Origin of the sequence: Kribbella soli, assembly GCF_004331345.1 — a bacterium.
Taxonomy (GTDB): domain Bacteria; phylum Actinomycetota; class Actinomycetes; order Propionibacteriales; family Kribbellaceae; genus Kribbella; species Kribbella soli.
The window spans coordinates 342,471-452,931 of the sequence record NZ_SJJZ01000002.1; the positions used below are offsets into that span (position 1 = coordinate 342,471).

Genomic DNA, 110,461 nt, shown 5'->3' on the forward strand with positions numbered 1-110,461 from the left:
ATGCCATCTGATCGGTCGTCGACGACGCGCAACTCGAGGGTGACGATCTTGACGAGTGGCTGGGCGTAGAGCAGAAGCAGCATTCCGCCCACCCGGTAGGGGAGGGACTCGCTGGTGCCGGTGAGTAGCTCGCGGATCCATGCCAGCCGTTGATCCTGCGTCAGTGATGGGCTGGTGCGGGCTGCTCAGTGTTGAGCCGGGACATCTTGGCAACGACGAAGAAGGTGCGGATCGCGGTCCTCGTGGTCGGGCCGGTCGCGAGCCACTCGTCGATGTCAGGCTGGGTGCAGGTGGCTGCGGTCCGCTGATACGTCTCGTGGAGCCAGACGAGGAACCTGACGGTCTCGGTGATCTCCTGCTTGGCCGAGTGCACCGGACTCTGGGTCGGGTGACCGGCGGCGGCCTTGGCCCTAATGCGGCGCAGGTGATGCCAGGTGGCGAAGTGCTGGACGGGCTGGCGGACCTCGTCGGGCAGCCCGTCGAGCTTCGCAGGGATCCAGTGTTCGAACCGTGCCAGGTGTGGGTCGCGCGGTGGCAGGAGCCCCGTAGGTGGCGTTGTGCGGGGTAGTGGTCTTCGGCTACGCACCTGATTCATCTGATGCAATACGCAGACTTCTAGTTGACATAATGTCCATTATCGGCGCGGAAGACGCCCGGTCATGGCAGGTGTACGAAGCCGACGTAGTCCACCCCAGCTGGCCCCGGACGCGAAGTTCCGTCCCGGGTCCAGCCATGTCGCTCGTAGAACCGGATGGCACGAGAGTTCCGCTCCCAGACATCCACCTCGCCCACAGCATCAGCCTGGCGTGCGATGGAGACGAAGCGTCCCATCAGGGCGCTACCAACGCCGCTCGACCACCGGCCTGGCTCGACGAAGATCCCGACGAGCCGGACGCGCGTCTCGTGAGGCGCATTGGTCGGAAACGCTCCGTTGGCATCCAGCGTGATCACACCGACGATGTCATCGCCCAAGACAGCCACCAGGACGGCGAGTCGAGAATCCACCACCATCTTGCGCCACGTCTCCCGGTACTCCTCGTCAGGAACCGCTGCGACGTCATGGCCGCCGGCACCGTAGTACACAGCCCTCGACCGGGCATGCAACTCCGCAAGCGCATCGCCGTCGCCGGGCGCTGCGTCTCGAATGCGGACTGCCTGAGTTGGCTCTGTCATGAGGAACGAGGCTACGACCCCACCGAAGGAGCGGCTCCTCGGACATCACGGGCAGGCCCCCAACGGTGCCAACTCCCGTTACTCCAACACCCGCCGATACCAGCTAACCCACGCAACCACCAGCACGCTCGATCTGATAATCGCCTGTGTCATCACTTCGACGGTCCTACAGTGCCGTGATGGACCCCATCGCTGCGCCGCCCGTCGATCTGGCCTGCCACGATCTCCCGGACGCCGCGATTCTTCAGCCCGGTCGAAGAACCCGGATCCGCACCTGGCCCGGTTCGGACTACCCCTTCCTGACCGGCCCACTCCGCGTCGAGGGCGTAAGCCCTGGCGACACCCTCGCCTTCCACCTCCACGCTCTTGAACTGGACGCAGTCGGTCATTACGGCTTCGCCACCACCACCAAACCCTGGGAGCCGTGGGCGGCGTCCTCCGCGAGTCCGCGGACCAGGAATACGCCGGCCGCGCCGAACTCCGCGGCGATCAGGTGATCCTCGACGGCCAACACGTCGTACCAGTTGCCCCGATGCTCGGCTGGCTCGGTCTGGTCCGGCCCGAACTGATCGCCGACCCCTGGGACCACGGCGGCAATCTCGACACCAAGGAGTTCGCCCCCGGCTCGACCCTCTATCTCCACGACGACATCGGGTCCGGCCGGTTCGTCATCGGCGACGCGCACGCCGCAATGGGCGATGGCGAAATCAGCGGCCAGGGCATTGAGATCGCCTCCTGGTGCGACCTCACCGTCGAGGTGATCCCCGCCACTTCCCCGCACCGTCCCATCGTCCGCACCCCCGATGCGATCATCCACCTCTGCAGCCGCTTCACCGAGAGAGACGCCTACACCCAAGCAATCTCCGACGCCGTCCACCACCTCGGGTTCACCCAGCAACTCGGCTTCGAGCGGGCCAACGCCCTCCTCAGCTTGATCGCCGACCTCCGCGTGTCGAGCGTCGTCTCTCACTCGCCTACCTACAAGCTCCTCGTCCCGTCGAGCTGGCTAGGCCCGATCGAAAACCTCCTAACCGTTGAGAAGCCGTTGCTGCCCTACACCCCCAGATGATGGTCCCGCGATCCCTCGCGCCCGCTCACTCCCGGCACATCAACTCCTGTCCCTGCCAGTTAACCCACGGGAGCTCGGGTAGGGCTATCGATCCACCGACCGTACCCACAACGAGCGTGGCGCCGGTGTTCGGAATCTGGTGCCGCCGCACGCATCGCCACCCTGGCCACCGGCGACTACTACCAGACGAGTCCGTCTAGATGGTTATGGCCGGAAAGGAGGCGAGCGATGCGGTCCTGCGCCGCTGCGCGTATTTCAGGCTGGGGGTGGTGCGCGTATAGCGCGAGCTCCCCGTACATGTCATAGAAGTTCAACCGCTCGCGCAGATGCTCGCACGCCGGACGACGCGATTCGCGAGTTGCGGCAGTAGCGTGCGGCACCGCACGCAGAGCGGGATGCCCTTGCAAACCATTGGTGAACCGACTTGCTCCGCTGATGTACTGATGTCCGACCGTGAGTCTGCCCCGTGTCGGAGGTAGTAGTTGTGACGAGCTACAACGCGCTTGCCGAGGTGTACGAGTGGCTCATCTCGGATGCAAAGCTGACCCCGGCCGAGTTCGCTGCGTCGTTCGACGACGTCCTCAGTCTCCTGCCGCCGAACGCTCACGTCCTCGATTGTTCGTGCGGAACCGGACAGTTGGCGGTCGGCCTCGCCGGTCTTGGCATGCAGGTGGTCGCAACTGACGCCAGCGAAGCGATGGTTCGTCGGACTGCGGAGTTGTCTGAGGAATTCAGGGCACCTGTCCGGACATTGCGGGCGGACTGGCAAGAGTTGCCCGACCATTTCGATGACGGCACCTTCGACATGGTGTTCTGCGTTGGCAACTCGCTGCACCATGCCGTGGGCGCGAGAGGCAGGGTTGCTGCTCTGGAGTCGATGTCACGGCTTCTGCGCCGTGGCGGGCGCTTGGTACTCACCTCCCGCACCTGGGAACTCGTGAGGGCCAGAGGTTCCCGGCTGGACATCAGCGACCGTCTTGTCCGCCGGAACGGCCGCAATGCCGTCGTGGTCTATCGCTGGGAGATTGCGTCACATTGGGAGGAGGAGCACCACATCGAGATTGCGGTCGCGCAAGTTGATGCGGCTGGGTCGGTGCTTGTCCGCTCGGAACTGCTGTCGTGCTGGCCCTACCGATACGACGAACTCGCAGCCGAGTTGCACCAGGTCGGACTCCGGACGGAAAGCAGCACGTACAACCCTGAGGCCGAGAACTACATGGTGGTGGCGAGCAAGGTATAGACAACGGGCTCACAGTCCCTGGCCGGACCGCGCGGTTGCTCGCAGGAGGCTTGCGCCCTCTCATCGCCGCGACCACCTACGCCGCCTACTACCAGTTACTCAACGGGGGGGGGGGTGCACGCCGGAGAGTTCAGGTCGTGGCTTTGACTGCCACGATGTCCAGGCTGATGTTTCGAACTCCGGAGCGGGTCTGGTTCTCGGCGTTGCCACGAACACTGTCCGCGAAGGCCACGGCCGCATCGAGTTCGGAGAAGACGATGAACGTGTGTGACCGCGCCGGGTCCTCGTAGTCGCTCCAATAGCCCTTCGTCAGGCCGGGCAACTGGCTCACGCCGGCAACGATCCCTTCCAAGGCAGACTGTTGTGCCTCATCCCTAGCTCGATCCATTTCCCATACACCGACGACTGCGTACATAGCCGTCCCCCTCACCTGTGCCGATTCCAGCGTCTGTTTGGTGGTGCGGATGGGTGTCACTGCCCCACTGGCGATATTAGTGGGTGCTCCCTGCGGTCCGACCGACTCCCCCGGTCTTCGACAACGTTGTGACAAGAAGCCCGTCAAGCCGGGTTTTCAGTCGTTAGGCTCGGTAACAGATGGTTGCCCTCAACAACTGGAGGAGTGCGTGCTCGAGATCAGTGCCGTCACCTGGGCCGTCACCATCGGCCTGATCGTCGTCCTGCTGGCCGCTGACCTGCTGATCGCCGCGCTCCGGCCGCACCGGGTCGGGTTCCGCGAGGCCGCCGCCTGGTCGGTCTTCTACGTCCTGGTGGCGATCGCGTTCGGCCTGTGGTTCCTGAGCGCGTACGGCGGTGAGTTCGGGGCGGAGTACTTCGCCGGCTACATCGTCGAGAAGAGCCTGTCGGTCGACAACCTGTTCGTGTTCGTGATCATCATGACCACGTTCGCCGTACCCGAGGAGCACCAGCACAAGGTGCTGACGTTCGGCATCGTGCTGGCGCTGGTGATGCGGGCGATCTTCATCGCGCTCGGTGCGACGTTGCTGTCGCTGTTCTCGTTCATGTTCCTGTTGTTCGGCCTGCTGTTGCTCTACACGGCCGTGCAGTTGTTCCGGCATCGCGCCGAGGATCCCGATGTCGAGAACAACGTCATCGTGAAGACCGCGCGCCGGGTGCTGCCGGTCAGCGACGACTACGTCGGCGGCAAGCTGACCGCACGGGTCGGCGGCCGCAAGGTGGTCACGCCGCTGTTCGTCGTACTGGTCGCGATCGGCGGGGTCGATCTGCTCTTCGCGCTCGACTCGATCCCGGCGGTGTTCGGCGTCACCGAGGAGGCGTTCATCGTGTTCGCCGCCAACGCGTTCGCGCTGCTCGGCCTGCGGGCGCTGTTCTTCCTGGTCAAGGGGCTGCTGGACCGGCTCGTCTATCTGTCCGCCGGGCTCGCCGTCATCCTCGCCTTCATCGGCGTCAAGCTGATCCTGCACTGGGCTCACGTCGACATCGACGACCGGATCCCGGAGGTGTCCACCGCGATCAGCCTCGGTGTCATCATCGGCATCCTGACGATCGTCGTGGTCGCCAGCCTGATCAAGACCCGCAACGACCCCACCGCCAAGGCCCACGCCGGCTCCCTGCACGGTCACCGCGAGAACCAGCACACCCCGGCCGGTCAGCCGGGAGATGCTGACTGATCAACTGACGGCTCGGTTGGTGCGAGAAGGATCCTCTGGTTCAGAATTGATGGATGGACGATCCGCGCGCTCAACTCGAGCGTGAGCGGCAAAAGACGATCGACCGCTTGGCGAACCTGACCGAGGACTTCGACAGAGTCGTGGCTGCCTCGCGCGACAGCAATGCCGACGACGAACACGATCCCGAGGGTTCAACGATCGCCTTCGAGCGGTCCCAGCTCGGCGCACTGGCCGAGCAGGCCCGGAAGGCCCTCACGGAGATCGATGCCGCACTGGCACGCCTTACGGCCGGAACCTACACAACGTGTGAGCGCTGCGGCCAACCGATCTCGAACGAGCGGCTCCAGGCGCGTCCGATGGTCCGCACCTGCATCGCCTGTGCATCCGGCGACTGACAACCCCTCCCCTGGCCCACTCTCAGCCGCGAAAAGACATCCCGAGAGGTCCGGTATGCGCTACCCGTTGACGATCGAGCGACAAAACGCCGTACTGGACGGACTCACGTCCATCTGTGGGCGGCGACCCGTGATCGTCGATGCGCAGCAGGTCGGTCACGACTGGGCACCTGTCACTCGGCTGGTGTTCGACCGTGACCTGTCCGGCCTGGGCAGCGATCCGGCTGGAGGTCCAGGACGAACGGTCATCGTCAAAACCAGGCGAGTGGAAGGCGAAGGCCACGGCGGACCGGCCTATCTGCGGCGAGAGGCCGCCGGGCTGCGCACCGCAGTCCTCAGCGACGTGGCTGCACGTGTGATCCTGACCGACGACCAAGCCGGCGTCGTCGTCCAGTCAGACCTCGGGACGTGGCCAAACCTGGAGACAGTGCTGCTCGGCAACGACCCCGAGCGGGCAGCCACCGCGATGGTGAACTTTGCGGAAACCATAGGGCGGCTCCACGCCACCACACTGGACCGTCGCATCGAACACGACCTGGCACTGGCAGAGTTCGGCTCCGCCGACGTCACCACAGGCGAGCGAGCCGGAACAGGAGGCACCCGCCGATGGCACCTCGTCGAACAGGCCTGCGCAGAGCTGGGATTCCCAGACGCCCGCACCGCGCGGGACGACGTCGCCTTCGTCCGCTCACAACTGGACGCACCAGGCCAGTACGCCGCCTTGGTGCACAACGACCTCAACCCGACGAACGCCCTGGTCACTGACCGAGGCATCCTGTTGGTCGACTTCGAAGGCTCTGGTTTCGGGCACATCGGTTTCGACGCCTCGTTCCTGCACTACCCCTTCCCACACCACAGCGCGAACTGGTCCGTGCTACCAGAACCGATCACCCAAGCCGCAGACCACGCCTACCGCAACACGCTCGCAACCTCCCTCGCTGCGGACGCGTTGCACGGGTACGACCAGATGCTCGCAGTTGGTGCGGCAGCAGCACTCGCCAGCAGAGTGACCCGCCTTCCGCTGGTCGCCCGAACCGACCAGACCCCACACGACAGTTGGCGCCGTCGTGCACAGCTTGTCCAGCAGATCGGCGTGTTGAATCGGCTGACCGATCGTGCTGGCACCCTGCCGGACCTGGCGCGCTGGTTCTGCGAACTGGCCGACGCCATGACAGAGCGCTGGACCGACGCCACCCAACCCCCACCGAGGCTCTTTCCCGCCTTCGCGGACCACGACTAGCAAGCGGGGGTCTCCGCTGTCGGCGGCTGCTTCTAGCATCGCCGTATGACTAACAACGGGGCCCTCGGTGACGACGGCCGCGACTCGCGGCGGGAGCTGGAGCCTCCTTTGTCGACCTTGCTGGCGCAGGCGCTGATCGCGTACCGGATCGAGCTGGATAACGAGTTCGAGGGACAACTGGCGCGGTCGGGATTCCCCGGGTTCAAGCTGCCTGTCGTGTTCTGGCCGCTGCTACGCCACGTCGACGATCCGGGAACGACGGTCGTCGCGCTGCTCGAGCGGACGGGCTGGACCGAGAAAGATCTGTTCCCGATGATCGGCGGCGTGGAGCGGTGGGGGTACGTCGAGGTGCGGCTCGAGGCCGATGAGCCGATCCGGGAACCGTCGAGGGACGGATACGGCAGCAGTCGCCGGCTGCGCGGCACCTCGGTGCTCGTCCCGAAGGCTGTCTGTCGCCGCGCCAAGGAACTCTGGCCGCCGATCATCGCGGCGACGGACGATCGGTGGACGGAACGCTTCGGCCGGGACGCGATGGGTGAGCTGCGAAGCTCGCTGGCGGCAATCACGGGAACGGCCGCGGAAGGTTCGATCGCTGATCCGCCTGCGGCCGCGCTGGAGGCCTTTGCACGGGAGGTTGAGACGGATTCGCCGCTGCCGATGGCGATCGCCGCGAACTTCCTGCCTGCCCTCAGTGCCGACCCGATCCGGGTCCGGGAGCTGCCCTTGCGGACCGGGGTGACCGGCCGGCCGGTGGTCCCGGCGCTCGGGGTGCTGGAAAGGTCGGGAATGATCACTGTAAGTCCGGCCGAGACAGGCCGCGGCAAGGTTGTCACCTTGACCCCGGCAGGGCTGCGGGAGCGTCACGCCTACGCCGAGCGGGTGACTCAGGTCGAACGGACCTGGCGTGCCCGGCATGGTGCGGCCGTGATCGAAGCCCTGCGCGGCGCCCTCGAAGCGATGAGGTCCCGACTCGCCGACGGCCTGCACCCGCCGGAGGGATGTTGGCGGGCAAGCCGAGAGTACGCGGCGCAGACCAGGGCGATCCTCGATGACCCGCGCTCAGCCCTGCCCCGGCATCCTGTCGGCCCCTGGCTCACAACCAGCTGACTGCCCATGGGCCTCCCCCGGCGCCCGACCGGGCCAGCACTCAAACGCTGGATGCCGCCAGAAGGACTCCAGGTTGGCACGGTGGACGAGTCGGGCGGGTGGCCGTCATCCTCGGGGCAGGCCGACTTCGAGGGGAATAGCAATGAACCTGGGCTTCGAGCGGATCTTGCAGGTGAAGATCCCGGTGGCGGATCTCCAGCACAGTGTCAACTGGTATCGGCGGGTGTTCGGGCTGCGGCTGGCCTGGGAGTTCGGCGAGCCGGGCGTCGTCACCGGCGCGGTTCTGACCGATGACGCCGAGCGGTTTCTCATCGGTCTGCGGCGGCTCGACACCGTGCCCGGCGAGCCGTCGTTGGCCGGCTTCGACGTCGTCAGCCTCGGTGTGCCGTCCGTCGACGTATTGAAGGCGCTGGCCGAGCGTTTCGACGAACTCGGCGTGGAGCACGGCCCGCTGTTCGACCGTGGGCCGGGAGGTGGAGTGCAACTCGACGTACCGGACCCCGATGGCACGGTGATCCGGATCCTGTCGCCGTTCGGGGAGCACGCGCCGTTCACCGGCGTCGAGTTCGGGCCCGACGGGGCACCCACCTTCTACACGACCCCGCACCTGGAGCTGGACTGAGTTCTTGGGCGGGTTGTCGGATTCTGGGTGGTGGGTTCGTGGATAGAGCAACCGGACCGAACAAGGTCCCAGACTCGAGGAGAACCACGATGAACGACCAGGCCAGGCGAGTAACCAGACCATTCCGGTTCGGCGTCGTTGCGCCGATCGGTTCTGACCTGCCGACGTGGCGGGACCGCGTGCGCCGCATCGCCGACAGCGGTTACTCAACGTTACTGATGCCCGACGTTCCTACCTGGCAACCAGCACTTGCCCCCACGCTGGCAACCGCGGCCGCGCTCACTGACCTGCGGATCGGCTCGTGGGTCTATGCCGCCGCGCTGCGCGAACCATGGAGCACGGCATGGGAGGCACACTCACTCTCAGTACTCACGGAAGGCCGCTTCGAAATGGGCATCGGCGCCGGCCGGCCCGGGATCGAGGTCGAGCTGGGGCTGCCTGCCGTCTCCCCCGCTGAGCGTCGCGCCAGGATGCGCGAGACCGTGGCCACCCTGCGTACGTTCGACGGCCCCGATCTGCACACGCCGGTTGTCATGGCAGTGAGCGGACCGAAGTCGCAGGCGCTGGCGCTCGAAGTCGCTGACGCAGTCACGTTCGTACTTTCACCGGAGGATGATCGGGTCGAAACCACGAACCGGGTACGCGACTTTGCTGGGACCAGGGACATCGAACTCGTCCAGCACGTCTCTGTCGTAGGTGACGGGGTCGCTCCGTTCATGGCGCCGCCCACCCTCGACACCGCGGCGCTTCGCGCGGCCGACTCGCTCCTCATCCTTCCGAGTGACCCCGCGGCAGCCGCCGGAGAAATCCAACGACGTCGCGAGGAGATCGGCTTCTCCTACTTCGTCATCGGCGCCGACTTCGCCGACACACTCGCGCCGGTCGTGGCCGAGCTGGCCGGACAGTAGGCGGCGCACGGCTCCCTGCAGTGCTGAACCATGACTTCCACGGTCCTTGGCCCGCGATAGGAGTTAAGAGAACCTGCAGATACGAGCTATCCCAAAGGACCGGGTCCGGCGATAGCCTCCACAACCTCCAGATAGCGGCGAACCGCGGCTGCGGCTGTCTCGTTTCCTTCAATCTGCGAGAGTACGACGGACAGGCTGGCTCCGAGTCCGACGTCCGTGGGCGCGTCTAGCATCGATGCCATCGCCGCGGCCTTCTCGAAGTCGCCTCGAGCGATGTGCTTCGCCGCCAACGGCAGCATTGCGAGGGCGAACACATCCGGGTCCGGCGCAGGCCCCGGCAGACCTCGGCCCACCAGCTCAAGCGTCTCCGACAGGTCGAGGCTCCCAGCCACCCCGGCACCGGCCAGCAGCCGAGATTCTCGAGGCACCGGCGCATCCGACGGCCACAGGTACCAGTCAACCCACAGCGGGAGCGACCCAATGTCATACATCGCCCCGACATACCCGCCGCCAACAGGTCCGTTGCCCGGCATCTCAAGGGTCAAGAGCGCCTCGTTGAGCAGGCACTCTCCGCCGACAACGATGATGTCCACATCACTCCACTCATCGCCCCTCCCGGACCCGAGTGAACCAACCAACCAGACTCCTTCGGCTCGCAGCGCCGACACAGTGTCCGCCAACCATCGTGTCCGCCCAGCAGCCAGCGCAGCCACCATGTTCCGTGCCTCATCTCGCGTCACGCCACGGACGCTATCCGGCCTGCCGCCGGAGCCGTGAGTGTCGGACGCCGTGGCTAGTGTGCCTGCATGGTCGCTCTGATTCCGATATCGGTTGCTGTTCTTGTGCGTGACGGTCTCGTGCTTCTCGTGCATCGGCATCCGTCGCGTCGGTGGTATCCCGACAGTTGGAGCTTCTCCGCCGGCGGACACGTCGAGCCTGGCGAGTTGCCTCAGCAGGCCGTCAGCCGGGAATGCCTCGAAGAACTCGGTGTCCACGTCCACGACCCTGAGGCCGTCCCGATGACGGTCAGCGACCCGACCCTCGACGTACACGCGTTCCTCATCACGCGCTGGGACGGAGAACCAGTCAACGCCGCACCCGAGGAGCACGACGATCTTCGCTGGTTCCGGCCCAGTGAACTCGCGGACCTGAAGATGGCCCACCCGGAGAGCCTGCAGAGCCTCCTGAACGCCGTCCGGCTAGCAACGGATTGACCGTCAGTCAGTCAGGGCTGCGATCACGGTTCCGAGGACCACGGCGGCAACGGCGAAGCCGAGGGCGCACAGGAAGGTGAACGCGATCAGGTTCCGTCCGGCCCAGCTCACAGAGCCGGGTCGTTCGCGAGCCAGTTGCGCTGTGGTGACCGGTCCGTTCGGGCGGCCGGTGGGCAGGCCGAGGTGGGCAACGAGCCGGTCGAGATCGGCGGGCGCGTAGAGAGCGCCGTTGATGCTCAGCAGGGCGTGTCCGGCGGCGTCGAGTACGACGATGGTTTCGGAAACAGCTCCGGGCTGGACGACCGTGGCCCGGATCACCGAGGCGGCGAGCGCGCGATCACGACGGCGATGGAACGTCAGACCGCGCGCCGAAATACCCGCCGGAGTGACGACGATCCGGGAGCGCCACAGATAGACGGCGATGGTTGCGGCCAGCAACAGAACGAGTCCGATGCAGGTGATCAGGGCGGGCCGGCCTCCGGCCATGACACCGCCGATAACCAGGACCGCGGAGATCACACCGGCGATCGTGAGGACCTGGCGGCGCGGACCCGCAGCCGGACGCAGGACAAGCACGTCGGTTTCAGACACGGCCAAAACCCTACCGGCACCGCGGTGCTCCGACCGTGACTGGCGCGGCAGGCCGACCCGAACTACTCCCGTGTCAGCACGCCTCGAGGACGAAGAAGATGAAGCAGATGAACCTCGGCAGGTCCTTCAGATCCTTCAGTTCCTGCGGAAGCAGCTCGCTGGGCGTGTCCGGGTCGATCGGCGGCTCGCTGAGGACCGAGATCCGGAAACCTGCCGCCGTGAAGGCGTCGAACATCGCCTGAAGCGGCCGGTGCCAGATCGTGTAGACGACCGTGCGGCCGGCGTGCTCGGCATCGAAGCTGTACTCGGCGACGTCGAAGTACTCGGCGTCGGGGTTCAGCGCCGTGTAAGCGATCGGGTGGTTCAGCGACAGGATCAGGCGTCCGCCCGGCTTCAATACCCGGCGGAGCTCTGCGAGCGGCTCGGTCCAGTCCTCCAGATAATGCAGGACGAGAGAAGCCATGACGTCATCGAATGCGGCATCGTCGTACGGGAGCGGCTTGGCCAGATCGGCGACGGTCAGGTCGGCGTCCTCCCCCAGCCTTCGGTGGGCCAGTTCGATCATCGCCGCGCTCAGGTCGAAGCCGGACACGATCGCGCCCTTGTCGCGGAGCGCCGCCGACAGCGGACCGGAGCCACACCCGACGTCGAGGATGCGACGACCGTCCACGTCACCAGCAAGGCTCACCATCGCCGGCCGTTCGTAGTGGCCGTTGAGCAGATTGGTCTCGTTGTCCGCGGAGTACGCCTCAGCGAACTCGTCGTAATCGGTCTTCGGCACCCAAGCGCTCCTTCTGTCGGCAGGTTCGCACCATCTGTGCGACTGACTTGGGACGTCGCCGCGACCGACAAAGTTGTCACCGCACCCCGACATCGCGCGGAGCACCGCCGGTGTCGCGGCCTCAGGTTGCGGCGTCGCGGACGAGGGCGGTGTCGACGAACTGCTCGAACCTGACGATGAGGCCGCCACGGACAACGAAGTGATGCGCCACCCGCACGTCCAGGGGTTTCCGGGTTCCCCGGTTGTGCGCGGTGTAGCGAGCCAGGACGACGACGTTCTCACCGTCGACGACGTAGGTGTCGTCGTGGGCGACCCAGCTTTCCCACTCCGTGGCGAGCTTCTCCATCACGTTGGCGGTCACACCCTCGGGTGTGCGGTAGGTGCCGGCCAGCGGGAACCCGGCCATCTCCGTCCATTCCACGTCCGGAGCCAGGGTCGCGCGGAGCGCCTCGAGGTCACCCGCCGCGGAGGCGAGATATTGACGTCGTACGACGTCCGCCGGCGCGAGCTCCGTGTTCAGCCCCACGTCATCTCCCCCTTCGCGACCTTCGTGCCCAGGCCGGCGGCGATCTTCAGCCCGGCATCCGGATAGGCCGCCAGCAGTGCGGCCTCGGCCTCGGCCGCGTCTGCGGATGCGGCGATCGTCTTCTCGAAGAGCTCGAGGTACTCGCGGGTGTGGGTGATGGCGGTCAGGTCCGTCGGCGCGCCGGCGATCCGGTGACCCGCAACGACGTACGCCGGATCGAGAGCCAACAGGTCGTCCAGCACTCGGATCCACTCGGACCGCAGCTCCGGGGTAGCACTGTCGGCGGTCCAGACATGCAAGCCCTCGAACAGGAGTACGCCGCCCAGCAGCGACCGTGATGCGGGTTCGAACAGGTACCACGACCGGTCGCCGAGCACCTCGCTACCGCGGCGTACCTCGATCGTCGTCCCGTCCACCGTGAGCGTCGGGTCGGCGAGGACGGCGATGTCGACGAGTCGTGTGGGTAGGTTCTGACCGAGGTGAGCCCAGGCCTGGAGCTTGCCGGCATAGCTGTGCTGGATGTGTTCGATGACATCGGCCGGTGCCAGGAAGACCGCCTCCGGGAAGGCGTCGGCGATGACCTCGGCACCGAAGTAGAAATCCGGGTCGCCCGCGGTCACCACCACGGTCGTGAGCCGTTTGCCCGAGTCGAGCACTTCAGCGACGATCCGGTGGCCGTCGGCGCGGGTGAAGGCGGCGTCGACCACCAGGCCCTCGGACTCTCCGGTGACCAGTACAGAGGTCTTGTTCAGCGATGAGTCAGCTGCGTCAACGACGGCGTACGTAAGATTCGACATGCCGGTAACGTTAGGCTCGGCGGCACCGATTCTCACGGTCAAGATGGGTAGACAAATGGTGAAAACGGGACATTCCGCCATTCGGCGAGTGCGGTTCCTACCTCCGGCCCCGAGCGTTGGCGACATCGAGGTGAACACAATCAACGGCATCCGTGACCGCGGTGGGCCGCACGAGTTCCTCACCCCGCAACGTCTCGACTTCGACTTGCTGATGCACATCGAGAGCGGCACCGCCGGACACACCGTCGACTTCACCGACTATCCGTTGCGTGCGGGCGACGTCCTGTGGGTGCGCGCCGGACAGGTCCATCAGTGGGGAGCGATCGACGACATCGAGGGGGCGGTGGTCATGTTCGGCTCGCACACGATCGACGATCACACCCGCGACCTCATCCGCTCGCGGCCGGTCCGCCCGCGGAGCCATTGGCCGGCTCGCGACCTCGAGGCCTCGCCGGTCCCCCGAGTCGTCGAGTTGCTGACCATCAGCATCGGTCCCTCCGCGACAGAACGCAGCGCCCTGCACGAGGCGGCGCTCGCGCATGGCCTCGCCCTCCTTCTCGTCCAGCTGGCGCGGGTCGAGACGCCCGGAGACGTGACGTCGACCGGTCCGACCCACGAGGCCTTCACTTGGTTTCGTGACCACATCGAGGAGCACTTCCACCGCTGGCACAAAGTCAGCGAGTATGCCGACCGGCTCGGGTACTCCGCCCGTACTCTCAACCGCCTGGCCCGCCAGAACACCGGCCTGTCCGCCAAGGAACTGATCGACGAACGCGTCGTACTCGAGGCCAAGCGCCGGCTGAGCCACGGTGACGCGTCGGTGTCCGAGATCGCCGAGGAACTGGGATTCGATGACGCGTCGAACTTCTCGTCGTACTTCCGTCGGCAGACCCACCTGACCCCTGGCAGCTTCCGGACCCGCAGCCGCGTGGGCAACGGAGGAGGTTCGACCGGTTGAACTCGCCGTTGCTCTGCGTGGTGCGCGATCGCCTCGGCCTCGGTGCGAGTCAGCTGTCGTCGTGCGTCTCCAGTTCGGTGTGTGCGAGGAGGTCTACGAGTTGGCCGACCGTTCGCCGATTGAGCAGGGCCTCCGGCAACGGTTTGTCGACCTGGACCGCGTAGCGGTTGCGGCGGCCGTTCTTGTCTTTGACCACGTATCCGGCGTCCACCAGATCGGTGACGATGCCGAAGGCGGCGCGCTCCGTGATGCCGAGCGCGATCGCGATCTCCCGCAACCGCACGCCCGGATCGTGCGCGATGCACAGCAGTGCTTGCGCGTGGTTCGTCAGGAAACCCCAGGCCATGACACAGAGCATACTAGATGGACAGATCTAGGAACTGGATTGCCAGTATTAGATTACTAGCGTAGGTTCAGTTGTGGAACTGGTTCGCGGATTTACGCGAGCCGCTCCACCACAGGAAGGCACACCATGCGCTGCACGCGCGTCGCTCTGTACGACATCAAGACCGGCACCTTCGACGAGGTCGTCGGCCAGGCGAAGGCCGAGATGGTTCCCTTGTTCAAGGAGAGCCAGGGGTTCGTGTCCTACGGGGTTGCACAGGTCGAGAACAACGCCTTCGTCTCCATCAGCACCTGGGAGACCCGGGCACACGCTGACATGGCCGCCGCAAAGGCCGCAGAGTGGGTCAAGGCGAACAGCCGGGACCGTTTCACCCTGCGCGCCAACTACGTCGGTGACCTCGCCATCGACACTGGCCACCGCGAGCCGGTGCCAACCGCTCGCTAGGTCGTCCAGGTACGGAGCCCCGCCGCACACCGCGGCGGGGCTCCGTCATCAGCAGCGGGTCTCAAGCGTCGTTGCGGGCGCGGAACGTACGGCGGTACGTCATTGGTGAGGTTCTGATGTGTTTGGCGAAGTGCTGGCGCATCGCGATCGACGTACCGAAGCCGCAGTGTCTGGAGATTTCCTCGACGGACAGGTCGGTGGTTTCCAGCAGTTCCTGTGCATGATGCACTCGTTGCCGCAGCAACCATTGCAGTGGCGTGGTGCCGGTCTGTTCGCGGAATCTGCGGTTCAGGGTGCGCGGGCTGGTTCCGGCGTACGACGCGATGTCCGCCAACGTGACCGGCTCTGCCAGTTGTTGCCTTAGCCACCGCATCGTCGGCTCGAGTGATCCGTGATCGTCGCCCGGGTCCGGGTGTGCGATGTACGGCGCCTGGCCGCCGTCGCGTTGTGGTGGCACGACCATGTGCCTGGCGACGTCGGCGGCGACCGCGGATCCGAAGTCCTGCCGGATCATGTGCAGGCACATGTCGATGCCGCTGGCCGCGCCGGCTGACGTGAGTACGTCGCCGTGGTCGATGTAGAGCACGTCGGTGTCGACCACGACCTGCGGATAACGCTCGGCAAGCAGGTCCGCCCGCGACCAGTGCGTCGCCAACCGCCGGCCGTCCAACAAACCGGTCGCCGCCATCACCCGGGCACCGCCGGCGCTGATCGAGGCGATCCTGATGCCACGCCGGTGTGCTTCGCGCAGCAGGTCGAGCGCTGAGGTCAGTGGTTCGCGGCCTCCGGGTACGCCGATGACCACGATGGTGTCCGCGTCGAGCGCGTCGACCAACGGGTACGGCGGGGTGAACCGGTACATCTCGACTCCCCCGACGCCCTCGACGAGCAGGTCGCGATCGTCACCACAGACCCGTATGTCGTAGAGCCGCGGACCGAAGAACTCCCCCGGCGCCTTCTCCAGCGAATGCGCCGTACTGAACACCTGCAGCGGCATCGCCAGGTCGAAGCTGTGGATCCCGTCCACAGCGATGACCGCTATCCGATGCATGACCAGAATCTATCGGAGATCGGCATTCTTGCCACTGTCTCGGCGCTTCGATGCGCTCGACGATTAATGACATGTTGCTCGCAGTACTCATCACGGCCGGATCCATCGGCCTCCTCGTTGCGGTGGGGTGGCTCGCCGACAACCTCCTCGGCGGCCACGCTGATCGCTGGGCAAAAACCCTTGTGAACAAGAGCGATGCGGACGAGCCGGAGCGTCGGCGATGAAGGTCGCTGTCATCGGAGTGGGCATCCTCGGAGCCAGCGTGGGCTGGAACTTGTCTCGGCTCGGCGCCACGGTGATCTTCATCGACGCGGACCAGCCGGGCGAAGGCGTCACGAACTGGTCGTTCTCGTGGGTCAACGCCAGCAACAAGACCGCACGCAAGTCCTACTTCGACCTGAACGTCGCGGGCATGGCTGCGTACCGTGAACTCGCCGACGCCATCGGACCAGACTCATGGTGGTACCCGAACGGCCACCTGCGCTGGGCAGACGATCCGGCACAGCTCCTGAAGACAGCAGATCTGCTGGCCGACTGGGACTACCGGGTTGAGGTGCACACAGGAGCCGAGGTACGCCGCCACCTCGAACCCGCGGTCGCGATACCCGACGAGGCTCCTGTCGTGTTCTACCCCGACGAAGCCTGGGTGCACGGACGTCAACTCGTCGGCCGTTTGGTCGGCCACGCCGTCGCATCCGGCGCTGAGCATCGCTTCGGCACCGCTGTCCGTGAGATCGTTGCCGACGGCAGCATCCGGACTGTTGCGCTGTCCGATGGGACCCGTCTCGACGTCGACGTCGTCGTGAACGCGGCCGGCCCCAGCGCCGCCCACATCGCCGGGCTCATCTCACGGCGCTTGCCGATGCGACGCGAACCCGGCGTCGTCACGCGGCTCAGCTGTGCTCGGGTCCCGGTTCACCGGGCCATGCACGCGCCCCACATCGAGATCCGCCCTGACGGCAAGGACTCGGTGGTCCTCCACAGTCGCGAGATCGACGCGCTCATCGACACCGGCGAAGATCCTGCCGAGCTCGCCCGGCGGCTGCATCAAGCGGCCCGGTCCGTCGTACCCGAGCTGAGCAGCTCCCGCATCTCACAGACACGGGTCGTCGAACGGCCGATCCCGATCGACGGATTCCCCTCGGTGGGAGCCGTTCCGTCGGTACCGGGGTACTACGAGGCCGTATCCCACAGCGGCATCACACTCGGACCAGTGATCGGTCGGTTGCTCGCGTCGGAGATCGTCGCTGGGAAGCGAGACGAGATGCTCGCGGACTTTCGCCCGGAACGGTTCGTTCCGTAACGCCGGATGTGCTCTGTCAGGGATGCAATGGGTAGCGCAGAGCGGACAGTAGATGGTCGTGGAGCCCGGCGTTCGAGTACAGGCCGCCGCCCTGGTCGCCCAAGTTGCCGCCGGCGGGGTCCGTGAAACGGCCGCCGTCCTCTTCGACGATCAAGATCCACGGGGCGTGATCCCACTTGTGGTAGCGCTCGACCAGGAACGCGTCGATCTCCCCGTGGACGAGTTCGATCAGCGGCAGCGGGCTCGACGGTGGGCGAGCTGACGGAAGGCGGTCGTTGTCCAGAGCAACCAGTACGGTGCTTTCCGGCGACGCTGTCGTACTCACCTGGAGACGGCATGCATCGTCACGTGGCCAGGACGACTCGAACGCACCGCCGCCTCGCGTCGCCCACCAGCACCGACCCAGTGCGGGACCTGAAGATCCCCATCCATCCCGGCCGACCCTAACAGCCGGCTTAAGAGTGGCCCGAGGACGCTATCCGAGAGCCTTTTGGCCTTGTTCTTCGCGGCTGCGGTAGGTGAGGAGACCTTCTACTCCGCGGAGGAAGGTTTCGCAGACGGGCTTGGGGTCGGTCAGGCAGCCGGCGGCCATGGCGCCGTCTCGGAGCATGACGAAATGGCGGGCCGCGGGTTCTGGATCGATCTTCCCGAGACCAGTGAAGAGTTCAGCCATCGTCCACAGGAACCACTGCCGGTGCTTGAGGACCGCCTGGTGCACGGCGAACGCCGGGTCCGGGTACTCGGCGGCGGCATTGAGGAACGCGCAGCCTCTGAAGCCGGGACTCTGGATGTCGTCGGCGATCGAGCGGCTGACAGCTCGAATGATGTCGGCCGGGCTCGCGTCCTGCGCTCGCGCGGCGTTCAGCCGCGCCCGGATCGCGTCGTCGGCCTCTGTCAGGTACGCGACGATCAGGTCGTCCTTGCTCGGGAAATGCCGGTACAGCGTCGCGCGTGTCACCTGCGCCTCGGCGATGACGCGGTCGACACCGACAGCGCGAATGCCTTCGACGTAGAAGAGCCCAGTGGCCGTGCTGAGCAGTCGCGACCGTGCCTCCGACATACCGCCTCCCCTTCCGAACTCGTCAACGACTCCGACATTAGCAGATAGAACGATCGGTCTTGACAACGGGAGACAGCTTGCGGCACGCTCCAGGTGTACCGATCGTTCTATCTACCTTGATGAGAGGCACCTGGTGTCCAGTTCCTATGCAGCCACTGCCGGTCCGGTGGCCGGCGCCGCCGACAGTACGAAGGCCCTGCGCACGCTGTACTACGTCCGCTTCGGGTTCGCGATCGTCTGGGCGGTCCTGATGATGGCGATCGCCAAGAAGATCAACCCGGGAGCAACCGCTCTCTTGGTGATCTACCCGCTGTTCGACGTCGCGGCGGCGGTCGTCGACTTCCGTTCCTCGGGTACGACGCGCCCGAAGGCGCCGCTCTACGTCAACATGGTGTTGAGCCTGCTCACCGCCATCGGGCTGGCCGTCGCGGCTGGGTCCGGCATCCCGAGCGTGCTGCGGGTGTGGGGCGCCTGGGCGATCACCGCGGGCATCGTCCAGCTGGTCGTCGCGATCCTGCGCTACCGGCTCGGTGGTCAGTGGGCGATGATCCTGAGCGGCGGAATCTCGGTCCTCGCCGGCGGCAGCTTCATCGTGATGGCCGGTGGTGCGAAGGCCTCGCTAACCAGCGTTGCCGGGTACGCGATCCTGGGCGGCATCTTCTTCCTGATCTCCGCGATCCGTCTGCAGCGCCTTGCCGCGAAGGTGAACTGATATGACGGAGAAGCTCTTCGACGTCGTGATCATCGGCGCCGGACCGGTCGGTGAGAACGTCGCGGACCGAGTGGTGCAGGGCGGCCTGACCGCCGCGATCGTCGAACACGAACTCGTCGGCGGCGAGTGCTCGTACTGGGCCTGCATGCCGACCAAAGCCCTGCTCCGCGACGCCGCGGCCCTACGCGCCGCGCGCGCATTGCCGGCCGCCGGCCGAACCGTCACCGGCGACCTTGACCCGGCCACGGTGCTCGCCCGGCGGGACCGATTCGCCTCCAACTGGAGCGAGTCGGGCCAGGTCGAGTGGCTGAACCATGCGGGGATCAACCTCGTCCGCGGACACGGACGCATCACCGGGACCCGTACCGTCACTGTCACCCAAACGGACGGTACGACGACCACCGTGCAAGCACGCCACGCGGTCGTGATTGCCACCGGCAGCAGCGCCCACGTGCCGCCCATCCGCGGGCTGGCCGACGTGGCACCGTGGACGAGCCGCGAGGCAGCCGCCGTACAGAACATCCCGACGAGGTTGGCCATCATCGGTGGCGGAGTCGTCGGCTCCGAGATGGCCACCGCCTTCAGTGCGCTCGGCTCGCAGGTGACGCTCGTTTCTCAGAGCCGGCTGCTGCCCGGAGTGGAGCCGTTCGCCAGTGATCAGGTGGCGACCGCTCTCCGTACGGCGGGTGTGTCGCTTCATCTGGACGTCGAGGTCACTGAGGCTCATCGGGACTCCGGCGCCGTGTATCTGGCCCTCTCCGACGGCGCGACCGTCGAAGCCGACGAGGTTCTCGTCGCAACGGGACGGACGCCCAAGACGAAGGACCTCGGCTTGGATCACGTCGGCCTCACTCCGGGAGACTGGCTGCGTGTCGATGACGCCCTGGCCGTTGTCGACGATGGCGGCGATCGTGTCGGCGATGGTTGGCTGTACGCCGCTGGCGATGTGAACAAGCGTGTCCTCCTCACCCATCACGGCAAGTACCAGGGTCGCGCTCTCGGTGACGCGATCGCCGTACGAGCGCGTGGCGAGGAGCCCGACCTGAGTCCGTGGGGGCGCCACGCGGTCACGGCCGACGAACGTGCCGCCACGCAGGTGATCTTCACCGATCCCGAAGTCGCCGCGGTCGGCCTGTCCGCCGAAGCCGCAGCGGCCGCCGGCAGGAACATCCGGGTCGTCGACTACGACCTCGGAGCGGTCGCCGGTGCGGCTCTGCATGCGGACGACTACCGCGGGCAGGCGCGGATGGTCGTCGATGCCGACCGCAACATCCTGATCGGGTTCACCGCGGTCGGCCCCGACGTCGCCGAACTGCTGCAGGCGGCAACGATCGCCATCGCCGGTGAAGTACCGGTGGATCGCCTCTGGCACGCGGTCCCGGCGTACCCGACGATCAGCGAGATCTGGCTCCGTCTGCTCGAGACCGACAGGGGGTCCAGTGCCGTGAAAGACTCGGGTCGTGCGGATCAGTCAGGCTGATGCAGATGATGTTGCGGGCCTCGCGCGGCTGCTGTGGTTGAACAGCAGTGACGAGGAGCTGGAGGAGCGGGCGTTCGACGCTTTCGCAGTCGAGTTCGGGCATTGGTGGGCCGCTCGCGAGGACATGCACGTGGCATACGTCGCGCGGCTCGATCGGGCCGAGATCGTCGGCATGGCCTGGGTTGCGCTCGTTCCGCGGCCTCCGAGACCTGGGGCGACCAGCCGGATGTCCGCGGACATCCAGAGCGTCTTCGTCATGCCCGACGCGCGAGGCCGAGGCATCGGCTCGGCGCTCGTGAAAGCTGCCACGGAGCATGCGTCACGCGCTGGCGCCCTACGCGTGACGGTCCACTCAGGCCGCAAGGCAGTCCCGGTGTACGAGCGCCTGGGCTTCGAGTCATCCCAACAGCTCCTGCAGCACACCCAGGACTAGACGCGCGTCGCCTTCCACACCTCCACGCTGGGCCAGGTGGAGACCCACTCCGGGGTGACATACCCGTAGTCCGACCGAGCATCGGCCGATACGACGAACTCGGTCAGCTCGTCGACTGCGAATCCGGAGTCGCGCAGGAAGACGAGTCGACCGCCGGGCCGCAGCAGTCGGGCGGCTTCGGGGATCCACAGCACGGGGTCACACCAACTGCTCGCGACGTCAGGCAGCACGTTCAAGCCGTAGCTTTCCGGAACTTTTCCGTCATCTGCTGCCGAAGAAGTTCCGGAAAGGGAGCGACCTGGTCGCAAGCGGTCGATTGGCGACGACTCCCAGGACTACGCGGTGGCGAAGACGTTCGCGAGGGTTGCGGCGAGGTGGTGGTAGTCGGCTTTGAGGGGGCCGGCGAGGGTCGGGTCGGGTTCGAAGGTGTTGAGGAGGCCTTTGGCCAGGTCGTTGGTGCGGGTGTTGACGTCTGCACTGCGGTCGTTGCGGCGGTGGAAGGACTGCCAGCGGCGTACGGCGACTGCGAGGGTCTCATCGACGGTTTCGGGGCGCACGACCGGTGAGCCGGACTCGCAGAGTTCCACGAGGGCGGCGCGGGCGGCGTCCAGGACGGCCTGGTCCAGGGCGGCAGTCATTGCGTCTTGGACTGTGCCAGGGCGCGTAGGCGTTCGGTGCTGATGGCGTCTGTGGGGAGGAAGGTTTCGATGGCCAGGTTGGCGGCTGTTACTTCCAAGGGGGCGCCGAGGGTGGCTATCAGGGTGAAGAGGCGGACGGGGCCCAGGCGGGTCTGGAGGTCCAGGGTGACCATTGGCTGTTGGGACAGGCCCGTGATCGGCTTGTCGGGGAGGTAGGGCTCGAGTTCTTCGAGGAGGTCCGCCAGCGGTTTGTCGGCGGTGTCGCGGCTCTTGCGTTTGAGTTGGTGGATGAGCGGGACGCTGCACGCCGCGGTCATGGACGAGATGCTGGGGAGGCCGCCGGGGTGGAGCGCCAGGCGCAGCATGTTCATCGGCGGCTTCAGGAGTTCGGGGTCGACGCCGTCCCAGAGCAGCGACGCGGCGTCGTTCGCGTCGATGAGGTTCCAGAGGCCGTCGACGATCAGCGCCGGGTTCGGCAGGTGCGCGTCGAGGAGCTGGTGCAGCGGTTCGCGGAGCGGGAGCATCGCGTCGGAGTGGTACGGCTCGTCGAGGTACCGCGGCGCGAACCCACCCGCGAGCAGCAGCCGGTTCTGTTCGGCCAGCGGCAGGTCGAGATGGTTCGCGAGATGGAGCAACAGTTGCCGGCTCGGTTGCGCGCGGCCCGTCTCCACGAAGCTCAGGTGCTTGGTCGACACCTCGGAATCGAGCGCCAACTCGAGCTGGCTCAGCCTCCGGTGCGTCCGCCAGAAGCGAAGCAACTCCCCAGCGGTCTGCGGCTCTTCCAGCACGGTCACAACATCAGCGTACGGCGGGCGCACGCCGCGCATCCATTAACAAGGAGGTAATTGAGCCACTCCCCCATCGCCCCGGATCGTTGTCCGCATGAACACAACCACGATGAACCCCACCTACACAGCCGTCGCGACCTCGTCCGGACGCGACGCCCGCGCCGTCACCGCCGACGGGCAACTGGACGTCCAACTCGCCCTCCCGAAGGAGCTCGGCGGCACCGGCGACGGCCTCAACCCCGAACAACTGCTCGCCGCGGGCTGGGCCGCCTGCTTCTCCACAGTGCTGGACCGCATCGGCCAGACCCAGAACCTCGACGCCAAGGACGTTGCGGTGACCGCCGAGGTCAGCCTCGTCCCCACCGGCCAGAGGTTCACCCTGGCCGCCGTACTCCGGATCGAACTCCCCGACCACCTCCACGGCGAACCCGGCCGCCAACTGATCGAAGCAGCCCACAACATCTGCCCCTACTCCCGCGCCACCCACGGAAACATCCCGGTAGAGATCGTCGTCGAATGAGCTAGGCAGCCGTGATGCCGTGCTTGGTCAAGAGGGTGTGGAGGGTCGGGTGGCCTTGGGTGAAGTCCCATTGTTCGGCGTGGAGGCCGGCGGTGCGGGCGCCGGTGATGTTCTTGGCCATGTCGTCGATGAACAGGATCGAGTCCACCTCGGCACCGATGCGCTCGGCGGCGCGGGTGAAGAAGGCCGGGTCGGGTTTCGCGACGCCGAGGTCGTACGAGTAGCAGCTGACGTCGAACAGGTCGTCGTACCCGAGCACCTCGCGCATGTGCGCACCGCGGTAGCACTCCTGGTTGGTGCCGAGGTGTACGCCGTACCCGTTGCGCTTCAGGGTCCGCACGATGCCGAGTGACTCCTCGATCAGCACGATGTTCTTCCACACCGCGTCGTACACCTCGGTCGCCGGTGTGCTCACGCCGTACTTCTCCAGCGACGCCGCGAGCACCGGCAGGTAGTCACCACGCCCGGCGAGCATCGGCAGCTCGTCGGACCAGGTCTCGTGGAGGAAGTCCTTGGCCCGGTCGCCCAGATACGGCTCCATGGCCGCGTACCAACCGCCAGGAAGATCCTGCAGTACGCCGTCAGCGTCGAACAGCACGTGCCGGATCGGGTCGCCCATGCACCAGATCATGCCCTAGCTGCTCGCTCACGCACACGGGGATTTCCTCGACGCCGACGGGCTCCTCCGGCTTCCGGGGTACGCCGAACAGCGCCGCGCGGTACTCCTCCGGGACGTGGCACATGATCAGGACGGGTCCTGGAGGATGCCGAGGACGTTGCCGTCAGGATCGGTGAGGGTGGCGACGAGCCGCCCGGCGCCGACGTCCTTCGGTGCGTCCTTGAGCGTGCCGCCGGCCTCGGTGATCTCCTTGATCTTGGCCTCGATGTCGGTCACGTGCCAGTACGCGATCGGCGAGGTCATGTCGCTGTTCGGGACCAGCCCGATCTGCTGGCCTTCGGCCTCGTACCCGACGTAGTACGGCGAGTCGGCCATCGGTTCGACACCGAGCAGAGCGGTGTACACCGGCTTGGCCTTCTCGAGGTCGGTCACGGGGTGCAGGATGGTGTTGACGCCTTGCGTGCCAGTCATTTCGTCTCCCATTTTCTGGGGCGTTCTGCCCCTGACGTTCAGTGACTCTCACGCTATTCCGGGCGGCTTCCGGGTGCTTCTCGATTCCTGATCAGTTGCGGCAGCGCTCACCGGTGCGCAGGTTTCGCCCGGCGTTGGCCATCACTTTGTCGAGCCGGTCCCGCGCGCTCACCAGGTCCTCGATGTGCTGGTCGATCCGGTCCCGTTCGACGGCGAGGCCGTCCAGCAGCTCCGGTGTGGCGTCACCGTCCACGACGCAGGGCAGCAGCGAGACGATCGCCTTGCTCGACAGGCCGGCCGCGTACAGCTGCTGGATCAGCTCGACGCGATCGACCGCGTCGTCCGGGAACTGCCGCTGGCCGCTGGTACTGCGTTCCGGCGCGAGCAGTTCCTGCTCCTCGTAGTACCGCAGGGCCCGCACACTCACCCCGGTCCGCTCGGCGAGTTCGCCGATCCGCATCCAACTGCTCCCTTGCCTCTGACGTCAACGTGAGGTTTTAGCGTACGAGACATGAACAAGGTGATCTCGATCAAGCCGGTGCCGCTCGGCGGCGAACTGCAGGCGCGTGTGACGGCGCCGGTGGAGCGCGACGGCGCACTGCCCGTGGTGGTCTTCTCCCACGGATATGGCTCCTCGATGGAGGCCTACGGTCCGCTGACGGACTACTGGGCTGCGCACGGACTCGCCGTCGTGCAACCGAACCACACCCACGACACGGACCCGCAGGGCTGGCGGATGCGCGTGGACGACGTACGGCGCGTGCTCGACCAGCTCGCCCTGGTCGAAGCGGGCTTCACTGTCGACCGCGATCGCATAGCCGTGGCGGGCCATTCGTTCGGCGGCCAGACCGCGGGCAACCTGCTCGGCCTGCAGGTCCGCGACCCCGAGACTGGTACCGAGACCGCCCTGTCGGACACACGCGTGAAGGCGGGCGTGCTCCTCGCGACCGCGGGACGAGGGACCGAGCTCACGCCGTACGCCGCTGAGCACTACCCGTTCATGAACCCGCGCTTCGACCGCATGCGCACACCCGCGCTCGTCGTTGCCGGGGACAACGACAACTCACCGCTCTCGACCCGCGGGCCGGAGTGGATGACGGATCCGTACCACCTGAGCCCAGGCCCGAAGAGCCTGCTCATGGTGCCCGGCGGAGAGCACTCGCTCGGCGGAATCCCGGGGTACGACGCCCGGGAGACCACCGACGCGAGTCCGGAACGGCTCGACCTGGTCCGGCGCGTGACGCTGGCGTATCTGCAGCACGCGCTAGGGATCGACGACACGGCCTGGAAGAGTGCGGACGTCGAGTCCAAGTAGCGTCAGGCGACGTACTCCGCGAGATGCTTCCCGGTCAGCGTCTTCGGCTTCTTGATCAGGTCGGCCGGAGTGCCTTCGAACACCACCTTGCCGCCGTCGTGGCCGGCGCCGGGACCGAGGTCGATGATCCAGTCGGCGTGGGCCATGACGGCCTGGTGGTGCTCGATGACGATGACCGATTTGCCGGAGTCGACCAGACGGTCCAGGAGAGCGAGGAGCTGCTCGACGTCGGCCAGGTGCAGGCCGGTGGTCGGCTCGTCGAGGACGAGGATGCCGCCCTTCTCCCCCATGTGCGTGGCCAGCTTCAACCGCTGCCGCTCACCGCCGGACAGGGTCGTCAACGGCTGCCCTAGCGACAGGTACCCGAGCCCGACGTCGGCCAGGCGCTCCAGGATCTTCTCCGCGGCCGGCGTCTTCGCCGCACCCTCGGCGAAGTACGTCAACGCCTCCGACACCGGCATCGCGAGCACCTCGGCGATATTCTTCCCGCCGAACTTGTACTCCAGTACGGCGGCCTGGAACCGCTTCCCTCCGCACTCCTCGCACGGGGCCTCGACGGTCGCCATCACGCCGAGCTCGGTGTAGATCACGCCGGCGCCCTTGCACGCCGGGCAGGCACCCTCGGAGTTCGCGCTGAACAGCGCCGGCTTCACGCCGTTCTCCTTCGCGAACTCCTTCCGGATCGGGTCCAGCAGGCCCGTGTACGTCGCCGGGTTGCTCCGCCGCGACCCGCGAATCGCGCCCTGATCGATCGCCACCACGTCCTCGAGATCGGCGACCGACCCCTGGATCAGCGAACTCTTCCCGGACCCGGCGACCCCGGTCACCACCACCAGAACACCGAGCGGTACGTCGACATCCACATCCTGCAGGTTGTTCGTCGAGGCTCCGCGGATCTCCAGCGCGCCCGAGCCGGACCGTACGGACGACTTGACCGAGGCCTTGTCGTCCAGGTGCCGCCCGGTCAAGGTGCCGCTGGTGCGCAGCTTGGCGAGCGTTCCCTCGAACACGACCTCGCCGCCGCCGGAGCCCGCGCCGGGACCGAGGTCGATGACGTGGTCGGCGATCGCGATCGTCTCCGGTTTGTGCTCCACGACGAGGACGGTGTTGCCCTTGTCGCGCAACTGCAGCAGTAGTTCGTTCATCCGCTGGATGTCGTGCGGGTGCAGGCCGATCGTCGGCTCGTCGAACACGTAGGTGACGTCGGTCAGCGACGATCCGAGGTGGCGGATCATCTTCGTCCGCTGCGCCTCGCCGCCGGACAGCGTGCCGGCCGGCCGTTCCAGTGACAGGTACCCGAGGCCGATGTCGACGAACGCGTCGAGTGCGTCGCCCAGCGCCTTCAGCAGCGGCGCGACCGACGGCTCTTTCAGGCCGCGGACCCAGGCGGCCAGGTCGGTGATCTGCATCGCGCACAGGTCCGCGATGTTCTTGCCCTTGATCTTCGAGGCCCGTGCCTCGGCGCCGAGCCGGGTGCCCTCGCAGTCCGGGCAGGTCGTGAACGTCACCGCCCGCTCGACGAAGGCGCGGATGTGCGGCTGCATGGCGTCGACGTCCTTGGACAGCATGGACCGCTGGATCGCCGGGATCAGACCAAGGTAGGTCAGGTTGATGCCCTCGACCTTGATCTTGGTCGCTTCCCGGTACAGCAGGTCGTGCAGTTCCTTCTTGGTGTACTTCTTGATCGGCTTGTCCGGGTTGAAGTACCCGGCGCCGCGGAAGATCCGCCCGTACCAGCCGTCCATGCTGTAGCCGGGGATCGTCAGCGCGCCCTCGTTCAGCGACTTGTTCTCGTCGTACAGCGCGGTCAGGTCGAAGTCCGTCACCGCGCCCATGCCCTCGCACCGCGGGCACATGCCGCCCGCGTACACCTGCTCGCGGACGACCTTCTTCTCCCCGGCGCCCTTGTCGGCGGTCATCGAACCGGTCGCGGTCCGCTTCGGGACGTTGAACGAGTACGCCGTCGGCGGGCCGGCGTTCGGTTTCGCGATCCGGCTGAACAGGATCCGGAGCATCGCGTTCGCGTCGGTCGCCGTACCGACAGTGGAGCGCGGGTTGGCTCCCATCCGCTCCTGGTCGACGATGATCGCGGTGGTCAGGCCGTCGAGTACGTCGACCTCCGGGCGAGCCTGGTTCGGCATGAAGCCCTGGACGAACGCGCTGTACGTCTCGTTGATCAGCCGCTGCGACTCCGCCGCGATGGTGCCGAACACGAGCGAGCTCTTGCCCGAACCCGACACCCCGGTGAACGCGGTCAGCCGGCGCTTCGGGATCTCGACGCTGATGTCCTTCAGGTTGTTCACCCGGGCCCCGGTCACCCGGATCAGGTCGTGGCTGTCGGCAACGTGTTCCTCGGAGCTCATCCACGTCCTCGCTTCGCTCCGGGCGCGGATGAGGCACGGAGGGCGCTGTGCTTGGTGATGAACTCGCTGCGCTCGTTCATGCTCTTACCTCTCGGCGAAGGGGCTCAGGATGCCTGGTTGATTCGGATGTGGTTCCCGGCCGGGTCCCGGAACGCGCAGTCGCGGACGCCGTACGGCTGGTCCACCGGTTCCTGGATCACCTCGGCGTCGGTCGCCTGCAGCCGCTCGAACAGGCCGTCGATGTCGTCGGTCTGGAGCACCACGGTGGCGTACGTGCCCTTCGCCATCATCTCGCCGATCGTGCGGCGCTCGTCCTCGGTGATGCCGGGGTCGGCGAACGGCGGGCAGAGCACGATCCCGGTGTCCGGCTGGCCGGCCGGACCGACGGTGATCCAGCGCATGCCGCCGTACCCGACGTCGGTGCGGACCTCGAAGCCGAGGATGTCGCGGTAGAACTTCAGCGACTCCTCGGGGTCGGTGTGCGGCAGGAAGCTGGCCAGAATCTTGATCTCCATGGGCGTCAACCTAGCTGCCGGACGTAGGAGATGCTTCTCGATTCCTGATCGGTCGCGTGACCTGTTTCGCGACACACGACGGGATCCCGAGCGTGGCGTCGCCGGCGTTGTCCTTGTAGACGCTCGGCGGCATCCCGACCAGCTCGGTGAACCGGGTGCTGAACGTGCCCAGCGACTGGCAGCCGACCGCGAAGCAGACATCGGTGACGCTCATTCCGCCGCGCCGCAGCAGCATCATCGCCCGCTCGATCCGCCGGGTCATCAGATACCCGTACGGCGACTCTCCGTAAGCGCGCTTGAACTCGCGGCTCAGGTGCCCGGACGACATGTGCGCGCCCCGCGCGAGCGCCTCGACGTCCAGCGGCTGCGCGTACTCCCGGTCGATCCGGTCCTTCACACGGCGCAGCCGCGCCAGGTCCTGCAGGCGCTGTTCCTCCGTCGTACCGCTACTCACCGTAGGAATCCTGCCATGTCAGCCGACCGAAGTCATCCGCCCGCCGGCCGCCTCGCTAACGAGTGTGTGGCGAGGTGCTGGTCACCTTCGCTGCGCCGGTCGACGGACCGGCGCTCGCCGGCCGTTCGGCCGCACCGTCGGTTCGCTCGCCTGCCGCTGCTCCGCGCGGCGCAGGTTGCGCCCCGAGAGTGTGCTGAATGCTCCGGGCAAGCTCGCTGTCCGGGCGTGCGGCAAGGCCGGCGTTCACTGCCTGCACACCGGCATCGGCCGTCGCGTACCCGAGGCGGTAGGCGAAGTTCTGGTCGGCGATGGCTTCGTTGCCGGCTACCTGCGGGTTCCCGTACCGGCCGTCGAGCAGGTGCTGGCTCATGGCGTTGCGCACGTCGCTGACCAGCTCCGGGTCCGGGTGGTGCCAGCGTTCGCCGCGCTCACCCGGATCGGCGGAGGTGACGATGGAGCTGGCCGCGGACTCGAGAGTGCGGTCGATGTCGCCGCGGGCCATCTCCGCGCGGACGTTCGGCAGGAACTCGGTGTTGTCGATGTGGTATCCGACGCGTCCCTTGTCGATGTACTCCTCGGCGAGCCGCTGGGCGAACCCGTCAGCCAGGTCGCCGAGCTTGCCCTTCGGGAGGTCGGCCCAGCGTTCGTTGGTGGAGTTGCGCCATCCCATGCTCGCCGCGGCGCTCGCGTTCATCACGGCGTCGGACCAGTTGACGTCCTGCCCGTTCTGCTCGTAGGCACGAAGCTGCATGGTCGCTCCGGTGGCGTCGAGCGCTCGGCGCCACCAACCGTCGTCGGAGGGATTGCGGTACGAACCTGTCTCGGGGTTCGGCTGCGACATCGGCGTCCTTGTCTGGTCCCGGCGGATGGGCGACGACAAGATGTCACACGGGTGGGGTCAGCGGCCGGTGGTGCCGTCGAGTTGTTCGCGGATGATGTCGGCGTGGCCGGCATGGCGGGAGGTTTCGCCGATCACGGCGAGGATCGCCCAGCGGAGATTGTGCGTCGTGCCGTTGCGGGTCACCGGGGCGTCGGTCTCGCTGAGGCCGGCCAGCTTCTTCAGTACGCCGGCGCGCAGGCCGTCGAGGGTGGCTACCAGTTGCTCGAGTTCGGTCGTCACACGCAGGGTCCGATCGTCGAGACGAGACCATGATGGTCCGACTGCGGAATCGGGTACCAGTCGTTGTCGTCGGAGCACCAGCCGGGCGGCACGAACAGGTGGTCGATCCGGACCAGCAGCGCCTCCCACTTGCCGATCTGCGACGGGCGGCCCCAGCTGTCGAGCATTGCGTCGTCGAGGTGCTCGGTGAGGATACGGTAGTCGCGGCCGCGGTCCGTGGTGTTCAGATCGCCCGCGACCACGACGGGGCGGTCGTCGTCGCGTGCGATGCGGGTGGCGAGCTGCTCGATCAGCCGGTGATGCCCGGCGACGGTCGTCTCGTACGGCATCCCGTTGTCCGTCGACGTGGCGTACGTCGACCCGCTCGACGTCCACCACGGCCGCGGCACGTGCGCCGCGATCAGGTCGAACTCGCCTGACGGCGCGTGCACCCGGAGCACGAACCCGGGCAGATCCGGGCCGGTCGGCTCGAGGACGGTCAGCGGCCAGCGGCTGAACACGCCGATCGACGGGCCCGTCCACACGGCGACGTGCTCCGGGTACGACTCGGACAACCGTTGCGTCAGCGGCTGGCCGATCTCGGAGACGACGAGTACGTCGGCCTTGAGCGCGAGCAGGTTGTCCGCGCCGTCGAGCTCACCGCTGCCGATATTGGCGGCGGCGATCCGCACGGCGCGACTCCTGTCCACGGTGCCGGTGCCATGCGGGACCCACGGCCCGAGCGTAGCGACGATCCCGACCAGAAGCGTCGACATGGCGAACACAACCGCCACCCGGCGCCGCCTGCGCATCAAGGCACGACGGCCGGGTGGGACAAGCCGGGCGCCCACTGCGCCCGCGACGACAAGGGCGACGACGACGGTGGCGATAACAGCCAGTGGCAGGACGATCGCAATCACGTCGGTGACCATGCCGAACCGGTCGCGCAGCACGAACCATGCCCATGGCAACAGTCCGGCGATCACGACCCCCACCCACCGCCGCCGCAGCGGCTCCCCCTCCACCTCACCAGGCTATGTCAGGACACGAAATGCGTGCCCTTCTGTTGCAGGTATGTCGCGGTCATCGGGCTCCCCAGTTGAGGTACGCGACGTTGGCCAGCAACCAGCCGAACCCGATCGCTTGCTGTCCGTCGCGTTCCGGTGTCGGCTGGTAGCGGTTGTAGAGCGCGAGACAGTGCGCGTGGACCTGGGGGTCCCACGGGCTCACCTGCATCCAGCGCGGGGCCTGGTGCGCGACCGAGGCCGCGCCGATCGCGGTGCCCGCGACGGTCGTGTGTACGGCGGGGAGGCCGTCGGCGTCGGTCGTCGCGACGTTCTGGGTGAACGTACGCGCGAGCCGCTCCATGTCCCGGCCGGTGAACGCGAGCCGCGCACGGAACGCCCGGACGGCGAACTCGACGTCGATCGCACCGTGGCTGATGTCCTCGAACTGCCGTGCCGGTCCACCCGACGGCGTGAAGATCGAGAGATCGCTCTCCGGGTCTCCCGTCTTCGTGAACCCCTCGTAGATGCGGCCGCCCGCCGGCCAGTAATGCCATAGGTAGGCGTCACCAGCGTCGGGTGTGAGTTGGCCGGTGAGCATCCGCCCCAGCGCGGCGACCTTCCGCCGGTAACCGCTCTCTCCGGTTGCCAGCGCGAGTTCGACGAGCGTCTGCCCGAGGCCGACCGACTGGTTGATCGGCTGCTCGCATCCGTCGTACGGGAGCGGCTGTCCCTTCGGCCAGATCAGGTGACCGCCGTCCTGGTCGCTCTCGTACTCCCAGTCGTGCACGGCGACCGCCTCGCGACAAGCCGTGAGGTACTCGGCCGCCTTCGGCTGGTAGCGCCGACGGAGAACCGGGGAGCCGGCGACGATCCGGACGAAGCTCGCGATCGGGTACGTGATCATCCCGGTGTGAACCGCGAAGATCACCGGCTTGCAGTGCATCTCATAGGTGCCGAGGCGCGGTACGTCGCCCGCGCGCGGTGTCGGCCGCCGATCGTCGGCGGTGAGCTGGAGCGGTCCGGGTGTGGCTGCGTAGATGCGGCTCACGGCGTAGTCGGGGCTGGCCGGATCCAGAGAGAGGTCGGAGAGCGTGACCGTGCGGTTCACGAATGTATTGACGAGTTGGACGGTGAACGTGTCCGGACGTGTTCCGGCGGTGACAGTGACCGTGGTGTCCTCGGCGTACGACAGCGCTTCGCGGAGGTCGAGCAGCGGCTGACCGTTGCTGTCGGCAAGGGTCGCGTAGCCGGTCGTGTACGGGTGGTCGGCTCGCCAGGCGGGGAGCGAGAGGCCGCGGTAGTCCGTGACGCCGCGTTCGCTGTCGCGGACCGCGAGGACCTTGTCGACGTTGTCGATGAGGCGGTCCAGGTAGTAGGTGTCGCGGTACTTCTCGTACATGCGGACCAGACCGAGCAGCACGTACGACTGACTCCAGGCGAGCATGCCGGACCGGCCGTCCCGGTTCGTGTTGTCGTTCGGCTGGTCCGGCTGCCCAGGCCCACCTTCCTGAAACAGCCGGTCCCAGTCATCGAACGTCTTACGGGCCGTGTAGTCGATGTCAGCGGTGCCGCGGGCGTAGGCCGGGAACGCGGAGAGAGCGCTCCCCGCCGTTCCCGCGACAGCCCCGGCGGCCGTCAGCCGGAGGAAGTCACGGCGAAGAAGATTGCTGTGGGGAATGTCGGGCATGGGCGGCCTCCAGCTCTTCAAGGGCGGTATCGAAGAACACAGCAGGCGCAACATTCTCCCGCAGGGAAGCGATTTACGGCAGGTCGAGTGTCAGCGGTAAATCCTTGAGGAAGTCGACGGCGTGGAACATCGCGCCCGCCGACGCCACCCCGGACGACCGCGTCTCGCCGGCGAGGATCCGGCGTACCGCACCGACCGCGAGCGGCGCCGAGATCGCGTAGATGTCCTGCCCGGTCGCTGTCGCCCGCCGCTCCTCGCCGCCGGTCCGCACCCGGACATCCACCACGAACGTCTGGTCCGACCGGCCTTGCTCGTCGACCGCAGCCGGTGCCGGCGTGTCCGAGTTCGCGAGATCACCGGCGGCTTCGAGCGTCATGTAGGTGCGGACCTCGGGTACGGCGATGTGCGTCGGGATCGTGATCACGTCGGCCATCGTGAACTCGGCGATCACGCGGCGCCGGCCGAGCGGATCCGGGAACGTCCAGTCCTCCTGGACCGGCTGGTCCTGGTGATACTGCAGACTGCCGCCGCTGAACCGCACCCGCTGCCCGTTCCGCCGGTCGTGCGAAACCTGACCTGCGGCACGCGTCCCCGGCGTGGGATGCCAACTGCTCAGCCCATAAGCCACCTGCACCTCGTCGGCACTGGTCCGCTCCCCCAGTGCCGCGGTCGTCAGCAGGTCGCCGAGTCCGCCGTAGAACGCCATCGCCGGGATCACCGGGAGAGCGCTCTGTCTGGCGAACGTCGACACGTTCGCCTCGAGCTCGGCCGCGACGTCGACGTACGGGATCCCCGCGCGGGCGGCCGCGTCGATGATCGGGTCGGCGGTCGTGGCGAACGGCCCGGCGGCGTTGATCACGGCCGCAGCGTTCTTCAGCGCGAGGTCGAGTGCCTGTGGGTCGTCGACGGCGGCCGGGCGGACGTCGAGGTCTCCCCATTGCGCGGTGAGGGCCGCGGCGTTGCGTCCGGAGACAGCGGTGGGAAGGTTCTGCCGGAGGAGTTCCTCGACGACGAAGCGGCCGGTGTGACCGGTGGCGCCGTACACCACGATTGCGTTCATGGCACGAGTCTCGCCGGTTTCCACCCACCGGCGTGAGAGTCCGGAACGACACCATCCGTACACTTTCGGACATGCACACCGTCGCACTCGCCACCGTCGGACACCTGCTCCACTTCGAGCTCGGGATCGCGTACGAGATCTTCGGCAATCCACCGCTCGGAGTCGACGAGTGGTACGACGTACGCCTGTGCGGACCGCGGCCGGTACAGGTCGGGCCGTTCGTGGTCGAGCCGACCGAGCCGCTCGACGCGATCACACGGGCCGACACCGTACTGGTGCCGGCGCTCGCGGATGTCGACGAGCCGGTGCCGGGCGAACTGATCGAGGCGGTGCGGGCGGCGTACGAGGCCGGGGCGCGGATCGCGTCGTTGTGCACCGGCGCGTTCGTGCTCGGTGCGGCGGGGCTGCTCGACGGTCGGCGCGCCACCACTCACTGGGGGCACGCCGACGTACTGAGCGCGCGGTACCCGGAGGCTGTTGTGGATCCGGACGTCCTCTACACGGACAACGGCAACGTGCTGACGGCGGCGGGGAAGGCTGCGGCGGTCGACCTGTGTCTGCACCTGATCCATCTCGACCACGGCGCGACGATCGCGAACACGGTCGCCCGGCGGCTCGTCGTACCGCCGCACCGGGCCGGCGGGCAGGCGCAGTTCGTGGCGACGCCGGTGCAGGTCAACGGCGATCACTCGCTCGCGCAGTTGCTGGCCTGGGCACAGGAGCGTCTGGACCAGCCGTTGACCGTCACGGATCTGGCGAAGCGCGCCAGCACCAGCCCGCGGCACCTCGGCCGGCAGTTCCGCTCGGTCACCGGCCAGACGCCACTCCAATGGCTCCTGACCCAACGCGTCCGACGGGCCCAGCAACTCCTCGAGTCCACCGACGACGGAATCGAAAAGGTTGCCGCCGCCACCGGTCTCGGAACCGCCACCACCCTCCGCCGCCACTTCCAACGCGTCGTCGGCGTACCCCCGAACACCTACCGCCGTTCGTTCCGCACCACTTCCCCTGTCCCAGAGACTGACTAGGGTTACCGCCATGGACACCTACCCGCGTCGCATGCATACCGCGCTCGACACGACGGACGGGCGTGGACTGGCCGAGTTCTACCGGGTGCTGCTCGGGCTGCGGTACCGGCCGGGGGACGAGCCGCCGGCGGACGGTACGGAGGACGATGCCAGCTGGCTCGTGCTCGTCGACGAGGACGGCGATCGTCAGTTGGCGATCCAGCAGGTCGATGAGCTGACGCCGTCCACCTGGCCGTCGCCCGACGTGCCGAAGCAGATGCACCTCGATTACGCCGTACCGTCGGTGGACGAACTTCATCGGCATCGCCAGCGGGCCGAGGAGCTCGGAGCCAGACTGCTGTACGACCGGACCGCCGACAAGGGCGAGCCGCTGTTCGTACTGGCGGATCCGGCAGGACATCCTTTTTGTCTACTGGTAGGAGAAGCGTGAGCATGCAGACTGGGTACGCCGACGTCAACGGGCTGCGCATGTACTACGAGGTGCATGGCGAGGGCGGTACGCCGTTGGTCCTGCTGCACGGCGGGCTGTTCAACATCGACCTGCAGTTCGGCGAACTGCTCGAAGGGCTGTCGGCCGGGCGAAGGGTCATCGCCGCCGACTTCCAAGGGCACGGGTACACGAACGACATCGACCGCCCGCTCGGTACGGCGGAGCTGGCCTCGGACGTGGTGGCGCTGCTGGCGCGTCTCGACGTACCGAAGGCCGACCTGTTCGGGTTCAGCGTCGGCGGCGCGGTCGCGCTGTACCTCGCGATCGAGTATCCGGAGCTGGTGCGGAAGGCGGTCATCTCGTCGGTGTCGTTCAACCCGTCCGGCGACCGTGCGGAGAACGCGGACGCGGTCGGCGCGATGAAGGTGGAGATGATCGCCGGTACGCCGATGGAGGCCGACTATCTGGCGAAGTCGCCGCACCCCGATCACGAGCACCTGCAGACTTTGCTCGACAAGCTCGGCACCTACGACCGCGGCATGAGCGGCTGGAGCGACGACGACATCCGCGGCATCGAGGCGCCCACGCTGCTGACGTTCGGCGACTCCGACGCGGTGAAGCTCGAGCACGTCGTCCGCTTCCACCAGCTCCGCGGCGGCGACGTCAACGGCGACTTCGTCGGCGTACCTGCCTCGCAGCTGGCGGTCTTCCCCGGTACGACGCACTTCACCGGTCTCGCCCGCACTCCCCTGGTCCTCGACACCGTCACCACCTTCCTCGACGCCTGACCAGTCGCTATGGATGCACTGGCGGAGCTGCGCGAGCTGATCGTCGACGCGGTCGGACGTGAAGACGCTGTCGACGGGCTGTTGCTGTCGGTGGTGACGGCGCCCACCCCGCCGACGTCCAGCCTGGCCTCGCCGACGTTCGCGCTGGTGGCTCAAGGGACCAAGCGGCTGGCGCTCGGGGAGCAGGTCTTCGAGTACGGCGCCGGCGACTACCTCGTCGTGTCGGTCGATCTGCCGGTCACGGGCCACTTCGTCGAGGCATCGCCCGATGCACCGTGCCTCGGTGTCGGTCTCGAGTTGAAGCCGGAGGTGATCGCCGAGCTGCTGCTCGACGCGGCGGAGAAGCCGGGCGTACCGGTCCGCGGTCTGACCGTGAGCCGCGCGTCAACGGAACTGGTCGACGCGGTCGTCCGCCTGCTCCGCCTGGTCGACGAACCCGAGGACGCGCCGGTGCTGGCGCCGCTCGTCCAGCGCGAGATCCTCTGGCGCCTGCTCCGCAGTCCACAAGGCGCCGCCGTACGCGACATCGGACTCGCCGACAGCAGCCTGTCGCACGTCGCGCGCGTCATCCGCTGGATCCGCGACCACTACACCGAGCCGTTCCGGGTCGAGGATCTCGCGGCGATGGCCGGCATGAGTACGTCGGCGTTCCACCGTCATTTCCGTACGGTGACCGAGCTGACCCCGATCCAGTACCAGAAGAAGATCCGCCTGCAGGAGGCGCGGCTGCGCGTGGTCGGCCTCGGCGAGGACGTGACGAGTGCCGGGTACGCCGTCGGCTACGACAGCCCGTCCCAGTTCAGCCGCGAGTACCGGCGCGAGTTCGGTACGCCGCCGAGTCGCGATCGAGCAGGATCAGGCAAGTCGTCGCGAGCATTGGCCTAACGCTTCACCTGCAATCGAACGTCTACTGGTCAGGTACCTGTTCCTGACCAGTAGGAGTTGTGCACGATCATGCATGTAGCTGTGATCACCGGCGGGAGTTCCGGCATCGGCCAGGCCGCGGCGTTCGAGCTCGCGAAACGCGGCACCGCCGTCGTCCTCACCTATCGCGGCAGTCGCGAACGCGGCCTGGAGACAGTCGAGCGGATCGAGAAGGACGGCGGTACGGCGGTCGCGCTCCCGCTGGACGTCGGCCGCCCCGACACGTTCATCGAGTTCCGCACCGCGCTGACCGACGTACTGCGGCGATGGAACCGCACGTCCTTCGACTTCCTCGTCAGCAACGCGGGCGTCGGGCAACCTCCGGTCCTGTTCGAGGACACGACCGCGGACCTGTTCGACCAGATGGTCAACGTCCACCTGAAAGGCCCGTACTTCCTCACCCAGACCCTCCTCCCGCTGATCGCCGACCACGGCTCGATCGTCTACACGACCAGTACGTCGGCGCTCGAGTCGGCGCGCCCGTCGCCCGGGTACTCCGTCTACGCGAGCGTGAAGGGCGCGCAGATCGTGCTCACCCGGTACCTCGCGAAGGAGCTCAGCGCCCGCGGGATCCGGGTCAACGCCGTCGCTCCCGGTGTGACTCGGACGCGTCTAGGCGACGACGCGTTCGCCCAGCACCCCGAGCTGATCCCGCCGATCGCCGAACGCACCGCGCTCGGCCGGATCGGTGAGTCCGACGACCTCGGCAAGGTCATCGCGTTCCTCGGCTCCCCCGACGCCGGCTGGATCACTGCCCAGACCGTGGAAGCCTCCGGCGGCTACGAACTCTGAGACTGCTCAGCTCACGCGGAAGACCGGCCAGGCGATGCCGGTGCGCCAGGCTCTCGGGTCCGGGTCGTCTCGCGGGCCGATCGAATACGTCTCCTGCACCGGGCCCGCAACGGCCAAGGCATGCTCGTGCACCCAGGTCGCGAGCCTGCCGTAGGTGACGTCGATGTCGTCGTGGGGTCCGTGGTGGACCGTGGCAGCGAGTTCGGCGGCGGGCAGTTCGACCGGGCGCACCCGGCCGTACGACGGCGCCTCGGCCACGGGGTAGTAGACCAGAACGGTCCCGCGGCCCTCGGCGAACAGTTCGTTGTCGTAGTGCCCGCCGGGCGGACCTGCCGGCTTGGCGACGGCAGCGTTCAGCTCGGCCATCGCGCCGTCGTACCACGGGAGAACCTCGTCGAGGCTCAGGATGTCGGTGATGCCGGCAACCAACGTGGCGGGCTGCGAGCGGAGCTCGACCTCGAGGTCTCCTGGAGCGGGCCGGAGGAGCCGTTGCAGCGAGGTCACGGCCGCTCGGGTCCGCTCGAGCGTCTCCTGCAGGCGTTCGAGGTGGACCGCGACGAGCTCCGCGCGCCGGTCCGGATCGTCGGTCGCGATGATTTTGCCGACGTCTGCCAGCGGTACGTCGAGCTCGCGCAACCGGTGGATGACTTGAGCGGACGGGATCTGCTCGACCGCGTAGTACCTGTAGCCGCTGGACGGGTCGACAGCCGCCGGCTCGAGCAACCCGTTCTCGTGGTACCGCCGCAGCGTGCGCACACTCAGATGCGTCGCCCGCGCGAACTCGCCGATCGTCAGTCCGCTCTGCACGGGGTTCAGCCTGCACCCTCCCCCGGGGAGAGAGTCAACTCCTTGCGTCTCCCCCACCGAGAGACCGCAGCATCGTCAGCATGCTGCCTGACACGATTACCAAGTACCTGATCAGCCACGTCGCCCGGAACGTCCCGGCGGCGATGCGCTGGTACGCCGATGACGCCGAGGTCACCGATGACGGCAAGACCTATCGCGGCCACGACGAGATCCGCGCCTGGCTGGCGAGCTCGGCCAGTGAATACAGCTACACGACCGAACTCACCAGCGCCCGGCAGGTCGACGAACAGACCTACGTCGCGACCCACCATCTCGAAGGCAACTTCCCGGGCGGCACCGCCGACCTGGATTTCACCTTCACCCTGATCGACGGACGGATCGCCCGGCTCGTCATCTCCTGATCGGGGGCGATTCGTCACCCCACGATGCGCCGCGAGCGGTCCGGTACGACGGAGAGGACTTCGGTACGACGACCCGCTCCGCCGTGCCGGCCGCGGTGCAGAGGTCGAGGACGACCTGACCCTTCCGACGGATCGGACGGGTCAGTACCCGCGCCGCGGCAGAGCGAACCGGGCACCGGGTCGCGACGACGTACGCGAACTTCTCGTCCTCGTAGTTGCGGGTGCCGTCCTTCATCACCCGGTGCAACTCGGTGCGTGCGAGGCGCGCGGCGAAGTGACACCAGTCGACCGGGCACGGCCCGTGGTGCGGACAGGGCGCCGCGATCGTGAATCCCTGCTCGATCAGGAGTTCACGAGCGTCGAGGGTACGGCGGTGACCGCTCGGGGTGCCTGGTTCGACGACGACGATCGTGGTCGCTGAGCGGGCCGCCGTGTGGATCAGGTCGTGGCGGCCGTCTGCGGCGAGCTCGTTCAGGACGTAGCCGATCGTGAGGACGTCGACCGGCTCGACCGGTGCGGATCTGGTCCAGTCGCGGAGGTCGGCGGATGTCCAGCGCCAGCTGGACGGGAAGTTGCCGGCGGCAAGTTGCTTGCCGAGGCGGATGGCGGCGGGCTGACGTTCGACGATCTCGGTCCTGATCGCCGGCCACAGCCAGGCAGCGGCCCACGCCGCGGATCCTGTCCCGCCACCGAAGTCCAGGTGCGTGGTGAAGGGCGAGTCGACGTGACGCCTGGCCATCGAGAGCACCGCGTGGAGTGCGCGGAAGGTCGCCGGCATCCGTACGACGGCGTAGGCGAGAGCATCGAGCGCGTCGCGTATCGCCGGGGCAGTGTCGTCGACCTGCTCGGTGCGGTAGCGGTGTGAGAGCGCGGCTACGCGGCCGCGGAGTTCGTGATGCGGTACGCCGGCGACGGCGCGCGCGAGGGCAGTATGCAGCTGAATGTCCACGGAGGACATGAGGGATCTCCGGTTCGATCGGCACGGAGTGCGCACCTGTTCGAGGGCGCACGTGACCCGCGGCCAGACGCCGCGACGCACCAATCGGTCCGGGGGAAGAGCTGTCAGCCTCTCAGCGGGCAGCACACGAGGAGGGAATGGCGCGGAACCGGATAACCTTGCAAGCCATCACACACCTCCTCGATTCAGCACGACCGTAGCAGAGCACGGCGTACTGCGCTCCCGTTTTAGCGGCCTTCCGACGTACACAGACAAACCTTGTTGCCCTGCGGATCCGCGAGCACGATGAAGGCCGGCGCCTCCTCGTCGTAGACGACCTTGCCGCCCGCCGCTAGCGCAACCTCGATCCGCCCCGGCACGACCTCCGGTGGCAACCAGAGATCGAGATGGAACCGCTGGCGTGGCGTCTCGTGCGGTGTCGTGCCCTGGAACCACACGTTGGCGACGCGCCCCGTCGGATCGAAGATGTCGTTGCCCGTGAAGGACTCCGTGCTGCCGGTCAGCACCGCGGCCCAGAACGGACCGAGCTCGACCAGATCCGCCGTGTCCAACCCGATCTCGAGCTGCGCCACGGCCATCGGATCGGCGGTCAGACCGTGCTCGGCCGCAATCGCACTGATCCGTCCCGCAAGCTCCGCGTCCCGGGTCGCAACATCCACGAAGGACGCACCGAGCCGCACGTCCGGTACGGCGTCCTGGCAGGCCTCCCCCACGGCCGCCACGAAGCGCACGCCATCTGCATACGCATCGATCAAGAACCTCGCGTGCAGCTTCTGCGCCAGCTTCCGCCAGTCCTGCAATCCAGTTTCAGACACCATGACCCGAGGCTAGGACCCCACACCGACAGTTTCCGCGTGCAGGGTCGCGGAGGAACGGGTCCGTGATAGATCTGCTGTCGGTACGCCGCCACCGGACGTGCCTCTCGTCTTCAGAACGGAGCGGCATGTACCGCAGGCTCGTCCTCAAGCTGTCCGGTCAGGCGATCGCCGGCCCGAACGAGTTCGGTTTCGCCAGCGACCGGCTCACCCATCTCGCGACCGAGGTGATCGCGCTGCGCGCCACCGGTGTCCAGGTCGCGGTCGTCGTCGGCGGCGGGAACGTGTTCCGCGGGAACCGAGCCGACGACTGGGGCATCGACCGGGTCGAGGCGGACAACATCGGCATGCTCGGCACCGTCATCAACGCGGTGCTGCTGCGCGGCCGGCTCGCGGCCCTCGGGGCGCACGGCGTACGGCTGATGACCGCGATCCCGATCGACAACCTGGCCGAACCGTACATCCGGCTGCGCGCACTCCGGCACCTGGAGAAGGGGTCGATCGTGCTGCTTGCCTGCGGCAACGGGCAGCCGTTCACCACCACGGACTACCCGTCCGTGCAGCGTGCCGTCGAACTGGAGGCGGACGCGTTACTGGTCGCGAAGAACGGCACCGACGGCGTGTACGACGCCGACCCGAACAAGCACCCCGACGCGCGGCGGTTCGACCACTTGACGTACGCCGAGGTCATCGACCGCGGCCTCGGCGTGATGGACCAGACCGCCTTCATCCTCGCCCGCGACCACCACCTCCCCCTCCACGTCTTCGACATAGACCGCCCCGGCGCCGCCTCCGCCATCCTCAACGGCACTCCGCTGGGCACCCTCATCAACTGAGATCCATTCATCCCTCCCCCCGCTGACTGTGGAGCCTTTGCGGGGATGCTCGCGGACTGATCCACTTGTCACACCGACATGCGGCCGAGACCGGTGAGGTTGATGAATATGCAGGCTCTTCCTGAAACGCTCCTGGCGGAAGTTCGTGATCGGTACGGTGTTGTGGCCGACACCGCGGAAGCGATCAGCGGTGGGACCGCGAGCAAGCTCTGGCGGCTGGATTCAGAACCGTCCGTGGTCGTGAGGTTGTCGCAGTATTACCGACTGCCGGACCAGCAATGGTCGTGCAGAGTTGCCGCCGAGTTCGCCGGTGAGCTCTCCGAGGTGATTCCACCGCTGGTTGGGTCTGACGGGGAAGCGGTCTTCTCATGGCAGGGACGGCCGATCACCGTCTGGCCGTTTGTGATGGGTGAGCGCCTGGACAGACGGAATCTTGTCCAGCTTCGGCAGGCGGCTCGGCTGTTGGCACGGCTGCACCTATCTGCGCGTGCGTTTCCGAGTCTGAGCGAGGGAAAGCCTCCAGAACGTAATGACTCCGAGGCCGAGCGGCTGCTTCCCGATCCTGATCTGGATCGATGGCTGCGGTCCTGGCAGGAGCACAGCGATGATCAACAGGCCGGATGGATGCACCGTGACTTCTTCCCGGGCAATGTGCTGTGGCGGGACGGTCAGATCGTCGGCCTGGTTGATTGGGACGAGGTTGAATGGGGGCCGTTGACCAACGAGCTTGCGTGGTCGGTCTGGGAGTTCGGTCGGTCTCTCGCCGGCGATGCCCTGGACCTGGATCACGCGCTGGAGTTTCTGAGTGAGTACCGGCGGGCTGGCGGCCCGGTCCGACCGACGAATGATCTGATACCGCTGATCCGTGCGCGCCTGCGCAGCGATATTGCCTTCTGGCGGCGGGGCAACGCTGCCGATCCTGCTGAGGATCGGGCAAAGGTTGCAGCCTTCTCAGCCCTTCGCCATGTCAGTCTGGTTCCCTAACCACCTGGCATACGGGATTCGCACCTGGGCTCTCATCAACCGATCTCCCGCGCGATCGTGTCGAGGTGCGGCTGAATCCAGTCGCCGCCTGCTGCGTGTTCTGCTTGTAGCGCGATCAGTGACCACAGCACGCGGTACATCGAGAGCGTCCGGGGCGGTGCGTCGACCTCGCCGTACCCGGCCAAGAACGCGGCCGTCACGTCCGGCCCGGCCATGGACAACCGGGCGAGATCGAACAGTGGATCGCCGTACGTCGCGTCGCCCCAGTCGAGGATCCCGGTCAGCTCGGCATCCTCGGCGTACACGTGCCGCAGATGCAGATCCCCGTGCAGCAAGGCAGGCCTCACCCCCGCCACACTCTCGACGAACTCCGGCACCACCGCCCGAACACGCGCCGCGAGCCCATCCGGCAGCACATCCAGCCCGTCCAACACACCCCGCAGACGATCTCCCCACGCAGCCGACGGGTCGGCGACCGTATGCACGCGCCGAACGCCCTCTCCAACCATCCGCAGGACCGCGCGGAGGTCCGGTGAGTCCGCCGCGAGCGGCCGCCCAGGAAGCTCCCGCATGATCAGGTACTCCGCAGACGACGTAACCACCTCAGGTGCAGGTACACCGACCGATCGCGCACGCTGACACGCGTCGGCCTCCTCCGCAACCGTCGAGCCGGCCTTCAGGTAATAGACGCCGGCATGCGTCTCCAGGCGGAACGTCTGATTGCCGACGAACCCATTCACCGGGGTCGCGCGGACGACGGGACCCACGTGCGGTGTCGCGAGGGCGATCGGATCGAGCATCTGAGTCAGCCTACGGGTGGGTGTAGGTGGGGGCTAAATGGTTTGTTCGGGGGTGGGGAGGGTTGGTGTACTCGGGGCGTACGAACGAACAGGTGTCTTGTAAAGGAGTCCGTCATGCGACCTCGCTTCATGGCTGTTGCGGAGACCGATGGCACCTGTTCTAAGGACATGAAGCGGCGTGGAAGTACTGAATCTTGGGATCCTGGCGCATGTTGACGCCGGAAAGACCAGCCTGACCGAGCGGCTGCTGTACGCCGCCGGAGTCATCGACGAGGTCGGCAGCGTCGACGACGGGAACACCCAGACCGACTCGCTCGCGCTCGAACGGCAGCGCGGGATCACGATCAAGTCCGCCGTCGCCGCGTTCACGATCGGCGATGTCGGCATCAATCTGATCGACACCCCGGGGCACCCGGATTTCATCGCCGAGGTGGAGCGCGCGCTGAGCGTGCTCGACGGGGCGGTTCTGGTCATCTCGGCGGTGGAGGGCGTCCAGGCGCAGACGCGCGTACTCATGCGCACCCTGCAACGTCTGCGCATCCCCACCCTGATCTTCGTCAACAAGCTCGACCGGCCCGGCGCGCAGTACGACGGCGTACTGCGGCAGATCGCCGCGAAACTCACCCGAGAGATCGTCCCGATGGGCGAGGCGGCGTACCTTGGCACGCCCGAGGCGATGTTCAAACCGATCGTGCAAGAGGACGCCCTGCTGGAGGTCCTCACCCGGCACGACGACGCGCTCCTGCAGCGGTACGTCGACAACGAACCGCTGTCGTTGCACGAGGCACTTATCTCCCAGACGCACCAGGCGATCGTCCACCCGGTGTACTTCGGATCCGCGATCACCGGCGCGGGCACGGAAGCCCTCGCCGACGGCATCCGGGAACTGCTCCCCCGCGCCCGCACCACCGGCGTACCGCTCGACGGCACCGTGTTCAAGGTCGAACGCGGACCGGCCGGCGAGAAGATCGCCTACGTACGGATGTTCTCCGGCACGACCCAGGTGCGCGAGCGGGTGCGGTACGGCGACGCGGACGGGAAGATCACCGCGCTCGAGGTCATCGGCGAAGGCCCCGCAGCCACGATCCACGCCGGCCAGATCGGCCGCTTCTGGGGACTCGCGGACATCCGCATCGGCGACACCCTGACCGATCTCCGGAACATTTCTGGCACGGAGCGCCCAATTGTTTCCGCAAAGGCGTTCTCCCCACCCACCCTCGAGACGGTCGTCACGCCACGCAAACGCTCCGACAAAGGCAACCTGCGCGTCGCGCTCACCCAGCTCGCCGAGCAGGACCCGCTGATCAACCTCCGCCAGGACGATCTGCGGCAGGAAACCTACGTTTCCCTGTACGGCGAGGTGCAGAAGGAGGTCATCGAGTCCACGCTGGCCACCGACTTCGGGATCGAGGTCGACTTCCGCGAGACCACCACGATCTGCATCGAGCGGATCGCCGGGACCGGGCAGGCGGTCGAGTTCAACAAGAAGGACGCGAACCCGTTCCTCGCCACCGTCGGGCTCCGTGTCGAAGCGGCACCGGTCAACGCCGGCGTCACCTTCGAACTGGAGGTCGAACTCGGCTCGATGCCGTACGCGTTCATCAAGGCCGTCGAGGAAACCGTCCGCGAAACCCTGCACCAGGGCATCCACGGCTGGCAGATCCCGGACGCCCGCGTCGTGATGACGCACTCGGGCTACTCCGCCCGCCAGAGTCACGCCCACGCCGTGTTCGACAAGAGCATGTCCAGCACGGCCGGCGACTTCCGGTTCCTCACCCCGCTGGTCCTGATGACCGCCCTCCAGGAAGCAGGTACGACGGTGCACGAGCCGATGCACAGCTTCCGTCTGGAGATCCCGACCGACACGACCCGCGCCGTACTCGCGGCCCTCGCCCGGCTCCGCGCCATCCCGCAGGTACCGGCGCTGGCCGCGGAAACCTCAACCCTGGAAGGAGAAATTCCCGCGGCCGCCGTGTACGAACTCGAGCAGCAGCTCCCCGCCCTCACCCGCGGCGAGGGCGTCCTGGAGTCGGCGTTCGAGCGCTACCAACCGGCGACCGGCCTGATCCCGGACCGCCCACGCACGGACCACGACCCCCTCAACCGCCGGGAGTACCTGCTCCATGTACAGCGCCGGGTCTAAGCCGGCGTTGCCCATTCGACGAGTTGTACGACGACACCGTTGGGGTCGGTGACCTGGAACAGCTTCTCGCCCCAGGGCTCCTCGCGCAGCGGCATCGAGATCGTGACGCCCTCGGACCGCAGGCGCTGCTCCTCGGCCTCGATACCGGTGATCGTGAACGCCAGGATGAGGCCCGAGGCGCGCTGGTCACGCTGCTCGGGCGGCAGGATCTCGATGCCGCGCTGCAGCAGGACGACGTCGACGGCGTCGTCGTCACGGGTGAGTTTCGCGAAACCTTCCGCCGCGACCTCCTCGGAGTACCCGAGGTGCTTGGTGAAGAAGGCGTGCGAGGCGGTGACGTCGTCGACGGTGAGCGAGAGGGTGGATGCGTTGATCTTCAGGGGATTCCTTCCGGAGAACTCGGTGTACGGACGGACTGCGCTCAGCGGTTGCCGCGCCGCGTGGTGAGGCGGCGGGCCACCGGCTGCTGGTAACGCACGACGCGGGACTGCGCTGTACGCCGTTGGTCGCCCCGGCGGTCGAACGCCGGGCCGGCTGCACCGTGTTTCGGAGTGCGCATCCACTACTTCCCTTCGGGGTATTTTTACGACGGGAGTAACTTTAGCCAGAGGCCGAGTGTGCTGTCAACATACTTTTACGTCGGGGGTATGATTTCTTCATGGACACCACGACGACCGCTCCGCTCGGGCTGCGCGAGCTCAAGAAGCAAGAGACGCGACAGCTGATCTCCGACCAGGCGACGCGGCTCTTCATCGCGCAGGGTTTCGAGGAGACGACCATCGCCGAGATCGCGGACGCAGCCCGGGTCGCGAAGAAGACCGTCACCAACTACTTCGCCCGCAAGGAGGATCTGGCCCTCGACCATCAGGCCGCGTTCGTCGCCTCACTGGCCGACGCGGTGACCTCGCGTCCGGCCGGCGAATCGGCCTACGCGGCACTGCGGCGCGCGTTCGGCTCCGCGGTCGCGGCACAGGATCCGGTGGCTGGATTCGCCGGGCCGGAGTTCACCCGGATGATCGCCAACAGTCCCACGCTGACCGTCTGCCTGCGCAGCCTCCACGATCAACGCGAGCAGGCCCTGGCCGCTGCCCTCGCGGAGACAGTCGGCGCAGAGCCGGACGACATCGCCGTACGCACGGCCGCCGGCTTGCTCGGCACCGTGCACCGCATCCTGTTCCAGCGCATCCAGGAGCTCACGCTCGCGGGCCTTCCGAACGCGGAAATCGCCGGCATCGTCGCCGAGGAAGGCAACCGCGCATTCGACGTACTCGCTCCCTCGCTCGGCGACTACCCGACAACCTGAGCGCGGCGGCCGTGGACGACGTTCGCGCCGAGGTCGTCGTCCACGGTGATCTCGGCAGCCAGCCCGTGTTCGATCATCACTGCGCGTGCGAGGGGTGCCTGGTGGTCGCTCATCTCGACGAACAGATGACCGCCGGGCTTGAGCCAGTCCGCGGCGCCGGCGACCACGCGGCGCAGGGTCGCGAGGCCGTCCGGTCCGCCGTCCAGCGTGACGCGCGGCTCGTACAGCCGGGCCTCCGGTGGGAGCAGTCGGATCTCGTCGGTCGGCACGTACGGAACGTTCGCCAGCAGTACGTCGACCTCACCGCGCAACCGCTCCGGCAACGCCGCGAACAGGTCGCCCTCATACACCGTCCCGCCCCACCGCTCCAGATTCCGGCGAGCACATCGCACCGCAGCCGGCTCGATGTCAGCGGCGTACAGCGACACCTCGCGCTCGGCCGCGACCGCGGCACCCAGGGCACCGGAGCCGCAGCCGAAGTCCACGACGACCGAGCCCGCCACGGTGACCCGCAGCGCCTCGCCGACCAGGAACTCGGTACGCCGACGCGGGATGAACACCCCGGGATCGACAGCGATCCGCAATCCGCGGAACGACGCCCAGCCGACGACGTACTCCAACGGCAACCCGGCAACCCGCTGGTCGACCATCGCGGCGAGCTCGGCCGCGTCCCGCGCGGTCTCGACGATCAACGCCGCCTCGTCCTCGGCGAACACGCAACCGGACGCGCGCAACCGCTCGACAACGAGGCCGAGCTCGACAGGAGAAGAAGAAACAGACACAGAACCCCCAAGAACCGCGCCAGCCTACCCGAACGCGTTCACCCCGGTGAGCTGCGCCGACACCGTCCACAACCGCTCCGCGGACGCGGGGTCGATCGCGTACGGCCGGACTCCCGGCGCATCGTCGGCCGACACCTCGGCGACCTCGCAGTCCTCGAGGAACACGCCGCCAAGCCCGTCGAGCTGCGGAGACGTCGCCGCCCACACCTGCGTCGCCGCGCCCTGCGCCGGGCTCTTGAACGCCGGGTTCAGTTCGTTGCCGTCCTCGTCGATCCAGCCGAAGTCGACCATCTCCTGCTTCTCCAAGTGCCGCTGCAGCGGGGTCAGGATCCCGCCAGGGTGCAGCGCGAACGCGCGCACACCGGAGTCCTTGCCGAGGGCATCGAGCTGGACGGCGAACAGCACGTTGGCCGTCTTCGCCTGCCCGTACGCCTCCCACTTGTCGTACCCCAGCCGGAACTCGAGGTCGTCCCACCGGATGTCCGACCGCCGATGACCGGCCGACGACACCGAGACGACCCGTCCGCCACCGCCGGCCGCGACGGCCGGCCACAACCGGTTCACCAACGCGAAGTGACCCAGGTGGTTGGTCGCGAACTGCGCCTCCCACCCCGGTCCCACTCGCGTCTCCGGCGACGCCATGATCCCCGCGTTGTCGATCACGATGTCGACCGACCGGCCCGACGCCAGGAACCGCTCGGCGAACGCCTCCACACTCTCCTGCGAGCCCAGATCCAGATCCTCGACCTCAGCGAGATCGCCCAGAGCTTCCCGCGCCGCCTCCGGCCGCCGCGCCGGTACGACGACGTGCGCGCCGGCCTTCGCCAGCGCCTTGGTGGTCTCCAGACCGAGACCGGAATATCCACCGGTGACGATCGCGAGCTTGCCGGCCAGGTCGATTCCGGCGAGTACGTCGTCCGCGGTGCTGTCGTGCCCGAAACCCGAGCCGATCTTGTGTTGTGCACTCATGCGATCGAGCCTACGAATTAGAGTTCGCTCTAGGTCAAGTCGCGAGATGCGGGTCCAGTCGCAGGGATTCGGCCAGGCGTTGCAGGGCCGGGTTGGGGTTGTCAGGGCTCCAGCAGGCGTGCAGAGTGACCGAGTGCGCGTCGGCCGCGTCCAGTTCGCGGTACCGGACGCCTTCGACGCCCATCGCCATGATCGACCGAGGGATCAACGCACAGCCGAGGCCGGCCCGGACCAGCGCGAGCATCGTTGGCACCTGCGACGCCAACTGGCTGACGGCATAGCGATCCATGCCGATCATGGCCGCGCAGATGTCATGCAGGTACTGCGATCCCTCCGGGCTGTACCCGATGTAGTCGTCGGTCACGTCCACCAGCGACACCGCCCTGTCACCGAGGGCCAGTGGATGCGAGGTGGGTACGGCGAGGACCAGGTCCTCCGAGTGCACCAGCAGCGACTCGAACTGCGCCGGGATCGGCGGCCGCACCAGGCCGACGTCGATCTCCAGGTTCGCCAGCGCCTCGAACTGTGCCGGGCTCACCAGCTCGGTCAGCTCGGCCGTCACCCCCGGCGTACGTTTCCCGACCATGGTCAGGAAGTCCGCGAGTACGGCGTACGCGCCGATCGCGGTGAAGGCGAGGCGGAGCGTCCCGGTCGTCCCGTCCGCGGCACGCCGGGTCGCCTCGGGTGCGACTTCTAGCAGTGCTAGCACCCGGCGGGCGTGCTCGAGGAAGACTCCCCCGGCCGCGGTCAGCCGGACGCCGCGGCCGGTGCGATCGAAGAGGCGGACGTCGAGCGTGCGCTCGAGGCCCTGGATCTGGCGGGTCAACGGCGGCTGGGTCAGGTTGAGGCGCTGAGCGGCGCGGCCGTAGTGCAGTTCCTCGGCGACGGCGACGAATCCACGGAGTTGCTGGAGCGACAGGTCCATGGCGGCCATGCAAGCACGGTATCGGTCCATACGTAAATGGGCTTGGACCTGCATAACGGAAAGCGCCTACCGTCGGAGCACACCCACCGAAGGAGCCGACACGGTGCCGAAACTCGCCGCCCTCTTCTCCCCCGAACGCGCCGCCGACGTGATCGACCCGGAGACCCGCCGCCTGCTCGAGGACCGCTTCGACGTGGTCTGGGCAACCGCCGACCACACCACCGGCCCCGGCTCGCTCGCGAAGCCGCCGGCGCTCGACCCGGCCGCCGTACCGCTGCTGGCCGAAGGCGCCGACGTGCTGCTGAGCAGCTGGGGTACGCCGCACCTCGACAAGGAACTGTGGTCCGACGGCAACGGCCCGAAGGTCGTCGCGCATGCCGCGGGCACCGTGAAGAACCTGATCGACCCGGTCATCCTCGACCAGGGCGTCGGGGTGTTCTCGGCAGGCCCGCGGATCGCGTGGTCGGTCGGCGAATACTGCCTGGCGTCGATGCTCACGCTGGCCCGGCGGCTGCCCCGGTTCGACGGCGCGGTCCGTGGCGGCGGCTGGAAGCAGACCGAGTTCCGCGGCCACGAGCTGGCCGGCGCGAAGGTCGGGATCATCGGCGCGAGCAGTACGGCGCGTGCGTTGATCACCCTGCTCAAACCGTTCGGCTGCGACGTGGTCGTGTACGACCCGTACCTCAGCGCGGAGCGTGCCGCGGAGCTCGGGGTCCGCCTGGCCGAGCTGCCGGAAACGTCAGAGAGCGCCTTCTTGACGATCCACGTGCCGAACGTGCCCGAGACCAAGGGCATGATCTCCCGCGAGCTGATCGAGCGGCTGCCGGACGGTGCGGTCGTGGTCAACTCCTCGCGCGGTCCGGCGATCGACCAGCAGGCTCTGCTGGAACACGCCGTCGCCGGCCGGATCTACGCGGCGCTCGACGTCTACGACCCGGAGCCGCCGGAACTCGCCGAGAGCGCTCTCCGGGCGGAGAACCTGTTGCTCACGCCGCACATCGCCGGGGACACGGCCGAGGGCCACCTCGCACTCGCGGGCTACGTGCTGAAGGACGCCCTCCAGTGGCTCGACAACGGCACCCGAGGCCCCAGCTTCGTCGACCCCACCCTCTGGTCCATCGCCGCCTGACTGAGAGGACCGATCATCATGTCCCGCATCACCCAGGTTGAGGTCTTTGCGGTCGCGGTGCCGTTCGCGCGCCGGTTCGTACTCGGCAGCGGCGCCGTCGGCTCCCCCGACGCCGCCCCCGACCAGGCCGGCGCGGTGATCTTCGTGAAGCTCACGACCGAGGACGGCGTGGTCGGCTGGGGAGAGCAGAGAGCGCTCCCCAGCTGGAGCTACGAGACCGCCGAAACGATGGCGGTCGTCATCCGCCGCCACCTCGCCCCGATCCTGCTCGAACTCACGCCGTTCGACGTCGAGCTGTTCCACCAGCGCGCCGCCAGACGCCTCAGCCCCGCCGTCTCGAACGGTTTCCCGTTCGCCCGCGCCGCCGTCGACGTCGCGATGCACGACGCGGCCGGCAAGCTCGCCGGCGTCCCCGTGCACGCACTGCTCGGCGGCAAGATCTACGACGAGATCCCGCTCTGCTCCGCGATCGGAGTCGGCGACCAGGAAACGGTCCGCGAGCACGCTCTCCAGTCGTCGGACTATGCGGCGTACAAGGTCAAGATCGGCGGCGACCTGGACGCGGACACGGCCGCGATCGAGACCGTCGCGGAAGTTGCCGACGGCAAACCACTGTGGCTGGACGCCAACCAGTCCTACCGACCGGCTGCACTCAAGCAGCTCCTCGACAGAACAGCTCACATCCGCACGATCCACTGTGTCGAGCAGCCCGTCCCGAGCACTGACACGCTCGCCATGCAACGTGTGCGCGAGCTGATCGACCTACCGGTCGCGATCGACGAGGGCAGCTTCTCCGCGCAGGACCTCGCCCGCGCGATCCGCCTGAACGCCGCGGACCTGGTCGTGGTCAAGGTCTGCAAGTCGGGCGGTCTGCGGAACGCCCTCAAGACCGCCCAGACAGCGTTCTCCGGCGGTCTCGAGATTCTCGCCAGCGGCCTGACCGACTGCGGAATCGCGTTCGCCGCCGCACTGCACGTGTTCAGTCAGCTCGAGCTCGCCCTGCCCGCCGAGCTCAACGGGCCGGAGCTGCTGACCGATCTGTACGTCGACGGGCTGAGCATCACCAAGGCCGTCGCAACGGTCCCCACCGCCCCTGGATTGGGCGTCGAGGTCGACGAGGAGCGCATTCGCGCCGAGTCGATCGACCTGCTCTACCGGTGAGGAGAACCAGGTGAGTAGAACCATGAGTACCAACCTGACCCGCCGCAGCGTGCTCCAGCTCGGCGGACTGGCCGGTATCGCGTTCGCGGCCGGCTGTTCGTCGGGGCCACCGGCCGGCACCGCCACCTGGGCGATGTGGTCGAGCAGCGCCGCCGAGAAGAAGGTCTGGGAAGACTTCGGCAAGTACGTCGAGCAGCAGCTCGGCGTGAAGTCGGTCGCCACCCTGACCCCCTCGAGCGGCTACCCGACCAAACTCGACCTGCAACTCGTCAGCGGTACGGCGAGCCTGGTCACCGCGCTCAACGGCACGCTGATCCCGACGTACGCCGCCCGCGGTGCCCACCGGTCGCTCGACGACCTGATCGCCGCGGATCCCGATTTCAAGCTGGACGACTTCTACGAGACCAGCCGGAAGATCTCGGGCTTCAACGGCAAGACGTACGCGATCGGCTTCGACGTCGCGCCGACCGTCATGTACTACAACAAGGACCTGCTGAAGAAGCAGGGCATCCCGCTGCCCTCCCGGACCGAACCGATGTCCTGGGCAACGTTCCGCGATCTCGCCAAGCAGCTCACCAAACCCGGTGAGCAGTACGGCTTCACCTGCGCACCGGCCATCGACGACCTGGTCTCCTGGATCTACTGCGCCGGCGGGAACGTGATGAGCGCCGACGCGAGCCGCAGCGCGCTCGGCGATCCCGAGGCGATGGAGGCGCTGCAGTTCGTCATCGATCTGTTCGTGAAGGACAAGGTGACGCCGCCGATCAAGAACCTGGTCACCGAGAGCTCGCTGTCCAACTTCATGCAGGGCAACGTCGCGTTCATGCAGAACGGGCCGTGGCAGGTCGTGAACGCCCGGAAGGCCAAGTTCGACTGGGACATCATCCCGTTCCCGGCCGGTGCGAACGGGAGCACGCCGCGCGTCTCTGGGTCCAGCTTCGCGATTCCATCGGGGGTACGCGAGGGCGCCCAGCTCGACCTCGCGTGGAAGCTGCTCAAGACGCTCACCAGCACCGGCGCGCTCGACATCTACGCCAAGGCCGGCCGCAACAACCCGGCCCGGCTCAGCGCGGGGAGCGCGTTCCAGCCGCCGCCCGACAACCTCGGGATCGTCCAGGACATCCTGGCCGGCAAGATCGCCGGCGGGCACGCCTTCGACGTCACCACGAACTGGAACCAGGTCAAGCAGCTGCTCGGTCAGGATCTCCCGCGCACGTTCCTCGGCCAGGTCAGCGTCCCGGACGCCATCAGCGGTCTGACGCCGCGTCTCGACGTACTGATGCGGCAGCATCTCGACACCACCCGCCAAGCCGCGGCCAGGAAGGGGTGAGCGCGATGGCTATCTCCACGGCAGACACCGCACCCGTCACCACCGCACCGGCACCGGCCACGCAGGCTCCGCCGCCGCGCTGGCGCAGCCGGGAAGCGCTCACTGCCTGGCTTTTCATCCTGCCCAGCCTGATCGGCTTCCTGATCTTCACCGCCGGACCGGTGGTCGCCGCCGGCGTCATCTCGCTGCTGAACTGGAACCTCTTCAGCGCGCCCACCTGGGCCGGTCTGCACAACTTCGCCCGCCTCGGCCCCGATCCGACGTTCTGGTCGGCGCTCGGCAGTACGGCGTACTTCACGCTGGTGAGCGTGCCGCTGACGATCCTGGTCAGCCTGCTGCTCGCGCTGCTGCTCAACCAGGGCGTGAAACGGATCGCCGTCTTCCGATCGCTCCTGCTGTTGCCGTACGCAACCATCACGGTGGCGGTCGCGTTCGTCTGGATCTGGCTCTACATCCCGCACGACGGCCTGGTGAACGCCGTGCTCGGATGGTTCGGGATCAACGGTCCGGCCTGGCTCATCTCCGACAACTGGGCGATGCCCGCGCTGATCCTGATGAGCGTCTGGAAAAGCTTCGGTTTCGGCATGGTCGTCTTCCTGGCCGGCCTCCAGGCGATCCCGCAACAGCTGTACGAAGCGGGCCGCGTGGACGGTACGTCGCCGTGGAACAGCTTCCGGCACATCACACTGCCGATGCTGTCCCCCGCACTGTTCTTCGTGATCGTCACGTCGGTGATCGGATCGTTCCAGGTCTTCGACCAGGCGCTGATCATGACGAACGGCGGCCCGGGCACCCGCACCACCACGCTGGTCATGTACATCTACCGGACCGGCTTCGAGAACTACGACCAGGGGTACGCCGCCGCGCAGTCGCTCGTGCTGTTCGCCTTCATCGTGCTCATCACCGCAGGTCAGTTCCTGTTCCAGCGGAGGCTGGTGCACTATGACAACTGAAATCCGCCAGAAGCTCGTTGTCTTCACCTGCTTCCTGGTCACCGCGATCACGCTGGTCCCGGTCGTGATGATGGTGCTCGTCGCGTTCCAGTCCGACGGCGAGTCGATGGCCGCGAAGCCGTCGTTCTGGCCGAGCAGCTGGCACCCCGAGAACCTGACCCGCGCGTTCGATCTCGTCCCGCTCGGCAAGTACCTGCTGAACACGATCTACTTCGCCGCCGGTACGACGCTCCTCGAAACGGTCACCGCGGCACTCGCGGCGTACGCGTTCGCGCGGCTGAACTTCCCCGGCCGGAGCTGGCTGTTCGGCATCTACCTCGCGACCCTGATGATCCCGTCGCAGGTGACGCTGATCCCGCAGTTCGTACTGGTCGCGAAGCTGCACGGGATCGACACCTGGCCGGGCATGATCCTGCCGCACGCGTTCACCGCGATCGGCGTGTTCCTGCTCCGGCAGTTCTTCCTCGGCATCCCCCGCGACTACGAGGAGGCCGCCCGGCTGGACGGCGCCAACCGGTGGCAGGCGTTCATCCGCGTCATCGTGCCGCTCGCGGTGCCGGCCATCGCGACGCTGGCGGTCTTCAAGTTCATCGGGCAGTGGAACAACCTGCTGTGGCCGCTGGTGATCTCCAACAGCGACGCCACCCGGACCGCATCGGTCGGCCTGCAGGTGTTCCAGGACACCAACGGCACCCAGTGGAACCTGCTCCTGATGGCGGCCACCGTCACCACCGTGCCCCTGATCGTCCTGTTCTTCCTCACGCAACGCTGGTTCATCCGAGGTATCACCATGAGTGGGCTGGGAGGCCGCTGAACATGTCCTATCTGTGGTCCGTCTTCACCAAACCGTGGATCGGGTTGCCCGGTGACGAGCTCGGCCGGCTGATCTCCGGACTCGGATTCGCCGGCGCCGAGGTCCCGGTGCGCGAGTCGGCGTACGTGACGCCGGCGACCGCCGAGGCCGAGCTGCCGAAGTTCACCGCCCAGTTACGGGCCGAGGGCATCGAACCGATCAGTGTCGCGAGCGACCTGTCCGAGCAGGTGTTCGCCGCGTGCGCGGAGTCCGGCGTACCGATGATCCGGATCATGGCCGACCTCGGTCCCGACGGGTACGCCGCTGCTGTACGACGCAACCGCGAGCTGCTCGAACACGCCGTCGTACTCACCGAGCGGTACGACGTACAGGTCGGAGTGCAACTGCACCACGGGCGGTACGTGTCGTCGACGCTCGGCGTACTGCAGTTGATCGACGGGCTGCCCGAACGCTTCAAGCTTGTGTGGGACGCGGCGCACGACGCGCTCGCCGGTGATCATCCCGCGGTGACGCTGGAGCTCGGCGCGGACCGGCTCGGAATCGTGAACCTGAAGAACGTCCACTACCTCCGCACAGGCGACGGCTGGAAGACGAACTTCGTCGAGGCCGAGGACGGGTTGTCCGACTGGCCGGCCGTGTTCGCGACGCTGCGGCAGCTCAAGTACACCGGCCCGATCTGCCTGACAGGTCAGTACTCCGATCCCGCCGTACCGGTGGAAACCCGGCTCGAAAAAGATCTGCGGTTCGCTGTCACATCGGCCGCGCAGCATCCGTCAAGGGAGTGAAATCAACAGACACCACAGCTTTGGAGACCCTCCCATGCAAGCAAGGATGAACAACCCCGCAATGGTTCTGCCCGACGCCACGAAGGGCATCCAGAACATCTACAAGGCGATCGGGCAGTCCGGGACCGACGGCACGACGCTCGAACTCGTGCACCTGCGCGCCAGCCAGATCAACGGCTGCTCGCCGTGCGTGTTCGGCGGCGTCAAGTCGGCGCTGAAGAACGGCGAGACCGACGAGCGGCTGCACCAGGTCGCGGCCTGGCGCGACTCCGACCTGTTCACCGACTCCGAGCGCGCGGCCCTCGAGATGACCGAGGCCGCGACCCGGCTGGCCGACAACCCGACCGCGGTCACCGACGAGATCTGGAGCGCCGCCGCCGACCACTTCGACGAGAAGGAACTGTCGGCGATCATCCTGATGATCGGGCTCACCAACCTGTTCAACCGCCTCAACACCACGGTGCGGGCTCCCGCCGGCGCCACCTGGTAGTAACTACTCTGGGCCCCGGATGTCGAGGAGACGTCCGGGGCTCCGACGTACCTGGTGAATGGAGGCAAGCAATGAAATACATGCTGCTGATCTACGGGAACGAACAGACCTGGGACACGTTGCACGCCGCGGGCATGGAGCAGGTGATGGAACAGCACGGCAAGCTCATCGACGAATTGAAGGCGCGCGGTGAGCACGTCGACGACAGACCGCTGACCATCGCGAACTCGCGGGTGGTCCGGGTGCGGGACGGCGTACCGACGGTGACGGACGGACCGTTCACCGAGGCCAAGGAAGTGCTGGCGGGCTACTACATCGTCGACTGCGCGAGCCTGGATCGCGCAACGGAGATCGCCGCGCGACTGCCGGAGGCGCCGTACTCGCCGATCGAGATCCGGGAGTACACCGACCCGATGGAAAGCTGACCTGCTGTGCTGTCCAGGGACTTGCCGGCCTCAGCTGGGCGTTGGACACCTGAGACCGGCGAGTCACTGACTCAGACCGCTGCCGCCCGAACTGGCTCGCTGGACGCGAGGATGACCCCACCTGAGGCGGGTTGATCACCCATGCCCCGGCCACCTTGGACGTACACGGTAGTGCCGGGCGCCGGCGCCTGGGCACCGTCGCCGAGTCGTAGCGTGGTCGACATTCCGTTGCTCAGTCTGAGCATCGCCACGCGTCGCGGTCGCACCGACGGAATCGACGAGCTCACCTCGTGGATGCCGGTACACACCGCCGGTTGGATCGAAGCCCGACCGAGTCCCGCGTTGCCGTGACTCCTCACATCACGGCACTGCTCGGCGAGCCTACTCATCGCTGACACACTTCCCCCTTCTCGTCGTTACTCTCCCCGAGTGATACATCCAAGCAACCCTCGCTGAGAGTGACGGTGTTTTCAAGGGATCGTGACCGGAATCCCGAGTGCCGGAACTCCTGTCCAGGAAAGCGCTACTGACCACCGAAGCCGGTGGTCGCAATGCCCTTGATGATCTGGCGCTGGAAGAACAGGAACACCAGGACCAGCGGCAGCGCGGCCAGGATCGCGGACGCCATGTTCTGCGCGTACTGCAGCCCGTACGCGCTCTTCACCGTCTGCAGTCCGACCGGCAACGTCATCAGGTGCGCGTCCGTGGTCACGATGAACGGCCACAGGAAGTTGTTCCACGCCCCGATGAACACGAAGATCGCCACCGCGGCGAGGATCGGCCGCGACAACGGCAGTACGACGGACCAGAACACCCGCAGCCGCCCGGCGCCGTCGACCCGCGCCGCGTCCTCCAGCTCCACAGGGATCTGGTCGAAGAAACGCTTGAGAATCAGGACCATCGCGGGCGCGAACGCCTGCGGCAGGATGATGCCCCAGTACGTGTCGACCAGGTTGAACGCCAGCATCTGCCGGAACAACGGCACGATCAGCAACTGCGGCGGGATGATGATCGCCGCGATGATCGCGGCGTACAACAATCGCTTGCCCTTGAAGTTCACCCGCGAGAACGCATACCCGGCCAGCGCCGACGTGGCGACCGTGATGAACGTGATCGCCACCGACGTGATCAGGCTGTTCCACGCCCAGGACGGGATGTCGCCCGCGGACAGCACCTTGCGGTAGGCCTCGAAGCTGAGCCCGTCCGGCGGGTTCAGCGTGATCTGCGACGCACCGGCGTCCGCCTCGCTCTTCAGCGACGTGAGCACCGCCCACGCGAACGGAACCAGCCAAGTTACGGCCAGCACCGCAAGTACGAGCAGCGCGGCCATTCTGGACACGCTCCAGGGGTTTTCGCCTGGCTTGTGCGTTTGTTTCATCCCGCGGCTGATTCCACGGCTCAGGGTGTAGGTGCTCATGCGGCGCTCCTGCGGTTGATCAGCTTGTACTGCGCCAGCGACACCAGGACGATGAGCGCGAAGAACAGGTACGAGATGGCCGACGAGTAACCGAACCGGTAGCCGGTGAAGCCGGACTCGTAGATGTACTGCACGATCGACCGCGTCGTACCGGCCGGACCGCCGTTGGTCAGCATGTAGATCTGGTCGAACACCTTCAGCGACGCGAGGATCTGCAACGTGACGAGCAACGCCGTGGTCGGCGCCAGCTGCGGGATCACGATCGAGAACAGCTGCCGCCACTTGCCCGCGCCGTCCAGCGCCGCGGCCTCGAACTGCTGCTCGGGAATGTTCTGCAGCGCCGCCAGGTACAGCAGGAAGTTGAACCCGATCGTCCACCACAGCGTGGTGATCACGACCGAGAACATCGCCACCTTCGGATCCTGCAGCCAGGCCACCGGTCCGGCACCGAACTGCTCCAGTACGCCGTTGATCAGCCCGAGCTTCGGGTTGTACATCCAGCTCCAGAACATCACCACGACGGTGGATGCGAGCAGGTACGGCAGGAAGAACGACAGGCGCCACAACCAGCGCCCCGGCAGGCCGAGGTTCACGAGCAGTGCCAGCGCGAGTGACAGGACGATCAGCGGGATCGTGCTCAGCGCCGTGAACCACACGGTGTTTCCGAGCGACTTCCACATGTCCGGGTCGCGCAGCGCGTCGGCGTAGTTGGAGAATCCGACCAGGCCGCTGCCCGCACCGGTCAGCGTCTCGCCGGTGAAGCTCAGGTACAGGCCGTACAGCGCCGGAATCACGAGAAAGAGCACGAACAGCACGGCGAACGGCGCCGCGAAGGCCCATCCAGTGAGGGTCTCCCCACGCTTCGCCTTCGCCTTGCCCTGAGCGGTGACCTCCTCCGTCGTTGCGGCCGGAGTATCGATAGCAGTAGACATGTGCGCCTCTCCTCTCACACCGGCTGCGGGCGGTCGAGCAGCTTGTTCAGCCGGGCGACGAAACCGTCGAAGCCGGCCGCTGGATCACCACTGCCGAGGAACACGTTCTGCACGTTCTCGGCGAAGTAGTTCTGGAAGTCGCTGCCCGCGCCGCTGAACCACACGTCCGGGTCGTAGTTCACGTACGCCGGAATGCCCGCGTAGTTCGACTGCGGCTTCAGCGCCTGGTACTCCGCGCTCGTCGCGACCGGCTGGTACGCCGGGATGTGGCCGCCGCCGGCCCACTTCACCGACCGCTTCAGCAGCTCGGCCACCATCGTGTAGACGTGCTTGCGGCGCTCCGGCGACACCTTCGACTGCCGCGGCAGCACGAACGTGTGCGAGTCGGCGTACGCGGCCTGCGTCCCGAACATGGTCGGGATCGGTACCGCGTCGATGGGCAGCTTCGCTTCCTTCAGCACCGGGAGCTCCCAGACACCGCCGAAGAACATGCCGCTCTCGCCGTGCAGGAACTCGCTGGTCGCCGTACCGCCGTCGCCGCTGCGCGAGGCGATCGTGTCGTTGAGCAAGGACCGGATGAAGGTCAGGGTCTTGACCGCGGCATCCTTGTCGACCTCCGCCTGCTGACCGGGTACAAGCTTCATGTCTGCGCCGGTCTGCCGGTACAGGGTGTAGAACAGCCGCCACATCTGCGCGCCGTCACCCAGGTAGCCGTACGACAGGCCGTGCTTCCCGGTGACCTTCTGCAGCTTGGTCGCGACCTCGGTGAACTCCTCCGGGCTCTTCAGCGAGTGCAGAGCCTCCGTGACACCGGCCTTCTCGGCGTGATCGGTGTTGTAGTAGAGCACGAACGGGTGCGTGTCGAGGGCGATCGCGTAGAGCTTCCCGTCGTACTGACACTTCTCCCAGACACGGGCGGGGAAGTCCTCCTTGCGCAGTCCGGCCTCGGCGAGCAGGTCGAGATCCCACGGCTCGAGCAGGCCGCCCGGCGCGTACCCGGCGATCCGGGACGCGTGCATGACCGCCACGTCCGGAGCGCGGCCGCCGGCCGACGCCATCGCGAGCTTCGTGTAGTACGGCGGACCCCAGGCGAGCACCGTCTGGGTCGTGCGAAAGCCGAGGTTCGCGGCGTTGACGGCGTCCACCAGGCCTGCCATCACCGTGCCGTCACCACCGGTCAAGAGGTGCCAGTAGTTCAGGTTGGTCGTCGAACGCGACGCGCCGGGGGCGCAGCCGACGAGCAACCCACCACCGGCCAGCGCCGCCGCTGCCTTGAGCAGGCTGCGTCGGGAGAAATCTTCAGTCATTCGGTCTCCTTCGGGGCGGACCGAAAATTACATCGTTAGAATGACCGGCACAAGACTCCGATGTGGGATTTTGTGGAAACGTATCCGTTAACGTGCGGTGCTGGCGCGCTCGACCACGCGGTGCGGGATCATCACCCTGCGCGGCGGCGCACCCGTGTCCGCCATCCGCTCGGCCAGCAGGTCGAGGGCCGCGGCGACGAACTCCCGCCGGTCGAAGGCGATCGTGGTCAGCGGCGGGATCATGAACTGGCTGTCGAGGATGTTGTCGAACCCGGCCACCAGGGTCTGCTTCGGTACGTCGATGCCCGCGCTCCACAGCGCGGACAAGGCGCCGGAGGCCAGCGTGTCGGTGAAGCAGAAGAACGCGTCCGGCAACTCGTGCTCGGCCAGGTACTTCCCCACGACGGTCGCGGCACCCTCGGGCCGCCAGCGGTCGAGGCTGATCTCCAGGCTCGGATCGATCGGTACGCCGGCCTCCTCGAGCGCCTGGTGGTATCCCGCGGTCCGCAGCCGCGACGCCGCCGTACCCGGAGCTTCGGCCGATCCACCGAGGACTCCGGCGCCGCTCGAGCCGCGTGGGATCTCCGGCGTACCGACGGCTGCGATGCGCCGGCAGCCCTGTGCCAGCAGGTGTTTGGTCAGGTCCCGCGCGGCCGCCACATTGTCGATCGCGACCTGGCTGACGACGTCCTGGTCGACGTCGCCAATCAGTACCAGGGGCGGCAGCGGGCCTGCCGTCATCACCGCGCTGTCGTCGAGGTTCACCGGGTTCAGAATGAGGCCGTCCACGAGGTACGCGCGGGCCTTCGAGAGCAGCTCGAACTCACGCTTGGGCTCCGCCGCGGTCTGCTCGATCTGCACACCCCAGCCGCGCTCGTGGGCGAGCTCGACGACCAGGTGAACGATCTCCGCGGAGTACGGCCGGAGCAGGTCGGGCAGCGCCAGCGCGATCATGCCGGAGCGGCCGTTGCGCAGACCGCGGGCGCTCATGTTCGGCACGTAGTCGAGCTCGACGAGCGCGCTCTCCACCCGGGCCCGGGTCTCCGGGCGCACGAACACGACGCCGTTGATCACGTTCGACACCGTCTTCGGCGACACCCCGGCGAGCTTGGCGACATCTTTGACGGTGGGACGCATGCCGCCCATTGTCACACCTGGCACACGTTGTCACGCATCAGCGCGTAATGAGAGCTCCGCCGTTCACGTGCAGGACCTGACCGGTGACGTGGCGGCCGGCGGGTGACGCCAGGAAGTGGATGGTGCCGGCGATGTCGGCGACCTCGCCCTCGCGCTTGGTCAACGTTGCCTGGAGCAAAGTCGCGCGGCGCTCGTCGGTGAGCCGGCCCTGGAAGAACTCCGTCTCGGCGGTGAACCCCGGCGCGACCACATTGGAGGTCACGCCCCAGGCCCCGAGCTCGGTCGCCGCGTCGACGTTCCACATCGCCAGCGCTGCCTTCGAAGCGCCGTACGAACCTGCACCGCGGGCGCCGGCGATCGAGCCCAGATGGACGACGGCGGTGGTCAGCCGCGGTGCGAGGGCGGTTGTCGTGAGGACTGCGCTGATCAGGTTGGCGTCGAGGTTCGCCAGCCAGTTCGCCTTCAGTTGCGCGAGATCGCCGTCGGGCCGCCCGAAGTCGGTGTTGCCGCCGGCGTTGTTGACCAAGACATCGACCGTCTCGGGCAGTTGATCCAGCAGCCGCTCGACCTGCGCCGGGTCGGTCGCGTCGCACACCACTCCCCTGGCCCCGAGGTCCGCGGCAGTCTTCTCGAGTACGTCGGCGCGCCGTCCGGTGATCACCACGTCGTCACCGTCCGCGCGGAACCGCTCCGCGGTCGCTCGCCCGATCCCGGTCGCTCCCCCGGTCACCACGATCGTCCTCATCCTGAAATCCTCACGTTTAGCTCTAAATGTTTAGACCTAAACGTACCATGGGTCCCGTGGCCGACTCCTACCCGCTCGATTCCCCGAGTCCGTACCCCGCCGCCGAGATCGCCCGCGCCTGGCAGCGCGAACGCCCCGGTACGCCGACCGACTCGATCGAGATCGTCACTCCCCTGTGGCGGCTGGCGAAGTTGTTCGCCGACGACCGGCGCCGCGTGCTGGCGGACGCCGGCGTGGATCCCGCGACGCTCGATCTGCTCAGCGTGCTGCGGCGCGCGGGCACGCCGTACGAGCTCAGTACGCGCGAACTGTCCCGCCGTACGCTCGTCACCGCCGGAGCGATCTCGCAGCGGGTCGCCCGCGCCGAGGCCGGCGGGCTGGTCACGCGGCGGACCGCGGACGACGGGAGCCGCGCGGTCGTCGTGACGCTCACCGAGGCCGGCCACGATCTGATCGAGCGGACGGTCGACCAGGTGCTCACGCGGGAGGCCGAGCTGGTCGCGTCGCTGTCCCCCACCGCCCGCACCCAGCTCGCGGCCCAGCTGCAGGATCTGCTCGACGAGGTCGCCCGGGTGGCCCGCAAACCTTCCGGACAGCGTTGAGACTTTTCTTCCCCTCCTCTGCTTGAGCGTCGAGCAAAAGTTCCTATGAACGGTTCAATGAGAGCATTGAAGGATGCTTCCTGCTGACAGTCACGACGTCATCCAGGTGCGCGGCGCCCGCGAGAACAACCTCAGCGGCGTCTCGCTCGACATCCCGAAACGCCGGCTCACCGTCTTCACCGGAGTCTCCGGTTCCGGCAAGTCCTCACTCGTCTTCGACACCATCGCCGCCGAGTCCCAGCGGCTCATCAACGAGACCTACACCGCGTTCGTCCAGAACTTCATGCCGAGCCTCGGCCGGCCGGACGTGGACGCGCTGCAGAACCTGTCCGCCGCCATCATCGTCGACCAGGAACGGATCGGCGCCAACGCCCGCTCCACCGTCGGTACGGCGACCGACGCCCACACCATGCTGCGGGTCCTGTTCAGCCGCGCCGGGACGCCGTACGCCGGACCGCCCTCGGTCTTCAGCTTCAACCGGGCCGAAGGCATGTGCCCGCTGTGCGAGGGTCTCGGGCGGACCACCGAGTTCAACCTCGACGAGCTCGTGGATCGCGACAAGACCCTCAACCAGGGACCGATCAAGGCGCCTGGGTACTCGGTCGACACTTGGCACTGGCAACTGATGGCCCATTCGGGCCTGTTCGACCCGGACCTGCCGCTGAAGGACTACCCGGCCGAGGCGTGGCAGCAGTTCCTGCACCAGGAGCCGATGAAGATCCGGGTCGGGAAGAGCAACCTGACCTTCGAAGGGCTCATCAGCAAGCTCAAACGGCAGTACCTGAGCAAGGATCCGCAGTCGATGCAGAGCCACGCGCGGGCGTTCGCCGAGCGCGCGATCCGGCAGGAGACGTGCTCGGAGTGCGGCGGCGTACGGCTCAACGCGGCTGCCCGGAGCGTGACCGTGGACGGGCGGACGATCGGTGAGTGTTCGGCGCTGCAGATCAGCGATCTCGCCGAGTTCGTTGCCGGGGTCAACCATTCGGGAGTCGGGCCGATGCTGGAAGGGCTCCGGCACCTGCTCGAGTCCTTCGTGACGATCGGGCTTGGCTATCTGAGCCTGGATCGCGAGTCGTCGACGCTGTCCGGTGGTGAGGCGCAACGGGTGAAGCTGGTGCGTCATCTCGGGTCCAGCCTGAGCGATGTCACCTATGTCTTCGACGAGCCGACGGTCGGCCTGCATCCGCACGACATCCAGCAGATGAACGACCTGCTGCTGCAACTGCGGGACAAGGGCAACACGGTGCTGGTCGTCGAGCACAAGCCGGAGACGATCCGGATCGCCGATCACGTCGTCGACCTCGGTCCGGGCGCGGGGCTGTCCGGCGGCCGGCTCTGCTACGCCGGCAACCTGGACGGTTTGAAGGCCTCCGGGACGCTCACCGGGCAGTACCTCGATCACCGGGTGACCGTGCGGGACGACGTACGGCGGCCGACCGGGGAGATCGCGATCGAGCATGCGACGCTGCACAATCTGCGCGATGTGAGTGTGGACGTTCCGCTCGGCGTCCTCACGGTGGTGACCGGTGTCGCGGGATCCGGGAAGAGTTCGCTGATCCACGGCTCGCTGGCCGGACGGGACGGCGTGATCATCGCGGGTCAGGAACCGATCCGCGGGTCGAAGCGCAGCAATCCGGCGACGTACACGGGCCTGCTGGATCCCATTCGCGCGGCGTTCGCCAAGGCCAACAAGGTGAAGCCGGGGCTGTTCAGCGCGAACTCGGTCGGTGCCTGTCCGACCTGCAAGGGCATCGGGCTGGTGTACACGGACCTCGCGATGATGGCCGAGGTCGCGTCGGTGTGCGAGGACTGCAACGGCGCCCGGTTCACGGCCGAGGTGCTCGGATATCGGCTGCGCGGCAAGAACATCAGCGAAGTACTGCGGATGACGGTGGCCGAGGCGCGCGAGTTCTTCGGGACCGGTACGGCACGGACGATCCTGGACCGGCTCGCGACGGTCGGGCTGGGGTACATCGGACTCGGGCAGCCGCTGACCACACTGTCGGGTGGTGAACGTCAGCGGCTCAAGCTGGCGATCAACATGGGCCGGACCGGGTCGATCTACATCCTCGACGAGCCGACGACCGGACTGCACCTCGCCGACGTCGACAAGCTCCTCGGCATGCTCGACACTCTCGTCGACCAAGGCAACACAGTCATCGTGATCGAGCACCACCAGGCGGTGATGGCGCACGCCGACTGGCTCATCGACATCGGCCCGGGAGCCGGCCACGACGGCGGTCAGGTCGTCTTCACCGGGACCCCCGCGGACCTGGTCGAAAGCAGCCCGACCATTACTGCCGAGCATCTCCGCGAGTACGTGTCAGTCGCCTAGGAAGCGGTTGATGTCGGCCAGCTCTTGGGCCAGATCCGCTGGCTCGAAGAGGTCGACCTCGAGGGTGGCGTGCTGCCAGGTGCCGATCGGGCGGCCGGCTCGCACGACTGCGGGACGCAGCATGCCACCGCCCGGGAAGATCGATTTCGGTAGGTCGACGTGTCGGTTCTGATAGCCGAGTAGGTACGTGTCGAACTCGCCCACCAGGCGTACGTCGTTGCAGCCGGGCAGGTCGTCCACAGCGTGGAGCTCGGTGGTCTCGACCTCGAAGGAGGTCGTGGCCACCGCCTCCACGGCCCGGCGCGCGAGCGGGACCGGCAGACCCGACCAGGTCGCGAAGTCGCGTGGGGTGGCCGGCCCGTAGGCGGTCAGGTAGCGGCGGGCCAGGTCCTCGGGTTCGCCCTCGAGGACCAGTGGCTTGCCCAGCCAGTCGCGGACGGCGACCCAGGTTTCGCCGGGTCCGTAGCAGAGGCGTCCGAGCAGGCCCGTGTACCGGATGAGGGCGTAGACCGCCTGCCCTTTCGGCTCGGCGATCAGCCCGGCGCGCACCAGCACGTCGGCCAACTCAGCGCGGTTGCACGGACCGTGGGTCAGCAGCCAGTCCTCGAGAAGGTCGGCAGCCTCGGCCCGGATGCGTTCCGGCAGGCCGAGTTCACCGAACCGGCGTTCGGTGTCCTTGATCAGTTTCGGGCCGAGCAGGCCGAGCAGCGGGCCGGCGTCCTCGGTCGTGACGAGTTGGAGGGTGCCGCGCATGAACCAGCCGCGGATCACGGAGCGGTCGGATTCCTGGGCCGTCGAGACATCGGCGAGCGTGGTCGCGGTCGATCGGGCGCGGACGGCGTACGACGCTCCTCGCCAGGTCTGGGCCTGGAGTCCCCCCGCCCGGCGTACGACGTCGGCCACCCCTCCGGGGCCGGCCTCGTTCACCGGACGCTCGAGGCAGTTGGCCTGCATCCTGGCCGCCAGTAGCCAATTCACAGACCTCCGCGCCACTTCAGCATGACACCACGAACCGAGCGAGAGCGCATCCCCAAATGAAAGACGCCGCCCCGGCGAACCGGGGCGGCGCCTAGCTGGAGCCTGTCGTCAGAGCGCAGGCCCGACCAGATCGGCGTACGCCGCCTGGCCGGTCACGTTCGGGTGGTAGGACTCGCTGACCGGGTTGGACAGGCCGTTGACCCACTCCGGGCTGCCGCACACCGCGTGCCCGATGAACTTCGACGTCGGGTCCACGAAGGTGAAACCGGCCGCGCTCGCCGACGCCGAGACCTTCGAGTTCAGCAGGTCGGCGGTCGCGTTCAGCTTGGTCATCTCGTCCGGGCTGAAGAACGTGCCGGCGTTGCAGTCGGTGCCGTTGAACAGCCGCGGATACCCGACCACGACGACCTTCGCCGACGACGCCCGGCTGCGGATCGACGAGTACAGGCTGTTCAGCCGGCCGGGCAGCGTGTTGTTGATGATCGAGTTCGCGTTCGCGACCGCGCTGGAGCAGTCGCCGAGCCACGACGGCTTCGCGCATTCGGTGATGACCGACGAGAACCCGGCGTCGTTGCCACCGACCTGGACGGAGACGATGTTGGTCGAGCTCGTCACCGACGACAGCTGATTCGCGGTGACGTCGGCGACCCTGGCGCCGGAGCAGGCGACGAACGTGAGGTTCGCGCCGAGCCGGCCGGCGTCGATGTACGCGTACGCCTTGGTGGAGCGCTGGCAGGACCCGCTGCTCTCGATGTAGGTGCGGGTCCCGACACCGGAGGCGTACGAGTCGCCGAGTGCGACGTAGTTCGGCGCCGCGGCATGCGCGACACCCGGGCTGAGCAGCATCGCGGCACCGAGGGCCGCGGCAGTGAGCAAACTGGCGAATGACTTCATGGGGGCGGACCGCCTTTGCCTGAGCGGGAGGTAACGACTGAAGTACTCAACGTCACTTTCGCTGACCCGCGAGTAACAAACAAGGTCCTGGTAACAAATTCACCGTAGATTCCAGGTGACTGTCACCAACTAGCCGTCCCAGGACGACAGACCCGGTCCCGTCGGCAAGGGATAGCAACCGTCCACAAGTTGCACGCCCGCGGGCAGCAGCCCGCTCTCCACATAGATCGTGTTCGGCAGGGCCGCCAGCACATGAATGTGCGCGCCGCCGCCGTGCGACGCGTACGGAACCCCGAACCCGGCCGCCATCAACCCGATCTCGAGGCAGTCGGTCAACCCGCCGGCCCGCCGCAGGTCAGGCTGTACGACGCCGACGCCGCCGCGCGCGATGAGGTCCCGGAATGCGGCCTGCCCGTACCGGTTCTCGCCCGTCGCGATCGGGATGTCCAGCTTCTCGGCCAACCGGACATGACCGTCGGTGTCTCCCGCCGGCAGCGGCTCCTCGAACCACCGGCAGTCCAGTTCCTCGTACACCCGGCCGCGCCGCAGCGCCTCGGCGTACCCGAAGGCCTGATTGGCGTCGACCATCAGCGGCGCATCCGGCCCGATCACGTTCCGGACCGCCTTGATCCGCTGCACGTCCTCGGTCAGCGGCCCGCCGCCGACCTTCATCTTCACGCCCCGGAAACCCTGCTCCATCGCCCGCGCGGACACGCGCTCGAGACCGGCGACGTCGAGCTCGAGCCAGCCGACCATCGCGTACGACGGGATCGCGGTCCGCTGCGCACCGAGCAACTTCCACACCGGCACATCCAGCGATTTCCCGAGGAGATCCCACAGCGCCTGGTCGATCGCCGAGATCCCGTACGACGACAGTCCCGCCGTCCCCTGGTAGTCGGTCAGCGTCTGCAGCTGCTGCCGGATCCCCCGGATGACAGCCGGATCCTCGCCGATGATCGCCGGCCCCAGCTGGTCGGTGACGATCTTCGCCAGCACGGCCGGTGAGCTCTCGACGCGACCGAAGTACGTCGTACTCACGCCGCTGATGCCCTCGTCGGTGTCGATCCGGACCCTGGTGACGCCGTTGCGATCGAGCAACTGGATCGCGTCCCGCACGGGATGGGCCTTGGGCTCCGACGTGACCTCGACGGTGACCGCGGTGATCTTCATGAACGCTCCGGACCAGGGACGGAGAGGGGATCGAATCCGTACGGCAGCTCGAGACGGTGCGCGGCCATCAGGTCGGCGTCGCCGAGCAGGTCACGGGTCTTGCCGTCGGCCACGATCCGGCCGCTGTCCATCAGCAGGCTCCGCTCGCACAGCTGCAGCGCGTACGGCAGGTCGTGGGTGATCATCAGCAGCGTGACGTCGAGCCCGGCCAGGATATCGGCGAGCTCGCGGCGGGCCGCGGGATCGAGGTTGCTCGACGGCTCGTCGAGAACCAGTACTTCGGGACGCATCGCGAGGACCGTGGCAACAGCGACCCGGCGGCGCTGACCGAACGACAGATGATGTGGCGCGAGGTCGGCGTGGTCCTGCATGCCGACCTGGACCAGCGCCTCGTGGACGCGATCGTCGAGCTCCGAGCCGCGCAGACCCAGGTTGGCGGGACCGAACGCCACGTCGTCGCGGACCGTCGGCATGAACAGCTGGTCGTCCGGGTCCTGGAAGACCAGACCGACCTTGCGCCGGATCTCGGTGAGGTGCTCCCGGTGCAGCCCGGTGCCGCCGATCTGGATACGGCCGCTCCCGGTCCCGCCGGCGACCGACCCGAGGATGCCGTTGAGATGCAGCACGAGCGTCGTCTTGCCGGCTCCGTTCGGGCCGAGCAGCGCGACCCGCTCGCCACGCTCCACGGTGAAATCGACACCGAACAGCGCCTGCCGCCCGTCGGGATAGGCGAACACCAGCCGCTCGACCTGAATCGCAGGACCGCTCACAAGCTCACCACCCTAGCCGCGACCGCGATCGCCACCGCGGTGAGGGAGATCGTCAGGCCCTCGAGCCACTGGGTCCGGGTCGCGCCCGAGACGCTGAGCAGCGGCATTCGTCCGGTATAGCCGCGCGAGCGCATCGCCAGATGGACGCGCTCGCCACGCTCGAAGCTCCGCACGAACAGGGCGCCCACTCCCCCGGCGACCGCCTTCAGATGACCGACCCGGCCGCCGGTGTACCCGCGGGATTCCCGCGCGACCCGCATCCGGTGCAGGTCGTCCGAGACGACGCTGAGGTACCGAACCATGAACGACAGGATCGCCACGAGGGTCGCCGGCAGTCGCAGCCGCTCGAGCCCGGCCAGCAGCTCGCGCGGGGCGGTCGTCGCCGACAGCAGGATCGCCGCGATCACGCCGAGCGTGCCCTTCGCCAGCACGTTCCAGGCACCGAGCACACCCGACTGGGACAGATGCAGCCCGAGTACGTCGACCTGCGGACCGGTCGCGACGAACGGCAGCAACAACGCGAACACGATGAACGGCGTCTCGACCGCGAGCCGCCGCGACACCACGGTCGCCGGCAGCTTCGCGACGACGACAGCCGCGACGAGCATCACGGCGTACAGGCCAAAAGCCCAGAAGATCGCGGCCGGGGTGGAGACGACCGCGAGCACGAACACGAACAGTGCGACGAGCTTCACCTGCGCCGGGACCCGGTGGACCGGGCTGTCCACCGCGACGAGCAGGCCGTCACCACTCATGACGCCTTGTTGGCCCGGAGAGAGGCGAGCTTGGCGATCGCGAGGCCGACGACGATCGTCACCAGTACGCCGATGATCCCGGCCAGTGCGCCGGACACCTGAGCGTTGCCGATCCCGTGGACGCCGTAATCGGCCAGCGGACTGCCCGCGACCGCCGAGTTCTTCGCCGCACCCTCGAACCCGAGCTTGGCGCCGACGAACTCCAGCCCGTCGGGATGCGCGCTCGCGAACAGGCTCAGCCCGCCCGCAACGAGCAGCGTCACTGCGATACCCACACCGAGCGAGCGGCCGGCCGGCTTCGCGGCGATCGGCCTGTCCGGGGACACCGTCGAAGTGTTGCCGTCGGCATCGACCAGGACCAGGTCCTGCTGCAGGTGCCGAGCGGCGTACACGAGGTCCGGCCGGGTCGCGACGACCGCGCTCAGCACGGCCGCGGTGATCACCGCCTCGCCGATCCCGACCAGGACGTGCCAGCCGACCATCGCGGTCGCGAGTTTGCCGAGCGGGATGTCAACGGCACCGCCGATCGAGTACAGCCCGGTGAACGCCAGGGCCGCGACCGGTACTGACACCAGCGCGCCGACGGTCGCCGCCGGTACCACGCTGCCGACCCGGCGCGGCAGCACCTTGAGCAGCGCCCGCGTCAGGAAGTACCCGACGAGCACCGTGATCAGGCCCATCAACGTGATGTTCGTGCCCAGCGCCGTCAGCCCGCCGTCGGCGAACAACAGCCCCTGCACCAGGAGGACTGTCGACATCACCAGTACTGCGGTCCACGGGCCGACGAGCGCGGCCGCGAGCGCGCCTCCGAGCAGGTGACCGCTGGTGCCCGCGCCGACCGGGAAGTTCACCATCTGCACCGCGAACACGAACGCAGCGGTCAGCCCGGCCAGCGCCGGACCGGTCTCGCGGAGCTCACGGTTCGCCCGCTGCAGGCTGAAGCCGACCGCCCCGGCCGCGATCAGACCGGTGGCAACGGACGTTGGCGCGTTGAAGAAGCCGTCAGGAACATGCACCTGCACATTCTTGTTCTTGTTGCGACCGAATCGCAACAAGCGATCTCACAACTCCTTCAGTGCCTCACTGATCGCACGGTGGAAAGTCGGATATGCGTAGATCATCTGACGGAGTGTGTTCACCGGTACGGCGGCGTGCACCGCGACCGCCAGTGCGCTGAGCACCTCGCCACCCGTCGGACCGGCACTCGTCGCGCCGACCAGCACGCCCCGGTCGGCGTCCATCACGACCTTGATGAAGCCCTCGTTGCCGGCCTTGTGGATCCAGCCGCGCGTCGAGGCCGGGATCGGGGTCGATCCGATCCGCACGTTCAAGCCTGCGTCCCGCGCCTGCTTCTCGGTCATCCCGACCGCACCGATCTCCGGGTCGGTGAACGTGACCCGCGGCATCGCGTGGTAGCTCGCGGTCGGCGCGTCCGCCTCCTGCAGGATGTCGCGGACCGCGATGTCGGCCTGGTACATGGCGTTGTGGGTGAACGCGCCGACGCCCGTGACGTCGCCGACCGCCCAGACCTTGTCGCCCGCGCGGACGTGCTCGTCGACCTCGACCCGCCGCGCCGACGGATCCAGACCGAGCTTGTCCAGTCCGAGGTCCGCGGTCGCCACCCGCCGACCGGTTGCCACCAGCAACTTCTCGCCGCTGGCCGTCGCCCCGTCCGCGAGCGTGACGGTGAACGTGCCGTCGGCATACCCGACCTGCTGCGCGTGCGCCCCGAGGCGGAACGTCACGCCGTCGCGCTCCAGTGCCTCGCGGGCCAGCTCGCCCGACTCCGGCTCCTCCATCGACAGCACCTCGGGAGCACCCTCGACGACGGACACCTGGACGCCGAAACGGGCGAACACCTGGGCCAGCTCCATGCCGATCGCGCCCCCGCCCAGGACGACCAGTGACGCGGGCAGCGTCTCGACCTCGATCGCCTCGCGGTTCGTCCAGTACGGCGTACCGGCGAGACCGTCGATCGGCGGGACGGACGGCACCGTGCCGGTCGCGATCACGATGCCGCGGGCCGCCTCGTACTCGGTGTCGCCGGCGCGGACCGCGTTCGGCCCGGTGACGGTGGCGACGTCCTTGATGACGGTCGCGCCCTTGTTCACCAGCCGGTCGACGGCGACCTGGTCGTTCCAGGTGTCGGTCGCCTCCTCGCGGATCCGCTTCGCGACCGGCGTCCAGTCCGGCTGCACGGTCGCCGTACCGGCGATGCCGTCGACGCGACGGGTCTCGGCGATCAGGTTCGCGGCCCGGATCATCATCTTGCTCGGGATGCACCCGTAGTACGGGCACTCACCGCCGACCAGCCGGGACTCGATCCCGACCACACGCAGCCCGGCTTGCGCCAGCCTCCCAGCCGTCTCCTCCCCGCCGACCCCGAGCCCCACCACGACGACATCCACCTGTTCAGCCATGCCGCCCAATCTCTCAGAGCAGCCCGAACCGGCCAAGTCTCCACCCGGCGCGTCATCGCACCGTAAGGAGGCGTTCACCACCGGCGACTAGCGTCCGGTACTCGTAGAAGTGAGGACAGAGTTGCTCGATTTCTCAGGGCTCGGCAGCATCGATCTCGGCACGGTCATCGCCCTCGTATCACTGCTCGGTACATCGATCGTCTGGCTGCTCGACCGTTACCTGTGGCGCCGCAAACGGCTCGTCTACCGGGTCCAGGTGGACGCGCAGATCGGCGTACACCCGCGGCAGAACCGTGCCCGGGAGATGGTCGACATCGAGGTCGTACACCAGGCGAAGGTCGTCCAGGACCCGAGCATCGTGCTGCTCCGGCTGGACAACGCCGGCACCGACATCGAGGCGCGGGACATGCAGGGCCTGGTGAAGTTCAGCTTCCCGGACCGCAAGATCGTCCGGATGAAGGTGGTCGAGTCGCACCCGGACACCCTCGGCGGCCTGATCGAGGCCGAGATGGCACCCGATGAGTACGTCGACACCGACACGCTCACCGTGCCGAAGCTGGCGATCAACCGCGGCGACCACTTCAAGTTCCTGCTCGTGCTGTCGGGGAAGGGCAAGGACGTCACGCACTCCGGCTACCTGGCCGGCGGGGCGAACGGCGGCGTCTACCACGAACCACGGCCACGGGGACCAGGTCGCCGTACGTTGATGTTCGGCGCGACGACGTTGGTGCTGGTCGGCGCGCTGGTGGCGTTCTTCCTGGTCGACGTACTGCAGCCGCCGGACAACTGCGCGTCGGGGCAGCTGCGGGTGATCGGGTCAACGGCGGTGGAGCCGACGATGACGGAGCTGCGGAGCGCGTACGCGAAGGACTGCTCGCAGGCGGACATCACGATCGCGGCGAACGGCAGCCGGCGCGGCGTGGGCGATCTCAGGGACCTGGGCGCGAAAGACGCGGCCGCGGCCAGCAAGGTGATCGCCATGTCCGACGGGCCGGCCGCAGACGCCCCCAACCTCAGCGGCGAGGCGGTCGCGGTCGTGGTGTTCGCGGTCGTCGTCAACCGGGCGGCCGACGTCACGGACCTGACCACGGACGAACTGCGCAAGATCTACACCGGCAAGATCACCAACTGGAACCAGCTCGGCGGCAAGGACCTGCCGATCCGGATGGTCAGCCGCGTCGGGCCGGACTCCGGCTCGCGGCTCGTGTTCCGCGAGAAGGTGCTCGGCGGCGATCAGGAGCTCGGGATCACCTCGGACGACTGCCGTCGCGACGACGACGCGGCCGTGGCGAAGTACCACCGGTGCGAGGTCGGTACGACGGACGAGCTGCTCACCCGGGTGAACGAGATCGACGGCGCGATCGGGTACGCCGAGCTCGGCACGGCGCGGAAGTTCCCGGAGCTTGCGGCGGTCACCATCGACAACGTCGTACCGGACACGTCGAAGGTGGCGGACCGGTCGTACAAGTTCTGGGAGGTCGAGCACGCGTACACGTACCGGGCACCAGACGCGAAGTCGCTGACCGCGGCGTTCCTCGACTACGTCCGCTCGACCCAGGCCCGGCCGGTCCTGGAGCGCGGCGGCCTCGTCCCCTGCGGTGCACTGCCGCCGGGGTTCTGCGGATAATCTGCTGCCTATGTACGTGATCGCACACCTCAGTGACCCGCATCTCGACGGCTCGGAGGAGGCGCGATCGCGGCTCCGGCGAATCACGTCGTACCTGCGAGAGTTCCGCCGGCCCGTCGACGTCGTCCTGGTCACCGGCGACCTCGCCGATCACGGCCTGGAGTCCGAGTACGCCGAACTCGCCGCAGAGCTGAAGCTGGACGTACCCGTCCTGGTGTTGCCGGGCAACCACGATGTCAGCGCGCCCTTGCGCGCCGGCCTGGCGTCGTTCGTCGACTCCGCCGGCGACGGCCATCCGGTGCACCAGGTGCACGACGTCGGCGGCGCGCGGTTCGTCCTGCTCGACACCTCGGTGCCGGGCGAGGACCACGGCCTGCTGTCGGCGGAGTCGCTCGCCTGGCTCGACGGCGTACTCGCGGAACCTGTCGACGGCCTGCTGTTCGTCGCCTTCCACCACCCGCCGTTCCAGCTGAACCACCCGGTCCTCGACCAGTGGCTGCTCCGCTCCGGCACGGAACTCGAGGCCGTTCTCCGGGGCAAACCAATCACCGCCCTGCTCGCCGGGCACGTGCACAACGGCCTCGCAACCACCTTCGCCGGGCTGCCGTTCCTGGTCGCACCGGGAGTCCGCTCGACCCCGCCACTCCCCTTCGAGCCCCCGGCCCCCGGCGGCGGCCTGGTCGACAACACCACCGCCCACCCCGGCCTGGCATTGCACATCCACACCCCGGGGGCCGCGCTCCAAACCATCTTCCGGCACCCGGCCTGACTAGTGTGCTGACATGTACGTCATCGCGCACCTCAGTGATCCGCATCTAGACGGTTCGGAGGAGGCGCGGTCGCGGCTCCGGCGAATCACGTCGTACCTCAACGACTTCCGCCGATCCGTCGACGTCGTCGTGGTCACCGGCGATCTCGCCGATCACGGGCTGGAGTCCGAGTACGCCGAACTCGCCGCCGAGCTCGAGCTGCCGGTGCCCGTGCTCGTCCTGCCGGGCAACCATGACGTGAGTGCCCCGTTCCGCGCCGGGCTCGCGTCGTTCATCGACGCGCCCGGTGAGGGGCATCCGGTGCATCAGGTTCGCGAGGTCGGGGAGGCCCGCTTCGTCCTGCTCGACACGACGGTCCCCGGCGAGAACCACGGTCTGCTGCCGGAGGAGTCGCTGGCCTGGTTGGACGGCGTACTGCGGGAACCGTTCGACGGACCGGTGTTCGTCGCGTTCCACCAGCCGCCGTTCAACCTGCATCACCCAACGATGGACCAGTGGATGCTCCGCACCCGCGAACCCTTCGCCACCGTCCTCCAGGACAAGCCGGTCACCGCACTACTCGCGGGCCACGTCCACAACGCCATCACCGCAACCTTCGCCGGCATCCCCCTCCGCGTAGCTCCCGGCATCCGCTCATCGGTCCCCCTCCCCTTCGAACCCGAGAGCCCAACCGGAACCCTGGTAGACCCCACCACCGAACCCGGCTTCGCCCTCCACGTCCACGTCCCAGGCGAGCCCCTCCAGACCGTCTACAGGTACCCACGCTGAGCTTCGGCGTTGGGGAGGATCCTGTACCCAGATGGGCACAGCACCCTCCCCAACCCGGGCTAGCAGCTGATCGTGTGGCCGAGCCACGCCTGAGAATGGACCTCAGACGGACCGAGTTGTGTATGCGTCGCAACGCGAACCGCGGCAACGGAACGGTGATCCAGGCAATGTATCCGGATGAACGGACCCTGATGGAGGTTGGGCGCATCTCACTTGCGGCCGGCCGCCTAGACGCGGACCTTGGTGCGCTCTGGTTTCAGCTCGCGCCCGACCTGGTCGACGAGCTCAAGGCTCGGCGCGCCCACGCTGGAAAGGTCCGCGACAACATCCGGGCACTCGCAAGGCAGCGGCTCGACTCGACGCACTGCGGACCGCTTGTCGCGTTTGTGGATGAGGCAGAGGCGGCTCAGACCGAGCGAAACGGGGTCATGCACTCCCGGTGGTTGCTCAGGGGCCAGGACGCAACTCGGCCGGTGTCCGAGTTCCTCACATTGTGCGAGGAGGAGCGCTCGGACTACATGGAGCGGTGGGAGCGCGAAGCTGTCGCATCCGAAGGTTGGCGACGGCAGGCCAACGACAGCATGGACTTAGGTGATCCCCAGCACCTCGACGAGCTGATCGCGATAGAACGTCGGCTCGCCAACGCGAGTCACTTCGCACAACGATGGTCCTTCCAGATCGCCTCCATGCGAGAGCTGAAAAGCCCCGGCTGGCAGGGGCCCAGCAGCGCCAGACGTGGCCCCCAGACGCCTCCGCCCGGTGCAGTCACCAGGTGACGCGGCCATCGCGCAGCTCGATCGCATCCTCAAGCGAATGGCTGACAACCGCGACGACCGACGTGACCCGGCTGGCCATGCTCTGCCGGACTTGGCCCTTTGAATCAAGGGAGCGCCTTCGGCGAGCCTCCCGCGCGGCATACCGCCGGCACATCCTCATGTCAGAAGACTCTCCGCGTCGAGTTCGGTCGCGGTGGAGGCGCACGGGAATGAATGAGTGCCGGTGTGGTCGACGACGAACCGGAATCCGTGGGGGCTGGTCCAGTCGATGGCTCCGGTGGGCAGGCGTCGGCTTCGCCAGCCGCCGAAGGTCTTGGCGCGGTGGTGGAGTCTGCCTAGCGGTATGAGATTGTCGGCGGTGGTTTGTCCAGGTGGACCGGTGCGGTCGTACGGCGTGATGTGGTCTTGATCCATCCGGCTGGTGGCCTCGGCGCCGCTGTACGGGAACATGTCCACCGGGTGCAGCAGCCGAACCCGTTCGCGGATCCGGTCCGGAATCTCGTAACTGTGCACACTGACCTGATCCTGAAGATCGATCACGGGCTTCACGACGATCTGGTCATGACCGAGCAGCTCGCTCAGCTGGCCTGCGAGCAGCGGTCCGAGTTCTTCGACCCGCAGCACGCCGTTGCCGCTGGCAAGCGTCCGGTCGGTGAGGTGCACGTACAGGGTGTGCCGGTTCCGCCGCCCGCTCCCAGCGCCGAGACCGTTGCGGTGGGCCTCGCGCTTGATCGCAGCCAGCCGCGAGGGGAGTTCGCCTGCGAGCATCCGCCGCGTGAACGCGTCCCCGTCCTCCCCGCTGTTCGCGGACAGAACGCCGGCCGCCGCATCTCGCCCACCGTCGACCCATCCTTCCGTACAGGTCCATCCATCTGCACTGGCCCGTCCCTCCGCAATGGCGCAGTCGTCCGCGTTGGCCCAGTCGTCCGCGTTGGCCCAGTCTCGCTGGATGACCCAGCCGCTCGCGGGATCATCGCTGCCGGGCGTGGGCTCGGTCCACGGATCAGGCGTGACCTTCGTCGGGTCGTCGGCGGGCCCCTCGGCGGGCTTGCCTCGGCCCGGCGTCGACGGACCGACCTGGGACTCGTCTGACGGGACAGCCTCCGCTCCGGCGTCCGCAGCTCCGCACTGTGCGGTGCCGTCAACCGACCGGACGCCGGTGGGTTGCGCGTCTGCCGACGGGAGGTCCGCCGGCTGGGTGAGGGCCTGCCGGGCGTCGGTGGGCTGGGCGTCTGCTGGCGTCGGGTCTGCTGGCTGGGTGCGGGCCGGCTGGGTGCGGGCGAGGTGGCGGGCGACCTCCAACAACTGGTGGGCTGCTGCGGGGTCGGAGATCCAGCCGATCGCCTTCGCGCGGCGCTGGTCCAGGTCGTCGGTGTCGCCCAGGGTCTTCAGCGCGCGGGCCAGGTCGTCGATGGTGGCGTCGAAGCGGATCACGTCGCCGGCCGCGGCGCGGACCCAGATCCGCTTCGTGCCATGGTCATCCGACGGAGCCACGAACACACCCCGGGTCCGGGCGGCCGCTTCCGCTTGGGCTTTCGCCGCTTCGGGGTCGGCCTCCCACACCGCCGCCTTCACGATCCTTTGCAGCGCACCCGGCGTGACGGTGTCGACGATCCCGACCACCCGCCGGTCCACGATCGCGGCCGCCTCCAGCGACAACGCCAGGCACGCGTGCGCGATCTTGCGCGCCCGCCACGCGACAGCCTTCCCGACCAGCACCGCAGCCCAGATCCTCGGCAGCCGATGCCGCAACGCCAACGCTTCCCCGATCAACGCCGCAGCCGCACCGCTCGACATCCGCATCACCGCGCCGAACTCGATCGGCGCGAACTCCGCCACCCCCGGACAACCGTCACCGCCATACACATGAATCTGCTCGTAGCCCGGCCGCGGCTCGCCCCACACCACCGCGTGCCGATCGGCAAACACCAGCGCCGCCTCCAGCACCCGCACCGCGGCCCGGTCCTGGATCCGGCCGTACTCCGACGCCGCGGCCAGCAGGTCCGCGGTGTCGAGCTCGCCCAGATCCGCTTCGAACATGTGTTCTAGTTTATGTCACGATCCGGTCTCGGTCAAATTGAGCCCGGGCCCAGAAGCCCTTGTTTACAAGGGAATACTGCGCAACACGAACGACGACTCCACGCGGCGCGACGAGGCCTAAAGCTGGGTAACACCGTCTCCGGGGGTCGGTTGGCGCGTACTCTCGGGTGGTGGACAACCGGGGCCGGGAGCTGTGACCGTGGATGAGCTTGTACTGCGTGCGATCGGGCGGGTGGAGTCGGAGTTGCGCGAGCGCGCGGATGCGCCGCGGCAAGGGGATGAAGGGGCGCCGGATGCTTGGGTGGTGTTCGACGGGTCCGTCCGGGATGCCCTCGCCGACGTTGCGGCCGGTGACGAGTTGATCCTCATCAGCTGGTTCGATCGGGCGGATCGGAGTGTGCAGAAGGTCCATCCGCGCGGAGACGAGTCCCGCCCGCCGACCGGAGTCTTCAGCACACGGTCTCCCGACCGGCCGAATCCGCTCGGGCTGCATCGGGTGACCGTGCTCGCGGTGGATGGTCTACGAGTGCAGGTCGCCAACCTGGAAGCCCTCGACGGGACTCCGATTGTCGACGTCAAACCCGTGCTAGGTGATGTCGCCGACCGTTGACTCGTACCGGGCGGCCAGGCCGGCGGCTCGGTTGTGGAGGGCAGCTCGTAGGGACTGTGGGGCCACGGCTTCTGCGTTGAGGCCTAGTTGCCAGAGGGCCCATTCGGCGTGCCAGGAGTCCTGGAAGGTGACCTCGAGGCGGAGCCAGCCGTCGGGGTCCGGGGCTTCGGCTCGGACGGCGACCGCGGCATTCAGGAGGTCTTCGCGGCGTGACGGGTTTACCCGTACCAGGACGGTGAGGTGGCCGTCGGAGAGGAACTGGGCGGAGCGGTCGCGCCAGATGCGGTCCAGGTCGACCTGGTTCGGGCGCTCGGCCGGTTCGGGGAGTTCCTCGGCGCCCTGCATCCGCGAGAGTCGGTAGGTGCGGTCCTCGCCGGACCTTCTCGCCAGCAAGTAGCCCCGGTCCCGGACGGTGACCAGGCCGATCGGGTCCACCGTGCGCCACTGCGGCTCCCGGTCGGTGGCGGCGTACAGGATGCGCAGTTTGCGGCCGGCCAGCACCGCGCGGCGGACCTCGAGCATCGTGGTGTCGGGCACTTCTTTGGTGACGAGGCGGCGTGAGAGCAGGTCGGTCTCGGGGTCGACGAGGATTCGCTGCGCCGCCTCGCTCGCGGTGGTTCGATGGCTTTCGGGGAGCGCGTCGACCACCTTGCGCATCGCCGACGCAAGCGCCGAGCCCAGGCCGAAGACCCCGGAGCCGGCGGTCAGCAACGCCAGCGCCTCGTCGTGATTCAGCCCGGTGAGCTCGGTCCGGAACCCGGGCAGCAACGCGAATCCGCCGTGCCGGCCGCGTTCGGCGTACACAGGAACGCCCGCCGCGGACAGCGCCTCGATGTCCCGCAGCACGGTGCGGGTCGACACCTCCAGGTCGCGGGCGAGCACGTCCGCCGTCATCCGGCCGCGTTGACGCAGCAGCAAGACCAGCGAGACCAACCGGTCGGCGCGCACCCGAAAACAATACCTGACGAAGGGTGTCGTGATTTCTTGGAAAGCTCGCCGCCATGACGATTGAACGAACCGCAGTCAACCCGGTGCCGTGGTCGCTGGAGCTGGGCTTCAACCAAGGCGAACTGGTTGAAGGCCACACGCGGACGCTGTACTGCTCCGGTCAGACCGCGATGAACGCCGACGGCAAACCTCAGCACGACGGAGATCTCCCCGCACAGCTCGCGCTGAGCCTGGACAACCTGGAGGCAGTACTCACCGAGGCCGGTATGTCCCTCACGAACCTCGTCCGCCTCAACGTCTACACCACAGACGTCGACCTGCTGTTCCCCCACTACGGCGTACTGGCTGGTCGCCTAGCGGCCGCCGGAGTCACCCCGACCACCACAATGCTCGGCGTCACGCGCCTGGCAATCCCCGGCCAACTGGTGGAACTCGAGGCCACTGCCGTCGCCTAGTAAGTTGGGGAGGATTTTGCGCCCAGAACGGCATGAAATCCTCCCCAACCCGGCTAGAAGTTGATCATGTGGCCTTCGAGGCCGTGGAAGGCCTCTTGGAGGGCTTCGCTCAGGGTGGGGTGAGCGTGGACGTTGCGGGCCAGTTCCTTGGTGGTCAGGTCCCACTTCTGGGCCAGGGTCAGCTCGGGCAGGAGCTCGGTGACCTCGGGGCCGATCAGGTGCGCGCCGAGGAGTTCGCCGTACTTGCTGTCGCTGATCACCTTGACGAAGCCGGTCGGGTCGCCGAGGCCGTGCGCCTTGCCGTTCGCGGTGAACGGGAACTTGGCGACCTTCACGTCGTGGCCGAGCTTGCGGGCCTCTTCCTCGGTGTACCCGAAGCTGGCGATCTGCGGCTGGCAGAACGTCGCCCGCGGGATCATCGCGTAGTCGAGCTCCATCGTCTCGTGACCCGCGATCGTCTCGGCCGCGATCACGCCCATCGCCTCGGCCGCGTGCGCGAGCATCAGCTTCGCGGTCACGTCGCCGATCGCGAAGATGTTGGGAACGTTGGTCCGGCAGAAGCCGTCGACGTTGATCGCGCCGCGCTCGGTGAGCTGTACGCCGATCTTGTCCAGGCCGTAGCCGTCGACGCGCGGCTGGAAGCCGATCGCCTGCATGACCTTGTCGGCCTCGATCGTCTGCTGTACGCCGTCCTTGCCGGTCACGGTCACCTTGACCGAGGCGCCGGAGTCGTCGATCGAGTCGACGCGGGTGGACGTCAGGACGTCGACGCCGAGTTTCTTGTACGCCCGCGCCAGCTCCTTGGAGACCTCCGGGTCCTCCAGCGGCACCATCCGGTCCAGGAACTCGACGATCGTCACCTTCACGCCGTAGTTCGCCAGCACGTACGCGAACTCGACGCCGATCGCACCCGCTCCGGCGATCACGATCGAGCCGGGCAGCTCCTCGGTGAGGATCTGCTCCTCGTACGTCACCACTCGCTCGCTGAGCTGCGTGCCCGGCAGCAGCTTGGTGGTCGCGCCGGTCGCCACGATGCAGGAGCCGAAGGTGACGGTCTCCGACGAGCCGTCGTTCAGCGTCACGTCGAGGGTGTTGGCGTCGGTGAACGAGCCCCAGCCGTCGAACTCGGTGATGTTGTTCTTCTTCATCAGGAAGTGGACGCCCTTGACCCGGCCGTCCGCGACCTTCCGGCTGCGCTGCACCGCGGTCGGGAAGTCGAAGGTCACCTCGCCGCTGATGCCGAAGGTCTTCGCCTCCGTCCGGAAGATGTGCGACAGCTCGGCGTTCCGCAGCAGCGCCTTGGACGGGATACAGCCCACGTTCAGGCAGACACCGCCCCAGTACTTCTTCTCGATGATGGCGGTCTTGAGCCCGAGCTGGGCGGCGCGGATCGCCGCGACGTACCCACCGGGACCGGCGCCGAGGACAACAACGTCAAAGTGCGAGGCCATGCAGTGAACTTTAATAGGTCGGGCCAGCCGATCCGACGCCGAGGCGGCAACTGTGGCTCGCCTCATGGTCACGGTGTGTGCACCGGGGTTCCACACGGACCGTACGCCGCCTACTCTGGCCAGGCGCGTGAGGCGAATTTCATGGGGGACGGATGAATCTGGGGAGACATCGGGGGCTGCGGTTAGCAGCACTCGGCACATTGCTGGCAGTGGTGGCACTGCCCGCGTACGCCGATGACCCGACGCCCTCGACCACCGCGCCGCCGCCTGCCTCCGTCACCGACGTCAACCGCTCCCTGGAGCAGCTCCAGGCCGAAGCCGCCGCCGTCCAGGCCGACTTCGCCAAGGCCACCATCGCCTACACAAAGGCGCTGAAGGTGGCGCAGGCCGCCGAGGCGGCCGCGAAGAAGGCGGAGTCCAGTGCGGCTGCCTCCAAGGGCCTGTCCGACGAGGAGCGCCGCCGGCTCGGCGTGATCACCGCGCAGGCGTACCAGTTGGGCGTCCCGACCGTGATGGGTACCGAGTCGATGCTCTGGTCGCTCGCCCCGATCGCCGAGAACCTCCAGGAGATCGCCGACCGGCAGACCGCGATCACGCAGCTCGGCAACACCCAGGTGTCGCAGTACAACAAGGCCATGGCCGCCGAGGCCGAGTCCAACCGGCTCAAGGCGGACGCGACTACCAAGCGCGCCGCCGCGAACGAGGCCGCGGCCAAGGCCCAGGAGCTCAGCAATCAGGTCCAGCACAAGGCCGCCAGCGCCTCCGCGGCGATGGCTGATCAGACGGCCGATCTCGATGTCGCCTCCGCGCTCTCGAAGCAGCTGCAGCTGGCGCGCAACCAGCAGGCGCTCGGGCGCTGGCAGACGTACCTGGCCGAGCTCGCGGCCACGAAGGTCACTCCCCCGGCGGCCGCCGTACTCAAGAATCCCGGCAAGCTGCCGACCGGACTGGCGCCGCTGACCCGCCGCGGTGCAGCGGTCCCCGGTGTCGCGTCGGTGTCCGTGGCCGGGCGAACCGTGCGCGTGATGTCGGCGGAGACGATCCGGGCGGTCAATCAGGCCTTCGGCCTGGTCGGCAAGCCGTACGGCGTTGCCGCGACCGGCCCGGACACGTACGGCTGCCTCGGTGCGGCCCGCGTCGCGTGGCAGCCGTACACAACGCTGCCGAACCTGGTCGGCAAGGTCTACCCGGGCTATCAGGCCGTCCCGAACGCCCAGATCCAGCCCGGCGACCTGCTCGTCATGGGCAGCAAGTCCCTCGGCCTCGTCCACATCGGCATCGCGCTCGACAACGGCGAGATGATCGCCGCCGACGAGTCGAAGGGCTCGGTCGTCGTCACGACGATCCCCGACAACCTGTACGCCGCACTCCGCCCGACGCTCGGCGCCCCGACGAAACCCCAGGTCGCGCCGGTGGCGACGTCCGAGTCGTACGCGTTCCGGTGCGGCAACACGGCCACGTCGTACGACGTCGGCTCCGGATCCTGGACGTGGCCGCTGCCGGACGAGACCTACGACATCGGTACGCCGTTCGGTCAGTCGGGATCCATGTGGGCGACCGGAGTCCACACCGGCCAGGACTTCCCGGCCGCGGTCGGTACGACGGTACGCGCCGTGACCTCCGGTGTCGCACGCGTCGAGCACCCCGCCTGGGCCGGCAACCTGGTGCGGATCGACCACGGCAACGGGCTGGAGACGCTCTACGCCCACCTGAGCCGGGTCGACGTCGCCGACGGGCAACAGGTGACGGCCGGGCAGCAGATCGGTGCCGTCGGCACCGAAGGCAACTCGACCGGGCCGCACCTGCACTTCGAGGTCCGGCTCGGCGGCGACCCGGTCAACCCGATGCCGTTCCTGGCGACCGGGTCCGCGAGCACCGGGTGGGGCGGCTACAGCAACGGCATGATCCCGTCCGGCAAGCTGTGCGCGATCGGATCCGGTCACATGCTCAGGTGCGACGCCGCCGCGGCGTACCTGAAGCTCGCCTCGGCCTACCGTGGGCAGTTCGGCAAGTCACTGTGCATCACCGACTCCTACCGTTCGTACGCGTCCCAGGTCAGCCTCTACCAGCGCAAGCCCTCCCTGGCCGCGCTCCCGGGCACGTCCAACCACGGCTGGGGCGTCGCGGTCGACCTGTGCGGCGGCGTCGACAGGTACAGCACCACCCAGTACCAGTGGATGAAGTCACACGCGTCGGCGTACGGCTGGCTGCACCCGGCCTGGGCCGACCAGGGCGGTAACAGGGAAGAGCCGTGGCATTGGGAGTTCGGCAACCCGGCCACTGCCTGAACGCCCGGTATGCTGGGGCCGTGGCCGAGAAACAGAGTCCCGACCGCACCGATCACAACATCACGCTCGATGCAGCGGACGACCGGTGGGAATGGCGGAGACGGATTCGCGAGAATCCGAAGAAGTTGCTGTTCTACCGCATCGCCGTGGGCGTTCTCGGCGGACTGCTGATCATTGCCGCGCCGTTGACCGGCTGGTTGCCGGGACCGGGTGGGATCCCGTTGTTCATCGCGGGTCTCGCCGTGCTCGCGAGCGAGTTCGAGTGGGCCCAGCGGCTGCTGTACCGGGTCAAGGACTGGGTGAAGGCTCTCACCGCCTGGACCGGCAAGCAGCCCGCCTGGCTGAAGGCGCTCGGCACGCTGGCCCTGTTCGTCTGCGTGCTCGTCGCGATCTGGCTCTACATGGCCGTGCTCGGCGTGCCGGGCTGGCTGCCCGACTCCTGGGAGTCATTCCTGCACAAACTGCCCCTGCTCGGCTGAGTAGGTTGGCAGCTCGATCAGCTCGCTCATGTTCTGGGCCATCTTGAGCATCTGGTTGAGGAAGAACGGCCGATCGAGGATCTTGTTCCGCGCCGCGATCCCGAACCGGGTCGCCGGCGCCATGAACTGACCCGAACGGCTGCCGTCCTGGGTCTTCGACACGGCCTTCCGCAGCCGCTCCTCGTAGCGGTCGAACGCGGTCCGGAGATCGTCGCCAGCCTGCGCCAGCTCCCCTGCGAGTACGTAGGCGCCGACCACCGCCGTCCCGGTGCCGAGCGCTCCGAACGTCGCGCCGTACCCCGCGTCGCCGAGCAGCACGATCCGGTCGGTCGACCAGCGGTCCACGCGAACCCGGCTGATCGAGTCGAAGTACAGCTCCGTTGCTGCCGGCAACGCTGCGAGCAGTTCCGGGACGTGCCAGCCGAGGCCGCTGAACTGTTCGAGCAGGATGGCCTTCTGCTGGTCCAGGTCGCGCCGGTTGTACTCCAGCACCTGCGATTTGAACACGAACAGCGTCTGCGCGAGCCCTGGATCGCGACGGTCCGCGCCGACGCTCGCGAGCTTCCCGGGCACGTTGTACAGCAGCGCGTCGCCGGAGATCCCCAGCGTGTTCGGGACCTCCCAGCCGCCCACGTAGTAGTCGAGGTGCCGCTCGAGGACCTGCTCCGCCGGCCACGCCAGCCGCCGTACGACGGAATGCATCCCGTCCGCCCCGACCACCAGGTCGTACGTCTCCTCGATCCCGCTCTCGAACCGGACGTCCACGCCGTCCGCGTGCTCTTGCAGGCTCGCAATCGAGTCGCCGAAGCGGTACGTCGCCTGCTCGCGGCTGTGCTCGTACAACACCCGCGACAGGTCTGCCCGCAGTACCTCGAGCTCCCCGCCCGCGAACTCGGCGGGTAGCCGCATCAGCTTGCGTCCCGACTCGTCGACGAACCGCATCGCGCTCCCCCCGGTCTGCAGCGACCGCAGGTCCTCCAACACGCCCATGCGCTCCAAGACGGTCGTGAACACCTCACCGCGGAAGTCCACCGCGTACCCGCCCTGCCGCAGCGCGGGCGCGACCTCGACCACTGTCACGTCGTGCCCCGCACGGCCCAGCCAGAGCGCCGCCGAGGGCCCTGCCACGCTCGCACCCGAAACCAGAACCTTCATCATTGCCTCCGTCGAGAGTAACTGTGTCTGCCGGACACAGTAATGTGTATGGTAGACACAGTTCAAGTCGATAGCGAAGGAACGCGATGACCGAACTGCTCTGGGGCAAGGAACCGGCCCGGACCCGCGGCCCGAAGCCGGCCATCACGCTGACCGCGATCGCCGAGGTCGGGATCGCGATCGCGGACGCGGAGGGCCTCGACGCGGTCTCGATGCAACGTGTCGCCGGCGAGCTCCCGGTCACGAAGATGGCGCTCTACCGATACGTCCCCGGCAAGACCGAGCTGGTCGCGGTGATGAGCGACCTGGCGATGGGCGGCCCACCGGACCGCCCCGACCTACCGTGGCGCGAGGCGCTACGCACGTGGGCCGTCGACCTGTACGACGGATTCACACGACACCCGTGGCTGCTGCAGTCCACCATCGGCCGTCGCCTGCTCGGCCCGAACGAGCTCGCCTGGATGGAGCGCGGCGTCGCGGCGCTGACCGGCACCGGACTGAGCGGCGGCGAGCAGCTGGACTCGATCCTGGTGATCACGAGTCACGTCCGGAACATCGCGCAGCAGTCCACGACCTTCCCCGGGCACACGACCGGGCTGACCGAGGAGGACATGCAGCTGTCGCTCGCCGAGATCCTCTCCACCGAGGCCGACAGGTTCCCGCATCTGACCACCGCGATGCGTACGTCGGCGGGCAGCGAGAACCAGGGTCTGGAGTTCGGCCTGCAGCGGATCCTGGACGGCCTCGAGTTGCTGATCAGTGGCCGGACGGACTGAGTCGAATCCCATTGAAACGTTGCCGATAGGCCGATGCGGACAGCCCGTAGTGGGACTTGAACCGGCGGGCGAAGTAGTTCTGGTCGGGCCAGCCGACCGACTCACCGATCCGGTTGATCGGCAGGTCGGTGTGCAGCAGGCGGTCGGCCGCGAGTTCGACGCGATGCCGCGACAGGTACGCCATCGGCGGCAGCCCGGTCACCGACTTGAACAGCCGGACCAGGTACCCGGGCGCGAGGTGCAACTCCCCCGCGAGATCGGTCAGCGTCCAGTGCCGGGCCGGGTCGGCCTCCATCATGCGCATCGCATCGACGACGGCCGGGTGGGTGTACTCGCCGCGTTCGTCGGTTTCCGCGACGGTTCGCGCGACGCAACTCAGATACAACGACAGCCAGCCGATCACTTCGCCGCGATGCCGGCTCAGCGGCTGGTTCCGTAGCCGGCGCAATCCGTCGAGGTGACCGACCGCCTCTTGCACCGTCGCCGGATCGAGATGCGTGCCGATCATTCCGCGGCGCTGAGCCGAGAACGGGCCGGTCCACAACAGGTAGCCCAGCAAGGGATCCTCGCGTGCCCAGGCGAGCTCGCGCCGGACCAGGTCGGCGGAGAAGCAGCAGTTGTAGACCTCGAGCCCGTCGCACTCGACGTACTCGTGCCAGACCCCCGGACGCAGCAGGATCGCGTCGCCGGCCTGCAGTCGCTGGCGTCCGGCGAGGCTGTGGTGGACGCCTTCACCGCCTGTGACGAGAAGCAGCTCGAAGAAGCTGTGCGTGTGCAGCGGATGCGCCTTTTCGTGCAGGTGTGTGCCCGCGTGCACGACCGTCCCTTCGACGAAGTGCAGCACGGTCCCGCGGGTCCTCACCGGCTCGGCGGCCATCTCCGAACTGTCCTCTGGCATCGCTTCACGATACGAGCCAAGGTGCAGATCGTGCTAGATCGAGTGCACATCGGGCTAGTAGCCGGCGACTGCCGGTCGCAGGATCGGGGAACAGGCGAAACGTCCTCGCCGATCCATCAGCCAAAGATCGAGCGTTTTGTCAGAGCACCTAATGAATCGTTTCACATACCGTCCTGATCAGCGCCTTGGTTGGAGTCTCATGTCGCAACTCGCCGCACCCACCGCCCTCCGCTTCGAGCATCAGCCTGCGCCCGTACTGGGCCTCGGCACCGCGAGCCCGCGGATCTCCTGGCAGGTCCCGGCCGCGGACGCCGGCTACGCGCAGACGGCGTACGAGGTCGAGATCACCACCGGAACCACAGAAGTTTTCACCGTCCAGTCCCCCGACCAGGTCCTGGTGCCCTGGCCGGGTTCGCCGCTCACGTCGCGTGAATCCGCGCAGGTTCGGGTCCGCGTCCGTGGAAACGAAGACTGGAGCGATTGGAGCGAGGCCGCGACGGTCGAGGTCGGCCTGCTTGCGCCGGACGACTGGACCGCCCGGTTCGTCAGCCCGCAGAACAACCCGCACGGCTCCCCCGCTCCACTGATCGCCGGCACCGCGGACCTCCCCGACGGCGTCGTGAAGGCCCGCTTGTACGCGACCTCGCACGGCATCTACATCCCCGAGCTCAACGGGCAACGGGTCGGGACCGAGGAGCTGGCGCCCGGCTGGACGTCGTACCAGTTCCGGCTCCGCTACCAGACGTACGACGTGACCGAGCTTGTTCGACCTGGTGAGAACACGCTCGAGTTCCTCGTCGGCAACGCCTGGTACCGCGGCCGCATCGGCTTCCAGCACCAGAAGCAGCTGTACGGCGACCGCCTCGCCGTTCTCGCCCAGCTCGAGGTCACCACCGAGGACGGTCAGGTCCACACGTTCGCGAGCGACGGCACGTGGACCTCCCGGGAGAGCAACGTCCTCGCCGACGACCTGTACGACGGCCAGACCACGGACCTGCGCAGGAAACCCGGAGAGCGCTCTCTGGTGGACGTTCTCGACGCCGACCTGAACCTGCTCGTGGCCCCCGACGGCCCGCCGGTCCGGATCACCGACGTCCTGCCCGCGCTCGAGATCACCACGTCCCCGTCCGGCAAGACCCTCATCGACTTCGGCCAGAACCTTGTCGGCCGAGTTCGCCTGACGGTCCGCGGCCAGGCCGAGGGCGACGAGATCGTCCTGCGGCACGCGGAGGTCCTGGAGAACGGCGAGCTCGGCGTCCGCCCGCTCCGCACCGCGAAGGCGACCGACACCTACATCCTCGCCGGCCCGGACGAGGTGACCCTCGACTCACCGCTCACCTTCCACGGCTTCCGGTACGCCGAGGTCACGGGAGTAAGCGCTCTCTCGAAGGACGACATCGTGGCCGTCGTCGTCGGCACCGACCTGCGCCGCACCGGCTGGTTCGACTCGTCCGACGAGCTGCTCAACAAGTTCCACGAGAACGTGGTCTGGGGCATGCGCGGCAACTTCGTCGACGTACCGACCGACTGCCCGCAGCGCGACGAGCGCCTCGGATGGACCGGCGACATCCAGGTCTTCTCGCCGACCGCGACCTTCCTGTTCGACAGCGCCGGCTTCCTCACCAACTGGCTCGCCGACCTGGCGGCCGAGCAGCAGAAGGACGGATCCGTGCCGTACGTCGTGCCGGACGTGCTGAAGGACGAGCACCCGGCGACCGCGGCTTGGGGTGACGCGGCAACGATCGTGCCCTGGGTGATCTACCAGCGCACGGGCGACGCCGGCCTGCTCGCGCGTCAACTGCCGAGCATGCGCGCGTGGGTCGACAAGATGGCCGACCTGGCCGGCAGCAACCTGCTGTGGTCCGGCGGCTTCCAGTTCGGCGACTGGCTCGACCCGACGGCTCCTCCGGAGAACGCGTTCAAGGCCAAGGCCGACGCCGACGTGGTCGCGACCGCGCACCTGGCCCGCTCGGCCGAGGTGGTCGCGCAGGCCGCCGAGATCGTCGGCCAGCCCGATGTCGCCCGTCAGTACGCCACTCTGGCCGACGGCGTCCGGCAGGCGTTCGCCACCGAGTACGTCACCGCCGGCGGCCGGGTACTGAGCGACGCGGCAACGACCTACGCCCTCGCCCTGCAGTGGGCCCTGCTGCCGACCGACACCCAGCGGCGCGGCGCCGGCGAACGACTCGCAGATCTCGTCCGGACGTCGAGTTTCCGGATCAGTACCGGATTCGTCGGAACGCCGCTGATCTCCGACGCGCTGGCCGATTCCGGACATCCTGACCTGGCATACCGCCTCCTGCTACAGACAGGTTGCCCGTCTTGGCTGTACGCAGTGACGATGGGAGCCACGACGGTCTGGGAACGCTACGACAGCATGCTGCCCGACGGCAGCATCAATCCCGGCGAGATGACGTCGTTCAACCACTACGCCCTCGGCGCGGTCGCCGACTGGATGCACCGCCGCGTCGCGGGCCTGGCCGCGGTCGATCCTGGTTACCGGACCTTCGAGGTGCGCCCACTCGTCACCGAGCATCTGACGAGGGCCTCCGCAAAACACGTCACGCCGTACGGCGAGGCAGCCGTGGCGTGGGCCCGCGACAACGGTCAGGTCACGCTGTCCGTGACCGTGCCGGTCGGATCCCAGGCCAGCGTCGCCGTACCTGGACAGGACGAGCCGGTCGAGGTCGGTCACGGAACACACGAGTGGACCGCCGACGACCCGTACGCCGAGACGCCGGACGTGCCCGCCGACGCCACGATCCGCCAACTCATCGACAACGCACCGGCGTGGACCGCGATCGTCGCGGCCGCCATCGAAGACGAGGTGGTCACGGCGGACACGGACCTCACCGTCCGCCTGGAGCGCTACCTCGACATGCCGGCCGCGGAGCTGATCCCCGTGCTCGGCCGCTTCCGCAAGAACCCGGACGCCCCGGCCCTGCAGGCCGAGCTCGACGCACGACTCACCCACTAACCCAACTCACCGACCGCCCCGCTGCCGCGATGTACATCCCTTGGAGGTCATGATGAGGTTCCGCCCAGGAGCCAGCGGTCTCGCACTGCTGGCTGTCTGTTCCCTAACCCTTGCCGCGTGCAGCGCGGGCAGTCTCGGATCCAGCGACGACGCCGGTGGCAGCGGCGCGGTCGAGATCACGTACCTGACCACCAACCAGGACCAGGACGTGAAGGAGGCCGAGCAACTCGCCAAGGACTTCCACGCGAAGAACTCGAACATCACCGTGAAGGTGGAGACGCGTCCGGGTGGCACCGAGGGCGACAACATCATCAAGACCCGGCTGTCCACCGGCGACATGGTCGACATCTTCAACTACAACACCGGGTCGCTGTTCAACGCGATCGCGCCGCAGAAGAACCTGCTGTCGGTCAACGACGAGCCGTGGGTCAAGGACCTGGACGAGAACTTCAAGAAGACCGTGACCGCCGACGGACAGGTGTACGGCGCACCCGTCGGCGGCTTCCAGGGCGGTGCGATCCTCTACAGCATCCCGGTCTACGAGAAGCTCGGGCTGACGATCCCGAAGACCTGGGCCGAGTTCATGGCCAACAACGCCAAGATCAAGGCGTCCGGCGGTGGCGTCGCCCCCGTCATCCAGACGTACGGCGAAACCTGGACCTCGCAGCTGTTCGTGCTCGGAGACTTCCACAACGTCTCCTCCGCCGAACCGGACTTCGCCGACAAGTACACCAAGAACCAGGCGAAGTACGCGACGTCGCCGGCGGCGCTCAAGGGGTTCGAGCACACCGAGGCCGTCCACGACGCCGGCTACGAGAACAAGGACTTCGCCTCGGCGAAGCTGCCCGACGGCCTGAAGATGCTTGCCACCGGCAAGGGCGCGCACTACCCGATCCTGTCCGGCGTGGTCGCGAACATGGTTGCCACCTACCCGGACGCGGCCAAGACCGTCGGCCTGTTCGCGCTGCCTGGTGACGACGCGAGCAAGAACGGCCTCACGCTGTGGACGCCGGGCGGCCTGTACATCCCGAAGACCACCGAGGGCGCCAAGCTGGACGCGGCCAAGAAGTTCCAGGCCTTCGTCGCCAGCCCGGACGGCTGCAAGTCGCAGAACACGGCCGGCGCACCGACCGGTCCGTACGCGGTCAAGGGCTGCACGCTCGGCGACGACGTACCGAAGGCGATCAAGGACATGCAGCCGTACCTCGACAAGGAGGGTTCGTCCAGCCTGGCGCTGGAGTTCCTCTCGCCGGTCAAGGGCCCCTCGCTGGAGCAGATCACGGTCGAGGTCGGGTCCGGCATCCGCAAGGCGAAGGACGGCGCGGCCCGGTACGACGAGGACGTCAAGAAGCAGGCCCAGCAGCTCGGGCTGGCGGGTTGGTGAGACCGTGACCGTTACCTCGGCACGTCCAAGTTCGCGCTCTGAGGCATCCCCGGCCGCCAAGGCGGCCGGGGGGAAGGTCTACACGCCGTACTCGTTCTGGTTCTACCTGCCGACCGCGGTGATCTACGCCGTGCTGTTCCTGGTCCCGACCTTCGCCTCGTTCTACTACAGCCTGACCCGGTGGAGCCTGTTCGAGTCGAAGTTCATCGGGCTGGACAACTTCGTCATGTTCTTCCAGGAGCCGGCCCTGGTCAAAGGCTTCACCAACACGTTGATCTACGCCGTGGTGACGTCGGGTTCGAAGGTCGTGCTCGGCCTGCTCCTCGCCGTACTGCTGACGTCGCAGATCGTCGGCCGCGGGTATCTGCGGTCGGTCGTCTTCTTCCCGGTGCTGGTCAGCACCGTCGGTGTCGGCCTGCTGTTCCAGGTCATGATGAACCCGGAGCGGGGCATCATCAACGGCGCCCTGGGCGTGATCGGCATCGACGGACCCGGGTGGCTGACCGACCCGAAGTGGGCCCTGATGTCGATCGCCGCCGTCGATGTGTGGAAGGGCGTCGGACTGGCGACCCTGATCTACATCGCCGGCATCGTGTCCATCCCCCGCGAGTACATGGAGGCCGCCCGGGTCGACGGTGCCGGCGCGTGGGACACGTTCCGCCGGATCGTGCTGCCGCTGTGCAAGCCGGCCACGGTCACCGTGATCATCCTGTCGCTGATCGGCGGCCTGCGGTCGTTCGAGCTGATCTGGGCGATGACCCGCGGTGGCCCCGGCTTCACCTCGGACGTGATCTCGTCGGTGATCTACAAGCAGTACCAGGCCGGGTTCTACGGTCTGTCGACGGCCGGCAACGTCATCCTGTTCGTGCTGGTCACCGCGATCGTGCTGCCGCTGAACTGGTTCCTGAACCGCAAGGAGGTGGACATGTGAGCACCGCCGAACTCGTCAACCACCGGCCGGGCCGCAAGTGGGCGCTGAGCGTGGTCGCGATCGTGGCGTCGATCGTGGTGTTCATCATCCCGTTCGTGTTCATGGTGCTGACCGCGGTGAAGGACCGGCAGCAGGCCGCCGACCTGGACTTCTCCTGGCCACACCAGTTCCAGTTCGTGCAGAACTTCGTCGACGTGGTGAAGGCCCGCGACTACATGCTCGTCATCGCCTTCATCAACAGCACGATCCTGACCGTGGCCAGCGTCGCCGGGATGGTGGTGCTGGCGGCCATGGCCGGGTTCGTGCTGCAGCGGCGGAAGAGCAAGTGGAACGGCTTCATCAACTTCCTGGTGCTGTCCGGGCTGATCATCCCGCCGGCCGTCGTACCGACGATCTGGGTGCTGCAGAAGCTCGGGCTGTTCAAGACCATGCCGGGGCTGATCCTGATCGAGATCGCGTTCGGGTTGTCGTTCTGCATCCTGTTGTTCCGGGCCTTCGTGGCGACCATCCCGCGGGAGCTGGACGAGGCGGCGATCATCGACGGGGCCGGGCCGTTGCGGTTGTTCTTCGGGGTCATCTTCCCGCTGCTCAGGTCCGTCATCGTCACCGTCGTCGTGGTCCAGTCGGTCAACGTGTTCAACGACTTCGTGAACCCGCTGTACTTCCTGCCCGGCGACAAGAACGCGACGGTCCAGCTGACCCTCTACAACTTCTCGGGCCAGTTCAGCACCCAGTACAACCTGCTGTTCATGGACATCCTGCTGATCACGATCCCGCCGCTGATCATGTTCCTGTTCTTCAACCGGCAGATCGTCGCGGGTCTGACGTCCGGAGCGGTCAAGGGGTAGCCGGTTTGCGGACGATCAGGGCCGCCTGGGCCGCGTCCTTCTCAGCGGGCAGCGCCGCGCGCGTCAGGGTCGCCACCTCGGCGAACCCGGCGCTCGCGAGCAGCCCGGCGACGTCCGCGACGTCGTACATGTAGACCTCGAGGTCGAGGTCGTGACCGTAGGCGCTGCTCAGATTGCGGCTGCCGTCGCCGACCTTGAAGCCGTGCACGAGGTGGCCGCCGGGGCGCAGGACGCGGAACAGCTCCGCGAACACCGCCGGAAGGTCCTCGCGTGGAGTGTGAACGAGCGAATACCACGCGAGGGCCCCGGCCAGCTCACCGTCCTTCAGGTCCAGGTCGAACAGCGAACCGACCTCGAACCGCAGCTCCGGATACTCTCGCCGGGCCACCTCGATCATCCCCGGCGTCAGGTCGACCCCGAACACGTCCATCCCCCGACCGGCCAGGTACGTCGTGATCCGCCCGGTGCCACACCCGAGATCCCCCACCGGTCCGTCCGGGACGAGCTGCTCAAAGTAGCCGAGGGCACCTTTCTCGAACGGATCCGCACGGTGATAGTCGCGCAGAATCGCGTGGTAGTCGGTGGCAGCGGCGTTGTACGACCCTTGGATATCGTTCACGCCAGAACCCTAGGAAGGCCCTCCGACAATTTCTCGTAGTCCGCGATCGAGTTGTACGCGTGCGCCGAGAGGCGGATGAATCCCCGGTCGTCGAAGCCGGTGAGAGTGATCTCGGCCTTCAGCTCGCGGGACACGCGCAGCTTCAGTTCGGGGCCGCCGGCCAGGTCGAACGAGGACGGCAGCTCTACCAGGCGCATCGTCGCCGGCGGGTGCGCCACCTCGGCAACGCCGGTCCCGAGCGCCTTCGCGAGGACCTTCGCGCCCTCCTCGACCAACGTGGTCAGCTGCGGGCGACGGGTCGGCCAGTCCAGCTCCGCCAGGACCTGCAGCGACTCCGGCGCGGCGATCCACGGCACGTAGTCGTACGTGCCCAGCATGTCGAAGCGCTCCGGCATCCGCTCGTCGTACTCGGACCACGACACGATCAGCGGCATGGACGCCGTACGCCACTGCTCGGCGACCACCAGCCCGGCCGTTGCTCGCGGCGCGGCCGGCCACTTGTGGAAGTTGCCGGTCCAGAAGTCGGCGCCCCCGGCGGCGGGTGCGTCGATCAGCGCCGGGGCGTGCGCGCCGTCGACCACGATCGGTACGCCGCGCTCGTGGGCGGCCGCCACCAGCGCATCGATCGGGAACACCTTCGCCGTACCCGAGGTGATCTGGTCGACGATCAGGACGGACGCGCCGTCCAAGCGGTCCGCGATCAGCGCGACCACGGTCTCGTCGTCGGCCTCGATCGGGATCTCGACGTTCACGACCTCGGCGCCGTGCGCCTTCGCGAACCGCTCTGCGGCGAACCGGACCGCGCCGTACGCGTGGTCGGTCAGCACGATCCGGCTGCCGGCCGGGATCGGCAGCGTCTGGAGCGCGACGGTCACGCCGGCGCTCGCGTTCGGGACGAGCGCGAATCCGTCCGGGTCGGTCTCCAGGTACGCCGCGAGCGCCAGGCGGCTCGCGGTCAGCCGGTCGGCGACGGTACGGAACCAGACCATCGGGTTGGCGTCCATCTCGGCGCGGAGGCCGGCCATCACCTCCTGCGTGCGGCGCGGCACAGCGCCGTACGAACCATGGTTGAGATGCACAACCTCGGGATCGAGAGTCCACAGATCGGGGCGGGAGCGGAGTACTGTCACCACCCAAACGGTACATACTGCACACGTGTACCCCTACCTCGACCACGACGGACCGATCGCGATGGCCCACCGAGGCGGCGCCAAGCACCCGGACAACGTCGGCTACGAGAACTCGCTGCACGCCTTCCAGCACGCCGTCGACCTCGGGTACCGGTACCTCGAGACCGACCTGCACGCGACCAGCGACGGCGTCGTGATCGCGTTCCACGACGACAAGCTCGACCGGGTCACCGACCGGACCGGGGTGATCGCGGAGCTGCCCTGGTCGGAGGTCAGCAAGGCGAAGATCAACGGCCACGAGCCGATCCCGCGCCTGGACGAGCTGCTCGAGCACTTCCCGGACATCCGGTTCAACCTCGACATCAAGGCCGAGGGCGGCCTCGAGCCGGCCGCGAAGGTCCTGAGCGCCGCGAACTCGATCGACCGGGTCTGCGTGTCGTCGTTCTCCCAGTCGCGGGTCCGCCGGATCCGCAAGCTGCTCGGGCCACGACTGTGCACCGGGTACGGCGAGTTGGAGATCGTCCTGATCCGCTTCCTGCCGTTCGCGCTGAAGGCCCGCGGCGCCTGCCTGCAGATCCCCGAGGGGTACGGCGCGTTTCACGTGCTCACGCCCGGCCTGATCAAGCGCGCGCACTCCCGCGGCAAGCAGGTGCACGTCTGGACGATCGACGAACCGGACACCATGCGCCGGATGCTCGACGCCGGCGTCGACGGCCTGATCACCGACCGCACCGACCTGCTTCGTGATGTCCTGATCGAGCGAGGTCAGTGGCACTGAAGTGTTATCCGCCGGTACGTCACGACGTACCCCGGACCTGACACACTTCCGCGCATGGGATTCCTCTCCGCCCCGCCGGCGGTCGACAAGCGCGAGTACTGGGGATTCAGTCTCTACGACTGGGCCAACTCGGGCTACGTCACCACCACGGGCACCGTCCTGTTCGCGCCGTACCTGACGTCGGTCGCGGAGAACGCCGCCTGCGGGTACGTCGGGACCAGCGACAACCCGTGCCACACGAACCTGGACGTGCTCGGGCTCGGCATCTCCCCCGGCTCGCTCGCGTTCTACGTCGTGACGGTCGCGACCCTGATCTCCGCGCTGTTCCTGCCGGTGGTCGGCGCGATCGCGGACCGGATGTCGCGCAAGAAGCTGCTGATGTGCGGATTCGCCTGGGCCGGAGCACTCGCCGCCTGCTGCATGGTGTTCGTCGACGGCGGGCGCTGGCAACTCGGTGCGCTGCTGCTGTTCGTGGGGAACCTGTGCCTCGGCTCGTCCCTGGTCGTGTACGACTCGATCCTCATCGACATCGCCCCACCGGACCAGCGAGACGCCGTCTCGTCCCGTGCCTGGGCGTTCGGGTACGCCGGTGGCTTCCTGCTGCTCCTGGTCAACCTGGCGGTCGTCACCGCCCACGACGCTCTCGGGCTGAGTCAGAGCACGGCCGTACGCCTCAGCCTGCTCAGCGCCGGGCTCTGGTGGGGAATCTTCACGTTCTTCCCGTTCCTCCGGCTGCGGAACCGGCCACCGACGAACGTCGTGCAGGTCCGCAGCGGCAGCGTCGTACGCCAGAGCTTCGGTCAGCTGGCCGCCACGCTCAAGCACCTGCGCAGCTACAAGATGACGATGCTGTTCCTGATCGCGTACCTGTTCTTCAACGACGGGATCCAGACGGTGATCTCGGTGTCGTCGACGTACGGCGAGAAGCAGCTCGGGTTCGAGACGCAGGTGCTGATCGCAACCATCCTGCTGGTCCAGTTCGTCGCGTTCTTCGGAGCGCTGGCATTCGGCCGGTTCGCCCAGCGGTACGGCGCCCATCGCACCATCTCCGGCGGCCTGGTGATCTGGATCCTGATCGTGATCGCCGGATTCCTGCTGCCCGAGCGCCAGATCGTTCCGTTCCTGGCGATGGGGATGGCGATCGGGATCGTGCTCGGCGGCACGCAGGCGCTGTCCCGGTCGGCGTTCAGCCAGCTGATCCCGAAGGGCCGCGAGGCGGAGTACTTCTCGCTCTACCAGGCGGGCGAACGCGGGACGTCGTGGCTCGGCACGCTGGTGTTCGGTCTCGTCCACCAGCTCACCGGCTCGTACCGTCCCGCGATCGTCGCACTCGGCCTCTTCTTCGTCGTCGGCCTCGCGCTGCTGGTCCGCGTCGACATGCGCCGCGGCATCGACGAGGCCGGCAACAGCCAACCGACCGTGGTTTAAGCGGCGCCTGGGCCAACGTCCGCGGAGGTGAGTGGGCGTCGGACCGGCGCGGCGGTCGAGTACTCGTCGGCGCCCACGTCGTACGGCGCCGTGCGGGGCTGCCCGTCGACGTCGTCGCTGACGTGACCCGAGTGGTCGACGGCGGCGGCGTCCGCGGCGGCGCTACCCGAGCCGAGCCGGTAGACGCCATCGGTGCCCGCAGTCAGCTTCGGATCGGCGCGGGTGACGCCCGACGACGGGATGTTGCCGTTGGTGGCCTGGCCCCAGGCGATGTTTCCCGCCCAGGTCAGCCCGGCGAGATACGGCATGTCGACCAGTTCGCCGCTGTCGCCGACCATCAGGTTGTCGGCCACCACACAGTCCAGCGGAGGCACCGTGCGCTGGCTCTCGCCGACGAGGGCCTGTCCGTTGTTCCGGAGTGTGTTCAGCGTGATCGTCACGCGGTCGGGCGCGTCGTTGCCGGTCCGGGAACTGGACGGCTCGCCCTCGTAGTGGTCCCGTTCCGTGCCGCTTCCGAGCACCACGCCGGCGCCCGCGATCCCGCTGACGTAGTTGTTCACGATCAGGTGGTCGTTGCCGTAGATCCGGATCCCGTTCTCTCCGGACAGCAGATAGTTGCTCTCGACCCGGTTGTCGTTGCCGTGCCGCAGGACGAGCCCGCCGACGGACGAGCGGATCGTGTTGTACCGGATCGTGTTGCCGGACGACTTCACCGAGATCGCCTCGGGATCGCCGTTGCACCGCTCGAACAGGTTGTACTCGACCGTCGCGTCGGCGGTGCTGAGCGCCCGGCTGCTCACTCCGAGCCGGATCGGCTCCCCGCCATTGGCCCCGCCGTACGTGTGATCGCGGAAGTAGTTCCGCAGGATGTACGTGCGCTGTGCCATCGCCTCCGAGCCCGGGCCGTCGATCACCAGGTACACGCCGACGGTGGACTTGTCGTGGAAGACGTTGCGGTCGATCTTCGCGTCGTCGCCGCGGACGACGACCCAGTGGCCGGTCGACGCCGCGAGGGCGAGGTCGTTGCGGGTCAGCCGGATCCGCGGGCAGTCCGCAGGGATCTCCAGCGTCGTACTCTGCCGGAACGCGAACCCGCTGATCGTGATGTCCGACGACCCCGAGAACACGAAGCTCTGCGCGCCGGTCAGCGTCACGCCGCCGCGGGTCTGGGCCACGATCGTGATCGGCCCGCTGCTGCTCCCGTGCCGATTGCTGATGGTGATCGGCGACCCTGACGGTACGGCGTACGAACCGTTCGCCATTGTGATCGTGGTGCCGGCGGTGGCGCTGTTGATTGCCTGCTGCAACTCGGCCAGCGAGGTCACCGTGGCAGTCTCCTGGGCAAGCGCTGCTCGCGCTCCCACCAAGGAAATTGCGACGGCGCCACTGCCGGCCAAGAAGGTACGACGGTCCATGACGAGGCTCCTAGTTGTGTGGGCGGTACAACTTTCGGTACGCGCTCGGGGTCACCGAACTCACCTGACGGAACACCTTCGAGAAGTAGGACTGATCCATCCCGACGGCGGCCGCGATCTCCTCCATCGGACGCGCGGTCGCCGTCAGCTCGCGTTGGGCCCATTCGATCCGGACCCGCTTGATGTACTGCTTCGGCGACAACCCGAACTCGGTGCGGAAGTGCCGCATGAAGCTCGCCAGGTCGTAGCCGAACACGGCCGCGAGCTCCTCGACACTCGGCAGCGTGGACAGGTTGTCCTGGATGTACTGCACGATCTCGGACTCGCTCGTCTGCCGCTCCGACAACCGCACCGAGCCGGGCGGCGCACTGTCCAGGTAGTGCGCGAACAGCGCCGTCAGCGCCGAACGCAGCCGCAGCGGCGTCGCGAGACCTGGCGGATCCCGGTCCGCCGCACCGACCTGCTCGAACAGAGCCGCGGCTTCCTCGGGCGCCTTGCTCGGGACGATGTACGGCAGCGTCAGCATCTCGCCGATGTCCCGGTCGCCGATCAACGCCGAGAAGTGCAGCCAGTGCTTGCGGAAAACGTTGTCGCTGATCGTCTCGTACGAAACCGGCACGTCGGCCGGCATGTAGACGAGCTCGCCGGGCCGCGGGTAGAGCTCCTGGTCCCCTACGACGAGACGCCCCTCCCCCTCCAGGATCAGATAGAGGCGGGAGAACGGATCCGGCATCAGAGCCCGGGACCACTCGCGGTGCACCTTGGTGATCCGGGCCGCGACGACCAGGTCCAGCCGGAGCCGGTCGAGATACGTCCGGATGATCTCCTGCTCCCCTACCGCGTTCTGCGTTGTCTTCATCGCGCGTGCGGCCCGACGTCGCTCGAGGTCAACGGTCGGTACGTCGGACGGCGGGCCGAGTACTCGTCCGCGCCGACATCCGCTGCGCGACCGGTCCGGTGGTCCCCGTCCAGGTCAGCGGCGACCTCCGGGTACGACCGGGAGGCCGCGTTGATCGCCGGGCTGCCCGCCGTGAGCCGACGTACCCCGTCAGGTCCTGGCGCGAGCCGTGGGTCGACGCGGGTGAAGCCGGCGGCGGGTGCGTTGCCGTCCGTGCCCTGTCCCCAGTGGATGTTGCCTGACCAGGTGATGCCGTCCTGGAACGGCATGTTCACCAACTGCCCGTTGTCTGCCACCAACAGATTGTCCGTCACGGCGCAGCCGAGCGGCGGCAGGGTCCGGTGGCTCTCGCCGACGACAGCGGACTCGCAGTCGAGCACGGTGTTCAGCGCGATCCGCACCCGGTCCGGCGCGTCGTTGCCGCGCCGCGAGTCGGCCGGCTCGCCGGGGTAATGGTCCCGGACGTTGCCGCTGCCCAGTACGACGCCGGCGCCGCTGATCTGCTCGATGTAGTTGTTCACGATCAGGTGGTCGTTGCCGTAGATCCGGATCCCGTTCTCACCCGACAGCAGATAGTTGCCTTCGACCCGGGTCGCGTTGCCGTGCCGCAGCACGATGCCGCCCAGGCTGTCGCGGATCGTGTTGTGCCGGATGGTGTTGCCCGACGACTTCACCGAGATCGCCTCGGGATCGCCGTTCGCGCGCTCGAACAGGTTGAACTCGACGACCGCACCGGCCGTCGACAGCGCCCGCGGGCTGACTCCGAGCCGGATCGGCTCGCCGCCGTTGTCACCGGGGAACGTGTGGTCGCGGAAGTAGTTCCGGGTGATGCGCACCCCGCGGGCCATCGCGTCCGTCCCGGCGCCCTCGATGCCGAGGTAGATGCCGAGCGTGGACTTGCCGTGGAACTCGTTGCGATCGATCGTCGAGTCGTCCGCCCGCACCATCACCCAGTGCAGACCCTCGATATCGGCCAGCTGGAAGTCGTTGCGGGTGAGCCGGATCCGTCGGCAGTCCGGCGGCACGTCGAGCGTCGTACGCTGCCGGAACGCGAACCCGCTGATCGTGACGTCCGACGACGACGCGAACACGAAGCTCTGCTCACCGGTCAGCACCACGCCCCCGACCGACTCCGCCCGTACGACGATCGGCTCGTCGCGGGAACCGCGCTTGCCGGTGATCGCGATCGGCTCCGCCACCTCATAGGTGCCGTTGGCAACCGTGATCACACTGCCCGGCGTCGCGCGGACGATCGCCGCCTGGAGCTCCTCCAGCGAGCGCACCAGCCGGCCTTGTGAGCCGGCCATCGCCGGCAGCGCGGGCCATGTGGTCAGCGCGATGACACCTGTTGTTGCGAGGAAGGTACGACGATGCATGTCTCACCCCTTGAGTGCGCCGGAGGTCAGGCCTCGGGCGAACGAACGTTAGAAGAAGAGGAACACCAGCACGGACGGGAGCAGCGCCAGCAACGACGCGGCCAGTACGACGCCGGGCGTGACGGCCTGGTCGATCCGCAGCGTCCGCAACGCCAGCGGGAGCGTGTACGCCGACGAGTTCTGGGCCACCAGCAACGGCAGCAGGTACTGGTCCCAGATCATCGTGAAACCGAACACCCCGATCACGCCGAGCGCCGGCTTGCACAGCGGCAGGATGATCTGACCGAAGATCCGCAGCTCGCCGGCGCCGTCGATCCGGGCCGCCTCCTCGAGCTCGGGCGGCACGTCCTTCATGAACTCGGTCATCACCAGGATCGAGAACGCCCACGCGCCGAGCGGCACGATCATGCCGGCCAGCGTCCCCATCAGGTTGAGGTGCACCAGTGGCAGGTCGGCGAGCACCAGGGTCAGCGGCAGCGCGAGGATCTCCTCGGGCAGCATCATCGTGGCCAGGATCGCGACCATCACCAGCGTCATCAGCGGGAACTTCTTGCGGGCCAGCGCGTAGCCGGCGAGGACCGAGACCGCCACCTGCAGCAGCAGCCCGAATCCGACCACGAAGAACGAGTTCAGCAAATACCGCAGTACGCCGTGGTCGAACGCGATCCGGAAGTTGTCCAGGGTCGGTGTCTTCGGTACGACGCTGAGCTGCGTCGGATCCGACACGTGGTTGAACGACCCCACTAGCAGCGCTAGCAACGGCCCCGCGAAGACCGTGAACAGCCCGGCGTAGATCACGAACTTCGCGATCCGGGCGCCGACGCCCTTGCTCTCGGTGAGTCCCAGCGCGGTCTCGGTGGCGGCACTCATGCGGACCTCCTCCGTCGCAGCAGCTGGACGCACACGGTCAGGACGAGCGTGGCGGCGAACAGCAGCACCGCACCGGCCGAGCCGACGCCGAGCCGGCTCTGCTCCAGCCCCAGCTTGTAGATCAGCGTCATCACGACCTCGGTCGAGCCGTTCGGCCCGCCGTTGGTCAGCAGGAACACCTCGGTGAACGTCCGGAACCCACGCACGGCCGCCAGCACGAACAAGATCGCGAACACCGGCCGGAGACCGGGCAGCGTCACATGCAGGATCCGCTTCCAGGTCGAGGCGCCGTCCACGGTGGCCGCCTCGTACAGCCCGCGGTCGATCCCCGCCAGCCCGGCCAGGAAGATCATCATGTCGTACGGCGCACCACGCCAGATCCCGGTCACCGCGATCGAGGCGAGCGACGTGTGCGGATCGTTGATGAACCCGGACGGACCGAGCCCGACCAGGCCGATCAGCTGGTTGATCAGACCGTCGCCGGTCGGGTGGTACATGATCCGCCACAGCTCGGCCACCACGGCGAGCGGTACGACGACCGGCAGGAAGGCCGCCGACCGGATGAAGGTCAGCTTGCGGGTCTGGCCCTCCACCAGCAGGGCCAGGCAGAAACCGAGCACCATCGACCCGAAGGTCTGGCCGACCGCGAGCACGACCGTGTTCCACGCGGCGGACCGGAACCCCTCCGAGCTCAGGATCTCGGTGTAGTTCGCGCCGCCGACCCAGGTGTTGCCGAGGTACGGCCGGACTTCCTGTACCGACATGCCGATCGCCTGCGCCATCGGGATGAACTTGAAGTACACGAACAGCACCAGCGCCGGAGCCAGGAACAGCCACGGAACCCACCACTGCCCGCTCCTGCGAGACCTTTGGAGCTGCCCGGTGGGCGCCGGCGCAGCGTGCGCCGGGACCGTCACCGGCGCCGCCTCCCGGACACTCATGACGCGCTGATGCCCTGCTGGCTGAGCGTGTCGGTCAGCTTCTGGTCGAGCTTCTTCAGCTCTGCGTCGACGTCCAGGCCGCAGTCCGCGATCAAGGCGTTCACGGTATCCGCGGTGCTCTGCCGGACGGGTGTCCAGTTGGGGATCGAGGGGGCGTAGCGGCCGTGCTCGCGGTACACGTCGGCGTACAGCTTCCACCGCGGGTCGGGGCGGACCGTGGCGATGTCGACGGTCTTGTTCACCGGCAGCTGCACGATGAAGGCCTTCTCGCCTTCCATACCGATCTTCTGGCCCTCGGCCGAGATCGCGTAGCCGGCGAAGGCGTTCTGCCCGGCCTCGTTCTTGGAGCCGGCCATCAGGTAGACGCTGCCGCCCTCGGCGAGCACCGTCGAGTCCTTCGGGCCCTTCGGCATCGCGACGACGTCGTACTTGTCCTTGCCGAGCGAGGAGTCGAAGCGCGGCATCAGGTACGGACCGACGACGTACATCCCGGTCTTGCCGGCCTCGAAGGTCTCGTTGGTCGGCGGCGTGTCCATGGTCGCGGCGCCCGGCTGGATGACCTTGGAGGTGCAGGCGAGGTCGCGGAACCACCTGGTCGCGGCCACCGTCTCTGCGGTCGACATCGCGGGCTTGTACTTCCCGTCGGCCTGCTTGGCGATGAAGTCACCGCCGGCGGCCCAGAGGAAGTTCGAGAAGTACCACGAGGCGTATCCGCGCTTGGTCGAGGCGGGCACCGCCAGACCGTAGGTGTCGGCCTTGCCGTTGCCGTCCGGGTCCTGGGTGGTGAAGGCCTTCGCCAGGGCGACCATCTGGTCCCAGTTCGTCGGTGCGGTGAGGTTGACCTTCTTCAGCCAGTCCTTGCGGATCAGCAGCGCGGAGGCCTGCGCCGAGTACGGGACGCCGTACGTCTTGCCGTCAGTGGCACGGGCGGCGGCCAGCGCCGGCTCGAGCAGCTGGTCGCTGCCCTTGATCGCGGACAGGTCGACCTCGCGGACGATCCCCTGGCTCACCATCGTGCCCAGCTGGGACGAGTCGTTCATGACGATGTCCGGCAGATCCTTCTGCGCCGCCCGCTGGGACAGCTTGGTCTCGAAGTCGTCGAAGATCGCCGTGACCTCGACCTTCTTGCCGGTCGCCGCCTCGAAGGCCGCGGCCAGCTTCTTCATCCCCTTCTCGCCGTCGCCACCGGGCGTCGTGCGGGCCCACAGCTCCAGCGGAGCCGACGGGTCCTGCTCGGCCTTGCCGGCACCGGCGCCGCCCGAACCGCAGGCGGCAAGCGTCAGGGCGATCCCCACCCCCGCGGCCACCGTCTTGAATGACCTAATGATGGACACTGTCATGCCAACTTCCCCCACATTTGTACTTTTTGGGCCTCATTTCGTCGGAAGATAGCGCTTTCCAGGCAAACGAGTCAATGACTCATCGGATCGCTGGCTCGGGCGGGAGCGGCTAGGCCGGTACGACGGAGTTCACGAAGGCGCGTACTTCGTCGGCCGTCGGGCGGGTGCCCGTGCGGTCGGCGAACATCATGTGGGTCGACCCGATCAGCGTCAGGCCGAGTACGTCGGTGTTGGCGTCCGACCGAATGCGGCCGTAGGTCTGCTCGGCGGCAAGGTAGTCCCGGATGGCCTGGCCGGCCTCACTGAGGATCGGCACACCAGTGGGCACGGCCTCCCGCAACCGCGCGCGCAGGCCATCGCGGGAGATTGTCAGGCTGACGATCGCGACGGCGACCGAGCCGAACAGGTCGGTCAGCATCGTGGTGAGGTTGTCGACGACACTCCCCTGCCCCGCGGCCTTCAGCAGCACTTCGGCCTGGTCGTCGAGGCGCCGGATCCGGTCGAGGACGAGCTCGGCGAGGAAGCCGTCGAAGTCCGTGAAGTGCTTGTGCAGCAGACCTTTCGCGCACCCGGCTTCGGTCGTCACCGCGCGACTCGTGAGGGCCTCCGGACCGTCCCGGAGCAGGACCCGCTCGGCCGCGTCGAACAGCTGCTCCCGGGCATCCCGCATCGCCACGCCGGTAGGCATTCGCACCGTCCCTTGACACAAGTGGGCAACCGCCCACTATCGTGGGCACATGCCCACTCTACCGCCACCATCACCCTCCGGAACCGACCCGCATCAGCGACGGGACATGGCGGAGTCGTTCGGCGCCGATGCGGCGCTCTACGACCGTGCCAGGCCCCGCTACCCCGGTGCTCTGATCGAGGCGATTGTTGCCAAGGCCCCCGGAAAGGACTTCCTCGACGTCGGGTGTGGGACCGGGATCGTCGCGCGTCAACTGCAGGAAGCCGGGCGGCGGGTACTCGGGGTGGAGGTCGACGAGCGAATGGCGGCATACGCGCGCTCCACGGGCGTCGATGTCGAGGTCTCCCCCTTCGAGACCTGGGATGCGGCCGGCCGTACCTTCGATGCGCTCGTCGCCGGGATGACGTGGCACTGGATCGACCCCGCGGTCGGCGTCGCGAAGGCCGCCGACGTGCTCCGGCCCGGTGGGACGTTCGCTGTCTTCTGGTACGTCCTGCAGCCGCCGGCCGACCTCGGTGCCGCGTTCGCCGCGGTGCAGCGCGACGTACTGCCCGACAACCCGGCCGCTGCGCGGGCCGCCGCTTCGCCCCTCGGCGCGTACGAACACTTCCTCGATCGAACAGCCGACAGCTTGACCGACGCGTTCACCGATGTCTCGCGCGCAACGTTCCCCTGGTCGCGCACGTACACCCGCGACGAGTGGCTCGACCAGCTCCGCACGAGCGGCATGGCCAAACCCCTCGCCAACGCCGGCAAACTCGACGCCGTACTCGAAGGCACCGGCGCAGCGATCGACGCCGTCGGCGGCAGCTTCACCCTCGACTCAACCGCCGTCACCTTCACCGCCACCCGGAGGTGAACGTGCGCCCGGCCGGGGTGCTGGCCGGGCGCACGGCAGGTGCGGATCGCCAGGCCATCACAATGTGCCGCCGGACACCGGCGTCGCGCTCAGCGGCGCGGTGGGCGTGCGATTGTGATGGCCTGGGGATCCTCAGCGTGCGGACGGAGTGGCGGACGGGTTGCGGAAGCCGCCGAAGGCGCCCTGGCGGACCGTGTTCGCGGTGATCGTGCCGTTGGCGTTCTGACCGCTGACGACGACCTGCTCCCCCGCCTTCAGGTCCGCCGCGGTGCCCTTCGACGTGATCTCGTACGTCGTGTCGCCGGTGAGCTTGACCGTGACGTTGCCGGACTGGGTCTTCACGACCAGCTCGGAACTCGTCGCCGAGACGACCGTGCCGACCGTCCCGCCACCGCCCTGCGCGCCTCCGGGGCCCTGACCGGGCGCGTTCTGGCCGTACCCGTTCTGGCCCCGGAACCCGCCGTACCCGCCGGCGCCGCGACCACCGGTCTGCGGCTGGTTCGACGAGCTGTCCGAGGCGAACGCCGCATGCAGCCCGGCGCCGCTGCCGAGGCCGATGGCGAGGACGACGATCCCGGTCAGGATCGCCGTGGCCAGCGGCAGGTTGAGGGTCTTCTTCGGCTTCAGCGCCGCGTCGACCTCCTCGTCGGACCCGATCTGCGCGAACTCGTCGGGCGTCTGGTTGCTCATCAGAAGGTGCCTCTCACTCGTGACGTAGTGCATCGATGGGACGGAGACCGGCGGCTCGGTGCGCCGGCATGCTGCCGAAGAACAGGCCGACCGCCGCGGATACGCCGAGCGCGAGCCCGATCGACGACGGCACCAGCACCGGCTGCACGCCGGCCAGCTGGAAGCGAGTGACGATCAGCGCGGCCCCGACCCCGACCGCGCCGCCGATCAGACTGAGCAGCGTCGCCTCGATCAGGAACTGGCCGAGGATCGTCCGCCGCCGGGCGCCGAGCGCCTTGCGGATCCCGATCTCCCGGGTCCGTTCGGTGACCGTGACCAGCATGATGTTGGTGACGCCGATCCCGCCCACGACCAGGCTGATCGCGGCCACGGTCGCGAGCAGGGCTGTGAACGTCGCCGCGGTGTCCTGGCTGGTCTGCAGGATCTGCGCCGAGTTCGTGATCCGGAACGGCGAGGTCTCGGTGGCGGGAACCTTGTGGCGTGCGGTCAGCAGCTGCGTGACCTCGGACTGCGCGGTGTCGACGCGATCCTTGTCCACGGCCTGTACGACGATCTGGCTGAGCGCGCCGTACCCTGCCTGGGTCGCGCGCAGCGTGCTGATCGGCACGATGGCGGTCGCGTTCGGGTCGTTGAACCCGGTGCTGTCCTTGCTCGCCAGCACCCCCCTGACGACGAAGTCCACGGCACCGAGCTTGATCGTCTGACCGACCGCGCTCGCCGGCCGCGTGAACAGCTCGGTAGCAGTCGTCTGTCCGAGCAGGATGACCCGCTGCGAGGTGTCGACATCCTGCTGCGTGAAGGACGCCCCGGTCCCGACCGGCGTGTTGGTGGCCGTCATGTACTCCGGCGTCGTACCGATCACCTGGTTCACCGTGTAGCTGGTGTCGCCGTTCGTCGCCGTCGCACCGCTGCTCGTCATCACCGGGGCGACCGCGGAGACGTCCGGCGCGAGCTGCTTGTCGGCCAGCGCGGCGGAGTCGTCGAGGGTCAGGCTGTACTGCTGGGCCGCCGGTCCGGCCTGGCCACGCTGGAAGCCGCCTCCGCCGCCGGTCGTGGAGACGGTGAGCAGGTTGGTGCCCATCGCCTCGAGCCGGGCCTGCACGGCCTTGCCGGAGCCGTTGCCCACAGCAACCAGGACGATGACCGCGCCGACGCCGATCGAGACGCCGAGGACGGTGAGGAGCGATCTGAGTTTGTTCGCGGTGAGGCCGCGGAGCGCGGCGCCCATCAGGTCGCGTGGGGACATCAGCGGGTCACCTCGTCGGCGACGATCCGGCCGTCGGAGACCTGCACGAGCCGCCGGGCGCGGGCCGCGACGTCGTGCTCGTGGGTGATCACGATGATCGTGCGGCCGTCGGCGTGCAGGTCGTCGAACATGCCGAGCACCTCGTCGGTCGAGTGGGCGTCGAGGTTGCCGGTCGGCTCGTCGGCGAGCAGGATCCGCGGACCCGTCGCCAGGGCCCGAGCGATCGCGACCCGTTGCTGCTGACCGCCGGACAGCTCGTTGGGCCGGTGCCCGGTGCGGTCGGCGAGACCGACGAGTTCGAGTGCGCGGTTGGCCCGCTTGCGGCGTTCGCCGCGGCGCAGGTGGGCGTAGGTGAGGGGCAGTTCGACGTTCGCGAGCGCGGTGGTGCGCGGGATCAGGTTGAACGACTGGAAGATGAACCCGATCTTCCGGCCGCGGACGAGCGCCTGCTGGTCCTCGCTCAGCCGGGCCACGTCGCTGCCGTCGAGCCAGTACTCCCCGCGGGTCGGTACGTCGAGGCAGCCGAGGATGTTCATCAACGTCGACTTGCCGGATCCGGACGAGCCCATCACCGCGATGTACTCGCCGGCCTCGACCCGCAGCGACACGCCCCGGAGAGCGTGCACCGCGGTCTCACCCTGGCCGTACGTCTTGGTGACGTCCCGGATCTCGATCAGGGACTCAGCGGCCACGGAAGCCTCCGGCGCCCGTTCCCTGGCCGACGCCCGCGCCCGGGAACTGGCCGCCGCCAGGCTGCTGCCCCTGCCGGCCCTGGCCGTTCTGGGTCCCGGTGCCGCCGATCGCGCCCTGCAGCAGCTCGATCTGGTCGCCCTCGTTCAGGCCCGACGTGATCTGCGTGTAGCTGTCACCCCGTACGCCGACCTGCACCTCACGCGTCCCGCTGCCGTCGGCCATCGTGACCGTGTACGTCGTACCGCTGGTCGCGATCGACGTGCTCGGGACGTAGAGGGCGTTTACCGCCTTCGCGGTCTGGACCGTGACGTTCGCAGTCTGGCCGATCCGGGCGTTGGCCGGCAGCTTGGCGAGGCTGAAGGTGGCCGAGTACGAGACCACGCCGTTGGTGGTGGTCGGGGTCGGCGACACGGTCGCCAGCGCGGCGGTGAGCGTCGTACCGGGCTCGGCGTTCAGGGTGACCGTCGCGGTCTGGCCGGCCTTGATCTTGATCGCATCGGCCTCGGCGAACGCGGCCACCACCTGGAGCGCCTTCAGGTCGGCGATGTCCACGAAGCCGGTGCCGGAGGTGGTCGACGTACCAGAGGTCGAGGCTGAACCTTGACCTGAGGTCGAGCCTTGCCCGCTGCTGCCTGAACTGGAACTCGAATTCGAACTGGACCCGCCGGCCACCGAGCCGACCGCGCCGTTGACCGCCGTGATCGTGCCGGCGATCGGCGCCTTCAGCGTGGACGCGTCGACCGCGGCCTGGGCTGCCTCGACGTTCTGGTCGGACTGTTCCTTGTCCGCCTTCGCCTTCGCCAGGCTCGCCTCGGCGTTGCTGACGGCAACTTGCGGACTCTGACTCTGACCTTGACCTTGAGACTGCTGGGTCTGCTGTTGCTGGCCGTCGCTCGGGGTGGGTGTCGGCGAGGGCGAGGCGGAGGCTTCCTCGGCCTCCTCGAGGGCGTCCTCCGCGTCGCTGAGCGTCTCCTCGGCGGCGGTGACCGAGTTCGCGGACGCGATCTGGTTCTGCTGGGCGATCCGCAACTGCCGCTCGGCGGCGGACGGGTCGACCTTCGCGATCGCGGCACCCTTCGCCACCACCTGGCCGACCTTGACGAGTACCTGCGTCACCGTGCCGGACGTCTCGAACTGCGGGGACGCAGTCTGCGAGCTCTGCAGCGTGCCGCTGGAGCTGACGCTCGCGGTCACCTCACCACGCTGCACGGTCACCGAGGGCCGGGTCGCGCTGGCGGCCGGCGGATCCTTCTTGAAGAACAGGAAGTAGGCGGTGACGGCGATGGCGAGCACGATGGCCACCAGGGCCACGTTCACGAAACTGAGGCCACGGAGCTTGTGGCGGGGTAGCACCATGGACGCTGAGGCTAAGGTCGGTTGCTGAGGAGGAGATCCTCGATTCCTGGCAACAGGCTGTGAACCAGGTATCGATTTGGTGCGTCGTACATCGGGCGGTCCACGACACACCGTGATCTGTGAACACTCGATGACAGCAGGTCACGACGTCGGTGTCAGGTGCGTACATATGGCTCGGACATGCCAAAATGGGAATGATCCGGGCTGGCCGACCGTTGGCTCGGATGACGATCTCGGAGGTTTGACATGTCTAATCGCGTACTGCGTGGTTCGGGGCTGGGTGGGGTCAGCTTCGAGGATGACCGCGGTGTGGAGTTCGCGCCGCGCCAGATGATCACGTACGACTGCCCCCGCGGCCACGTGGTCGAGGTCACGATGGCGCACGACGCCGAGGTGCCCGCGATCTGGGAGTGCCCGCACTGCGGCAGCGAGGCCGCCCGGTCCACCGGTGAGAAGCCGGAGCCGAAGCAGGAGAAGCCGGCCCGTACGCACTGGGACATGCTGCGCGAGCGCCGGAGCATCTCGGAGCTGGAGGAGCTGCTGGCCGAGCGGGTCGAGCTGCTCCGCAAGGGCGAGATCGGCCCGGCGCACCTGCACCGGACCAAGCGCACGGCCTGATCCATCGGGAAACCCTCACCGCAACGGCGCGGTGGGGGTTTCTTCTTGTTCTGATTTGCCTAAAGGGCTTAGGCAATTACATAATGAGCTATGGCAAGAGCGGGGTTGAGCGGTGCGCGGCTGGCGCAGGCCGGTGCCGAGCTGGCCGACGAGGTCGGCTTCGAACAGGTCACCGTGTCCGCACTGGCCCGGCACTTCGGCGTCCAGGTGGCGAGCCTGTACTCGCACGTCCGCAACTCCGACGACCTGAAGGCCCGCATCGCCACAGTCGCCCTCACCGAGCTGGCCGACCAAGCTGCCACCGCCGTGGCCGGGCGCGCGGGCCGCGACGCCCTGCACGCCCTCGCCGACGTGTACCGCGACTACGCCCGCACCCACCCAGGCCGCTACACAGCCACCCGCCACACCGCCGCTGCCTCAGTTCTGGGCGAGCAGTACGTAGCTGCCGGGCGTAGGCACTCGGAGC

122 protein-coding genes (2 of these 122 only partly in view) are annotated in these 110,461 nt (G+C 67.7%); 57 read left to right on the top strand and 65 right to left on the bottom strand.

Going from position 1 to position 110,461, the window contains the following annotated elements; all coding sequences use genetic code 11:
- The 3 genes from E0H45_RS42870 to E0H45_RS15815 form a co-directional block, all read right to left on the bottom strand.
- Nucleotides 1–83, bottom strand: the 5' portion of a protein-coding gene (locus E0H45_RS42870; protein ID WP_202872356.1) for a hypothetical protein. 361 nt of this gene lie to the left of the window's left edge; only the first 83 of its 444 coding nucleotides appear in the window; its start codon is at nt 81–83; its stop codon lies off the left edge, out of view.
- A 77-nt stretch (nt 84–160) separates the two neighbouring features.
- Nucleotides 161–586, bottom strand: a complete 426-nt coding sequence (locus tag E0H45_RS42875) for a hypothetical protein (RefSeq protein WP_202872357.1) — start codon at nt 584–586, stop codon at nt 161–163.
- A 71-nt stretch (nt 587–657) separates the two neighbouring features.
- Nucleotides 658–1,173 carry a GNAT family N-acetyltransferase gene (locus tag E0H45_RS15815; RefSeq protein WP_131338096.1) on the bottom strand — a complete coding sequence of 172 codons (516 nt, stop codon included), beginning with the start codon at nt 1,171–1,173 and terminating at the stop codon, nt 658–660.
- A 179-nt stretch (nt 1,174–1,352) separates the two neighbouring features.
- Between E0H45_RS15815 and E0H45_RS15820 the strand changes: the two genes are divergently transcribed.
- From E0H45_RS15820 to E0H45_RS15835, 3 genes are all read left to right on the top strand, one after another.
- Nucleotides 1,353–1,670 (top strand): hypothetical protein, encoded by a 318-nt coding sequence (locus E0H45_RS15820; RefSeq protein WP_131338097.1) that lies wholly within the window; start codon nt 1,353–1,355, stop codon nt 1,668–1,670.
- Nucleotides 1,598–2,242 carry an acetamidase/formamidase family protein gene (locus E0H45_RS15825; RefSeq protein ID WP_131338098.1) on the top strand — a complete coding sequence of 215 codons (645 nt, stop codon included), beginning with the start codon at nt 1,598–1,600 and terminating at the stop codon, nt 2,240–2,242. Before E0H45_RS15820 ends, E0H45_RS15825 begins: the two co-directional genes overlap by 73 nt.
- Nucleotides 2,243–2,726: 484 nt before the next feature.
- Nucleotides 2,727–3,482, top strand: a complete 756-nt coding sequence (locus tag E0H45_RS15835; RefSeq protein WP_131338099.1) for a class I SAM-dependent methyltransferase — start codon at nt 2,727–2,729, stop codon at nt 3,480–3,482.
- A 130-nt stretch (nt 3,483–3,612) separates the two neighbouring features.
- Here E0H45_RS15835 and E0H45_RS15840 read toward each other — a convergent pair whose 3' ends face one another.
- Nucleotides 3,613–3,813 (bottom strand): hypothetical protein, encoded by a 201-nt coding sequence (locus tag E0H45_RS15840; protein WP_131338100.1) that lies wholly within the window; start codon nt 3,811–3,813, stop codon nt 3,613–3,615.
- A gap of 292 nt (nt 3,814–4,105) precedes the next feature.
- On the opposite strand from E0H45_RS15840, the gene E0H45_RS15845 reads away from it, so the two are divergent.
- The 6 genes from E0H45_RS15845 (at nt 4,106) to E0H45_RS15870 (ending at nt 9,403) form a co-directional block, all read left to right on the top strand.
- Nucleotides 4,106–5,131: a TerC/Alx family metal homeostasis membrane protein gene (locus tag E0H45_RS15845; protein ID WP_131338101.1), complete on the top strand. Its 1,026-nt coding sequence runs from the start codon at nt 4,106–4,108 to the stop codon at nt 5,129–5,131.
- A gap of 53 nt (nt 5,132–5,184) precedes the next feature.
- Entirely contained in the window at nt 5,185–5,526 is a 342-nt protein-coding gene (locus E0H45_RS15850; protein ID WP_131338102.1) for a TraR/DksA family transcriptional regulator, read from the top strand.
- A gap of 55 nt (nt 5,527–5,581) precedes the next feature.
- Nucleotides 5,582–6,766 carry a phosphotransferase gene (locus E0H45_RS15855; protein ID WP_131338103.1) on the top strand — a complete coding sequence of 395 codons (1,185 nt, stop codon included), beginning with the start codon at nt 5,582–5,584 and terminating at the stop codon, nt 6,764–6,766.
- 45 nt (nt 6,767–6,811) lie between these two features.
- Complete coding sequence (locus E0H45_RS15860) at nt 6,812–7,873, top strand: MarR family winged helix-turn-helix transcriptional regulator (RefSeq protein WP_131338104.1); 1,062 nt, start codon at nt 6,812–6,814, stop codon at nt 7,871–7,873.
- A 142-nt stretch (nt 7,874–8,015) separates the two neighbouring features.
- Complete coding sequence (locus tag E0H45_RS15865; protein WP_165546483.1) at nt 8,016–8,495, top strand: VOC family protein; 480 nt, start codon at nt 8,016–8,018, stop codon at nt 8,493–8,495.
- Nucleotides 8,496–8,584: 89 nt separating this feature from the next.
- Entirely contained in the window at nt 8,585–9,403 is an 819-nt protein-coding gene (locus E0H45_RS15870) for an LLM class flavin-dependent oxidoreductase (protein WP_131338106.1), read from the top strand.
- A gap of 86 nt (nt 9,404–9,489) precedes the next feature.
- Here the strand turns inward: E0H45_RS15870 and E0H45_RS15875 are convergent, their stop codons facing one another.
- On the bottom strand, nt 9,490–9,996 hold the full coding sequence (locus tag E0H45_RS15875; protein ID WP_131338107.1) for a hypothetical protein: 507 nt from the start codon (nt 9,994–9,996) through the stop codon (nt 9,490–9,492).
- Nucleotides 9,997–10,209: 213 nt separating this feature from the next.
- Here E0H45_RS15875 and E0H45_RS15880 point away from each other — a divergent pair, with 213 nt between their 5' ends.
- Nucleotides 10,210–10,617, top strand: coding sequence for an NUDIX domain-containing protein (locus tag E0H45_RS15880; protein WP_131338108.1), 408 nt, complete (start codon nt 10,210–10,212; stop codon nt 10,615–10,617).
- A gap of 3 nt (nt 10,618–10,620) precedes the next feature.
- On the opposite strand, the gene E0H45_RS15885 is transcribed toward E0H45_RS15880, so the two are convergent.
- The 4 genes from E0H45_RS15885 to E0H45_RS15900 form a co-directional block, all read right to left on the bottom strand.
- Nucleotides 10,621–11,208 carry a hypothetical protein gene (locus E0H45_RS15885; RefSeq protein ID WP_131338109.1) on the bottom strand — a complete coding sequence of 196 codons (588 nt, stop codon included), beginning with the start codon at nt 11,206–11,208 and terminating at the stop codon, nt 10,621–10,623.
- Between the two features lie 73 nt (nt 11,209–11,281).
- The gene (locus E0H45_RS15890; protein WP_238155030.1) at nt 11,282–11,989 is read right to left on the bottom strand and encodes a class I SAM-dependent methyltransferase; all 708 of its coding nucleotides are present in this window, start codon (nt 11,987–11,989) and stop codon (nt 11,282–11,284) included.
- A 121-nt stretch (nt 11,990–12,110) separates the two neighbouring features.
- On the bottom strand, nt 12,111–12,515 hold the full coding sequence (locus E0H45_RS15895; RefSeq protein WP_131338111.1) for a nuclear transport factor 2 family protein: 405 nt from the start codon (nt 12,513–12,515) through the stop codon (nt 12,111–12,113).
- Entirely contained in the window at nt 12,506–13,312 is an 807-nt protein-coding gene (locus E0H45_RS15900; RefSeq protein ID WP_131338112.1) for an MBL fold metallo-hydrolase, read from the bottom strand. The genes E0H45_RS15895 and E0H45_RS15900 overlap by 10 nt, the downstream gene beginning before the upstream one ends.
- Nucleotides 13,313–13,442: 130 nt before the next feature.
- Here E0H45_RS15900 and E0H45_RS15905 point away from each other — a divergent pair, with 130 nt between their 5' ends.
- A complete protein-coding gene (locus E0H45_RS15905; RefSeq protein WP_202872358.1) occupies nt 13,443–14,270 on the top strand; it encodes a helix-turn-helix domain-containing protein in 828 nt (275 codons plus the stop codon).
- A gap of 49 nt (nt 14,271–14,319) precedes the next feature.
- On the opposite strand, the gene E0H45_RS15910 is transcribed toward E0H45_RS15905, so the two are convergent.
- Entirely contained in the window at nt 14,320–14,616 is a 297-nt protein-coding gene (locus tag E0H45_RS15910) for a helix-turn-helix transcriptional regulator (RefSeq protein WP_202872359.1), read from the bottom strand.
- Nucleotides 14,617–14,742: 126 nt separating this feature from the next.
- Between E0H45_RS15910 and E0H45_RS15915 the strand changes: the two genes are divergently transcribed.
- Nucleotides 14,743–15,060 carry an antibiotic biosynthesis monooxygenase gene (locus E0H45_RS15915; protein WP_131338115.1) on the top strand — a complete coding sequence of 106 codons (318 nt, stop codon included), beginning with the start codon at nt 14,743–14,745 and terminating at the stop codon, nt 15,058–15,060.
- A gap of 61 nt (nt 15,061–15,121) precedes the next feature.
- On the opposite strand, the gene E0H45_RS15920 is transcribed toward E0H45_RS15915, so the two are convergent.
- Nucleotides 15,122–16,111, bottom strand: coding sequence for a GlxA family transcriptional regulator (locus E0H45_RS15920; protein WP_131338116.1), 990 nt, complete (start codon nt 16,109–16,111; stop codon nt 15,122–15,124).
- A 71-nt stretch (nt 16,112–16,182) separates the two neighbouring features.
- On the opposite strand from E0H45_RS15920, the gene E0H45_RS42470 reads away from it, so the two are divergent.
- Complete coding sequence (locus E0H45_RS42470) at nt 16,183–16,335, top strand: hypothetical protein (protein ID WP_165546484.1); 153 nt, start codon at nt 16,183–16,185, stop codon at nt 16,333–16,335.
- Nucleotides 16,332–17,414 (top strand): NAD(P)/FAD-dependent oxidoreductase, encoded by a 1,083-nt coding sequence (locus tag E0H45_RS15925; protein WP_131338117.1) that lies wholly within the window; start codon nt 16,332–16,334, stop codon nt 17,412–17,414. Before E0H45_RS42470 ends, E0H45_RS15925 begins: the two co-directional genes overlap by 4 nt.
- Before the next feature lie 16 nt (nt 17,415–17,430).
- On the opposite strand, the gene E0H45_RS15930 is transcribed toward E0H45_RS15925, so the two are convergent.
- Complete coding sequence (locus tag E0H45_RS15930) at nt 17,431–17,820, bottom strand: inositol monophosphatase family protein (protein ID WP_131338118.1); 390 nt, start codon at nt 17,818–17,820, stop codon at nt 17,431–17,433.
- A gap of 69 nt (nt 17,821–17,889) precedes the next feature.
- Nucleotides 17,890–18,474 (bottom strand): TetR/AcrR family transcriptional regulator, encoded by a 585-nt coding sequence (locus E0H45_RS15935; protein WP_131338119.1) that lies wholly within the window; start codon nt 18,472–18,474, stop codon nt 17,890–17,892.
- A 133-nt stretch (nt 18,475–18,607) separates the two neighbouring features.
- Between E0H45_RS15935 and E0H45_RS15940 the strand changes: the two genes are divergently transcribed.
- Genes E0H45_RS15940 through E0H45_RS15950 form a run of 3 tightly spaced genes read left to right on the top strand, consistent with a single transcriptional unit; the run spans nt 18,608 to nt 21,099 of the window.
- Nucleotides 18,608–19,186, top strand: coding sequence for a hypothetical protein (locus tag E0H45_RS15940; RefSeq protein WP_131338120.1), 579 nt, complete (start codon nt 18,608–18,610; stop codon nt 19,184–19,186).
- A gap of 1 nt (nt 19,187) precedes the next feature.
- Entirely contained in the window at nt 19,188–20,666 is a 1,479-nt protein-coding gene (locus E0H45_RS15945; RefSeq protein ID WP_131338121.1) for a dihydrolipoyl dehydrogenase family protein, read from the top strand.
- Entirely contained in the window at nt 20,647–21,099 is a 453-nt protein-coding gene (locus tag E0H45_RS15950) for a GNAT family N-acetyltransferase (protein ID WP_131338122.1), read from the top strand. Before E0H45_RS15945 ends, E0H45_RS15950 begins: the two co-directional genes overlap by 20 nt.
- Here E0H45_RS15950 and E0H45_RS42880 read toward each other — a convergent pair.
- The 3 genes from E0H45_RS42880 to E0H45_RS15965 form a co-directional block, all read right to left on the bottom strand.
- On the bottom strand, nt 21,096–21,329 hold the full coding sequence (locus E0H45_RS42880; protein ID WP_202872360.1) for a hypothetical protein: 234 nt from the start codon (nt 21,327–21,329) through the stop codon (nt 21,096–21,098). The two genes, E0H45_RS15950 and E0H45_RS42880, sit on opposite strands and share 4 nt — an antisense overlap.
- Before the next feature lie 105 nt (nt 21,330–21,434).
- On the bottom strand, nt 21,435–21,737 hold the full coding sequence (locus E0H45_RS15960) for a hypothetical protein (protein ID WP_131338123.1): 303 nt from the start codon (nt 21,735–21,737) through the stop codon (nt 21,435–21,437).
- Nucleotides 21,734–22,531 carry a helix-turn-helix domain-containing protein gene (locus E0H45_RS15965; protein ID WP_238155031.1) on the bottom strand — a complete coding sequence of 266 codons (798 nt, stop codon included), beginning with the start codon at nt 22,529–22,531 and terminating at the stop codon, nt 21,734–21,736. The genes E0H45_RS15960 and E0H45_RS15965 overlap by 4 nt, the downstream gene beginning before the upstream one ends.
- Before the next feature lie 88 nt (nt 22,532–22,619).
- On the opposite strand from E0H45_RS15965, the gene E0H45_RS15970 reads away from it, so the two are divergent.
- Entirely contained in the window at nt 22,620–23,045 is a 426-nt protein-coding gene (locus E0H45_RS15970; protein ID WP_238155032.1) for an Ohr family peroxiredoxin, read from the top strand.
- 1 nt (nt 23,046) lies between these two features.
- Here E0H45_RS15970 and E0H45_RS15975 read toward each other — a convergent pair whose 3' ends face one another.
- The 3 genes from E0H45_RS15975 to E0H45_RS15985 all read right to left on the bottom strand — a co-directional run bounded on the left by E0H45_RS15975 (nt 23,047) and on the right by E0H45_RS15985 (nt 24,595).
- Nucleotides 23,047–23,664, bottom strand: a complete 618-nt coding sequence (locus E0H45_RS15975) for an HAD family hydrolase (protein ID WP_131338125.1) — start codon at nt 23,662–23,664, stop codon at nt 23,047–23,049.
- A gap of 126 nt (nt 23,665–23,790) precedes the next feature.
- Entirely contained in the window at nt 23,791–24,135 is a 345-nt protein-coding gene (locus E0H45_RS15980) for a VOC family protein (RefSeq protein ID WP_131338126.1), read from the bottom strand.
- A gap of 91 nt (nt 24,136–24,226) precedes the next feature.
- Nucleotides 24,227–24,595 carry a MerR family transcriptional regulator gene (locus E0H45_RS15985; RefSeq protein ID WP_131338127.1) on the bottom strand — a complete coding sequence of 123 codons (369 nt, stop codon included), beginning with the start codon at nt 24,593–24,595 and terminating at the stop codon, nt 24,227–24,229.
- A 51-nt stretch (nt 24,596–24,646) separates the two neighbouring features.
- Between E0H45_RS15985 and E0H45_RS15990 the strand changes: the two genes are divergently transcribed.
- Nucleotides 24,647–25,450: an alpha/beta hydrolase family protein gene (locus E0H45_RS15990; RefSeq protein WP_131338128.1), complete on the top strand. Its 804-nt coding sequence runs from the start codon at nt 24,647–24,649 to the stop codon at nt 25,448–25,450.
- Between the two features lie 2 nt (nt 25,451–25,452).
- Here E0H45_RS15990 and E0H45_RS15995 read toward each other — a convergent pair whose 3' ends face one another.
- The 8 genes from E0H45_RS15995 to E0H45_RS16030 form a co-directional block, all read right to left on the bottom strand.
- Nucleotides 25,453–27,813: an ATP-binding cassette domain-containing protein gene (locus E0H45_RS15995; protein WP_131338129.1), complete on the bottom strand. Its 2,361-nt coding sequence runs from the start codon at nt 27,811–27,813 to the stop codon at nt 25,453–25,455.
- A gap of 104 nt (nt 27,814–27,917) precedes the next feature.
- Nucleotides 27,918–28,328: a VOC family protein gene (locus E0H45_RS16000; protein ID WP_131294643.1), complete on the bottom strand. Its 411-nt coding sequence runs from the start codon at nt 28,326–28,328 to the stop codon at nt 27,918–27,920.
- Nucleotides 28,329–28,338: 10 nt separating this feature from the next.
- Nucleotides 28,339–28,782 carry a helix-turn-helix transcriptional regulator gene (locus tag E0H45_RS16005; protein ID WP_131338130.1) on the bottom strand — a complete coding sequence of 148 codons (444 nt, stop codon included), beginning with the start codon at nt 28,780–28,782 and terminating at the stop codon, nt 28,339–28,341.
- Nucleotides 28,783–28,837: 55 nt separating this feature from the next.
- Entirely contained in the window at nt 28,838–29,623 is a 786-nt protein-coding gene (locus E0H45_RS16010; RefSeq protein WP_131338131.1) for a hypothetical protein, read from the bottom strand.
- Between the two features lie 57 nt (nt 29,624–29,680).
- Nucleotides 29,681–29,902: a mycothiol transferase gene (locus tag E0H45_RS42885; protein ID WP_202872361.1), complete on the bottom strand. Its 222-nt coding sequence runs from the start codon at nt 29,900–29,902 to the stop codon at nt 29,681–29,683.
- A complete protein-coding gene (locus E0H45_RS42890) occupies nt 29,899–30,906 on the bottom strand; it encodes an endonuclease/exonuclease/phosphatase family protein (RefSeq protein WP_131338133.1) in 1,008 nt (335 codons plus the stop codon). The genes E0H45_RS42885 and E0H45_RS42890 overlap by 4 nt, the downstream gene beginning before the upstream one ends.
- A 58-nt stretch (nt 30,907–30,964) precedes the next feature.
- Nucleotides 30,965–32,575: a hypothetical protein gene (locus E0H45_RS16025; RefSeq protein ID WP_131338134.1), complete on the bottom strand. Its 1,611-nt coding sequence runs from the start codon at nt 32,573–32,575 to the stop codon at nt 30,965–30,967.
- A gap of 73 nt (nt 32,576–32,648) precedes the next feature.
- On the bottom strand, nt 32,649–33,635 hold the full coding sequence (locus E0H45_RS16030) for an NAD(P)H-binding protein (protein ID WP_131338135.1): 987 nt from the start codon (nt 33,633–33,635) through the stop codon (nt 32,649–32,651).
- 71 nt (nt 33,636–33,706) lie between these two features.
- Here E0H45_RS16030 and E0H45_RS16035 point away from each other — a divergent pair, with 71 nt between their 5' ends.
- The 5 genes from E0H45_RS16035 (at nt 33,707) to E0H45_RS16055 (ending at nt 37,597) form a co-directional block, all read left to right on the top strand.
- Nucleotides 33,707–34,663, top strand: coding sequence for a helix-turn-helix domain-containing protein (locus E0H45_RS16035; RefSeq protein ID WP_131338136.1), 957 nt, complete (start codon nt 33,707–33,709; stop codon nt 34,661–34,663).
- Nucleotides 34,664–34,673: 10 nt separating this feature from the next.
- A complete protein-coding gene (locus E0H45_RS16040; RefSeq protein ID WP_131338137.1) occupies nt 34,674–35,093 on the top strand; it encodes a VOC family protein in 420 nt (139 codons plus the stop codon).
- Between the two features lie 2 nt (nt 35,094–35,095).
- Entirely contained in the window at nt 35,096–35,881 is a 786-nt protein-coding gene (locus E0H45_RS16045; RefSeq protein WP_131340463.1) for an alpha/beta fold hydrolase, read from the top strand.
- Nucleotides 35,882–35,890: 9 nt separating this feature from the next.
- Nucleotides 35,891–36,766, top strand: a complete 876-nt coding sequence (locus E0H45_RS16050) for an AraC family transcriptional regulator (RefSeq protein ID WP_131338138.1) — start codon at nt 35,891–35,893, stop codon at nt 36,764–36,766.
- Between the two features lie 69 nt (nt 36,767–36,835).
- Nucleotides 36,836–37,597, top strand: coding sequence for an SDR family NAD(P)-dependent oxidoreductase (locus E0H45_RS16055; RefSeq protein ID WP_131338139.1), 762 nt, complete (start codon nt 36,836–36,838; stop codon nt 37,595–37,597).
- A 6-nt stretch (nt 37,598–37,603) separates the two neighbouring features.
- Here E0H45_RS16055 and E0H45_RS16060 read toward each other — a convergent pair whose 3' ends face one another.
- Nucleotides 37,604–38,404: a MerR family transcriptional regulator gene (locus E0H45_RS16060; RefSeq protein ID WP_131338140.1), complete on the bottom strand. Its 801-nt coding sequence runs from the start codon at nt 38,402–38,404 to the stop codon at nt 37,604–37,606.
- A gap of 80 nt (nt 38,405–38,484) precedes the next feature.
- Between E0H45_RS16060 and E0H45_RS16065 the strand changes: the two genes are divergently transcribed.
- Entirely contained in the window at nt 38,485–38,805 is a 321-nt protein-coding gene (locus E0H45_RS16065) for a nuclear transport factor 2 family protein (RefSeq protein ID WP_131338141.1), read from the top strand.
- Here the strand turns inward: E0H45_RS16065 and E0H45_RS16070 are convergent.
- Both E0H45_RS16070 and E0H45_RS16075 read right to left on the bottom strand, forming a co-directional pair.
- A complete protein-coding gene (locus E0H45_RS16070; protein ID WP_131338142.1) occupies nt 38,795–39,763 on the bottom strand; it encodes a small ribosomal subunit Rsm22 family protein in 969 nt (322 codons plus the stop codon). The two genes, E0H45_RS16065 and E0H45_RS16070, sit on opposite strands and share 11 nt — an antisense overlap.
- A 227-nt stretch (nt 39,764–39,990) precedes the next feature.
- Complete coding sequence (locus E0H45_RS16075; protein ID WP_131338143.1) at nt 39,991–40,581, bottom strand: VOC family protein; 591 nt, start codon at nt 40,579–40,581, stop codon at nt 39,991–39,993.
- Nucleotides 40,582–40,706: 125 nt separating this feature from the next.
- On the opposite strand from E0H45_RS16075, the gene pyrH reads away from it, so the two are divergent.
- Nucleotides 40,707–41,414 (top strand): UMP kinase, encoded by a 708-nt coding sequence (gene pyrH, locus E0H45_RS16080; protein WP_131338144.1) that lies wholly within the window; start codon nt 40,707–40,709, stop codon nt 41,412–41,414.
- 108 nt (nt 41,415–41,522) lie between these two features.
- Nucleotides 41,523–42,398 carry a phosphotransferase enzyme family protein gene (locus tag E0H45_RS16085; RefSeq protein WP_165546485.1) on the top strand — a complete coding sequence of 292 codons (876 nt, stop codon included), beginning with the start codon at nt 41,523–41,525 and terminating at the stop codon, nt 42,396–42,398.
- A gap of 35 nt (nt 42,399–42,433) precedes the next feature.
- On the opposite strand, the gene E0H45_RS16090 is transcribed toward E0H45_RS16085, so the two are convergent.
- On the bottom strand, nt 42,434–43,198 hold the full coding sequence (locus tag E0H45_RS16090) for a phosphotransferase family protein (RefSeq protein ID WP_131338146.1): 765 nt from the start codon (nt 43,196–43,198) through the stop codon (nt 42,434–42,436).
- Nucleotides 43,199–43,376: 178 nt separating this feature from the next.
- Between E0H45_RS16090 and E0H45_RS16095 the strand changes: the two genes are divergently transcribed.
- Nucleotides 43,377–45,341 (top strand): elongation factor G, encoded by a 1,965-nt coding sequence (locus tag E0H45_RS16095; RefSeq protein ID WP_131338147.1) that lies wholly within the window; start codon nt 43,377–43,379, stop codon nt 45,339–45,341.
- Here E0H45_RS16095 and E0H45_RS16100 read toward each other — a convergent pair.
- Nucleotides 45,338–45,904 carry a VOC family protein gene (locus E0H45_RS16100; protein ID WP_238155033.1) on the bottom strand — a complete coding sequence of 189 codons (567 nt, stop codon included), beginning with the start codon at nt 45,902–45,904 and terminating at the stop codon, nt 45,338–45,340. The genes E0H45_RS16095 and E0H45_RS16100 overlap by 4 nt on opposite strands.
- 95 nt (nt 45,905–45,999) lie before the next feature.
- Here E0H45_RS16100 and E0H45_RS16105 point away from each other — a divergent pair, with 95 nt between their 5' ends.
- Entirely contained in the window at nt 46,000–46,644 is a 645-nt protein-coding gene (locus tag E0H45_RS16105) for a TetR/AcrR family transcriptional regulator (RefSeq protein ID WP_131338148.1), read from the top strand.
- On the opposite strand, the gene E0H45_RS16110 is transcribed toward E0H45_RS16105, so the two are convergent.
- Genes E0H45_RS16110 through E0H45_RS16120 form a run of 3 tightly spaced genes read right to left on the bottom strand, consistent with a single transcriptional unit; the run spans nt 46,629 to nt 49,329 of the window.
- A complete protein-coding gene (locus E0H45_RS16110) occupies nt 46,629–47,426 on the bottom strand; it encodes a putative protein N(5)-glutamine methyltransferase (protein WP_131338149.1) in 798 nt (265 codons plus the stop codon). The two genes, E0H45_RS16105 and E0H45_RS16110, sit on opposite strands and share 16 nt — an antisense overlap.
- Nucleotides 47,427–47,450: 24 nt before the next feature.
- Nucleotides 47,451–48,395 carry an SDR family NAD(P)-dependent oxidoreductase gene (locus tag E0H45_RS16115; RefSeq protein ID WP_131338150.1) on the bottom strand — a complete coding sequence of 315 codons (945 nt, stop codon included), beginning with the start codon at nt 48,393–48,395 and terminating at the stop codon, nt 47,451–47,453.
- A gap of 34 nt (nt 48,396–48,429) precedes the next feature.
- A complete protein-coding gene (locus E0H45_RS16120; RefSeq protein ID WP_238155034.1) occupies nt 48,430–49,329 on the bottom strand; it encodes a LysR family transcriptional regulator in 900 nt (299 codons plus the stop codon).
- 94 nt (nt 49,330–49,423) lie between these two features.
- On the opposite strand from E0H45_RS16120, the gene E0H45_RS16125 reads away from it, so the two are divergent.
- The 8 genes from E0H45_RS16125 (at nt 49,424) to E0H45_RS16160 (ending at nt 56,407) form a co-directional block, all read left to right on the top strand.
- Nucleotides 49,424–50,449: a hydroxyacid dehydrogenase gene (locus E0H45_RS16125; RefSeq protein WP_131338151.1), complete on the top strand. Its 1,026-nt coding sequence runs from the start codon at nt 49,424–49,426 to the stop codon at nt 50,447–50,449.
- Nucleotides 50,450–50,467: 18 nt separating this feature from the next.
- Nucleotides 50,468–51,610, top strand: coding sequence for a mandelate racemase/muconate lactonizing enzyme family protein (locus tag E0H45_RS16130; RefSeq protein WP_131338152.1), 1,143 nt, complete (start codon nt 50,468–50,470; stop codon nt 51,608–51,610).
- Between the two features lie 10 nt (nt 51,611–51,620).
- Nucleotides 51,621–52,940 (top strand): ABC transporter substrate-binding protein, encoded by a 1,320-nt coding sequence (locus E0H45_RS16135; RefSeq protein WP_238155035.1) that lies wholly within the window; start codon nt 51,621–51,623, stop codon nt 52,938–52,940.
- 5 nt (nt 52,941–52,945) lie between these two features.
- Complete coding sequence (locus E0H45_RS16140; protein ID WP_131338154.1) at nt 52,946–53,893, top strand: carbohydrate ABC transporter permease; 948 nt, start codon at nt 52,946–52,948, stop codon at nt 53,891–53,893.
- Nucleotides 53,883–54,707 (top strand): carbohydrate ABC transporter permease, encoded by an 825-nt coding sequence (locus E0H45_RS16145; RefSeq protein WP_131338155.1) that lies wholly within the window; start codon nt 53,883–53,885, stop codon nt 54,705–54,707. Before E0H45_RS16140 ends, E0H45_RS16145 begins: the two co-directional genes overlap by 11 nt.
- 2 nt (nt 54,708–54,709) lie before the next feature.
- Nucleotides 54,710–55,492, top strand: a complete 783-nt coding sequence (locus tag E0H45_RS16150; protein WP_131338156.1) for a sugar phosphate isomerase/epimerase family protein — start codon at nt 54,710–54,712, stop codon at nt 55,490–55,492.
- A gap of 46 nt (nt 55,493–55,538) precedes the next feature.
- Nucleotides 55,539–55,982, top strand: coding sequence for a carboxymuconolactone decarboxylase family protein (locus E0H45_RS16155; protein WP_238155036.1), 444 nt, complete (start codon nt 55,539–55,541; stop codon nt 55,980–55,982).
- Nucleotides 55,983–56,053: 71 nt separating this feature from the next.
- Nucleotides 56,054–56,407 carry a YciI family protein gene (locus E0H45_RS16160; protein ID WP_131338158.1) on the top strand — a complete coding sequence of 118 codons (354 nt, stop codon included), beginning with the start codon at nt 56,054–56,056 and terminating at the stop codon, nt 56,405–56,407.
- Between the two features lie 523 nt (nt 56,408–56,930).
- Here the strand turns inward: E0H45_RS16160 and E0H45_RS16165 are convergent.
- The 5 genes from E0H45_RS16165 to E0H45_RS16185 form a co-directional block, all read right to left on the bottom strand.
- On the bottom strand, nt 56,931–57,824 hold the full coding sequence (locus tag E0H45_RS16165; RefSeq protein WP_131338159.1) for a carbohydrate ABC transporter permease: 894 nt from the start codon (nt 57,822–57,824) through the stop codon (nt 56,931–56,933).
- Nucleotides 57,821–58,756, bottom strand: coding sequence for a carbohydrate ABC transporter permease (locus E0H45_RS16170; protein ID WP_131338160.1), 936 nt, complete (start codon nt 58,754–58,756; stop codon nt 57,821–57,823). Before E0H45_RS16170 ends, E0H45_RS16165 begins: the two co-directional genes overlap by 4 nt.
- A 14-nt stretch (nt 58,757–58,770) precedes the next feature.
- Nucleotides 58,771–60,063, bottom strand: a complete 1,293-nt coding sequence (locus E0H45_RS16175) for an extracellular solute-binding protein (protein ID WP_131338161.1) — start codon at nt 60,061–60,063, stop codon at nt 58,771–58,773.
- Between the two features lie 87 nt (nt 60,064–60,150).
- On the bottom strand, nt 60,151–61,200 hold the full coding sequence (locus E0H45_RS16180) for a LacI family DNA-binding transcriptional regulator (protein WP_131338162.1): 1,050 nt from the start codon (nt 61,198–61,200) through the stop codon (nt 60,151–60,153).
- A gap of 37 nt (nt 61,201–61,237) precedes the next feature.
- Nucleotides 61,238–61,945, bottom strand: a complete 708-nt coding sequence (locus E0H45_RS16185) for an SDR family NAD(P)-dependent oxidoreductase (RefSeq protein ID WP_131338163.1) — start codon at nt 61,943–61,945, stop codon at nt 61,238–61,240.
- Nucleotides 61,946–61,992: 47 nt separating this feature from the next.
- Between E0H45_RS16185 and E0H45_RS16190 the strand changes: the two genes are divergently transcribed.
- Entirely contained in the window at nt 61,993–62,547 is a 555-nt protein-coding gene (locus tag E0H45_RS16190) for a MarR family winged helix-turn-helix transcriptional regulator (protein WP_131338164.1), read from the top strand.
- A gap of 73 nt (nt 62,548–62,620) precedes the next feature.
- Nucleotides 62,621–64,882: an ATP-binding cassette domain-containing protein gene (locus tag E0H45_RS16195; RefSeq protein WP_131338165.1), complete on the top strand. Its 2,262-nt coding sequence runs from the start codon at nt 62,621–62,623 to the stop codon at nt 64,880–64,882.
- Here the strand turns inward: E0H45_RS16195 and E0H45_RS16200 are convergent.
- From E0H45_RS16200 to E0H45_RS16230, 7 genes are all read right to left on the bottom strand, one after another.
- On the bottom strand, nt 64,871–65,860 hold the full coding sequence (locus tag E0H45_RS16200) for a winged helix DNA-binding domain-containing protein (RefSeq protein WP_131338166.1): 990 nt from the start codon (nt 65,858–65,860) through the stop codon (nt 64,871–64,873). The two genes, E0H45_RS16195 and E0H45_RS16200, sit on opposite strands and share 12 nt — an antisense overlap.
- Before the next feature lie 108 nt (nt 65,861–65,968).
- Nucleotides 65,969–66,754, bottom strand: coding sequence for an SGNH/GDSL hydrolase family protein (locus E0H45_RS16205; protein ID WP_131338167.1), 786 nt, complete (start codon nt 66,752–66,754; stop codon nt 65,969–65,971).
- Nucleotides 66,755–66,883: 129 nt separating this feature from the next.
- On the bottom strand, nt 66,884–67,924 hold the full coding sequence (locus E0H45_RS16210) for a mandelate racemase/muconate lactonizing enzyme family protein (protein WP_131338168.1): 1,041 nt from the start codon (nt 67,922–67,924) through the stop codon (nt 66,884–66,886).
- Nucleotides 67,921–68,694, bottom strand: a complete 774-nt coding sequence (locus tag E0H45_RS16215) for an energy-coupling factor ABC transporter ATP-binding protein (protein ID WP_131338169.1) — start codon at nt 68,692–68,694, stop codon at nt 67,921–67,923. Before E0H45_RS16215 ends, E0H45_RS16210 begins: the two co-directional genes overlap by 4 nt.
- Nucleotides 68,691–69,449, bottom strand: coding sequence for a cobalt ECF transporter T component CbiQ (gene cbiQ / locus E0H45_RS16220; RefSeq protein WP_131338170.1), 759 nt, complete (start codon nt 69,447–69,449; stop codon nt 68,691–68,693). Before cbiQ ends, E0H45_RS16215 begins: the two co-directional genes overlap by 4 nt.
- Complete coding sequence (locus tag E0H45_RS16225; protein ID WP_131338171.1) at nt 69,446–70,465, bottom strand: energy-coupling factor ABC transporter permease; 1,020 nt, start codon at nt 70,463–70,465, stop codon at nt 69,446–69,448. The genes cbiQ and E0H45_RS16225 overlap by 4 nt, the downstream gene beginning before the upstream one ends.
- A gap of 45 nt (nt 70,466–70,510) precedes the next feature.
- Nucleotides 70,511–71,869: a dihydrolipoyl dehydrogenase family protein gene (locus E0H45_RS16230; RefSeq protein WP_131338172.1), complete on the bottom strand. Its 1,359-nt coding sequence runs from the start codon at nt 71,867–71,869 to the stop codon at nt 70,511–70,513.
- A gap of 109 nt (nt 71,870–71,978) precedes the next feature.
- Between E0H45_RS16230 and E0H45_RS16235 the strand changes: the two genes are divergently transcribed.
- The 4 genes from E0H45_RS16235 (at nt 71,979) to E0H45_RS16250 (ending at nt 75,810) form a co-directional block, all read left to right on the top strand.
- A complete protein-coding gene (locus E0H45_RS16235; protein ID WP_131338173.1) occupies nt 71,979–73,496 on the top strand; it encodes a PstS family phosphate ABC transporter substrate-binding protein in 1,518 nt (505 codons plus the stop codon).
- Nucleotides 73,497–73,506: 10 nt separating this feature from the next.
- The gene (locus E0H45_RS16240; RefSeq protein ID WP_131338174.1) at nt 73,507–74,265 is read left to right on the top strand and encodes a metallophosphoesterase; all 759 of its coding nucleotides are present in this window, start codon (nt 73,507–73,509) and stop codon (nt 74,263–74,265) included.
- Between the two features lie 13 nt (nt 74,266–74,278).
- Nucleotides 74,279–75,034, top strand: a complete 756-nt coding sequence (locus tag E0H45_RS16245) for a metallophosphoesterase (protein ID WP_131338175.1) — start codon at nt 74,279–74,281, stop codon at nt 75,032–75,034.
- Nucleotides 75,035–75,156: 122 nt separating this feature from the next.
- Nucleotides 75,157–75,810 carry a hypothetical protein gene (locus E0H45_RS16250; RefSeq protein ID WP_131338176.1) on the top strand — a complete coding sequence of 218 codons (654 nt, stop codon included), beginning with the start codon at nt 75,157–75,159 and terminating at the stop codon, nt 75,808–75,810.
- 156 nt (nt 75,811–75,966) lie between these two features.
- Here the strand turns inward: E0H45_RS16250 and E0H45_RS16255 are convergent, their stop codons facing one another.
- Nucleotides 75,967–77,850 carry an HNH endonuclease signature motif containing protein gene (locus E0H45_RS16255; RefSeq protein ID WP_131338177.1) on the bottom strand — a complete coding sequence of 628 codons (1,884 nt, stop codon included), beginning with the start codon at nt 77,848–77,850 and terminating at the stop codon, nt 75,967–75,969.
- A 199-nt stretch (nt 77,851–78,049) separates the two neighbouring features.
- Here E0H45_RS16255 and tsaA point away from each other — a divergent pair, with 199 nt between their 5' ends.
- On the top strand, nt 78,050–78,460 hold the full coding sequence (gene tsaA / locus E0H45_RS16260) for a tRNA (N6-threonylcarbamoyladenosine(37)-N6)-methyltransferase TrmO (RefSeq protein WP_202872362.1): 411 nt from the start codon (nt 78,050–78,052) through the stop codon (nt 78,458–78,460).
- On the opposite strand, the gene E0H45_RS16265 is transcribed toward tsaA, so the two are convergent.
- On the bottom strand, nt 78,437–79,408 hold the full coding sequence (locus E0H45_RS16265; RefSeq protein ID WP_131338178.1) for a helix-turn-helix transcriptional regulator: 972 nt from the start codon (nt 79,406–79,408) through the stop codon (nt 78,437–78,439). The two genes, tsaA and E0H45_RS16265, sit on opposite strands and share 24 nt — an antisense overlap.
- A 59-nt stretch (nt 79,409–79,467) precedes the next feature.
- Here E0H45_RS16265 and E0H45_RS16270 point away from each other — a divergent pair, with 59 nt between their 5' ends.
- Entirely contained in the window at nt 79,468–79,863 is a 396-nt protein-coding gene (locus E0H45_RS16270; protein WP_131340471.1) for a RidA family protein, read from the top strand.
- 53 nt (nt 79,864–79,916) lie between these two features.
- Here the strand turns inward: E0H45_RS16270 and lpdA are convergent, their stop codons facing one another.
- Entirely contained in the window at nt 79,917–81,314 is a 1,398-nt protein-coding gene (gene lpdA, locus E0H45_RS16275) for a dihydrolipoyl dehydrogenase (RefSeq protein WP_131338179.1), read from the bottom strand.
- Between the two features lie 209 nt (nt 81,315–81,523).
- On the opposite strand from lpdA, the gene E0H45_RS16280 reads away from it, so the two are divergent.
- Both E0H45_RS16280 and E0H45_RS16285 read left to right on the top strand, forming a co-directional pair.
- Entirely contained in the window at nt 81,524–83,602 is a 2,079-nt protein-coding gene (locus E0H45_RS16280) for a peptidoglycan DD-metalloendopeptidase family protein (protein WP_238155038.1), read from the top strand.
- A 20-nt stretch (nt 83,603–83,622) separates the two neighbouring features.
- Nucleotides 83,623–84,081: a PGPGW domain-containing protein gene (locus tag E0H45_RS16285; protein WP_238155039.1), complete on the top strand. Its 459-nt coding sequence runs from the start codon at nt 83,623–83,625 to the stop codon at nt 84,079–84,081.
- Here the strand turns inward: E0H45_RS16285 and E0H45_RS16290 are convergent.
- Nucleotides 84,049–85,239, bottom strand: coding sequence for an FAD-dependent monooxygenase (locus tag E0H45_RS16290; RefSeq protein WP_272948983.1), 1,191 nt, complete (start codon nt 85,237–85,239; stop codon nt 84,049–84,051). The genes E0H45_RS16285 and E0H45_RS16290 overlap by 33 nt on opposite strands.
- 83 nt (nt 85,240–85,322) lie before the next feature.
- On the opposite strand from E0H45_RS16290, the gene E0H45_RS16295 reads away from it, so the two are divergent.
- Nucleotides 85,323–86,012, top strand: coding sequence for a TetR/AcrR family transcriptional regulator (locus E0H45_RS16295; protein WP_131338182.1), 690 nt, complete (start codon nt 85,323–85,325; stop codon nt 86,010–86,012).
- Here E0H45_RS16295 and E0H45_RS16300 read toward each other — a convergent pair.
- Nucleotides 85,993–86,910, bottom strand: a complete 918-nt coding sequence (locus tag E0H45_RS16300) for a helix-turn-helix transcriptional regulator (RefSeq protein ID WP_238155041.1) — start codon at nt 86,908–86,910, stop codon at nt 85,993–85,995. The genes E0H45_RS16295 and E0H45_RS16300 overlap by 20 nt on opposite strands.
- Nucleotides 86,911–87,109: 199 nt before the next feature.
- Here E0H45_RS16300 and E0H45_RS16305 point away from each other — a divergent pair, with 199 nt between their 5' ends.
- From E0H45_RS16305 to E0H45_RS16320, 4 genes are read left to right on the top strand one after another with little or no spacing between them, the layout of a single operon-like run.
- Nucleotides 87,110–89,887: an alpha-L-rhamnosidase gene (locus tag E0H45_RS16305; protein ID WP_131338183.1), complete on the top strand. Its 2,778-nt coding sequence runs from the start codon at nt 87,110–87,112 to the stop codon at nt 89,885–89,887.
- 49 nt (nt 89,888–89,936) lie between these two features.
- Nucleotides 89,937–91,271, top strand: coding sequence for an ABC transporter substrate-binding protein (locus tag E0H45_RS16310; RefSeq protein WP_238155042.1), 1,335 nt, complete (start codon nt 89,937–89,939; stop codon nt 91,269–91,271).
- 4 nt (nt 91,272–91,275) lie between these two features.
- Nucleotides 91,276–92,202, top strand: coding sequence for a carbohydrate ABC transporter permease (locus tag E0H45_RS16315; protein WP_131338184.1), 927 nt, complete (start codon nt 91,276–91,278; stop codon nt 92,200–92,202).
- Nucleotides 92,199–93,050, top strand: a complete 852-nt coding sequence (locus tag E0H45_RS16320; protein WP_238155043.1) for a carbohydrate ABC transporter permease — start codon at nt 92,199–92,201, stop codon at nt 93,048–93,050. The genes E0H45_RS16315 and E0H45_RS16320 overlap by 4 nt, the downstream gene beginning before the upstream one ends.
- Here the strand turns inward: E0H45_RS16320 and E0H45_RS16325 are convergent.
- Both E0H45_RS16325 and E0H45_RS16330 read right to left on the bottom strand, forming a co-directional pair.
- Nucleotides 93,040–93,669 carry a class I SAM-dependent methyltransferase gene (locus tag E0H45_RS16325; protein ID WP_131338185.1) on the bottom strand — a complete coding sequence of 210 codons (630 nt, stop codon included), beginning with the start codon at nt 93,667–93,669 and terminating at the stop codon, nt 93,040–93,042. The two genes, E0H45_RS16320 and E0H45_RS16325, sit on opposite strands and share 11 nt — an antisense overlap.
- The gene (locus E0H45_RS16330) at nt 93,666–94,799 is read right to left on the bottom strand and encodes an aminotransferase class V-fold PLP-dependent enzyme (RefSeq protein ID WP_238155044.1); all 1,134 of its coding nucleotides are present in this window, start codon (nt 94,797–94,799) and stop codon (nt 93,666–93,668) included. The genes E0H45_RS16325 and E0H45_RS16330 overlap by 4 nt, the downstream gene beginning before the upstream one ends.
- Nucleotides 94,800–94,824: 25 nt before the next feature.
- On the opposite strand from E0H45_RS16330, the gene E0H45_RS16335 reads away from it, so the two are divergent.
- Nucleotides 94,825–95,577, top strand: a complete 753-nt coding sequence (locus E0H45_RS16335) for a glycerophosphodiester phosphodiesterase family protein (RefSeq protein WP_202872363.1) — start codon at nt 94,825–94,827, stop codon at nt 95,575–95,577.
- A 54-nt stretch (nt 95,578–95,631) separates the two neighbouring features.
- Nucleotides 95,632–97,005, top strand: a complete 1,374-nt coding sequence (locus E0H45_RS16340; RefSeq protein ID WP_131338187.1) for an MFS transporter — start codon at nt 95,632–95,634, stop codon at nt 97,003–97,005.
- Here E0H45_RS16340 and E0H45_RS16345 read toward each other — a convergent pair.
- The 7 genes from E0H45_RS16345 to E0H45_RS16375 form a co-directional block, all read right to left on the bottom strand.
- The gene (locus E0H45_RS16345) at nt 97,002–98,420 is read right to left on the bottom strand and encodes a polysaccharide lyase 6 family protein (RefSeq protein ID WP_131338188.1); all 1,419 of its coding nucleotides are present in this window, start codon (nt 98,418–98,420) and stop codon (nt 97,002–97,004) included. The two genes, E0H45_RS16340 and E0H45_RS16345, sit on opposite strands and share 4 nt — an antisense overlap.
- Nucleotides 98,421–98,430: 10 nt before the next feature.
- A complete protein-coding gene (locus E0H45_RS16350; RefSeq protein ID WP_131338189.1) occupies nt 98,431–99,279 on the bottom strand; it encodes an AraC family transcriptional regulator in 849 nt (282 codons plus the stop codon).
- Nucleotides 99,276–100,694, bottom strand: a complete 1,419-nt coding sequence (locus E0H45_RS16355; protein ID WP_131338190.1) for a polysaccharide lyase 6 family protein — start codon at nt 100,692–100,694, stop codon at nt 99,276–99,278. The genes E0H45_RS16350 and E0H45_RS16355 overlap by 4 nt, the downstream gene beginning before the upstream one ends.
- A 48-nt stretch (nt 100,695–100,742) precedes the next feature.
- Complete coding sequence (locus E0H45_RS16360; protein ID WP_131338191.1) at nt 100,743–101,564, bottom strand: carbohydrate ABC transporter permease; 822 nt, start codon at nt 101,562–101,564, stop codon at nt 100,743–100,745.
- On the bottom strand, nt 101,561–102,505 hold the full coding sequence (locus tag E0H45_RS16365) for a carbohydrate ABC transporter permease (protein WP_131338192.1): 945 nt from the start codon (nt 102,503–102,505) through the stop codon (nt 101,561–101,563). The genes E0H45_RS16360 and E0H45_RS16365 overlap by 4 nt, the downstream gene beginning before the upstream one ends.
- On the bottom strand, nt 102,502–103,812 hold the full coding sequence (locus E0H45_RS16370) for an ABC transporter substrate-binding protein (protein ID WP_238155045.1): 1,311 nt from the start codon (nt 103,810–103,812) through the stop codon (nt 102,502–102,504). The genes E0H45_RS16365 and E0H45_RS16370 overlap by 4 nt, the downstream gene beginning before the upstream one ends.
- A 142-nt stretch (nt 103,813–103,954) precedes the next feature.
- Nucleotides 103,955–104,533, bottom strand: a complete 579-nt coding sequence (locus tag E0H45_RS16375; protein WP_131338194.1) for a TetR/AcrR family transcriptional regulator — start codon at nt 104,531–104,533, stop codon at nt 103,955–103,957.
- 49 nt (nt 104,534–104,582) lie between these two features.
- Between E0H45_RS16375 and E0H45_RS16380 the strand changes: the two genes are divergently transcribed.
- Nucleotides 104,583–105,392: a class I SAM-dependent methyltransferase gene (locus tag E0H45_RS16380; protein WP_131338195.1), complete on the top strand. Its 810-nt coding sequence runs from the start codon at nt 104,583–104,585 to the stop codon at nt 105,390–105,392.
- Nucleotides 105,393–105,524: 132 nt separating this feature from the next.
- Here E0H45_RS16380 and E0H45_RS16385 read toward each other — a convergent pair whose 3' ends face one another.
- Genes E0H45_RS16385 through E0H45_RS16400 form a run of 4 tightly spaced genes read right to left on the bottom strand, consistent with a single transcriptional unit; the run spans nt 105,525 to nt 109,377 of the window.
- On the bottom strand, nt 105,525–106,082 hold the full coding sequence (locus E0H45_RS16385; RefSeq protein ID WP_131338196.1) for a hypothetical protein: 558 nt from the start codon (nt 106,080–106,082) through the stop codon (nt 105,525–105,527).
- Nucleotides 106,083–106,095: 13 nt separating this feature from the next.
- Nucleotides 106,096–107,328, bottom strand: coding sequence for an ABC transporter permease (locus E0H45_RS16390; RefSeq protein WP_131338197.1), 1,233 nt, complete (start codon nt 107,326–107,328; stop codon nt 106,096–106,098).
- Nucleotides 107,328–108,020: an ABC transporter ATP-binding protein gene (locus tag E0H45_RS16395; RefSeq protein ID WP_131338198.1), complete on the bottom strand. Its 693-nt coding sequence runs from the start codon at nt 108,018–108,020 to the stop codon at nt 107,328–107,330. Before E0H45_RS16395 ends, E0H45_RS16390 begins: the two co-directional genes overlap by 1 nt.
- Nucleotides 108,010–109,377, bottom strand: coding sequence for an efflux RND transporter periplasmic adaptor subunit (locus E0H45_RS16400; RefSeq protein ID WP_131338199.1), 1,368 nt, complete (start codon nt 109,375–109,377; stop codon nt 108,010–108,012). Before E0H45_RS16400 ends, E0H45_RS16395 begins: the two co-directional genes overlap by 11 nt.
- A gap of 246 nt (nt 109,378–109,623) precedes the next feature.
- Here E0H45_RS16400 and E0H45_RS16405 point away from each other — a divergent pair, with 246 nt between their 5' ends.
- Nucleotides 109,624–109,995 (top strand): RNA polymerase-binding protein RbpA, encoded by a 372-nt coding sequence (locus tag E0H45_RS16405; protein ID WP_131296220.1) that lies wholly within the window; start codon nt 109,624–109,626, stop codon nt 109,993–109,995.
- Between the two features lie 90 nt (nt 109,996–110,085).
- On the top strand, nt 110,086–110,461 hold the 5' portion of the coding sequence (locus E0H45_RS16410) for a TetR/AcrR family transcriptional regulator (RefSeq protein WP_131338200.1). Its footprint extends 197 nt past the window's final position; only the first 376 of its 573 coding nucleotides appear in the window; it begins with the start codon at nt 110,086–110,088; its stop codon lies off the right edge, out of view.

Excerpts from the sequence above, each read along its gene's own strand:
- E0H45_RS15945 (WP_131338121.1), top strand. The coding sequence starts at position 19,188 with ATGACGGAGAAGCTCTTCGACGTCGTGATCATCGGCGCCGGACCGGTC.
- E0H45_RS16030 (WP_131338135.1), bottom strand. The coding sequence starts at position 33,635 with ATGAACGCAATCGTGGTGTACGGCGCCACCGGTCACACCGGCCGCTTC.
- E0H45_RS16295 (WP_131338182.1), top strand. The coding sequence starts at position 85,323 with ATGACCGAACTGCTCTGGGGCAAGGAACCGGCCCGGACCCGCGGCCCG.
- cbiQ (WP_131338170.1), bottom strand. The coding sequence starts at position 69,449 with ATGAGTGGTGACGGCCTGCTCGTCGCGGTGGACAGCCCGGTCCACCGG.
- lpdA (WP_131338179.1), bottom strand. The coding sequence starts at position 81,314 with ATGGCCTCGCACTTTGACGTTGTTGTCCTCGGCGCCGGTCCCGGTGGG.
- E0H45_RS16190 (WP_131338164.1), top strand. The coding sequence starts at position 61,993 with ATGGGTCCCGTGGCCGACTCCTACCCGCTCGATTCCCCGAGTCCGTAC.
- E0H45_RS15855 (WP_131338103.1), top strand. The coding sequence starts at position 5,582 with ATGCGCTACCCGTTGACGATCGAGCGACAAAACGCCGTACTGGACGGA.
- E0H45_RS15860 (WP_131338104.1), top strand. The coding sequence starts at position 6,812 with ATGACTAACAACGGGGCCCTCGGTGACGACGGCCGCGACTCGCGGCGG.
- E0H45_RS15880 (WP_131338108.1), top strand. The coding sequence starts at position 10,210 with ATGGTCGCTCTGATTCCGATATCGGTTGCTGTTCTTGTGCGTGACGGT.
- E0H45_RS16180 (WP_131338162.1), bottom strand. The coding sequence starts at position 61,200 with ATGCGTCCCACCGTCAAAGATGTCGCCAAGCTCGCCGGGGTGTCGCCG.
- E0H45_RS16375 (WP_131338194.1), bottom strand. The coding sequence starts at position 104,533 with ATGCCTACCGGCGTGGCGATGCGGGATGCCCGGGAGCAGCTGTTCGAC.
- E0H45_RS15820 (WP_131338097.1), top strand. The coding sequence starts at position 1,353 with ATGGACCCCATCGCTGCGCCGCCCGTCGATCTGGCCTGCCACGATCTC.
- E0H45_RS16010 (WP_131338131.1), bottom strand. The coding sequence starts at position 29,623 with ATGTCGCAGCCGAACCCCGAGACAGGTTCGTACCGCAATCCCTCCGAC.
- E0H45_RS16085 (WP_165546485.1), top strand. The coding sequence starts at position 41,523 with ATGCAGGCTCTTCCTGAAACGCTCCTGGCGGAAGTTCGTGATCGGTAC.
- E0H45_RS16195 (WP_131338165.1), top strand. The coding sequence starts at position 62,621 with ATGCTTCCTGCTGACAGTCACGACGTCATCCAGGTGCGCGGCGCCCGC.
- E0H45_RS16130 (WP_131338152.1), top strand. The coding sequence starts at position 50,468 with ATGTCCCGCATCACCCAGGTTGAGGTCTTTGCGGTCGCGGTGCCGTTC.
- E0H45_RS16400 (WP_131338199.1), bottom strand. The coding sequence starts at position 109,377 with ATGGTGCTACCCCGCCACAAGCTCCGTGGCCTCAGTTTCGTGAACGTG.
- E0H45_RS16380 (WP_131338195.1), top strand. The coding sequence starts at position 104,583 with ATGCCCACTCTACCGCCACCATCACCCTCCGGAACCGACCCGCATCAG.
- E0H45_RS15870 (WP_131338106.1), top strand. The coding sequence starts at position 8,585 with ATGAACGACCAGGCCAGGCGAGTAACCAGACCATTCCGGTTCGGCGTC.
- E0H45_RS15985 (WP_131338127.1), bottom strand. The coding sequence starts at position 24,595 with ATGCGGATCGGCGAACTCGCCGAGCGGACCGGGGTGAGTGTGCGGGCC.
- E0H45_RS16310 (WP_238155042.1), top strand. The coding sequence starts at position 89,937 with ATGATGAGGTTCCGCCCAGGAGCCAGCGGTCTCGCACTGCTGGCTGTC.
- E0H45_RS16365 (WP_131338192.1), bottom strand. The coding sequence starts at position 102,505 with ATGAGTGTCCGGGAGGCGGCGCCGGTGACGGTCCCGGCGCACGCTGCG.
- E0H45_RS15925 (WP_131338117.1), top strand. The coding sequence starts at position 16,332 with ATGAAGGTCGCTGTCATCGGAGTGGGCATCCTCGGAGCCAGCGTGGGC.
- E0H45_RS16210 (WP_131338168.1), bottom strand. The coding sequence starts at position 67,924 with ATGAAGATCACCGCGGTCACCGTCGAGGTCACGTCGGAGCCCAAGGCC.
- E0H45_RS15970 (WP_238155032.1), top strand. The coding sequence starts at position 22,620 with ATGAACACAACCACGATGAACCCCACCTACACAGCCGTCGCGACCTCG.
- E0H45_RS16155 (WP_238155036.1), top strand. The coding sequence starts at position 55,539 with ATGAACAACCCCGCAATGGTTCTGCCCGACGCCACGAAGGGCATCCAG.
- E0H45_RS16245 (WP_131338175.1), top strand. The coding sequence starts at position 74,279 with ATGTACGTCATCGCGCACCTCAGTGATCCGCATCTAGACGGTTCGGAG.
- E0H45_RS16175 (WP_131338161.1), bottom strand. The coding sequence starts at position 60,063 with ATGACTGAAGATTTCTCCCGACGCAGCCTGCTCAAGGCAGCGGCGGCG.
- E0H45_RS16255 (WP_131338177.1), bottom strand. The coding sequence starts at position 77,850 with ATGTTCGAAGCGGATCTGGGCGAGCTCGACACCGCGGACCTGCTGGCC.
- E0H45_RS16160 (WP_131338158.1), top strand. The coding sequence starts at position 56,054 with ATGAAATACATGCTGCTGATCTACGGGAACGAACAGACCTGGGACACG.
- E0H45_RS16185 (WP_131338163.1), bottom strand. The coding sequence starts at position 61,945 with ATGAGGACGATCGTGGTGACCGGGGGAGCGACCGGGATCGGGCGAGCG.
- E0H45_RS16120 (WP_238155034.1), bottom strand. The coding sequence starts at position 49,329 with ATGGCCGCCATGGACCTGTCGCTCCAGCAACTCCGTGGATTCGTCGCC.
- E0H45_RS15850 (WP_131338102.1), top strand. The coding sequence starts at position 5,185 with ATGGACGATCCGCGCGCTCAACTCGAGCGTGAGCGGCAAAAGACGATC.
- E0H45_RS16165 (WP_131338159.1), bottom strand. The coding sequence starts at position 57,824 with ATGAGCACCTACACCCTGAGCCGTGGAATCAGCCGCGGGATGAAACAA.
- E0H45_RS16340 (WP_131338187.1), top strand. The coding sequence starts at position 95,632 with ATGGGATTCCTCTCCGCCCCGCCGGCGGTCGACAAGCGCGAGTACTGG.
- E0H45_RS16240 (WP_131338174.1), top strand. The coding sequence starts at position 73,507 with ATGTACGTGATCGCACACCTCAGTGACCCGCATCTCGACGGCTCGGAG.
- E0H45_RS15960 (WP_131338123.1), bottom strand. The coding sequence starts at position 21,737 with ATGACTGCCGCCCTGGACCAGGCCGTCCTGGACGCCGCCCGCGCCGCC.
- E0H45_RS15865 (WP_165546483.1), top strand. The coding sequence starts at position 8,016 with ATGAACCTGGGCTTCGAGCGGATCTTGCAGGTGAAGATCCCGGTGGCG.
- E0H45_RS16000 (WP_131294643.1), bottom strand. The coding sequence starts at position 28,328 with ATGGAGATCAAGATTCTGGCCAGCTTCCTGCCGCACACCGACCCCGAG.
- E0H45_RS16140 (WP_131338154.1), top strand. The coding sequence starts at position 52,946 with ATGGCTATCTCCACGGCAGACACCGCACCCGTCACCACCGCACCGGCA.
- E0H45_RS16145 (WP_131338155.1), top strand. The coding sequence starts at position 53,883 with ATGACAACTGAAATCCGCCAGAAGCTCGTTGTCTTCACCTGCTTCCTG.
- E0H45_RS16305 (WP_131338183.1), top strand. The coding sequence starts at position 87,110 with ATGTCGCAACTCGCCGCACCCACCGCCCTCCGCTTCGAGCATCAGCCT.
- E0H45_RS16045 (WP_131340463.1), top strand. The coding sequence starts at position 35,096 with ATGCAGACTGGGTACGCCGACGTCAACGGGCTGCGCATGTACTACGAG.
- E0H45_RS15915 (WP_131338115.1), top strand. The coding sequence starts at position 14,743 with ATGCGCTGCACGCGCGTCGCTCTGTACGACATCAAGACCGGCACCTTC.
- E0H45_RS16350 (WP_131338189.1), bottom strand. The coding sequence starts at position 99,279 with ATGAAGACAACGCAGAACGCGGTAGGGGAGCAGGAGATCATCCGGACG.
- E0H45_RS16025 (WP_131338134.1), bottom strand. The coding sequence starts at position 32,575 with ATGCCCGACATTCCCCACAGCAATCTTCTTCGCCGTGACTTCCTCCGG.
- E0H45_RS15900 (WP_131338112.1), bottom strand. The coding sequence starts at position 13,312 with ATGTCGAATCTTACGTACGCCGTCGTTGACGCAGCTGACTCATCGCTG.
- E0H45_RS16385 (WP_131338196.1), bottom strand. The coding sequence starts at position 106,082 with ATGAGCAACCAGACGCCCGACGAGTTCGCGCAGATCGGGTCCGACGAG.
- E0H45_RS16065 (WP_131338141.1), top strand. The coding sequence starts at position 38,485 with ATGCTGCCTGACACGATTACCAAGTACCTGATCAGCCACGTCGCCCGG.
- E0H45_RS15920 (WP_131338116.1), bottom strand. The coding sequence starts at position 16,111 with ATGCATCGGATAGCGGTCATCGCTGTGGACGGGATCCACAGCTTCGAC.
- E0H45_RS16150 (WP_131338156.1), top strand. The coding sequence starts at position 54,710 with ATGTCCTATCTGTGGTCCGTCTTCACCAAACCGTGGATCGGGTTGCCC.
- E0H45_RS16205 (WP_131338167.1), bottom strand. The coding sequence starts at position 66,754 with ATGAAGTCATTCGCCAGTTTGCTCACTGCCGCGGCCCTCGGTGCCGCG.
- E0H45_RS16345 (WP_131338188.1), bottom strand. The coding sequence starts at position 98,420 with ATGGACCGTCGTACCTTCTTGGCCGGCAGTGGCGCCGTCGCAATTTCC.
- E0H45_RS16300 (WP_238155041.1), bottom strand. The coding sequence starts at position 86,910 with ATGCCAGAGGACAGTTCGGAGATGGCCGCCGAGCCGGTGAGGACCCGC.
- E0H45_RS16070 (WP_131338142.1), bottom strand. The coding sequence starts at position 39,763 with ATGTCCTCCGTGGACATTCAGCTGCATACTGCCCTCGCGCGCGCCGTC.
- E0H45_RS42470 (WP_165546484.1), top strand. The coding sequence starts at position 16,183 with ATGTTGCTCGCAGTACTCATCACGGCCGGATCCATCGGCCTCCTCGTT.
- E0H45_RS16390 (WP_131338197.1), bottom strand. The coding sequence starts at position 107,328 with ATGTCCCCACGCGACCTGATGGGCGCCGCGCTCCGCGGCCTCACCGCG.
- E0H45_RS15935 (WP_131338119.1), bottom strand. The coding sequence starts at position 18,474 with ATGTCGGAGGCACGGTCGCGACTGCTCAGCACGGCCACTGGGCTCTTC.
- E0H45_RS16230 (WP_131338172.1), bottom strand. The coding sequence starts at position 71,869 with ATGGCTGAACAGGTGGATGTCGTCGTGGTGGGGCTCGGGGTCGGCGGG.
- E0H45_RS15910 (WP_202872359.1), bottom strand. The coding sequence starts at position 14,616 with ATGGCCTGGGGTTTCCTGACGAACCACGCGCAAGCACTGCTGTGCATC.
- E0H45_RS16035 (WP_131338136.1), top strand. The coding sequence starts at position 33,707 with ATGCACACCGTCGCACTCGCCACCGTCGGACACCTGCTCCACTTCGAG.
- pyrH (WP_131338144.1), top strand. The coding sequence starts at position 40,707 with ATGTACCGCAGGCTCGTCCTCAAGCTGTCCGGTCAGGCGATCGCCGGC.
- E0H45_RS15995 (WP_131338129.1), bottom strand. The coding sequence starts at position 27,813 with ATGAGCTCCGAGGAACACGTTGCCGACAGCCACGACCTGATCCGGGTG.
- E0H45_RS16075 (WP_131338143.1), bottom strand. The coding sequence starts at position 40,581 with ATGGTGTCTGAAACTGGATTGCAGGACTGGCGGAAGCTGGCGCAGAAG.
- E0H45_RS16250 (WP_131338176.1), top strand. The coding sequence starts at position 75,157 with ATGCGTCGCAACGCGAACCGCGGCAACGGAACGGTGATCCAGGCAATG.
- E0H45_RS16355 (WP_131338190.1), bottom strand. The coding sequence starts at position 100,694 with ATGCATCGTCGTACCTTCCTCGCAACAACAGGTGTCATCGCGCTGACC.
- E0H45_RS16405 (WP_131296220.1), top strand. The coding sequence starts at position 109,624 with ATGTCTAATCGCGTACTGCGTGGTTCGGGGCTGGGTGGGGTCAGCTTC.
- E0H45_RS15990 (WP_131338128.1), top strand. The coding sequence starts at position 24,647 with ATGAACAAGGTGATCTCGATCAAGCCGGTGCCGCTCGGCGGCGAACTG.
- E0H45_RS15815 (WP_131338096.1), bottom strand. The coding sequence starts at position 1,173 with ATGACAGAGCCAACTCAGGCAGTCCGCATTCGAGACGCAGCGCCCGGC.
- E0H45_RS16115 (WP_131338150.1), bottom strand. The coding sequence starts at position 48,395 with ATGAGTGCACAACACAAGATCGGCTCGGGTTTCGGGCACGACAGCACC.
- E0H45_RS16090 (WP_131338146.1), bottom strand. The coding sequence starts at position 43,198 with ATGCTCGATCCGATCGCCCTCGCGACACCGCACGTGGGTCCCGTCGTC.
- E0H45_RS16105 (WP_131338148.1), top strand. The coding sequence starts at position 46,000 with ATGGACACCACGACGACCGCTCCGCTCGGGCTGCGCGAGCTCAAGAAG.
- E0H45_RS16170 (WP_131338160.1), bottom strand. The coding sequence starts at position 58,756 with ATGTCTACTGCTATCGATACTCCGGCCGCAACGACGGAGGAGGTCACC.
- E0H45_RS15975 (WP_131338125.1), bottom strand. The coding sequence starts at position 23,664 with ATGGGCGACCCGATCCGGCACGTGCTGTTCGACGCTGACGGCGTACTG.
- E0H45_RS15980 (WP_131338126.1), bottom strand. The coding sequence starts at position 24,135 with ATGACTGGCACGCAAGGCGTCAACACCATCCTGCACCCCGTGACCGAC.
- E0H45_RS16040 (WP_131338137.1), top strand. The coding sequence starts at position 34,674 with ATGGACACCTACCCGCGTCGCATGCATACCGCGCTCGACACGACGGAC.
- E0H45_RS16360 (WP_131338191.1), bottom strand. The coding sequence starts at position 101,564 with ATGAGTGCCGCCACCGAGACCGCGCTGGGACTCACCGAGAGCAAGGGC.
- E0H45_RS16290 (WP_272948983.1), bottom strand. The coding sequence starts at position 85,239 with ATGATGAAGGTTCTGGTTTCGGGTGCGAGCGTGGCAGGGCCCTCGGCG.
- E0H45_RS16055 (WP_131338139.1), top strand. The coding sequence starts at position 36,836 with ATGCATGTAGCTGTGATCACCGGCGGGAGTTCCGGCATCGGCCAGGCC.
- E0H45_RS16050 (WP_131338138.1), top strand. The coding sequence starts at position 35,891 with ATGGATGCACTGGCGGAGCTGCGCGAGCTGATCGTCGACGCGGTCGGA.